This window comes from Pseudomonas extremaustralis, from assembly GCF_900102035.1.
Lineage (GTDB): Bacteria > Pseudomonadota > Gammaproteobacteria > Pseudomonadales > Pseudomonadaceae > Aquipseudomonas > Aquipseudomonas extremaustralis.
Genome location: NZ_LT629689.1, coordinates 6,514,210 through 6,626,366 on the forward strand (window position 1 = coordinate 6,514,210; position 112,157 = coordinate 6,626,366).

Annotated in this window: 109 protein-coding genes, 1 pseudogene and 1 riboswitch (2 of these 111 only partly in view); of the genes and pseudogenes, 71 read left to right on the top strand and 39 right to left on the bottom strand. The window is 60.6% G+C overall.

The annotated features are described in order from the left end of the window. The 7 genes from BLR63_RS30155 to BLR63_RS30180 all read left to right on the top strand — a co-directional run. On the top strand, window positions 1-328 hold the final stretch of the coding sequence (locus BLR63_RS30155) for a hypothetical protein (protein WP_010567949.1). The gene continues 494 nt to the left of window position 1, outside the view; the window shows 328 of its 822 coding nt (coding positions 495-822); the start codon falls outside the window, past its left edge; it ends in the stop codon at window positions 326-328. Between the two features lie 8 nt (window positions 329-336). Beyond that, a complete protein-coding gene (locus tag BLR63_RS30160) occupies window positions 337-534 on the top strand; it encodes a hypothetical protein (protein ID WP_010567950.1) in 198 nt (65 codons plus the stop codon). A 61-nt stretch (window positions 535-595) separates the two neighbouring features. After that, window positions 596-2,155, top strand: coding sequence for a phage tail protein (locus BLR63_RS30165; RefSeq protein WP_010567951.1), 1,560 nt, complete (start codon window positions 596-598; stop codon window positions 2,153-2,155). A 56-nt stretch (window positions 2,156-2,211) separates the two neighbouring features. Beyond that, the gene (locus tag BLR63_RS30170; RefSeq protein WP_010567952.1) at window positions 2,212-2,640 is read left to right on the top strand and encodes a hypothetical protein; all 429 of its coding nucleotides are present in this window, start codon (window positions 2,212-2,214) and stop codon (window positions 2,638-2,640) included. An 89-nt stretch (window positions 2,641-2,729) separates the two neighbouring features. Next, window positions 2,730-3,137 carry a hypothetical protein gene (locus BLR63_RS30175; protein ID WP_010567953.1) on the top strand — a complete coding sequence of 136 codons (408 nt, stop codon included), beginning with the start codon at window positions 2,730-2,732 and terminating at the stop codon, window positions 3,135-3,137. 35 nt (window positions 3,138-3,172) lie between these two features. Continuing rightward, a complete protein-coding gene (locus BLR63_RS31420; protein WP_156791915.1) occupies window positions 3,173-3,319 on the top strand; it encodes a hypothetical protein in 147 nt (48 codons plus the stop codon). 3 nt (window positions 3,320-3,322) lie between these two features. Further along, entirely contained in the window at window positions 3,323-3,808 is a 486-nt protein-coding gene (locus BLR63_RS30180; protein ID WP_010567954.1) for a phage protein, HK97 gp10 family, read from the top strand. On the opposite strand, the gene BLR63_RS30185 is transcribed toward BLR63_RS30180, so the two are convergent. After that, entirely contained in the window at window positions 3,805-4,272 is a 468-nt protein-coding gene (locus BLR63_RS30185; protein ID WP_010567955.1) for a hypothetical protein, read from the bottom strand. The genes BLR63_RS30180 and BLR63_RS30185 overlap by 4 nt on opposite strands. A gap of 3 nt (window positions 4,273-4,275) precedes the next feature. After that, entirely contained in the window at window positions 4,276-4,473 is a 198-nt protein-coding gene (locus BLR63_RS30190; RefSeq protein WP_130926167.1) for a hypothetical protein, read from the bottom strand. A 31-nt stretch (window positions 4,474-4,504) separates the two neighbouring features. On the opposite strand from BLR63_RS30190, the gene BLR63_RS30195 reads away from it, so the two are divergent. From BLR63_RS30195 to BLR63_RS30255, 13 genes are all read left to right on the top strand, one after another. Continuing rightward, the gene (locus tag BLR63_RS30195; RefSeq protein ID WP_010567957.1) at window positions 4,505-6,520 is read left to right on the top strand and encodes a phage tail tape measure protein; all 2,016 of its coding nucleotides are present in this window, start codon (window positions 4,505-4,507) and stop codon (window positions 6,518-6,520) included. A gap of 3 nt (window positions 6,521-6,523) precedes the next feature. Next, the gene (locus tag BLR63_RS30200) at window positions 6,524-7,507 is read left to right on the top strand and encodes a hypothetical protein (protein WP_010567958.1); all 984 of its coding nucleotides are present in this window, start codon (window positions 6,524-6,526) and stop codon (window positions 7,505-7,507) included. After that, window positions 7,508-8,614 carry a Rhs element Vgr protein gene (locus tag BLR63_RS30205; protein ID WP_010567959.1) on the top strand — a complete coding sequence of 369 codons (1,107 nt, stop codon included), beginning with the start codon at window positions 7,508-7,510 and terminating at the stop codon, window positions 8,612-8,614. After that, window positions 8,611-9,198 carry a phage baseplate assembly protein V gene (locus tag BLR63_RS30210; protein WP_010567960.1) on the top strand — a complete coding sequence of 196 codons (588 nt, stop codon included), beginning with the start codon at window positions 8,611-8,613 and terminating at the stop codon, window positions 9,196-9,198. The genes BLR63_RS30205 and BLR63_RS30210 overlap by 4 nt, the downstream gene beginning before the upstream one ends. Further along, a complete protein-coding gene (locus tag BLR63_RS30215; protein ID WP_010567961.1) occupies window positions 9,195-9,560 on the top strand; it encodes a GPW/gp25 family protein in 366 nt (121 codons plus the stop codon). The genes BLR63_RS30210 and BLR63_RS30215 overlap by 4 nt, the downstream gene beginning before the upstream one ends. A gap of 1 nt (window position 9,561) precedes the next feature. Then, window positions 9,562-10,689: a baseplate J/gp47 family protein gene (locus BLR63_RS30220; protein ID WP_010567962.1), complete on the top strand. Its 1,128-nt coding sequence runs from the start codon at window positions 9,562-9,564 to the stop codon at window positions 10,687-10,689. Continuing rightward, window positions 10,690-11,346, top strand: coding sequence for a hypothetical protein (locus tag BLR63_RS30225; protein WP_010567963.1), 657 nt, complete (start codon window positions 10,690-10,692; stop codon window positions 11,344-11,346). A 55-nt stretch (window positions 11,347-11,401) separates the two neighbouring features. After that, window positions 11,402-13,285, top strand: a complete 1,884-nt coding sequence (locus BLR63_RS30230) for a hypothetical protein (RefSeq protein WP_010567964.1) — start codon at window positions 11,402-11,404, stop codon at window positions 13,283-13,285. Further along, a complete protein-coding gene (locus BLR63_RS30235; RefSeq protein WP_010567965.1) occupies window positions 13,282-13,683 on the top strand; it encodes a tail fiber assembly protein in 402 nt (133 codons plus the stop codon). Before BLR63_RS30230 ends, BLR63_RS30235 begins: the two co-directional genes overlap by 4 nt. A gap of 59 nt (window positions 13,684-13,742) precedes the next feature. Continuing rightward, the gene (locus BLR63_RS30240) at window positions 13,743-14,324 is read left to right on the top strand and encodes a DUF7338 family protein (RefSeq protein WP_010567966.1); all 582 of its coding nucleotides are present in this window, start codon (window positions 13,743-13,745) and stop codon (window positions 14,322-14,324) included. Window position 14,325: 1 nt separating this feature from the next. Continuing rightward, the gene (locus BLR63_RS30245) at window positions 14,326-14,931 is read left to right on the top strand and encodes a glycoside hydrolase family 19 protein (RefSeq protein ID WP_083365988.1); all 606 of its coding nucleotides are present in this window, start codon (window positions 14,326-14,328) and stop codon (window positions 14,929-14,931) included. Continuing rightward, complete coding sequence (locus tag BLR63_RS30250; protein WP_083365989.1) at window positions 14,928-15,443, top strand: DUF2514 family protein; 516 nt, start codon at window positions 14,928-14,930, stop codon at window positions 15,441-15,443. Before BLR63_RS30245 ends, BLR63_RS30250 begins: the two co-directional genes overlap by 4 nt. 210 nt (window positions 15,444-15,653) lie before the next feature. Beyond that, window positions 15,654-16,712, top strand: coding sequence for an AraC family transcriptional regulator (locus BLR63_RS30255; RefSeq protein WP_010567100.1), 1,059 nt, complete (start codon window positions 15,654-15,656; stop codon window positions 16,710-16,712). On the opposite strand, the gene BLR63_RS30260 is transcribed toward BLR63_RS30255, so the two are convergent. The 6 genes from BLR63_RS30260 to BLR63_RS30285 form a co-directional block, all read right to left on the bottom strand. Beyond that, window positions 16,669-18,123, bottom strand: a complete 1,455-nt coding sequence (locus BLR63_RS30260) for a TrkH family potassium uptake protein (RefSeq protein ID WP_010567099.1) — start codon at window positions 18,121-18,123, stop codon at window positions 16,669-16,671. The genes BLR63_RS30255 and BLR63_RS30260 overlap by 44 nt on opposite strands. A gap of 146 nt (window positions 18,124-18,269) precedes the next feature. Further along, complete coding sequence (locus tag BLR63_RS30265) at window positions 18,270-19,613, bottom strand: imelysin family protein (RefSeq protein WP_010567098.1); 1,344 nt, start codon at window positions 19,611-19,613, stop codon at window positions 18,270-18,272. A gap of 126 nt (window positions 19,614-19,739) precedes the next feature. Then, entirely contained in the window at window positions 19,740-21,791 is a 2,052-nt protein-coding gene (locus BLR63_RS30270; protein WP_010567097.1) for a putative bifunctional diguanylate cyclase/phosphodiesterase, read from the bottom strand. 186 nt (window positions 21,792-21,977) lie between these two features. Next, window positions 21,978-22,190: a hypothetical protein gene (locus BLR63_RS30275; protein ID WP_010567096.1), complete on the bottom strand. Its 213-nt coding sequence runs from the start codon at window positions 22,188-22,190 to the stop codon at window positions 21,978-21,980. Between the two features lie 127 nt (window positions 22,191-22,317). Continuing rightward, window positions 22,318-22,914, bottom strand: a complete 597-nt coding sequence (locus tag BLR63_RS30280) for a superoxide dismutase (RefSeq protein ID WP_010567095.1) — start codon at window positions 22,912-22,914, stop codon at window positions 22,318-22,320. A 178-nt stretch (window positions 22,915-23,092) separates the two neighbouring features. Then, on the bottom strand, window positions 23,093-23,692 hold the full coding sequence (locus tag BLR63_RS30285; RefSeq protein WP_010567094.1) for a LysE/ArgO family amino acid transporter: 600 nt from the start codon (window positions 23,690-23,692) through the stop codon (window positions 23,093-23,095). A gap of 100 nt (window positions 23,693-23,792) precedes the next feature. Between BLR63_RS30285 and BLR63_RS30290 the strand changes: the two genes are divergently transcribed. The 10 genes from BLR63_RS30290 (at window position 23,793) to BLR63_RS30335 (ending at window position 34,936) form a co-directional block, all read left to right on the top strand. Next, the gene (locus BLR63_RS30290; RefSeq protein WP_010567093.1) at window positions 23,793-24,686 is read left to right on the top strand and encodes a LysR family transcriptional regulator ArgP; all 894 of its coding nucleotides are present in this window, start codon (window positions 23,793-23,795) and stop codon (window positions 24,684-24,686) included. A gap of 52 nt (window positions 24,687-24,738) precedes the next feature. Further along, a complete protein-coding gene (locus BLR63_RS30295; RefSeq protein WP_010567092.1) occupies window positions 24,739-25,737 on the top strand; it encodes an NAD-dependent epimerase/dehydratase family protein in 999 nt (332 codons plus the stop codon). 127 nt (window positions 25,738-25,864) lie between these two features. Beyond that, window positions 25,865-26,701, top strand: a complete 837-nt coding sequence (locus tag BLR63_RS30300) for a hypothetical protein (protein ID WP_010567091.1) — start codon at window positions 25,865-25,867, stop codon at window positions 26,699-26,701. A gap of 115 nt (window positions 26,702-26,816) precedes the next feature. After that, on the top strand, window positions 26,817-28,076 hold the full coding sequence (locus BLR63_RS30305; protein ID WP_010567090.1) for a D-mannose isomerase: 1,260 nt from the start codon (window positions 26,817-26,819) through the stop codon (window positions 28,074-28,076). A 104-nt stretch (window positions 28,077-28,180) separates the two neighbouring features. Further along, window positions 28,181-29,467, top strand: a complete 1,287-nt coding sequence (locus BLR63_RS30310; RefSeq protein WP_010567089.1) for an ABC transporter substrate-binding protein — start codon at window positions 28,181-28,183, stop codon at window positions 29,465-29,467. Between the two features lie 156 nt (window positions 29,468-29,623). Then, on the top strand, window positions 29,624-30,532 hold the full coding sequence (locus BLR63_RS30315) for a carbohydrate ABC transporter permease (protein WP_010567088.1): 909 nt from the start codon (window positions 29,624-29,626) through the stop codon (window positions 30,530-30,532). After that, window positions 30,525-31,370 (top strand): carbohydrate ABC transporter permease, encoded by an 846-nt coding sequence (locus BLR63_RS30320; protein WP_010567087.1) that lies wholly within the window; start codon window positions 30,525-30,527, stop codon window positions 31,368-31,370. The genes BLR63_RS30315 and BLR63_RS30320 overlap by 8 nt, the downstream gene beginning before the upstream one ends. Before the next feature lie 2 nt (window positions 31,371-31,372). Beyond that, window positions 31,373-32,533, top strand: a complete 1,161-nt coding sequence (locus BLR63_RS30325; protein WP_010567086.1) for an ABC transporter ATP-binding protein — start codon at window positions 31,373-31,375, stop codon at window positions 32,531-32,533. Window positions 32,534-32,640: 107 nt separating this feature from the next. Continuing rightward, entirely contained in the window at window positions 32,641-33,987 is a 1,347-nt protein-coding gene (locus tag BLR63_RS30330) for a carbohydrate porin (protein ID WP_010567085.1), read from the top strand. A 103-nt stretch (window positions 33,988-34,090) separates the two neighbouring features. Further along, window positions 34,091-34,936: a D-hexose-6-phosphate mutarotase gene (locus tag BLR63_RS30335; protein WP_010567084.1), complete on the top strand. Its 846-nt coding sequence runs from the start codon at window positions 34,091-34,093 to the stop codon at window positions 34,934-34,936. A 38-nt stretch (window positions 34,937-34,974) separates the two neighbouring features. Here the strand turns inward: BLR63_RS30335 and BLR63_RS30340 are convergent, their stop codons facing one another. After that, window positions 34,975-35,835 (bottom strand): MurR/RpiR family transcriptional regulator, encoded by an 861-nt coding sequence (locus BLR63_RS30340; RefSeq protein ID WP_179130381.1) that lies wholly within the window; start codon window positions 35,833-35,835, stop codon window positions 34,975-34,977. A 219-nt stretch (window positions 35,836-36,054) separates the two neighbouring features. Here BLR63_RS30340 and zwf point away from each other — a divergent pair, with 219 nt between their 5' ends. From zwf to BLR63_RS30355, 3 genes are read left to right on the top strand one after another with little or no spacing between them, the layout of a single operon-like run. Then, complete coding sequence (gene zwf, locus BLR63_RS30345) at window positions 36,055-37,521, top strand: glucose-6-phosphate dehydrogenase (RefSeq protein ID WP_010567082.1); 1,467 nt, start codon at window positions 36,055-36,057, stop codon at window positions 37,519-37,521. Further along, window positions 37,508-38,221 carry a 6-phosphogluconolactonase gene (pgl, locus tag BLR63_RS30350; protein ID WP_010567081.1) on the top strand — a complete coding sequence of 238 codons (714 nt, stop codon included), beginning with the start codon at window positions 37,508-37,510 and terminating at the stop codon, window positions 38,219-38,221. The genes zwf and pgl overlap by 14 nt, the downstream gene beginning before the upstream one ends. A gap of 17 nt (window positions 38,222-38,238) precedes the next feature. Next, window positions 38,239-38,904, top strand: coding sequence for a bifunctional 4-hydroxy-2-oxoglutarate aldolase/2-dehydro-3-deoxy-phosphogluconate aldolase (locus tag BLR63_RS30355; protein ID WP_010567080.1), 666 nt, complete (start codon window positions 38,239-38,241; stop codon window positions 38,902-38,904). A gap of 155 nt (window positions 38,905-39,059) precedes the next feature. Here the strand turns inward: BLR63_RS30355 and BLR63_RS30360 are convergent, their stop codons facing one another. Next, a complete protein-coding gene (locus BLR63_RS30360; RefSeq protein WP_010567079.1) occupies window positions 39,060-39,296 on the bottom strand; it encodes a DUF3820 family protein in 237 nt (78 codons plus the stop codon). A gap of 207 nt (window positions 39,297-39,503) precedes the next feature. Here BLR63_RS30360 and BLR63_RS30365 point away from each other — a divergent pair, with 207 nt between their 5' ends. Then, on the top strand, window positions 39,504-39,971 hold the full coding sequence (locus BLR63_RS30365) for a ferritin-like domain-containing protein (RefSeq protein WP_010567078.1): 468 nt from the start codon (window positions 39,504-39,506) through the stop codon (window positions 39,969-39,971). A gap of 127 nt (window positions 39,972-40,098) precedes the next feature. Here the strand turns inward: BLR63_RS30365 and BLR63_RS30370 are convergent, their stop codons facing one another. Next, a complete protein-coding gene (locus BLR63_RS30370; RefSeq protein ID WP_010567077.1) occupies window positions 40,099-40,569 on the bottom strand; it encodes a MaoC family dehydratase in 471 nt (156 codons plus the stop codon). Between the two features lie 69 nt (window positions 40,570-40,638). Continuing rightward, window positions 40,639-41,583, bottom strand: a complete 945-nt coding sequence (locus tag BLR63_RS30375; RefSeq protein WP_010567076.1) for an alpha/beta hydrolase — start codon at window positions 41,581-41,583, stop codon at window positions 40,639-40,641. A 210-nt stretch (window positions 41,584-41,793) separates the two neighbouring features. Between BLR63_RS30375 and fadD2 the strand changes: the two genes are divergently transcribed. Further along, the gene (fadD2, locus tag BLR63_RS30380; protein WP_010567075.1) at window positions 41,794-43,482 is read left to right on the top strand and encodes a long-chain-fatty-acid--CoA ligase FadD2; all 1,689 of its coding nucleotides are present in this window, start codon (window positions 41,794-41,796) and stop codon (window positions 43,480-43,482) included. Window positions 43,483-43,863: 381 nt separating this feature from the next. Then, on the top strand, window positions 43,864-45,555 hold the full coding sequence (fadD1, locus tag BLR63_RS30385; protein ID WP_010567074.1) for a long-chain-fatty-acid--CoA ligase FadD1: 1,692 nt from the start codon (window positions 43,864-43,866) through the stop codon (window positions 45,553-45,555). 116 nt (window positions 45,556-45,671) lie between these two features. Here the strand turns inward: fadD1 and BLR63_RS30390 are convergent, their stop codons facing one another. Beyond that, window positions 45,672-46,049: a hypothetical protein gene (locus BLR63_RS30390; protein WP_010567073.1), complete on the bottom strand. Its 378-nt coding sequence runs from the start codon at window positions 46,047-46,049 to the stop codon at window positions 45,672-45,674. Between the two features lie 199 nt (window positions 46,050-46,248). Between BLR63_RS30390 and BLR63_RS30395 the strand changes: the two genes are divergently transcribed. The 3 genes from BLR63_RS30395 (at window position 46,249) to def (ending at window position 48,097) form a co-directional block, all read left to right on the top strand. After that, the gene (locus BLR63_RS30395) at window positions 46,249-46,434 is read left to right on the top strand and encodes a CsbD family protein (RefSeq protein ID WP_010567072.1); all 186 of its coding nucleotides are present in this window, start codon (window positions 46,249-46,251) and stop codon (window positions 46,432-46,434) included. A gap of 169 nt (window positions 46,435-46,603) precedes the next feature. After that, complete coding sequence (locus tag BLR63_RS30400) at window positions 46,604-47,554, top strand: YihY/virulence factor BrkB family protein (RefSeq protein WP_010567071.1); 951 nt, start codon at window positions 46,604-46,606, stop codon at window positions 47,552-47,554. A gap of 3 nt (window positions 47,555-47,557) precedes the next feature. Next, window positions 47,558-48,097 carry a peptide deformylase gene (gene def / locus BLR63_RS30405; protein WP_010567070.1) on the top strand — a complete coding sequence of 180 codons (540 nt, stop codon included), beginning with the start codon at window positions 47,558-47,560 and terminating at the stop codon, window positions 48,095-48,097. A gap of 70 nt (window positions 48,098-48,167) precedes the next feature. Here the strand turns inward: def and BLR63_RS30410 are convergent, their stop codons facing one another. From BLR63_RS30410 to gntR, 6 genes are all read right to left on the bottom strand, one after another. Beyond that, window positions 48,168-48,986 (bottom strand): class I SAM-dependent methyltransferase, encoded by an 819-nt coding sequence (locus BLR63_RS30410; protein ID WP_010567069.1) that lies wholly within the window; start codon window positions 48,984-48,986, stop codon window positions 48,168-48,170. 66 nt (window positions 48,987-49,052) lie between these two features. After that, entirely contained in the window at window positions 49,053-49,484 is a 432-nt protein-coding gene (locus BLR63_RS30415) for a GNAT family N-acetyltransferase (RefSeq protein WP_010567068.1), read from the bottom strand. A 309-nt stretch (window positions 49,485-49,793) separates the two neighbouring features. Beyond that, window positions 49,794-50,291: a hypothetical protein gene (locus tag BLR63_RS30420; protein ID WP_010567067.1), complete on the bottom strand. Its 498-nt coding sequence runs from the start codon at window positions 50,289-50,291 to the stop codon at window positions 49,794-49,796. Window positions 50,292-50,492: 201 nt separating this feature from the next. Then, window positions 50,493-51,125: a glutathione S-transferase family protein gene (locus BLR63_RS30425; protein WP_010567066.1), complete on the bottom strand. Its 633-nt coding sequence runs from the start codon at window positions 51,123-51,125 to the stop codon at window positions 50,493-50,495. A gap of 191 nt (window positions 51,126-51,316) precedes the next feature. Beyond that, window positions 51,317-51,556, bottom strand: a complete 240-nt coding sequence (locus tag BLR63_RS30430; protein ID WP_010567065.1) for a DUF6124 family protein — start codon at window positions 51,554-51,556, stop codon at window positions 51,317-51,319. A gap of 317 nt (window positions 51,557-51,873) precedes the next feature. Further along, window positions 51,874-52,905, bottom strand: coding sequence for an HTH-type transcriptional regulator GntR (gntR, locus tag BLR63_RS30435; RefSeq protein WP_162097540.1), 1,032 nt, complete (start codon window positions 52,903-52,905; stop codon window positions 51,874-51,876). 213 nt (window positions 52,906-53,118) lie between these two features. Between gntR and BLR63_RS30440 the strand changes: the two genes are divergently transcribed. Both BLR63_RS30440 and BLR63_RS30445 read left to right on the top strand, forming a co-directional pair. After that, window positions 53,119-53,652: a gluconokinase gene (locus BLR63_RS30440; RefSeq protein ID WP_010567063.1), complete on the top strand. Its 534-nt coding sequence runs from the start codon at window positions 53,119-53,121 to the stop codon at window positions 53,650-53,652. 84 nt (window positions 53,653-53,736) lie between these two features. Next, window positions 53,737-55,089, top strand: coding sequence for a GntP family permease (locus BLR63_RS30445; RefSeq protein WP_010567062.1), 1,353 nt, complete (start codon window positions 53,737-53,739; stop codon window positions 55,087-55,089). Window positions 55,090-55,152: 63 nt separating this feature from the next. Here the strand turns inward: BLR63_RS30445 and alaC are convergent, their stop codons facing one another. Beyond that, window positions 55,153-56,364, bottom strand: coding sequence for an alanine transaminase (alaC, locus tag BLR63_RS30450; protein ID WP_010567061.1), 1,212 nt, complete (start codon window positions 56,362-56,364; stop codon window positions 55,153-55,155). Window positions 56,365-56,560: 196 nt separating this feature from the next. Between alaC and BLR63_RS30455 the strand changes: the two genes are divergently transcribed. Beyond that, on the top strand, window positions 56,561-57,040 hold the full coding sequence (locus BLR63_RS30455; protein WP_010567060.1) for a GyrI-like domain-containing protein: 480 nt from the start codon (window positions 56,561-56,563) through the stop codon (window positions 57,038-57,040). A gap of 232 nt (window positions 57,041-57,272) precedes the next feature. Here the strand turns inward: BLR63_RS30455 and BLR63_RS30460 are convergent, their stop codons facing one another. Then, window positions 57,273-57,764, bottom strand: coding sequence for a GNAT family N-acetyltransferase (locus BLR63_RS30460; RefSeq protein WP_010567059.1), 492 nt, complete (start codon window positions 57,762-57,764; stop codon window positions 57,273-57,275). 106 nt (window positions 57,765-57,870) lie between these two features. On the opposite strand from BLR63_RS30460, the gene BLR63_RS30465 reads away from it, so the two are divergent. Then, on the top strand, window positions 57,871-58,353 hold the full coding sequence (locus tag BLR63_RS30465; protein ID WP_010567058.1) for an SRPBCC family protein: 483 nt from the start codon (window positions 57,871-57,873) through the stop codon (window positions 58,351-58,353). Between the two features lie 207 nt (window positions 58,354-58,560). Here BLR63_RS30465 and BLR63_RS30470 read toward each other — a convergent pair whose 3' ends face one another. Next, window positions 58,561-59,415 carry a LysR family transcriptional regulator gene (locus BLR63_RS30470; protein WP_010567057.1) on the bottom strand — a complete coding sequence of 285 codons (855 nt, stop codon included), beginning with the start codon at window positions 59,413-59,415 and terminating at the stop codon, window positions 58,561-58,563. 88 nt (window positions 59,416-59,503) lie between these two features. On the opposite strand from BLR63_RS30470, the gene BLR63_RS30475 reads away from it, so the two are divergent. Then, a complete protein-coding gene (locus tag BLR63_RS30475; protein ID WP_010567056.1) occupies window positions 59,504-60,016 on the top strand; it encodes a multidrug/biocide efflux PACE transporter in 513 nt (170 codons plus the stop codon). Here BLR63_RS30475 and BLR63_RS30480 read toward each other — a convergent pair. Continuing rightward, entirely contained in the window at window positions 59,915-60,673 is a 759-nt protein-coding gene (locus tag BLR63_RS30480) for an SDR family NAD(P)-dependent oxidoreductase (RefSeq protein ID WP_010567055.1), read from the bottom strand. The genes BLR63_RS30475 and BLR63_RS30480 overlap by 102 nt on opposite strands. 104 nt (window positions 60,674-60,777) lie before the next feature. Between BLR63_RS30480 and BLR63_RS30485 the strand changes: the two genes are divergently transcribed. Further along, window positions 60,778-61,674, top strand: coding sequence for a LysR family transcriptional regulator (locus tag BLR63_RS30485; protein ID WP_010567054.1), 897 nt, complete (start codon window positions 60,778-60,780; stop codon window positions 61,672-61,674). A gap of 118 nt (window positions 61,675-61,792) precedes the next feature. Here the strand turns inward: BLR63_RS30485 and BLR63_RS30490 are convergent, their stop codons facing one another. Further along, complete coding sequence (locus BLR63_RS30490; RefSeq protein WP_010567053.1) at window positions 61,793-63,409, bottom strand: inorganic phosphate transporter; 1,617 nt, start codon at window positions 63,407-63,409, stop codon at window positions 61,793-61,795. Between the two features lie 249 nt (window positions 63,410-63,658). Next, window positions 63,659-64,681: a transporter gene (locus BLR63_RS30495; protein ID WP_010567052.1), complete on the bottom strand. Its 1,023-nt coding sequence runs from the start codon at window positions 64,679-64,681 to the stop codon at window positions 63,659-63,661. A gap of 844 nt (window positions 64,682-65,525) precedes the next feature. On the opposite strand from BLR63_RS30495, the pseudogene BLR63_RS32535 reads away from it, so the two are divergent. Beyond that, window positions 65,526-65,636: pseudogene (locus BLR63_RS32535) on the top strand (hypothetical protein); the annotation flags it as partial. Between the two features lie 228 nt (window positions 65,637-65,864). Beyond that, the gene (locus BLR63_RS32540) at window positions 65,865-66,569 is read left to right on the top strand and encodes a methyl-accepting chemotaxis protein (RefSeq protein WP_390896543.1); all 705 of its coding nucleotides are present in this window, start codon (window positions 65,865-65,867) and stop codon (window positions 66,567-66,569) included. Window positions 66,570-66,649: 80 nt separating this feature from the next. Here the strand turns inward: BLR63_RS32540 and BLR63_RS30505 are convergent, their stop codons facing one another. Together BLR63_RS30505 and BLR63_RS30510 are read right to left on the bottom strand one after the other, a co-directional pair. Further along, window positions 66,650-66,958 (bottom strand): PepSY domain-containing protein, encoded by a 309-nt coding sequence (locus BLR63_RS30505; RefSeq protein WP_010567050.1) that lies wholly within the window; start codon window positions 66,956-66,958, stop codon window positions 66,650-66,652. Between the two features lie 83 nt (window positions 66,959-67,041). Further along, entirely contained in the window at window positions 67,042-68,169 is a 1,128-nt protein-coding gene (locus BLR63_RS30510) for a glycerophosphodiester phosphodiesterase family protein (RefSeq protein WP_010567049.1), read from the bottom strand. A gap of 233 nt (window positions 68,170-68,402) precedes the next feature. On the opposite strand from BLR63_RS30510, the gene BLR63_RS30515 reads away from it, so the two are divergent. Beyond that, window positions 68,403-68,726, top strand: a complete 324-nt coding sequence (locus tag BLR63_RS30515; protein WP_010567048.1) for a DUF2025 family protein — start codon at window positions 68,403-68,405, stop codon at window positions 68,724-68,726. A 41-nt stretch (window positions 68,727-68,767) separates the two neighbouring features. Here the strand turns inward: BLR63_RS30515 and BLR63_RS30520 are convergent, their stop codons facing one another. Next, a complete protein-coding gene (locus BLR63_RS30520; RefSeq protein WP_010567047.1) occupies window positions 68,768-69,082 on the bottom strand; it encodes an antibiotic biosynthesis monooxygenase family protein in 315 nt (104 codons plus the stop codon). Next, entirely contained in the window at window positions 69,079-69,786 is a 708-nt protein-coding gene (locus BLR63_RS30525) for a CTP synthase C-terminal region-related (seleno)protein (RefSeq protein ID WP_010567046.1), read from the bottom strand. Before BLR63_RS30525 ends, BLR63_RS30520 begins: the two co-directional genes overlap by 4 nt. A gap of 80 nt (window positions 69,787-69,866) precedes the next feature. Between BLR63_RS30525 and BLR63_RS30530 the strand changes: the two genes are divergently transcribed. Beyond that, complete coding sequence (locus BLR63_RS30530) at window positions 69,867-70,751, top strand: LysR family transcriptional regulator (RefSeq protein WP_010567045.1); 885 nt, start codon at window positions 69,867-69,869, stop codon at window positions 70,749-70,751. On the opposite strand, the gene BLR63_RS30535 is transcribed toward BLR63_RS30530, so the two are convergent. The 3 genes from BLR63_RS30535 to BLR63_RS30545 all read right to left on the bottom strand — a co-directional run bounded on the left by BLR63_RS30535 (window position 70,748) and on the right by BLR63_RS30545 (window position 73,234). After that, the gene (locus tag BLR63_RS30535) at window positions 70,748-71,266 is read right to left on the bottom strand and encodes a DUF1003 domain-containing protein (protein WP_010567044.1); all 519 of its coding nucleotides are present in this window, start codon (window positions 71,264-71,266) and stop codon (window positions 70,748-70,750) included. The two genes, BLR63_RS30530 and BLR63_RS30535, sit on opposite strands and share 4 nt — an antisense overlap. 92 nt (window positions 71,267-71,358) lie before the next feature. Next, window positions 71,359-72,417 carry a diguanylate cyclase gene (locus BLR63_RS30540; protein WP_042947478.1) on the bottom strand — a complete coding sequence of 353 codons (1,059 nt, stop codon included), beginning with the start codon at window positions 72,415-72,417 and terminating at the stop codon, window positions 71,359-71,361. Window positions 72,418-72,607: 190 nt separating this feature from the next. Continuing rightward, window positions 72,608-73,234 (bottom strand): TetR/AcrR family transcriptional regulator, encoded by a 627-nt coding sequence (locus tag BLR63_RS30545; RefSeq protein WP_010567042.1) that lies wholly within the window; start codon window positions 73,232-73,234, stop codon window positions 72,608-72,610. A 123-nt stretch (window positions 73,235-73,357) separates the two neighbouring features. Here BLR63_RS30545 and BLR63_RS30550 point away from each other — a divergent pair, with 123 nt between their 5' ends. The 3 genes from BLR63_RS30550 to BLR63_RS30560 all read left to right on the top strand — a co-directional run bounded on the left by BLR63_RS30550 (window position 73,358) and on the right by BLR63_RS30560 (window position 76,904). Next, window positions 73,358-74,416: an MBL fold metallo-hydrolase gene (locus BLR63_RS30550; protein WP_010567041.1), complete on the top strand. Its 1,059-nt coding sequence runs from the start codon at window positions 73,358-73,360 to the stop codon at window positions 74,414-74,416. Window positions 74,417-74,560: 144 nt separating this feature from the next. Then, on the top strand, window positions 74,561-75,298 hold the full coding sequence (locus tag BLR63_RS30555; RefSeq protein WP_231998131.1) for a nucleoside phosphorylase-I family protein: 738 nt from the start codon (window positions 74,561-74,563) through the stop codon (window positions 75,296-75,298). Between the two features lie 100 nt (window positions 75,299-75,398). Beyond that, the gene (locus BLR63_RS30560) at window positions 75,399-76,904 is read left to right on the top strand and encodes an amidase family protein (RefSeq protein WP_010567039.1); all 1,506 of its coding nucleotides are present in this window, start codon (window positions 75,399-75,401) and stop codon (window positions 76,902-76,904) included. Window positions 76,905-76,917: 13 nt separating this feature from the next. On the opposite strand, the gene BLR63_RS30565 is transcribed toward BLR63_RS30560, so the two are convergent. The 3 genes from BLR63_RS30565 to BLR63_RS30575 form a co-directional block, all read right to left on the bottom strand. Next, the gene (locus BLR63_RS30565; protein ID WP_010567038.1) at window positions 76,918-77,238 is read right to left on the bottom strand and encodes a helix-turn-helix domain-containing protein; all 321 of its coding nucleotides are present in this window, start codon (window positions 77,236-77,238) and stop codon (window positions 76,918-76,920) included. 106 nt (window positions 77,239-77,344) lie between these two features. After that, on the bottom strand, window positions 77,345-78,292 hold the full coding sequence (locus BLR63_RS30570) for a hypothetical protein (RefSeq protein WP_010567037.1): 948 nt from the start codon (window positions 78,290-78,292) through the stop codon (window positions 77,345-77,347). Window positions 78,293-78,358: 66 nt separating this feature from the next. Next, complete coding sequence (locus tag BLR63_RS30575) at window positions 78,359-79,003, bottom strand: HAD-IB family hydrolase (RefSeq protein WP_010567036.1); 645 nt, start codon at window positions 79,001-79,003, stop codon at window positions 78,359-78,361. Window positions 79,004-79,372: 369 nt separating this feature from the next. Here BLR63_RS30575 and BLR63_RS30580 point away from each other — a divergent pair, with 369 nt between their 5' ends. Further along, on the top strand, window positions 79,373-79,861 hold the full coding sequence (locus BLR63_RS30580) for an Hcp family type VI secretion system effector (protein WP_010567035.1): 489 nt from the start codon (window positions 79,373-79,375) through the stop codon (window positions 79,859-79,861). Continuing rightward, window positions 79,858-80,571: a DUF4225 domain-containing protein gene (locus BLR63_RS30585; RefSeq protein ID WP_010567034.1), complete on the top strand. Its 714-nt coding sequence runs from the start codon at window positions 79,858-79,860 to the stop codon at window positions 80,569-80,571. Before BLR63_RS30580 ends, BLR63_RS30585 begins: the two co-directional genes overlap by 4 nt. A gap of 1,222 nt (window positions 80,572-81,793) precedes the next feature. On the opposite strand, the gene BLR63_RS30595 is transcribed toward BLR63_RS30585, so the two are convergent. Both BLR63_RS30595 and BLR63_RS30600 read right to left on the bottom strand, forming a co-directional pair. Further along, entirely contained in the window at window positions 81,794-83,044 is a 1,251-nt protein-coding gene (locus BLR63_RS30595) for a ribonucleotide-diphosphate reductase subunit beta (RefSeq protein WP_083365990.1), read from the bottom strand. A gap of 588 nt (window positions 83,045-83,632) precedes the next feature. Beyond that, a complete protein-coding gene (locus BLR63_RS30600) occupies window positions 83,633-83,902 on the bottom strand; it encodes a DUF2790 domain-containing protein (protein ID WP_010566618.1) in 270 nt (89 codons plus the stop codon). Between the two features lie 396 nt (window positions 83,903-84,298). Here BLR63_RS30600 and acs point away from each other — a divergent pair, with 396 nt between their 5' ends. The 7 genes from acs to BLR63_RS30640 all read left to right on the top strand — a co-directional run bounded on the left by acs (window position 84,299) and on the right by BLR63_RS30640 (window position 92,280). Further along, window positions 84,299-86,254 carry an acetate--CoA ligase gene (gene acs, locus BLR63_RS30605; RefSeq protein WP_010566617.1) on the top strand — a complete coding sequence of 652 codons (1,956 nt, stop codon included), beginning with the start codon at window positions 84,299-84,301 and terminating at the stop codon, window positions 86,252-86,254. Window positions 86,255-86,920: 666 nt separating this feature from the next. Next, window positions 86,921-87,706 carry an ABC transporter substrate-binding protein gene (locus tag BLR63_RS30610; RefSeq protein WP_010566616.1) on the top strand — a complete coding sequence of 262 codons (786 nt, stop codon included), beginning with the start codon at window positions 86,921-86,923 and terminating at the stop codon, window positions 87,704-87,706. Between the two features lie 91 nt (window positions 87,707-87,797). Then, the gene (locus BLR63_RS30615; protein ID WP_010566615.1) at window positions 87,798-88,487 is read left to right on the top strand and encodes an ABC transporter permease; all 690 of its coding nucleotides are present in this window, start codon (window positions 87,798-87,800) and stop codon (window positions 88,485-88,487) included. After that, complete coding sequence (locus BLR63_RS30620) at window positions 88,484-89,182, top strand: ABC transporter permease (protein WP_010566614.1); 699 nt, start codon at window positions 88,484-88,486, stop codon at window positions 89,180-89,182. Before BLR63_RS30615 ends, BLR63_RS30620 begins: the two co-directional genes overlap by 4 nt. A 1-nt stretch (window position 89,183) precedes the next feature. Then, on the top strand, window positions 89,184-90,296 hold the full coding sequence (locus BLR63_RS30625; RefSeq protein WP_010566613.1) for a succinylglutamate desuccinylase/aspartoacylase family protein: 1,113 nt from the start codon (window positions 89,184-89,186) through the stop codon (window positions 90,294-90,296). A 27-nt stretch (window positions 90,297-90,323) separates the two neighbouring features. Continuing rightward, window positions 90,324-91,088: an ABC transporter ATP-binding protein gene (locus BLR63_RS30630; protein ID WP_010566612.1), complete on the top strand. Its 765-nt coding sequence runs from the start codon at window positions 90,324-90,326 to the stop codon at window positions 91,086-91,088. A gap of 211 nt (window positions 91,089-91,299) precedes the next feature. Further along, window positions 91,300-92,280: a GlxA family transcriptional regulator gene (locus tag BLR63_RS30640; protein ID WP_010566611.1), complete on the top strand. Its 981-nt coding sequence runs from the start codon at window positions 91,300-91,302 to the stop codon at window positions 92,278-92,280. Window positions 92,281-92,288: 8 nt separating this feature from the next. On the opposite strand, the gene BLR63_RS30645 is transcribed toward BLR63_RS30640, so the two are convergent. Beyond that, the gene (locus BLR63_RS30645; RefSeq protein WP_010566610.1) at window positions 92,289-98,201 is read right to left on the bottom strand and encodes a dermonecrotic toxin domain-containing protein; all 5,913 of its coding nucleotides are present in this window, start codon (window positions 98,199-98,201) and stop codon (window positions 92,289-92,291) included. Between the two features lie 310 nt (window positions 98,202-98,511). Between BLR63_RS30645 and BLR63_RS30650 the strand changes: the two genes are divergently transcribed. The 7 genes from BLR63_RS30650 (at window position 98,512) to astE (ending at window position 106,213) form a co-directional block, all read left to right on the top strand. Beyond that, complete coding sequence (locus BLR63_RS30650) at window positions 98,512-99,732, top strand: aspartate aminotransferase family protein (protein ID WP_010566609.1); 1,221 nt, start codon at window positions 98,512-98,514, stop codon at window positions 99,730-99,732. 189 nt (window positions 99,733-99,921) lie between these two features. Continuing rightward, complete coding sequence (gene aruF / locus BLR63_RS30655; protein ID WP_010566608.1) at window positions 99,922-100,941, top strand: arginine/ornithine succinyltransferase subunit alpha; 1,020 nt, start codon at window positions 99,922-99,924, stop codon at window positions 100,939-100,941. A gap of 50 nt (window positions 100,942-100,991) precedes the next feature. Further along, a complete protein-coding gene (gene astA / locus BLR63_RS30660) occupies window positions 100,992-102,020 on the top strand; it encodes an arginine N-succinyltransferase (protein ID WP_010566607.1) in 1,029 nt (342 codons plus the stop codon). After that, on the top strand, window positions 102,017-103,483 hold the full coding sequence (gene astD / locus BLR63_RS30665) for a succinylglutamate-semialdehyde dehydrogenase (protein WP_010566606.1): 1,467 nt from the start codon (window positions 102,017-102,019) through the stop codon (window positions 103,481-103,483). Before astA ends, astD begins: the two co-directional genes overlap by 4 nt. 53 nt (window positions 103,484-103,536) lie before the next feature. Further along, a complete protein-coding gene (gene astB, locus BLR63_RS30670) occupies window positions 103,537-104,883 on the top strand; it encodes an N-succinylarginine dihydrolase (RefSeq protein WP_010566605.1) in 1,347 nt (448 codons plus the stop codon). 23 nt (window positions 104,884-104,906) lie between these two features. Continuing rightward, a complete protein-coding gene (locus tag BLR63_RS30675; protein WP_010566604.1) occupies window positions 104,907-105,197 on the top strand; it encodes a hypothetical protein in 291 nt (96 codons plus the stop codon). 11 nt (window positions 105,198-105,208) lie between these two features. Beyond that, a complete protein-coding gene (gene astE, locus BLR63_RS30680) occupies window positions 105,209-106,213 on the top strand; it encodes a succinylglutamate desuccinylase (protein WP_010566603.1) in 1,005 nt (334 codons plus the stop codon). Between the two features lie 109 nt (window positions 106,214-106,322). On the opposite strand, the gene BLR63_RS30685 is transcribed toward astE, so the two are convergent. Further along, a complete protein-coding gene (locus BLR63_RS30685) occupies window positions 106,323-106,832 on the bottom strand; it encodes a 6,7-dimethyl-8-ribityllumazine synthase (protein ID WP_010566602.1) in 510 nt (169 codons plus the stop codon). 113 nt (window positions 106,833-106,945) lie between these two features. Next, window positions 106,946-107,115, bottom strand: a riboswitch (FMN riboswitch). Window positions 107,116-107,307: 192 nt separating this feature from the next. On the opposite strand from BLR63_RS30685, the gene ltaE reads away from it, so the two are divergent. The 3 genes from ltaE to BLR63_RS30700 form a co-directional block, all read left to right on the top strand. After that, complete coding sequence (ltaE, locus tag BLR63_RS30690) at window positions 107,308-108,312, top strand: low-specificity L-threonine aldolase (RefSeq protein WP_042947303.1); 1,005 nt, start codon at window positions 107,308-107,310, stop codon at window positions 108,310-108,312. A gap of 145 nt (window positions 108,313-108,457) precedes the next feature. Continuing rightward, complete coding sequence (gene alaS, locus BLR63_RS30695; protein WP_010566600.1) at window positions 108,458-111,076, top strand: alanine--tRNA ligase; 2,619 nt, start codon at window positions 108,458-108,460, stop codon at window positions 111,074-111,076. A gap of 96 nt (window positions 111,077-111,172) precedes the next feature. After that, window positions 111,173-112,157: the 5' portion of an aspartate kinase gene (locus BLR63_RS30700; RefSeq protein WP_010566599.1), read on the top strand. The gene runs 257 nt beyond the window's last position; the window shows 985 of its 1,242 coding nt (coding positions 1-985); its start codon is at window positions 111,173-111,175; the stop codon falls past the right edge of the window.

Sequence of the window (112,157 nt, forward strand, 5' to 3'; positions counted from 1 at the left end):
CAAGGAAACGAAGCGCCAGGAACAGTCAGTGCAGGTCATCGTCTGGGCCAACAGCCCTGCAGCGCGTGACGCAGTGGTCAGCCCGCTCGACTCGGCCCTGTCCGACAGCAACAACATCTCTTTCGTCGACGGCTCGTTCGGCGTCATCCGCTCCAACGGCTCGCTGATGACCGACCAGCTCCAGAAGGCCGATCTGTACCGGGTCGACCTGTTCTACATGATTGATTACGCAACAACGCAGACGATGCAAGCGGCCGAGGCCATTGCGCCGGTGCTGGAAATCGACAACGCCCAGACCGGGCTTCCTGAAATCATTCGAAACCCTTGAGGCCCGCTATGGACTCCGATACCCCAGATACCCCAGTCGCTGCGCCGGCCCCAAAGGCTCAGGCAGCGACATCGCCGTACAAGCTGATTGTCAAGTTCGCCTTCGCTGACTATCAGGTCGGCCAAGAGATCTCCGACGCCGATGAGGTCGCCGCCGTACTGGCTGGCGACTGCGACGGCAAGGTCCTGAAAGTCGCCAACGCCTAACAAGCGAAACCCACACACAAAAAGCCGCCCACTGAGGCGGCTTTTTCATTAGGAGGACGCCATGCCCATTTACCCGGCAGGCAGCTTGAACACGGCGGCACTTCAGGCCCCGGATCTCTACATCCAGATCGTTCCACCGAAAACGCGCTACATCAACGGCGTGGCCACTGACATCCTGGGCATCGTCGGCATTGCTGACTGGGGCCCAGTGAACAGCGCCACGCTGATTGGCTCGCCCGGTGATGCGTCGCAGAAGTTCGGTACTCAGACCGTGCGCAAGTACGACCTGTGCACCGCTATCGCCGTGTCGATCCAGACCGGAGCCTCGAACATCCGTGCCGTGCGGGTTACCGACGGCACCGATACCGCGGCGACCAGCACGCTCAAGGATACTGCCGCCGCAACTGGCGCTACCCTGACTGCGTACTACACCGGCACCCTGGGCAACTCGCTGAGCGCTACCCTGTCCACCGGTTCAGCCGCATCGAGCTGGAAGCTGACCATTTCGCTGCCAGGCGTGTCGCCCGAAGTGTTCGACAACATCACCGGCACCGGCCTGGGGCTGTGGCAGAACATCGTCAGCGCGGTCAACAACGGTCAATCCGGCATTCGCGGCGCGTCTCAGTTGGTCGTGGCCACCGTCGGCGCTACCACGCTGGCCCCGGTCGCGCTGACCCAGACCGTTGCGTTCACGTCGGGCACGTCGGGCAACACCACGTTGACTGACGCCGTGCTGGTTGGCGTGGACGGCGTTATCGGCTCGGCCCGCAAAGGCATGTACGCGCTGCGCGGCACCGGCGCCCAGGTCGCCAACTTGGTCGACGTCACCGAAAGCACCCAGTGGCCGACCATGCTGACCTACGGCTTGTCCGAGGGCTGCTACATGGTCACCCAGGGCGTTGCCGGCGCTTCCTACACCACCGTCGCCACCGCGCTGACCACCGCCGGCTGTGACAGCTACGCTTTGAAGGTGCTGTCGGGTGACTGGGTGTACTGGCAGGACCAAGTGAACGGCCAGCAGCGCATGATCGCGCCGGCTACCTTCTCCGCCGCCAAGATCGCAGCGCTGTCGCCGCACCAGAACGCCCTGAACAAGTCGATTACCAACGCGGTGTCGACTCAGCGCAACCTGGCTCAGCAGCCGTACAGCATTGCCGAAATCGGCGCGATCAACGCCGCGCGCCTGGACGTCATCACCAACCCATGCCCGGGCGGCAGCTACTTCGGCCATCGTTCCGGACTGAACTGCTCCAGCAACTCGGCGGTGAACGGCGACAACTACACCCGGATGACGAACTTCATCTCGCTGACCATCGCGGCCTCGTTCGGCGGTGTGATCGGCCAGTTGCAGACCCCGGATGTGCGCCGGACCACCAAGTCGACCATGGAGAGCTTCCTCCAGAACCTGGTTGATCAGGGAATGATCGGCGACGTCAACGGCGGTGCGGCTTTCTCGGTACAGATCGATGCCGCAAACAACCCGGATTCGCGCGTTGCCCTGGGCTACATGCAGGCCGACGTGCAGGTCAAGTACCTGTCCGTGATCCGCTACTTCCTCGTCAACCTCGAAGCCGGCCAGTCCGTCTCGATCGTTGCCTCCGCCACCCCCCGCGCCGCGTAAGCGACGAACCACTATCAAGCCCGGCCTAGCGCCGGGTTTTTCGTTTGGAGAACGCCATGCAAGGTGGATACAACACGGGGAAAGACGTCGCGATCGACATCAATACCCCCAATGGCCCGATCAGGCTGAGCAAGATCATGTCCTTCGATTCGAAACCGAAGGTCACCAACCAGGAAATTACACCGCTCAACGGCCAAACCGATGAGCTGATGATCCCTAAAGGCTGGACCGGCACCTTCGAGGCTGAGCGCGTCGATTCGACCCTCGATGACTGGTGGGCCCAGTTCGAAAGCGACTACTACAACGGTGTAAACCAGAACCCGGCAACGATCACTGAAACCATTCAGGAGGTCAGCGGCGGACAGACCGTGTGGCGCTATACCAACGTGATCCTGAAACTTGAGGATGCCGGCAAGAAGGAGGGCGACAAGACGATCCGTCAGTCGATGTCCTTCACCGCCCGCCGTCGTCAAAAAGTTTCCTAACCCCGTTTGCATGGCAGCCCGGCAGGGCGCGGGACTCGTCACCCCGCACGCCATGCTCCTTGACGACTCACTGACCAGAGGTTTTGCCCATGGCTACCGTAAAAGTTACCGAATCTGCTGCGCCGGTCCACGTTGACCAGAAACCCAAATTCACCACCATCCACGACAGTCTGGGCCGCACCATTCAGCTCCGAAAGTTGGGCCCGCTGGAACAGGGTCGTATCGTGATGGCTGTCGGCGGCGAAATTGCCGGTAACCAGACCTACATGTCGGGCTTCGCGCTGCCGGCCGCTATGGTCGTCTACATCGACGACGTCGGTTTTGGTCTGCCGCAGACCAACAAGCAGATCGAAGCCGTGCTGCAGGAGTTGGGCGAAGAGGGCATGAACGCCATCAACGAGCACTTCGAAGAAAAGTACAAGGCCGCCCAGGCTGAAGCCGAGGCCAAAGCACTCAAGGAAGGGCTTAACGCCGAGCAGGCCGCAGCAAAAAACTAGCAACGAACCCCGAGTTTCGCCGGGATTGTTGGCTGGTGAAAAACGGGGTTCCGTTCGATCGCCTGTTCGAATGCGGCCCGCTGGAAGACTACGAGCGCTTCGCCTTCTCCATCCTGTTCTCGGACTTTGAGGGTGCTGGCGTCTTCAACTGGCACACCATGCAGTTCGACAAGAAGGATTGAGCCATGGAGTTCAAAGACCTGGGCAGCCTAGCGCTGCATATGGCCGGGCAAGAGGTGGCATTGCTTGCCAGTCTGCATGCTGGGCTTGAGAAGTGCGCCGTGCGCGTTGAGCAGACCGCAAAAGCAGAGATCGGCCACTATCAGGCAGGTATTGGCCCATTCCCGGCCTGGGCCGAGTTGGCCGAGTCTACGGAAGAGCACAAGGCGAAGATGGGCTACCCGGCCGACTCCCCGCTGCTCGCCAGCGGCGAAATGCAGGGAAGCGTTGCGCACACCACGGGCATCTTGGAAGCCGTCATCGGCTCAACCGACCCGAAGATGGTCTATCACGAGTTCGGCACACCAAAAATGCCGGCGCGCCCAGTGATGGGGCCGGCACTTCTGACAAACAAGGAGTTCATCCGCCGCACGCTGGGTGCTGCGACGGTGGCGGGGCTTATCGGCGGGCAGGCGATCCACGCATCACTGGGGTACGACGGAAAAATTTAGCGCTTATTTAGGAAGCCCTTAGGCATCCAAAAAGCGTTCTTTCCCTGAGTCGAAACCCAGATTGAATGGGAGTCCTCTGGGTTATTCATAATCAATACGTTCTGCTTGTTTTTGCCTATCTCGCACCTTTGAAGCGCCTCGTCAAAAGTTGAAACTTTTGCCCTGGATCGCAACGTGGCGATTAGCTCGCCATTCTCACCCTCAAGCTCTGGATCCCCAGTCTCTGGCGAGATGTTTGGCAGCTTCCCAGTTAGCTGATACATAACGGACGCAATACCAATTGCTGTGTTTGTGTATTCAGAAAGCTCTCTAGTCTGGCAAGCGTAGAAAAAATCACTTTTTGTCGAGTATGTGACTGCTTTATCGCCGGGGTTGCATGTTGCGACCAGGCAAGTCTTGCTCATATCCGCAGCGCTAGCCATTGAAGCGGCAGTTATAGACAGCAGAAAAATCCATTTATTCATAGTTCACCCGAAAAGGACTGAGTACAGGACGACGGCGACCACCGCCAGTGCGCCGCCAGCAAAGACCATCACCAAGCTGCTGAGCGTGAACACGAGTAGGCCCGTCTGGATGCCCATTCCCTGACGCCTCGGCGCATCCACCGCATCCATATCCTGAATCCGGCCATTCACCCACTGATACGTGCGCTGATTATTTGCCATGTGATCCAACACCACAAAAGGAAAGCTCATTATGGCATTTGAGGCGTATTCCGTCGCCGTCAAGCTGTCGCTGATCAACCACGTCAGTGCTGGCATGGCCATGATCAGCAAGAGCCTGGCCTCTACCGGTGGTGACGTCGACAAGCTGAATGCAAAGCTGGCCTCGATCGGTAAGCAGGGCGCAATCGGCGCCGCGATGTTCGCCGGCGGCCTGGGCTTGGCCTCGATGCTCAAGGGGCCGCTCGACGAAGCGAAGAAATTCCAAAACGAGACGGAGCGCTTCCGATCCCTTGGCCTGGGCGACAAGGTCACCGCCGACGCGGTGAAGTTCGCCAGCGGTATGAACACCTACGGCACCAGCATTCGCGAAAACCTCGGTCTGCTGCGTGACGCTCAGACGGTATTCGGCGACTTCCACGAAGCGCAGATGGTGACCCCGCTCCTGGCGAAGATGAAATTCGCCAACGCCGCGCTGTACGGCGATGAAGGCGGCGCCATGAAAGACCGAGCCTTCATGGACATGCTGAAGGTCATCGAGATGCGCGGCGGCCTGTCCAGCCAGGAAGCATTCACCAACCAAGCCAACATGGTCCAGCGCGTACAGACCGCAACCGGCGGCCGGGTAGGGGCCAACGAGTACCTGAACTTCATCAAAACCGGTGGCGTTGCTGCCAAAGGTATGAAGGATGAAAACTTCTACTACGCCATGGAGCCGCTGATCCAGGAGATGGGCGGCAACCGCGTAGGTACGGGCCTGATGTCGGCCTATCAGAACTTGGTGCAGGGCCGAACCACCCAGCGCGCCGCCAACGAGCTGATGCGCATCGGCATGCTCAATCCGAAGATGGTCGACTACGACAAGGTCGGCAACATCAAGCAGATCAAGCCCGGCGCCGTGTCGGGTAGCGACATCATGATCTCTGACCCTATGAAGTGGATGCAGACGGTCATGCTGCCTGCGTTTGCAAGCAAGGGGATCACTGACAAGCAGGCGATCCTCAACGAAATCGGCGCTATCTTCACTAACCGCACCGCCTCACAGCTCTATTCGACGATGTACCTGCAACAGGCGAACATCGCGAAGAACTTCAAGCTGAACAGCGGCGCTGCGGGCATTGATGAACTTGATGCGAACGCTAAAAAGACGCTTACCGGCAAGCTGATTGAGCTGGACAAGAAGTGGCTCGACCTGCAGCTCAAGCTCGGCGACGTGATCCTCCCGCTGGCTATCAGGGCCGTGGATGGTCTCAATAACGCCATCAAGAACCTGACCGTCTGGATCGACGCCAACCCCAGCAAGGTCAAGGCGCTGACATACGCCTTCATGGGGCTGTCGGCATTCCTGATCACCGGCGGCCTGATCAATATGATCATCGCCGCCGGGCGCGGGTTCTGGCTGCTGGCCAAAGCACTGATATTTGTCGGGACTGGTGGTCTTGCCCCACTCATTCCCTGGATAGCCAGAATGGCGACCTATCTCGTAATGGGGGCGACCGGCTTTGCAAAGTTCCTTTTGGTTGCAGGTCGATTCCTGCTCCTTAACCCGATCGGCCTAGTCATCACCGCTATCGCCGCCGCCGCCTTCCTGCTCTGGAACAACTGGTCGGAGATCAGTGGCGCGCTGAAGCTGATGTGGAGCGACATGAAGACCGGCTTCATCCAGCTATTCCATGGCGACATCGGCGGGGCGTTCAAGTCCTTCGCGCTGGTGTTCCTGACCGGCTGGCAGACGATCTTCAACACGCTAATCGCTGGGGCGAACACCATCCTGCCAGCGTCGATGCAGATCTCGAAGACCACGTTCGCCGACGAGTACAGAAAAACTGTGCCCGGGGCTGCCCAGCTTGTCGCCCCAGTCCCAGCCAAGGATTACAGCAAGGACCCAATCATTGTGCAGATGAACATGGACGGAAAGCGCGTGGCTGAGGTGGTGGTTGACCGAATGACCAAGTCTGCAACCAAGCCGCGCACCGGCACCCAGGGCTTTGACCCGACTCGCAGCATGTTGATGCCTGGAACCCCAAGCACAGCACTACCAAGGGGATAACCGATGAGTCTCACAACCTTCCTGGACAACTTCGCCCCAGGTGGGGACCCGTTCGCCACGCGCTTGATTGTGGGCGACGTGGAGTTCACCGGGCTTGAGGTTCCAGAGTCGGTCACGATTGGCGCCAAGCAGCAGATGGTTGTTCACAAGCTGGTGGGCGGGAAGCGAATCGTCGACGTGCTTGGGGTCGACTACGACAACCTGTCGTGGTCTGGCTGGATGACCGGCGCGACGGCAGGGGAGCGGGTGACCGCACTCGAAACCCTGCGCGACGTCGGCGCACCGCTGGCCTTCAGCATCGACGGCTACTACTTCAGCGTGCTGATCCAGTCGTTCAACCAGCGCTTTGAGCACGTCTACCGCCGCTTCTACAGCATCGACCTGCTCATTGTGTCGAGCCTCGACACGCCAGTCACCGAGAACGCCCTGGCCGGCACGCTCGACAACCTGATCAACAGCGACGTCGGCGAATCGCTCGGCCTGGCCAGCATCATCAATTCCAGCGCCGTGACAACTGCCATCGATACCGTGAAGAGCGCGGTGTCGCAGGTCCAGGGGTTCGCCAACGCGACAATCGACACCGTGCAAACGGTGATCCGGCCGCTGGTGGCCGCCCAGGCGATTGTCCAGTCCGTGATTGCACAGGTTGGGGCGTCAGTGAACGACATCACAACCCTCGGCGGCCTGGTGCCGGGCAACCCGGTAGCGCGCGCCGCCAACAACGTACTGCGCCAGAGCGCCGCCCTGACCCAGCTCGCGCCGCTCTATCAGATGCAGAGCGTGCTGGACAGGATGCAGAAGAACGTCCTGTCCGGGCCACTGGCAAACGGCACGTCGAGCGTCACGACCAGCAACAGCAGCCTGCAAAAAGTCGCAGCCGACGCCTACGGCGACCAGTCCCGTTGGACCGAGATCGCCGCGGCGAACAGCATCACCGACCCGCGCCTCGACGGCATCCAGACCATCAAAATCCCAGTAGGTGAATAAGTGGACCTGAATACCAAGGAGACGGAGCAACTCGTCCGGCAGGTGGTCGGCCGCCTGCTCCTGAACGGTGTCCATGTGCCGTTCTACTCGTTCGACGTCGACAGCAACGCCTTCTACTCAGCCGATACTTTCTCGGCCGTGCTGGTGATGAGTGATTTGCCAGCACCCTACAACACCATGAGTTGGTGGGGCTCGCAGACCTCGATTGACATCTCGATCTGGGCCGGCCTGATCAATCAGGGGACGCAGGACTGGAAGGAGCTAATCGTCGGCGCCGTGGATCACCTTTCAATCCATCCTGCGAAATTTGAAGTAAATATCAGCGGCCGGGACTACACAAGCCGCTTCATCGATCACAAGACCAACGAGAAATTCGCAAACCTGACCACAAGTCAGGTGGCCACGTTGCTGGCCACGCGCCGCGGGCTAACCCCAGTTGTAACCGCAACGACTACCCAGGTCGGAGGGATTACGAAGTGGGACCATGTGCATGTGAGCGATGAGCGCACTGAGTGGGACCTTCTGGCCTACTTGGCTGGGATTGATGGGTTTCAAGTCTATGTGGCGGGCAACGAGCTGCACTACGAGCCATCACTTGACCCACAGACATCCGATCAGTACGTGATCCGCTGGGTGCAGCCGGATGCCTACCACTATCCGCAATCGAATACGGCCGACGACATTACTTTTGAGCGCGACCTCACCCTGGCGCTCGGCGTAACGGTGCAGGTCATCTCCTACAAAGGCGGGAAGGTGGTCAAGTCCACCTACCCGAACAACTCGGCAAAGGGTATTGCCCCAGGTCAATCCACGTCGAAGCGCCAAGTCTACGAGATCAAGCGCAACGGCCTGGATAAAGCCCAGGCAACACAGTTGGCCCAGAAGATCCACAAGCAGATCACCGACCACGAAATGCGCATGTCCTGCTCGATGCCGGGCGACAACCTGCTCATGCCGAACACCATCGTGCGCCAGGAAGGCACGGGCTCGGGGTTTGATCAGCTCTATTACGTCGACGCCGTGCGCCGATCGATGAGCTTTGACGCTGGCTACACGATGAGCCTGACCGCCAAGAACCATAACCCCAACTCACTGGTGCAGCCATGATCATGATCGATGACTTCATGAATGCGGCCAGGCAGCGCCTCGGCGATGACGGGACTGGTCCCCGCACCGGCACCATCACCAGCTACGACCCTGCCAATGGCGTGGTGAAGGTTGCCATCCAGCCAGAAGGCCGCGAGACGAATTGGATCAATCTTGACTGCCCCGGCGTTGGCAACGGCTGGGGCGTGCAGATCGGCCCGCAGATCGGTGATGAGGTGACGGTTTCGTTCGACTCATCCGACCCGAACCTCGGCAAGGTCACGGCGCGCCACACCAACTCGCTGAATCTTCCGATGCCGGTGCCGTCCGGTGAGATCTGGATGGTTCACCAGTCCGGCTCCCTGCTCAAGTTCAACTCCGACGGCACCGTCACGCTGCATTCCGCCGTGGCAATCAGCTATGACGCCCCGGCCCACCAGTTTACGGGCGGCCCGGTCACGATGGATCACACCCTCACCGTGACCGACTCGATAGGCATCGTGGTCACCGGTGGCGACGTCAAAGCCGACACGATCAGCCTGAAACTTCACAAAGCCAGCCAGGTCATGCCGGGCACCGGGACATCTGGAGCGCCTGTGCCATGAAAGACCTGAATCACTACGCCGGCGGCGACCTATCGCTGTCGCCGACTGGCAGCCTCTCGACGGTAGAAGGCATCGAGCGTGGAAAGCAGCGAATCCTGCGGCGGCTTATCACCAATCCAGGCGACTACCTGTTCCACACAGAGTACGGCGCCGGCCTGGGCCGATACGTCGGCGCGCTGACCAACATCCCCGAGATCATCGCCCTGATTCGCGGGCAGATCCTGCTTGAGGACTGCGTGGCGAAAAAGCCGGCGCCGGTCATTTCGGTCTCGACTGACAACGAGACCCTTTCCGTGACTATCAGCTACACCGATGCGCCGCTTGGCGAGCCGGTGACGCTCTCGTTTGAGGTAAATCGCTGATATGGCATCGCTCAATATTAAGGACTTCACCACGCTGGTACGGGACCAGGTTACGGCGATTCAGGGTCGCGCCGCCGGCCTTGTGGACTTCACTATCGGCTCCCTGCTGCGCGCCTGCGCCGAAAGCAACGCCAGCATCTTGCAGTGGCTGCAGCAGTTGATCGTCACGCTGCTGGCCACCACGCGCGCTTCCACGTCGTCTGGAGCCGACCTTGATAGCTGGATGGCCGACTTTGGCTTCTATCGGCTTTCTGCGAGCTTCTCTACCGGGAGCGTCACGTATTCCAGGTTCACGCCCACGGCTTCCGCGCTGATCCCGATTGGCTCAATCGTTGGCTCAGCCGACGGGTCGCAGCAGTACACGGTCACGATCGACACGACCAACACGATGTACAGCGCCGATCTTGGTGGATACCTGATCCCGGCCGGCACAGCGTCTGCCACTGTTCCGGTGGTGGCGAGCACTGCAGGTGCTGCCGGTAACGCCCTGATCGGCACGGTTACGGTTATCGTTGGCAGCATCAGCGGAATTGATACCGTGACCAACCTCGCCGTGTTCGCTGGCGGCGTCGACCAAGAAGAGGACTCTCCGTTCCGCGCGCGCTTTGTGCTTTGGGCGCAGTCGCTGTCGAAAGGTACGAAAGCTTCCATCGAATACGCGCTGGCCTCCATGCAGCAGGGCGTCAGCTACACGCTGACCGAGAACCAGGACTACAGCGGTAACGTTCTGTACGGCTACTTCTGCGCGGTGGTGGACGATGGAAGCGGGGCACCACCTGGGTCATTTTTGGTAACCGCGGGTGCCGCTATCGAATCGGCCAGGGCATTCACTACACGTTATGGAGTGTTCCCGCCGGTGCTGGTTACAGCAAACGTCGGCATGACTATCGCCACCGACTCCACGGTCGAACATAGCGTCGTGGTTGCCCAGGTGGTCACCGCTATTCAGGTGTACATATCCAGCCTGGCGCTCGGCCAGATCCTCCCCTATACGCAGCTCGCCGCAATTGCATATGGCGTCACCCCGGCCATCACCAACGTTTCAGCGGTGCTTTTGAACGGCGGCACGGCTGACCTGGCAGCAACCAATAAGCAGGTCATCCGACCGGGCACAGTGACGGTGGCTTAAATGAGCGTTGGCGACCAAGGCGACATGTTCGAACGGCTGAAAAGCCTGCTCCCTCTCGGGTGGTTTACCGACAACAACCCGGTGCGCGATGCTCTGCTGTGGGGCTACGCGCAGGCGCTTTCATGGGGGTTCACCCTCTATCTATATGCGAAGGCGCAGACCCGCATCAAGACGGCCACGGATGGCTGGCTCGACATCATCGGGCTCGACTTCTTTGGCAGCGGCCTGATTCGGTATGCAGGCCAGCTTGACGCGAGTTACCGCAACCGAATCCTGATCAACATCTTTCGTGAGCGAGCAACGCGACACGGCATGGATCAAGTGCTGTTCGATCTTACCGGCCGCCGGCCGCTGATCATTGAGCCTGCAAAGCCGGATGACTGTGGGTGTCTTGGGTTGACGCTCGGTCTTGGTGTTGCTGGCCCTCTTGGCTCGACCAGTTGCCCCTATCAGGCGTTTGTGACTGCGTATCGGCCAGCCGGGAACGGTGCCGCGAACTGGCCTGGCATTGCGACCAACTACTTCGGCCTGTCGATGACAAGCGGCCTACTGCCAGCCACCCAGCTTTTCCCGGAAGTCTCTGATGCCGACATCGTCGCCGCAATAGAGGCGACCAAGCCATACGGCACCACGGTCTGGTATCGCATTACCAACTGAAACCATTCATTCGAATCCAGGCCCGCCATGTGCGGGCCTTTTTTATGGGGCACCCATGGACAGACAGATCGTATATCCAGGCCAGATCTTGCCTGAAACCGCGCTTTTGCAGATGGCAAAAGACGCGATGATCGGTAGCGCCAAGCTCGCCGCCGCCATGCTCGGCACCAGCACCATCGCCAATGGCTTTGCCGTAACCCCGACAGGTCCAGCTTCGCTGCAGATCGTCGTGGCGCCAGGCGAGATCTATGCCATGGCCAACATCGACTCGCTGGCTTTCTCTACGCTGCCGGCCGACACCACGCATTCGATCCTGAAACAGGGGATCATGCTGGACGGGGTGACGCTGAGCTGCCCGGCGCCGACCACCACTGGCCAGTCGATCAACTACCTGGTACAGGTCACCTATCAGGATCAGGATTCGACGCCGGTCCTGCTGCCATACTACAACAGCGCCAACCCAGCGCTGCCCTATAGCGGCATGGGCAACAACGGGCTGACCCAGAACACTTCCCGCAAGGGGGTGGCGATCGTACAGGTCAAGGCTGGCGCCTCTGCTGCCACTGGCAGCCAAGTGACGCCGGCACCCGACAGCGGCTATGTCGGCCTGTTTGTGGCAACCGTAGCCTACGGCCAGACCACAATCACCTCCGGCAATATCACCCAATACGCAGGCGCGCCACTGCTGCCATCTGGCGTGCTTCAGTCTATTCAGGGTGGCAATACCACCTATGCCCTGGACACCGGCGCCGTAAATGCTTGCGCCGCCACCTTCTTTCCAGCGATTACAGCGCTGGTTGACGGGTTGACGTTGCGATTCAAGGCCGCCAACAGCAACAACGGCGCCACCACCTTCAGCCCTAACGGCATCTCTGCGGCCCCCATCGTTGGCGGCAACCACGCAGCCTTGCAAGGCGGCGAAATCGCAGCAACTGGCGATGTCTGGGTTCAGTGGAACAGTTCCATTGGGGGCGGCTCCTGGGTGCTTGTTGAAAGCAGCGGTGGCGGACTCCAGGTTGCCTCTGGCACGAAGTCTCAGCATGCGATCAGTGCGGGGCAGGCCCAGGCTCAGAGCGTCACTGCCTTCACTACGGCCGGCGTCTCCACTGCACTGACGCTTACCCCTGTTCCTGCGATTACCGCTTATGCTGCAAACCAACGCTTTCGTGTGAAATTTGGCCTGGACAGCACCGGCGCAGATACGCTGAACATTTCCGGACTTGGTGCAAAGAGCATCAAACAGTACGACTTCTCTGGTGCAAAAGTGGCGGCAGTATTTGCCGCTAACCAACTCGCCGATGTCGAATATGACGGCGTTGATTTTGTTCTTCTGGATCAGTTGCCATCTATTGCTGACTTCCTGAATACTCCACGGATTAACGTTGCATCAGCCGCAACAGTTAACCTCACAACCTCAGCTCCAGACACGCGAAACATTGCTATAACTGGAGCTATCAATATAGCCGGAGTTACAGTCGCAGCAGGGCGGCTATATTTTGTTACTTTTTTAGGCGCGTTAACACTTATAAATAGCGCAACACTTGTAACGCAGAGCGGCATGAATATTACAACCGCCCCTGGCGATACGTGTATTTTACGCGCGACGGCGGCTAACACTGTCGAGGTTCTCTGCTATACGCCGGGCATCCCGCAGGCTATTGGGTACTTGCAGACTACTCAGAATATGGCTAGCGCAAGATTTGTCGCAACTGACTACACTAACACGAGCGGGCGTCCAATTCTTCTTTCGGTTTACGCTAGTGTCGCAGCCTCAAACATACTAAGTTTGCTTGTTAACGGCGTAGTTGTTGCCCAAAACACTATAAACAACTCGGCGCCAGGGGCCAACTCAACTCTCACATTTGTTATTTTACCAGGTCAGGTTTACAGGGTTAACAGTGTTGTGGGCCTTGCCATGTGGACGGAGATTCGGGTATGACAATGTTTATTATTAGTGGTATGAAATTTTACGGTAACCCCGAACAGCCAACCGCAATATATTCGTATGAGGCTGACGGTTCTGCAGACTGGGTGATACCCAAAAGCTACGTCTTGTTGGATGAGGCGGGCTATAACGCAATACGTGCAATACAAGCCGCTGAAAATGCCCTGACACCAGAACAGCTTATTGCCGCCGCGCTGGCCGATCGAGACAATCTTTTGGCCACGGCAGCGCTGAGAATTGCACCGCTTCAAGATGCAGTAGACCTCGACGAAGCAACCCCGGAAGATATCGCGAACTTAAAGCTATGGAAGCAGTACAGGATTGCGCTGAATCGGCTCGAACAACAGACCGCCTACCCTACAACCATTAACTGGCCTGTAGCGCCGAACTGATCATAACGAGAACGTCGCTGCCGCCTTAGGGCGGCTTTTTTTCGTATGGAGAAAACCAAATGCTAAACATCATCAGGGCGATCTGCCAGTGGGTATTTCTGCTCGCCTGCAATATCGTCACCGACCTTGTCGGGCTGTTTGTTGTGGCTATCGCAATCCCGTTCCGTGTTGACGATGTAAGCAAGAGCGATGGTCGCCCGATAGTCAATCTTCCGCGCTGGGCATGGCTGTTCGGCAATGACTATGACGGGCTCCAAGGCGATAAGCGAGGCTGGTGGGCCGAAAACACACCATTCGGTTGGCCGGTCGACTCGTTCATGGCGATGTGGTGGTGGGCCGCGGTGCGCAACCCGGTCAACAACATGCGGTTCGTCAAGCTCTGGCAGGCGCCGATCAAGGGCAGCGCGATCACCTATGTGGGCGACTACACCGTCCGCGACCATCCTGGCGAGGCGGGTTGGCAGTTCGTGATCACCGAGAACGGCGGCAAGCGCTGGTATGGGTTCTACCTTGTTCACCAGTGGAGCGAGACGCGGGCCTTTGTGATCCGACTGGGCTTCAAGGTGCGGCCGGATGACGCCGGAACCGATGGCGAGCCTGTAGGCATGACCACGAAAATCAACTTCTACAAGGCGATCTGACATGCCAATCACCGAGCAGCAGTTGCTGCAGATCCTCCCGAACGCCGGCCGCCAAGCTGGCGTTTTTGTTCCTGTCCTGAACACGGCCATGGGCAAGTACGCAATTGTGACTCGCCTGCGTGTTGCCGCATTCATCGCCCAGGTCGGGCACGAGTCGGGCCAGTTGACGCGCCTGGTGGAAAACCTGAACTACAGCGCCGACGGGCTGATGAAGACCTGGCCGAGCCGGTTCGACTTGGTGCGAGCAACGGCATGTGCCCGCAAGCCTGAGCAGATAGCGAATGTCGTGTATGCCGATCGCATGGGTAACGCTGGCCCTGGTGACGGCTGGAAGTATCGCGGGCGAGGCCTGATCCAGGTGACTGGCAAGACGAACTATGCAGCCTGCGGAGAAGCCCTTGGCCTGGACCTGATCAATCAGCCTGAACTGCTGGAGCGGCCCCAATATGCAGCGATGTCGGCGGCATGGTTCTGGTCGGCCAATGGGCTGAATACCCTGGCCGATGCTGGCGACCTGACAAAGATCACCCGACGCATCAATGGTGGGCTCACCGGCCAGGCCGACCGCCAGGCGCTGTATGACAAGGCATTGAAGGTGCTGGCATGAGCACGATCTGGCTGAAAGCCCTTCCTTATATAGCAGCGGTGCTGCTGGCCCTTGGCGCGCTCTATGGCGCCTATCACCGCGGCGTGAGCAACACTAACGCGACGTGGCAGGCCGAATGGAACAGCCGCGATACACGCGATGCTCAGGCCAAGGAGCGGAACGAGGCCGCCGCGCGCGCCACAGAACAAGCCTGGCAACTCAAACTCGACAAGGTGACGGAAGATGGACAGCATGCGATCGATCAAGCGACTGGCGATGCTGCTACCGCTCGCGCTTCTGCTGACGGCCTGCGCGGAGCGGCCGACGCCCTTGCCGCTCGACTCGCAGCCAGTCAATCCGGCGGCAATTCCTGCACTGCCGCCGCAAGCGCGGCAGCTTCCCGTGCCGTCATGGTGCTTGCCGACGTGCTCAAGCGCGCTGATGAGAGATCGGGCGACCTGGCAGGATTTGCTGACCAAAGTCACAGCCGGGGAGTGACCTGCGAGCAGGCGTATGACAGTTTGGGTAAATAGGGATTGTGTTCGGTCGGCAGGACGCCGGGGGAAATGACAAGCTGTCATAATGTTGGCATTGCGGGCCCCAACAGGCCCTATGAAACCCCATCCAGCCAAAAAGATCTGGCTGGAGGCCTTGCTATTAGCGGGCTCTGAATTAACCTCTACAGGTTAGTATCCTTGGCTTTCCTGGCTACCGTTTTAAGCCAGCTTTTTTAAGAAGACGCCATGAGCGAACGAACAACTTCTGCAAGCTGGGCGATGGGGATAGTCAAAGCATTGGAAATGGACGGCCTGGATTGTCGCGCCTTGTTCAAGCAACTGGGCCTGGATTACGCCGCCCTGGATGACCCCGATGCCCGGTTTCCGCAAGACTCCATGACCCGGCTGTGGCAGCGGGCGGTGGATTTGTCGGGCAACCCGGCGATTGGCCTGAACATGGGCAAGGTGGTGCGCCCGGCGTCGTTTCATGTGACCGGCTATGCGCTGATGTCCAGCAACACCCTGGCCGAAGGTTTTATGCGGCTGGTGCGCTATCAGCGGATCATCGCCGAAAGTGCTGACCTGAGTTTCCGACTGCTACCCGAGGGCTATGCGCTGATTCTGACGGTGCACGGCGATCTCCTGCCTCCCACCCGGCAGAGCGCCGAAGCCTCGCTGGCTTGTGCGTTGGCGCTGTGCGGCTGGCTGACCGGTCGCACCCTGCAACCGCGCAAGGTGTTGCTGCAAGGCGATCAACCGACGGATCCGACGCCCTACAAGCAAGCGTTTCATGCGCCCCTGGAGTTCAATGCGCCCTACGACGCACTGATTTTCGAGCGCGCGGATATGGACGCGCCGTTGCCCACCGCCAACGAAGCCATGGCGCTGCTGCATGATCGGTTTGCCGGCGAATACCTGGCGCGTTTTTCTGAAAGTCGTGTGACCCACAAGGCGCGTCAGGTGTTGTGCCGCCTGTTGCCCCAGGGCGAGCCCAAGCGTGAAGTGGTGGCCCAGACCCTGCACCTGTCCCAGCGCACCTTGCAGCGGCGTCTGCAGGAGGAGGGCACCAGTTTCCAGACCCTGCTTGACGACACCCGCCGCGAACTGGCCGAGCAGTACCTGGCCCAGCCGAGCATGACCCTGCTGGAAATTGCCTACCTGCTGGGCTTTGCCGATCCCAGCAACTTCTTCCGCGCATTTCGCCGCTGGTTCGATGCCACGCCCGGCGAATACCGGGTGCGGCTGCTGGAAGCGTCGACGATCAGTGACGCCAAAACGCCGGAATGCACAGCACAAAGACCGTGATGATCTCTAGCCGGCCCAGCAACATGCCCAATGACAGGATCCACTTGGCCGCATCCGGCAGGCTGGCGAAGTTACCCGCCGGGCCGATGGTTTCCCCCAGGCCCGGGCCGACGCCGGACACAGTACTGGCGGCGCCGGTCAGCGCCGTCATCCAGTCCAGGCCCAGCAGCGAGAGGGCCAGGGCGATGGCGCAGATGGTGATGGCGAAGAAAAACGAGAAGGTCAGGATCGACCGCACGATCTCTTCATCGAGGCGGTGGCCGTTGTACTTCTGCTTGATCACCGCGCGCGGGTGAATCAGCTGGTTCAAGTTGGCTTTGAGCAGGATATAGGCGACCTGGAAGCGGAAGATCTTGATCCCGCCCGCCGTCGACCCCGAACAGCCGCCGATGAAACCCAGGTAGAAGAACAGCATCAGTGAGAAGTTGCCCCACAGGCTGTAGTCTCCCAGTGCAAAACCGGTCGTCGTTACCACCGAGGTCACGTTCAACGCCACGTGGCGCAAGGCGTCCAGCCAATGCAGGTTGGTGGTCCACCAGTACCAGGTGCCGAGTACCAGCCAGGTCACCACCAGCAAACCGAGCAAGCCCTGCACCTGCTGGTCCTTGATCAGCGCCCGGCGGTTACCGCGCAAGGTGGCCACATACAGGGTGAACGGCAAACTGCCCAGGATCATCACCACCACCGCCACCCAGTGCACCGCCGGTTGTTTCCAATGGGCCAGGGATTCGTCGGAGGTGGAGAACCCGCCGGTGGAAATCGCCGACATCGCATGGTTGATCGCATCGAACAGGCCCATCCCGGCCCACCAGAACGCCAGGCTGCCCAGAATGGTGATGCCCACGTATGCCGCCACGATCAGTCGCGCCACCATGTGCGAGCGGGGCATGACTTTTTCCGAGCGGTCGGAGGACTCGGTCTGGAACAGGCGCATGCCACCAATGCGCAGCAGCGGCAGGATCGCCACCGCCATGCCGATAAAGCCGATGCCGCCGAGCCAGTGCAGCAGCGAGCGCCACATCAGAATGCCCGGCGACATGCTGTCCAGCCCGCTCAATACCGTTGAGCCGGTGGCGGTGATACCGGACATGCTTTCGAAAAACGAGTCGGTATAGCTGATGCGCTGGGTCAGCAAAAACGGCAGCGCGGCGAACACGCACACCACCACCCAACTGGTGACGGTCAGCAAGTACATATCCCGGGGCCGCAGGTGCACATGTTCCGGGCGCCCTGGGATCACCAGGGTCAAGCCGGCGACAAAGGTGATCAGGCTGGCCCACAGGAACGAGGGCAGGTCTTGGGTGCGTTCGAAAATCACCAAGGTGGCCATGGGCACGACCATGGCGATCGCAAGCGTGATCAGGAAGATGCCGATGATGAAACCGATGATGCGCAGGGCCGGCAACGCCATGAAATGAGCTCGAGATAGGGCAGAGGCGCCATTCTACCTGGGGTGCAGGTCTTGTAAACCGGGCCCCTCCCACATGGTTTTTGTGCTGCCGGAGATGGCGCAAAAAAAAGGCGACCCGAAGGTCGCCTCATTCAACACCGCACGGATCAGAACTCGTGATCGGCGTTGTCCGGGTTCAGATCGCTGATCCCCAGCTTGCCGGCGGCGGCTTCGATCGAGCCGGTCTGCTTGACCAGCGCTGCGATCGCGTCGCGCACGATCTGGTTGCCCGCGTCGTTACCGGCTGCGATCAACTGGTCGTAGTGCTCACCTTTGTTGGCGTGGTCGACCATGACCTGGATCTTCGCCTCGGTCGCGGCCAAGTCGGCTTTCAATGCAGCATCGGCAGCCGGGTCGGCCTTGGCCACCAGGGACGACAGGCTGGCGCCGGTCATTTTGGTGCCGTCGACGCGGGTGTACTCGCCCAGGTAGACGTTACGGATGCCCTTGGCGTCGTAGAAATGCGAGTTGTGGGTGTTGTCGCTGAAGCAATCCTGTTCGTCTTCCGGCGAGTTGGCTTCCAGGGAAACCTTCATGCGCTCACCGGCCAGTTCGCCCAGGGACAGGCTGCCCATGCCGAACAGCATTTTGCGCAGGCCATCGGTGGCAGGCTCTGCTTCCAGGGTGGCGCGGTAGTTGTCTTCGACGTTGGGCTTCCAGTTGCCGACCATTTCTTCCAGGTCGCTGACCAGCAACTGGGTCACAGCATTCAGGTAGGCGCGGCGGCGCTCGTTGTGACCGCCGGTGGCACCGTCGCCGGTCAGGTAGTCGGACGCGGGGCGGTTGCCTGCGCCTGGGCCGGTGCCATTGAGGTCCTGGCCCCAGAGCAGGAATTCGATGGCGTGGTAGCCGGTGGCGACGTTGGCTTCGGAACCGCCGAGCTCATTGAGGCTGGCGAGTTTTTCCGGGGTGATGTCCTTCACGTCGACCTTGTCTTCGCCGACCTGGATCTCGGTGTTGGCGATGATGTTGGCGGTGGCGCCGGGGTTGCCCAGGGCGTGTTCGTAGGATTTGTCGGTGTAGTCGATCAGGCCTTCGTCCAGGGGCCAGGCGTTCACCTGGCCTTCCCAGTCGTCGATGATGGTGTTGCCGAAGCGGAACACTTCGCTCTGCAGGTATGGCACGCGAGCGGCGACCCAAGCGGCACGGGCGGCCTTGAGGGTTTCGTCGTTGGGCTTGGCGAGGAAGGCGTCGATGGCGGTTTGCAGGGTTTTCGCCGTGGACTCGGCATCGCTGTAGACCGCGAAAACCATGTCAGCGTAATGCGCAACCACTGCTTTGGCAGCCGCTTCGTCGACCTGGCCGGCAGGTGTGGCCGCCGCAGGCGCGGCAGTGCTGGCAGCCGGGGTCGGCGCCTGGGGCGCGGCGGCCTTGTCTTTACCTTCGCCGCAGCCGGCGAGAGAAATGGCAATGGCCAGCAGACTGGCGGTGGCCAGGGGCATACGAATCATGGCGAACATCCTGCTTCGGTTGTTGAGAGGGTGCGCGTGGAAGCGCAAAACTGCGACATAATGCGAAAGATTTGCATTTTGTGTAAAGGGTTAAACGCGGGAAATATTCAGTATCGTTTTATCGATTCACAGAATTGCCGCGTTATTACGCTCGGAGTGTTTCAAAAAAGCCGCCAACTCCCGGGCCGGCAGGGGTTTGCTGTAGTAGTAACCCTGACCTTCATGGCAGCCCTCGGAGATGATGTAGGCCTCCTGTTCGGCAGTCTCCACGCCTTCGGCAATCACTTGCATGCCCAGGCTTTTGCCCAGTTGGATAATGGCGCGCACGATGGTCGCGTCGTCATCGTCGTCCAGCAGGTCCTGAACGAAGCTCTTGTCGATCTTGATTTTGTCCAGGGGTAGGCTTTTGAGGTAACTCAGGGATGAGTAACCGGTGCCGAAGTCATCGATCGCAATCAGTGCACCGGAACGGCGCAGGCTCAGCAGGTGCTGGGCGGCGGTGCTGATGTCTTCCATCAGGCCGGTTTCGGTGACTTCCAGTTCCAGGCTGCGCGGCGGCAGGCGGTAGATCTGCAACAGGTTGTTGACCACCCGCGGCAACTCGGCGTGGTGCAACTGCACGGTGGACAGGTTGACCGCCATGCGCAGTCCGGTGAAGCCCAGGTCGTGCCATTCGCGCAATTGGCGGCAGGCCTGGTCCAGTACCCATTCACCGATCGGAATAATGGTGCCGTTCTGTTCCGCCAGGGGGATGAACAGGTCGGGCGGTACCAGGCCGTGTTCCGGGTGTTGCCAGCGGATCAATGCTTCAACCCCGACCACTTGGTGGTCGCGGTAGCTGATCTGCGGCTGGTAGACCAAGTGGAGCTGGTTGCGGCTGAGGGCGTCGCGCAGGTCTTTTTCCAGCTCGCGGCGGCGGCGCATTTCACTGTCCACGCTGGCGATATAGAACTGATAGCGGTTACGCGAGCGGCTCTTGGCCAGGGTCATGGTCTGTTCGGCTTTTTGCAGCAGCTTCTCGGTGCTGTCGCCGTCTTCCGGGAACAGGGTGATGCCGATGGTGGCGCGCAGGCGGATTTCCTCGTGGTCGAGGGCGAACTCCGCTTCCAGGTCGTCGAGGATGCTTTGCGCCAGTTCGGCGGCTTCGTAGGGTTGGTCGATATCGGCCTGTACCAGGGCGAACTGGTCGCCCCCCAGGCGGGCCAGGGCACCGAGGCGGCCGCTGTGGGCTCGCAGGCGGTCGGCCAGGGCCAGGAGCAGTTTGTCGCCGGCCTGGTAGGTGAACTGTTCATTGACGCTTTTGAAGTCATCCAGCCCCACGCACAGCACTGCCACGCGGCGTTGCCGGCGGCCGGCGTCGATAAGGATCTTGTCCAGTTGCTCCTGCAGTTTCTGGCGGTTCGGCAGGCCGGTCAGGAAGTCGTATTGGGCCATGCGCAGCAGGCTGCTTTCCGCTTCGTGGCGCAGGTGGGTATTGCGTTCGATGGATTCGAGCAACTGGTTGGCGGTATTGATCCACAACCCCAGTTCGTTGCGTTCGTGGCCCTTGATTTGCGGGATCTTGTGTTCGCTGGGGCGGTCGGGGTTGATCGAGGTCAGGTGCTCGATAATGCGCGACAGCGGCTTGGTCAGCAGCCAGTGATAGACCAGGTACAACACCATGCCCATGGCCAGGGCGCGCAGGACCCCGGAAATGAAGATGATCACCGAGTTGACGATAAACCCCTGGCCGTAGGTGGCAGTGTCGAGGGTGATGCTCAGGTCGCCGTAATACTCGCTGTAGGGGCCTTTGCCGACCAGGGGGGTAGTAAAGGTGCGTTCCTGGCCAAGAATCAGGTCGGTGAGCCAGCGGCTGGGGGATTGCTGCAATGCGCGGCTCTTCTCCGCGAGCATGGTTTCGTTGGGATGGCCGATGGACGCCATGCGCACAGCGTCGTCCTGGAACAGCCCCTCGATGACCTGCATGCCCATCTCGCGGTCCAGGCTGTAGACGGCCTGGGTCGAGGGGTCGCGAAACATGTCGAGGATACGTTGGGCATCGCCGGCCACGGCCTGGCGTGTCTTGTAGGCGTCGTAAACGATTTGCGCCACGCTCAGTGCCACGCCAACGATCAATGCCGAGAGCAACACAACCCGTAGCAACTTCACCGACAAGCTGTTCTTGAGTTCCAGCTTCAAAGGGGCATTCCTTGTCTCATGCGGGTGGCCTTCAATATGCCATGAGTATTGGCAATCTGGTGATGGCAGTCAAAGGAACATTGGGGCAAACGTGGGTTTGATTCTGGCGGGAAGGTTTACATGGGGTGCTAGCAAGGCGAGACGAGGCGGATTTGCGTCCGCCTGCTCGGTTCAGTGATGCCGTAACTAGGCGCTTGCGAAGTTCACTTTGCGTTTGTCGGTCTCTTGAGCGTCCGAAAAATCCACGGTTTTGCTGTTGGATTCCAAGGCTTCGCCCAAGGCCTTGGCCAGAACATCGGCGAAGGGTTGGACGAGCGGTGCGACCGCAGTGGTGATTTCTCCAGCGGCCTTGGCGACTTCACCGACTACAGGCAGTGCTGCGAGTGCTCCAATCGACATGATTATTTCTCCGACAGGTGTGAGAGGCAAATTCCTCACCCGCCTGGGTGGCGGGTGCCGGCCGCTCGGTTCCATCGCCCATAAAAAAGCCCGGCAATCGCCGGGCTCTTTCTACTGCAAGGGTCGCTTAGGCAGTGAAGGTCTTGCCTTCGAACTGCTCAGCCACGAACTTCCAGTTGACCAGGTTCCAGAACGCTTCCACATACTTTGGACGGGCGTTGCGGTAGTCGATGTAGTAAGCGTGTTCCCAGACGTCGCAGGTCAGCAGCGGGGTGTCGCCGCTGGTCAGCGGGTTGCCGGCGCCGATGGTGCTGGCCAGGGCCAGGGAACCGTCAGCCTTTTTCACCAGCCAGCCCCAACCGGAACCGAAGGTGCCGACGGAGGTCTTGGTGAATTCTTCCTTGAACTTGTCGAACGAACCGAACGCAGCGTTGATGGCTTCAGCCAGGGCGCCGGTAGGTTGGCCGCCGGCGTTTGGCGCCAGGCAGTTCCAGTAGAAGGTGTGGTTCCAGACTTGCGCGGCGTTGTTGAAGATGCCGCCCGAAGAAGATTTGACGATTTCTTCCAGGGTCTTGCCTTCGAACTCGGTGCCAGGCACCAGGTTGTTCAGGTTCACGACATAGGTGTTGTGGTGCTTGTCGTGGTGGTACTCCAGGGTTTCCTTGGAGATGTGCGGCTGCAGGGCATCGTGTGCGTAGGGCAGCGGCGGCAATTCGAAAGCCATGGTGATTCTCCTAATCAGGTCAGTTGCGGTGAGCGCAAGGCCGATCACGGGCGGCCAAACATGCGCCGGGGAGTTTGTACTCTTTGCGGCGCAGGGTCCGGATCATAGCACCGGGAATGTGGCAAAACCACGCAACAACTGTGTGGGATAGAGGTTCCAGAGCGTTTTGGAATATTCATCAGGCGCTGATCAGTTGATAGGCGACGCTGAACATCATCACTGCCACCAGCAGGTCGAGCAGGCGCCAGGTCGCCGGGCGCGCCAACCACGGTGCCATCCATGCCGCGCCGAGCGCCAAGGTGGTGAACCACAGGAACGATGCGCTCGCGGCGCCGGCCACGTAGGCGCCGGGTTCGGTTTGTTGCGCGCCCAGTGAGCCGATCAGCAGGACCGTGTCCAGGTACACATGGGGGTTGAGCAGCGTAACCGCCAAGGCACTGAGCAACACGGCGCGCAAGGAACGCACCTTGAGGCTGCCCCCCTGGTCCAGGCTCTGTTTCGTGCACGCCCGCCGCAACGCGCAGGCGCCGTACCAGAGCAGGAATGCGGCACCGCCCCAGCGGGCGATCCCCAGCAGGATCGGGCTTTGCGCCAAAATTGTCGCCAGGCCGAAGACCCCGGCCGCCACCAGCAGGGCATCGCAGATCACGCACAGGGCCGCCACCGGCAGGTGATGTTCGCGACGCAGGCTTTGCGCCAGCACGAATGCGTTCTGGGTGCCGATGGCCATGATCAGCCCCAGGGCGACCAACAGGCCATTCATATAGCTTTGCCACATAGTTGAAAATCCTTGTGCAGGCCGAAACGATGCTGGCTATCTTCCATGGGCTGGTTGTATAAGAAAAACCAATATTGCTGATCGCTCATTAGAGAAACTGATGTTCGACTATAAATTGCTTTCCGCCCTGGCGGCGGTGGTGGAACAGGCCGGCTTCGAACGCGGCGCGCAAGTCCTGGGGCTGTCGCAGTCGGCGATTTCCCAGCGCATCAAATTGCTCGAGGCGCGTATCGGCCAGCCAGTGCTGATCCGGGCCACCCCGCCGACGCCCACCGATATCGGCCGGCGCCTGCTTAACCATGTGCAACAGGTACGGCTGCTGGAGCGTGATCTGCAAAGTCAGGTGCCGGCGCTGGATGACGAAGGCATGCCCGAACGTTTGCGCATCGCGCTGAATGCCGACAGCCTCGCCACATGGTGGGCCGAGGCCGTCAGCGACTTTTGCGCCGAACAGCATTTACTGTTGGACTTGGTGGTGGAAGACCAGACCGTCGGCCTCAAGCGTATGCGCGCCGGCGAAGTGGCGGCCTGTATTTGCGCCAGCGAGCGCCCGGTTGCCGGGGCTCGCAGCCTGTTGCTCGGGGCCATGCGCTACCGCGCGTTGGCCAGTCCGGCTTTTATCGCACGGCACTTTCCCCAGGGCGTGCGCGCCGATCAACTGGCGCGCACGCCAGCGTTGGTGTTCGGGCCGGATGATTTCCTGCAGCATCGATACCTGGCGTCCCTCGGCGTGGATGGTGGTTTCGAACACCATCTGTGCCCGTCGTCCGAAGGTTTTATCCGGCTGACGGAAGCCGGCCTCGGGTGGGGCCTGGTGCCGGAGTTGCAGGTGCGCGACCAGTTGCAACGCGGCCTGCTGGTGGAGTTATTGCCAGATAAGCCCATCGACGTGCCGCTGTACTGGCATCATTGGCGCAGTGGCGGCCAACTGCTGGGCTTATTGACCGACCATCTGGCCCAGGCGTGTGGCCAATGGTTGGTGCCGTTGGAGTGATGGCGGGCGTCAAGGCAACAGCGATGAAAAACGAAAGAACACGGGGTAATACATGAAAATTCTGGTCACCGGCGCAAGCGGCTTCATCGGCGGACGCTTTGCGCGTTTCGCCCTGGAGCAGGGCCTGGACGTGCGGGTCAACGGGCGGCGTGCCGAAGGTGTGGAACACCTGGTACGGCGCGGCGCCGAGTTTATCCAGGGTGATTTGAATGATGCCGACCTGGTGCGCGAACTGTGCCGCGATGTCGAAGCCGTGGTGCATTGCGCCGGTGCCGTGGGGATGTGGGGGCGCTATCAGGATTTCCACCAGGGCAATGTGCTGGTGACCGAAAACGTCGTCGAGGCCTGCCTCAAACAGCGCGTCGGCCGCCTGGTTCACCTGTCGTCGCCGTCGATCTATTTCGATGGGCGCGACCACCTCGGGTTGACCGAAGACCAAGTGCCCAAGCGCTTCAAGCATCCCTATGCCGCGACCAAATACCTGGCTGAGCAAAAGGTATTCGGTGCCCAGGAATTCGGCCTCGAAGTCCTGGCCCTGCGCCCGCGCTTTGTCACGGGCGCCGGTGACATGAGCATCTTCCCGCGCCTGTTGAAGATGCAGCGCAAGAACCGTCTGGCCATCGTTGGCGACGGCCTGAACAAAGTGGATTTCACCAGTGTGCACAACCTCAACGAAGCGTTGCTCAGCAGTTTGCTCGCCACGGGCTCGGCGTTGGGCAAGGCCTACAACATCAGCAATGGCACACCGGTGCCGGTGTGGGATGTGGTGAACTACGTGATGCGCCAAATGGAACTGCCCCAGGTGACGCGGTATCGGTCCTACGGTTTGTCCTACAGCCTGGCGGCGCTCAACGAAGCCTTTTGCGCAATGTGGCCGGGTCGACCGGAACCGGCGTTGTCGCGTCTGGGCATGCAGGTGATGAACAAAGATTTCACCCTCGACATCAGCCGGGCCAGGCATTATCTGGATTACGCGCCCAAGGTCAGCCTGTGGGCCGCCCTCGACGAGTTCTGCAGTTGGTGGAAAGCCCAGGACCCGGGTTTGCGGTAAGTTCACACCAGGCAACACATCGGGAACCGAATTCGTGGTTTCCGGTCGATCAGTGCGGCGGGACAGCGGTTTATACTCCCGTCGCTCGGCGTTACAGCCAGCCACTTCAGCGATTCAGGGTTGATTCATGCGCAACGATGCCAACGACGACTTCGACAACGTTCCCAGCCTGCGGGCCGACCTTGGGGATGACGATGATTTCGAACCGACTCCCGCCACCTCGGTGCGCTCGCGCAACACGCCCGTGGTCAAGGTCAAGAGCGCCAGCACCGGCCCTTTGTGGGCGTTGATCGGCGCCTTGCTGATCGCCTTCGCGGGGTTGGCGTGGTGGAGCTTCCAGCAGATTTCACTGATGGGCCAGCAACTGGTCGCCACCCAGGAAAGCTTCGCGCGTATTAGCGAAGAAGCGGCGGGGCGCCTGCAGGACATTTCCGGCAAGGTCGTGGCCAGTGAAGCAAGTGTGAACACCGGCAGCGAAGCGCTGAAGTTGCAGATCAAGCAGTTGGAAACCCAGTTGCTGGAGCAGGGCAAGCAGCAATTGGGCGTCGCCGGTCAGGCTACCGAACTGGACAAGCGCCTGGCGCAGATGACCGCCAGCACTACCGACCTGTCGAACGCCAATGCCAAGCTGCAAGGCCAGGTGCAGGCGCTGACCGACACCGTGGCTAGCCTCAAGGCGGCGCAAGGCGATGTCGGCAAGCGCGACACCGAACTCAAGGAACTGGCCGCCGATGTGGCCGCGTTGAAAAAACAGAGCGCCACCATTGCCCGTCTCGAACAGGATCTTGTGGTGCTCAAGAGCGCACAGGATAACCAGCCGGCCAACAGCGATGCGCCGACCAATAAAGAGTTCGACGTGTTCCGTATCCAGACCACCCGCAATATCACCACCCTGCAGAGCCAGGTGCAGACCCTCAATCAGCGCCTCAACGCCCCACGCGCTGCGTCGGCGCAGGGTCAATAACGCCGCGAGGGGAAATGTCACTGATCGGTGACATTTTCTCTCTGCTTCGTTACATGCCCCCACTTCGCCCTTGTTTAGACTCCGGTCATCCCACGAAAAACAATAAGGGCCACCCATGACCACCCAACCACTGCCAGCCGGCAGTTGGCTGAATGCTCCTGCCCATCACGCCTGGCTCGCCGCCGAAGGCCAGCGCCTGCTGACATTCGCCAAGGCCGCACGCCTGCCCGACGGCTTTGGCAACCTGGACGACAAAGGCCGACTGCCGGCCAATGCCCACGCCGAAACCATGAACACCGCACGCATGACCCACAGCTTCGCCATGGCCCACGCCATGGGGCTGCCCGGTTATGCCGATCTGGTCGAGCACGGCGTGACGGCCCTCAGCGGCCCACTGCGCGATGCCGAACACGGTGGCTGGTTCGCCGCGCCCCATGCCATCGACGGTAACTCCGGTAAAGCGGCCTACTTGCATGCGTTTGTGGCCCTGGCGGCCAGCTCGGCAGTGGTGGCGGGCGCAGCCGGCGCGCAAGCCCTGTTGACGGATGCCATCACGGTCATCGATCAGCATTTCTGGCGCGAGGACGAGGGCGCGATGCTCGAATCCTTTGCTCAGGACTGGAGCGGCGTCGAGGCCTATCGCGGTGCCAACAGCAACATGCACGCCACCGAAGCCTTTCTTGCCCTGGCGGATGTCACTGGCGACACCCGCTGGCTCGACCGCGCTTTGCGTATCGTCGAACGCGTCATCCACACCCACGCCGCCCGCCAACGGTTCATGGTGATCGAGCATTTCGACGCCCAGTGGAACCCTGTGTTCGATTACAACCAAGACAACCCCGCCGATGGCTTCCGCCCTTATGGCATTACGCCCGGCCACGGTTTCGAGTGGGCGCGCCTGGTGCTGCACCTGGAAGCCGCGCGCCTGCAGGCCGGGCTGGACACGCCGGACTGGCTGCTGACCGACGCCAAGGGCCTGTTCGCCAGCGCCTGCGACTACGCCTGGGCCGTGGATGGTGCGCCCGGCATCGTCTACACCCTGGACTGGCACCGGCAGCCAGTGGTGCGCGAACGTCTGCATTGGACCCACGCCGAAGCCAGCGCCGCCGCCCAGGCCTTGCTCAAACGTACCGGTGCACAGCATTACGAAACCTGGTACCGGCGCTTCTGGGAGTTTTGCGAAACCCACTTTATCGACCGTCTCCACGGCAGTTGGCACCACGAACTCGACCCGCACAACCAGCCCGGCAGCAAAATCTGGGGTGGCAAGCCGGACCTGTACCATGCCTGGCAAGCAGTGTTGCTGCCCGCGCTGCCCTTGGCACCGAGCATGGCCAGTGCCTTGGGGCGCGGGCGCTATGTCACCGGGTGGTGACATTTGTGCATCCCTTTGTTACCTGCGCTGCAAAAATCCCTGTTTAAACTCCGTGCAGCGCAAGCGCCAGACTTGCATGCATAACAAAAAGAAAAGGTACTCAGATGAACGCGATCAATCGCCTCGCCGTAGCTATTTCCATTGCCTCGTTGTTTCCCCTCAGTGCTTTTGCCGCCGACTCGAAAGGGACGGTTGAAGTCGTGCATTGGTGGACCTCGGGCGGTGAGAAGGCGGCTGTAGATGTCCTGAAGGCCCAAGTCGAGAAAGACGGTTTCACCTGGAAAGACGGCGCTGTCGCAGGTGGCGGTGGCGCCACGGCCATGACCGTGCTCAAAAGCCGCGCGGTCGCCGGCAACCCACCAGGCGTGGCCCAGATCAAAGGCCCCGATATCCAGGAGTGGGCATCCACTGGCCTTTTGGACACTGACGTGCTCAAAGGCGTCGCCAAAGAAGAAAAGTGGGATTCCCTGCTCGACAAGAAAGTTTCCGACACCGTGAAGTACAAAGGTGACTACGTCGCCGTTCCGGTGAACATCCACCGCGTCAACTGGCTGTGGATCAACCCGGCAGTCTTCAAGAAGGCCGGCATCACCAAGAACCCCACCACCCTCGAAGAATTCTATGCCGCCGGCGACAAGCTGAAGAAAGCCGGCTTCATTGCGCTCGCCCACGGTGGCCAGCCTTGGCAGGACAGCACCGTATTCGAAGCGGTCGTGTTGTCGGTGATGGGCGCCGATGGCTACAAGAAGGCCCTGGTTGACCTGGACAACGGCGCACTGACCGGTCCGGAAATGGTCAAGGCCCTGACCGAACTGAAGAAAGTCGCGACCTACATGGACGTCGATGGCAAAGGCCAGGACTGGAACCTCGAAGCGGGCAAGGTCATCAACGGCAAGGCTGGCATGCAGATCATGGGTGACTGGGCCAAGTCCGAATGGACCGCTGCCAAGAAAGTCGCCGGCAAGGACTACGAGTGCGTCGCCTTCCCTGGCACCGAAAAAGCCTTCACCTACAACATCGACTCCCTGGCGGTGTTCAAGCAGAAAGACAAAGGCACGGCGGCCGGTCAGCAGGACATCGCCAAAGTCGTGCTGGGTGAAAACTTCCAGAAGGTGTTCAGCATCAACAAGGGGTCGATCCCCGTTCGTACCGACATGCTCAATGAAATGGACAAGCTCGGTTTCGACGCCTGCGCCCAGACCGCCGCCAAGGACTTCCTGGCAGACGCCAAGACCGGCGGCCTGCAGCCAAGCATGGCGCACAACATGGCCACCACCCTGGCTGTGCAAGGGGCGTTTTTTGATGTCGTGACCAACTACATCAACAACCCGAAGGCGGACCCGGTCAAAACCGCCAAGGAACTCGGCGCTGCGATCAAGTCGGCCAAGTAAACGCCCTGCGGGAACCGAGTTGTTGTGGTGAGCAAGCTTGCTTGCGCTGGGGGGCGAAGCGCCCCCTGGAGCAGCGGGAGCAAGCTCCCTCGCCACGGCAAGCCGGCTCCTACGACGGAATGTATGTAGTCCTTTTTCCCTGTATTGGATTTCCCCATGAGTTCTGTTGCTGTGTTCAGCAAAGCCTCGCCGTTCGATGCACTGCAGCGCTGGCTACCCAAACTGGTGCTGGCGCCAAGCATGTTCATCGTGTTGGTGGGCTTCTACGGCTACATCCTGTGGACGTTTGTACTGTCGTTCACCACGTCCACGTTCCTGCCGAGCTACAACTGGGCAGGCCTTGCTCAGTACGAGCGGCTGTTCGACAACGACCGCTGGTGGGTGGCGAGCAAGAACCTGGCGCTGTTCGGCGGGATGTTCATCGGTATCACCTTGGTGATCGGCGTGATGCTGGCGATTTTCCTCGACCAGAAAATCCGTCGCGAAGGTTTTATCCGCACCATTTACCTGTACCCGATGGCGCTCTCGATGATCGTCACCGGTACTGCCTGGAAATGGCTGCTCAACCCCGGCATGGGCCTGGACAAACTCCTGCGGGACTGGGGCTGGGAAGGCTTCCGTCTCGACTGGCTGATCGACCCGGACCGGGTGGTCTACTGCCTGGTGATCGCGGCCGTGTGGCAAGCCTCGGGTTTCATCATGGCGATGTTCCTCGCCGGCCTGCGCGGCGTCGACCAGTCGATCATCCGTGCCGCGCAGATCGACGGCGCGAGCCTGCCGCGTATCTACTGGAGCGTGGTGCTGCCCAGCCTGCGTCCGGTGTTCTTCAGTGCGGTGATGATCCTGGCGCATATCGCGATCAAGAGCTTCGACCTGGTGGCGGCGATGACGGCCGGCGGCCCTGGCTACTCGTCCGACCTGCCGGCGATGTTCATGTATTCGTTCACCTTCAGCCGCGGCCAGATGGGCATGGGCTCGGCCAGTGCAATCCTGATGCTCGGTGCGATCCTCGCGATCATCGTGCCTTACCTGTACTCCGAGCTGAGGACCAAGCGTAATGACTAGTCTTGCCGCAAAACCTGCCATCAGCCTGAGCCGCATCGCGATCTACGCGGTGTTGATCCTGGCGGTGTTGCTCTACCTGGTGCCGCTGGTGGTGATGTTGCTCACCAGCTTCAAGACCCCGGAAGACATCAGCACCGGCAACCTGTTGAGCTGGCCGACCGTCGTCACTGGCATCGGCTGGGTCAAGGCCTGGGCCACCGTGGATGGCTACTTCTGGAACTCGATCAAGATCACCGTTCCCGCTGTGCTGATCTCCACCGCCATTGGTGCGTTGAACGGCTATGTGCTGTCGTTCTGGCGCTTCCGTGGTTCGCAGTTGTTCTTCGGTCTGCTGTTGTTCGGCTGCTTCCTGCCGTTCCAGACCGTGCTGCTGCCGGCTTCGTTCACCCTCGGCAAGATGGGCCTGGCGAGTACCACCACCGGTCTGGTGTTTGTCCACGTGGTCTATGGCCTGGCGTTCACCACGCTGTTCTTCCGTAACTACTACGTGAGCATTCCCGATGCGTTGATCAAGGCCGCACGCCTGGACGGTGCGGGTTTCTTCACCATCTTCCGTCGGATCATTCTGCCGATGTCGACCCCGATCATCATGGTCTGCCTGATCTGGCAGTTCACCCAGATCTGGAACGACTTCCTGTTTGGCGTGGTGTTCTCCAGCGGCGACTCCCAGCCCATCACGGTAGCGCTGAACAACCTGGTCAACACCAGCACCGGGGCCAAGGAATATAACGTGGACATGGCGGCGGCGATGATCGCCGGGCTGCCGACCCTGCTGGTCTATGTGATCGCAGGCAAGTATTTCGTGCGCGGCCTCACGGCCGGCGCGGTCAAGGGGTAATCATGGCTACGCTTGAACTTCGCAATGTAAACAAGACCTATGGCGCCGGCCTGCCCGACACCTTGAAGAACATCGAACTGTCGATCAAGGAAGGCGAATTCCTGATCCTGGTCGGGCCGTCGGGCTGCGGCAAATCCACGCTGATGAACTGCATCGCGGGCCTGGAGACCATCACCGGCGGCGCGATCATGATCGGCGACCAGGACGTCAGCGGCATGAGCCCCAAGGATCGCGACATCGCCATGGTGTTCCAGTCCTACGCGCTGTACCCGACCATGAGCGTGCGCGAGAACATCGAGTTCGGCCTGAAGATCCGCAAGATGCCCCAGGCTGATATCGACGCCGAAGTGGCGCGGGTGGCCAAGCTGCTACAGATCGAACACCTGCTCAACCGCAAGCCGGGCCAGCTTTCCGGCGGCCAGCAACAGCGCGTGGCCATGGGCCGGGCCCTGGCGCGGCGGCCGAAGATCTACCTGTTCGACGAACCGCTGTCCAACCTCGACGCCAAGCTGCGGGTCGAGATGCGCACCGAAATGAAACTGATGCACCAGCGCCTCAAGACCACCACGGTCTACGTCACCCACGACCAGATCGAAGCGATGACCCTGGGCGACAAAGTGGCGGTGATGAAAGACGGCATCATCCAGCAGTTCGGCACGCCGAAAGACATCTACAACAATCCGGCCAACCAGTTCGTGGCGAGCTTCATCGGTTCGCCGCCGATGAACTTCGTGCCCCTGCGTCTGCAACGCAAGGACGGTCGCCTGGTGGCCCTGCTCGACAGCGGCCAGGCCCGCTGCGAACTGCCGCTGGGCATGAATGACGCCGGCCTGGAAGACCGTGACGTGATCCTTGGGCTGCGCCCGGAGCAGATCATGCTGGCGACGGGTGAGGGCAACGGTTCGTCGAGTATTCGCGCCGAAGTCCAGGTCACCGAGCCGACCGGCCCGGACACCCTGGTGTTCGTGCAGCTCAACGACACCAAGGTCTGCTGCCGCCTGGCGCCCGATGTGGCACCGCAGGTGGGCGAGACCCTGACCCTGCAATTCGATCCGGCCAAAGTGCTGCTGTTCGATGCCAAGACCGGCGAGCGCCTGGGCACTGCCGCGTCGTTGCCGGCACAGGATCGTGCCGACAACGTGGCCCAGTTCAAAGGCCGCTGAAGCAGGCAAGCGTGCTCGATTAATAGTAAGTTGTTGTTTTAATTGAAAAAAATGTAACCCGCGTTAGATAAAAACAGTTTAATAACAATAAAGACGAGGATGTAGGGATGAAAAAGCAACACAACAACACTCGGCTGATCTGCCAACTGTCAGCCGCCGCTGCTCTGGTTTTGTCCGCCAATGCGATGGCGGCCGACGCCTTCAGTGCTGATTCCAAGTGGATGACCGGTGATTGGGGTGGCGAGCGTACCAAGCTGATCGAGCAAGGTATCGACATCAAGGCCGACTACGTAGGTGAAGTCGGTGGCAACCTGCACGGTGGTTACAACAACGACAAAACTGCCCGTTACGCTGACCAGTTCGGCCTCGGCGTAGCCCTGGACCTGCAAAAACTGTGGGGCTGGGATAACACCCAGGCCAAGATCCAACTCACCAATCGTAACGGTCAAAACATTTCCAACGACCGTATTGGTGACCCGCGTGCCGGCACCTTGAGCTCCTCTCAAGAGGTGTACGGTCGTGGCCATATGGTGCGTCTGACCCAGTTCTGGATTCAGCACCAGATGTTCGACAACAAGCTGGACGTGAAACTGGGTTACTTCGGCGAAGGCGAGGACTTCAACACCTTCCCGTGCGACTTCCAGAACCTGTCGTTCTGCGGCTCCCAGGTCGGTAACTATGTCAACACCTGGTACAACTGGCCGGTGGCCCAGGCCGCGATCCGCGTGAAGTACAACATCACGCCTGAGTTGTATGCCCAGATCGGCGCGTACAACCAGAACCCTTCGCAGTTGGAGCACGGCAATGGCTTCAAACTCAGCGGCAGTGGCACCAAGGGCACCGTGATCCCGGTGGAGTTGGTCTGGTCGCCGAAGGTCAATAACCTGCCGGGCGAATACCGTGTGGGTTACTACAAGAGCGCCGCCGATGCCGCCGATGTCCGTGAAGACGTCAACGGCAACGATGCCGCCACCACCGGCGCGGCCTACCGGACCCACAGCAGCAAAAAAGGCTACTGGTTCGTGGCCCAGCAGCAACTCACTACCCATAACGGCGACGCCTCCCGCGGCCTGAACATCGCGGCCAACGCCACCTTCCATGACAAGGAAACCAACGTGGTCGACAACTATCAGTCGATCATGCTGGTGTACAAAGGGCCGTTCGACGCACGTCCAAAAGATGACGTCGGCATTGGCGCTGCGCGTCTGCACGTCAACGATGACGTGCGCAAAAACGCTGAGCTGGCGAACGAAGCCGGTGGTTTCACCGATTACAGTCAAGCCGGTTACGCGCCACTGCGCAGCACCGAATACAACTATGAAATCAACTACGGTTTCCACGTGACCAACTGGCTGACCGTGCGCCCCAACCTGCAATACGTCACCCATCCGGGTGGTGTGGATAAAGTCTACAACGCCCTCGTCGCGGGTCTGAAAATTCAGTCTACGTTCTAAGGCCGTTGCGATAAGCTCCTGTTCTCTGTGCGCATTTTGCGGATAGCCATGGCTATCCGCTTTTTTTTGGGTTGCATTGTGAAGATATTCAGGACCGTGGCACATGCATGAGCATCCGCTGCAACGCTTTTTCAAATCCCTGCGCGAGCGTCCGGTGTTCGCCTGGGAGCGGTTTCAGATGCGCGATGTGTTGGTGATCGACCATCCGCTGTGCCAGGCGGTGTTCAGTCGCCAGGGCGCGCAACTGTTGCATTTTCAGCCCCGTGGCCAGAAACCCTGGTTGTGGTGCGCGGCCAAGTGGCCGCAGGTCGGCGCCATTCGCGGTGGCGTGCCGGTGTGCTGGCCTTGGTATGGCCGTCATCCCAGCGAAAACGCGTGGCCATCCCATGGCTGGGCGCGGTTGATCGACTGGAAGCTGCTCGACAGCAGTACCGATGACGAAGGCGTGCGCCTGCATTGGCAATTGCAGCTGTGCGACTGGCAGGTCGACCTGCACGCGCACCTGGGGGAAACCCTGGAACTGCGTCTTTGCACCGAGCACCAGGACGAACTGCCGTGCCAACTGAGTCATGCGTTGCACGCCTATTGGCGTATCGGCAACGTTGGTGAGGTAGCGCTGTCTGGGCTCGAAGGCGCGCAAGGTTACGACCAGCTCAATCGTCAGGTTTGCCAGCAGGAAGGCGAGTTGCGGGTGGACGGCGGTTGCCAGCGGGTGTTCCAGCACGAGGGCGAATTGCACCTCAAGGACCACGCCTGGCAGCGCGAACTGTGCATCGACACCGGCGACAGCGCCGACACGGTGGTGTGGCACCCCGGCAGCCGACCGTTGCTCGGCGTGAGCTTCAACGAGGCGTCGGGGTTTGTGTGTGTCGAATCGGCGATGGCCGGTGCCAGCCTGGCGCCGGGGGAGCGGGCGCATCTGAGTTTGCAGGCGCGGGCTGGGGCCTGATGTGGCAAGCCCGCTCGCCACAATAAAACGGTGCAGCCTTAGTTGAACTCATCCCCAACCGGATACCGGCTGTCATTCAAGCTCTCTTTGATCTTGCGCAGATGGGGCTGGAAATCCACGCCTCGACGCAGGGTCATGCCGGTGGCCAGCACATCCAGCACCGTCAGCTGGATGATCCGCGAGGTCATCGGCATGTAGATGTCGGTGTCTTCCGGCAGCGGAATGTTCAGGCTCACCGTGCTGACTTTGGCCAGCGGTGAGTTCTCGGCGGTCACGCCCAGTACCGATGCGCCGTTTTCCCGGGCGATACGCGCCACTTCCACCAGCTCGCGGGTGCGTCCGGTGTAGGAAATGATCACGAACAGCTCGCCCGTATGGGCCACCGACGCGATCATGCGTTGCATCAGCACGTCGGCATGGGCGGTCACCGACAGGTTGAAGCGGAAAAACTTGTGCAGCGCGTCCATGGCCACCGGCGCCGAGGCGCCCAGGCCGAAGAAGTGGATCTGGCGCGCCTGGATCAACAGATCCACGGCCTTGCTGATCAGGGCCGGGTCCAGGGCCTGGCAGGCGGCGTCCAGGGAGGCGATGGCGCTGCCAAAGATCTTTTGCGTGTAGGCCTCGGGGTTGTCATCGGCCTCCACGGCACGGCTGACGTACGCGGCGCCGCTGGCCAGGCTTTGCGCCAGCTGCAATTTGAGTTCAGGGTAACCGCTGACACCGAAGGAACGGCAGAAACGGTTGACCGTCGGTTCACTGACCGAAGCGGCTTGGGCGAGGGCGGCGATGGAGAAGCGGGTCGCCTGCTGCGGGTTGAGCAGGATGACCTCGGCGACTTTTTTCTCAGCCTTGTTCAGTTCTTCGAGGCGGTTCCGGATCTGTTCCAGAAGATTTCGCACGCGGTCCATTCAGTCTTTCCTTCGGGCGACGATGCAAATAAAGGGTGGCAACCAATCGACGAGTGGCCTTTTGCGGTGGCCTATCCTACTGAGGGTAGCTGAACACCACCACTCGCAATGCGTATTTCGGGAAAATGTTGTGGTTATTACTACATTTTTCCTTGAGTGATGCCTTGAAAAAAGGTATTTGTAGCTTAACTTGATAAAAGAACAAACATCATGCCTTCGATAACCGTAGAACCCTGCACCTTTGCCCTGTTTGGCGCCTTGGGTGATCTGGCGCTGCGCAAGTTGTTTCCTGCCCTCTATCAACTCGATGGCGCCGGGCTCCTGCACGAAGATACGCGCATCCTGGCCCTGGCCCGTGAGTCCGGTTCCGAGCAGCAGCACTTGGCCCATATCGAAAAAGCGATGCGCAAGTACGTCGGCAAGGAGCTGGACGAAAGCGTCGCCCAACGCTTCCTCGCGCGCCTGACTTACGTCCACGTCGACTTCATGAAAGCCGAAGACTACGTGACCCTGGCTGAAAAGGCCGGCATCGGCCAACGGCTGATCGCCTATTTCGCCACCCCCGCGGCGGTGTACGGCGCGATCTGCGAGAACCTGTCCAAGGTCGGCCTGGCGGAAAACACCCGCGTAGTCCTGGAAAAACCCATCGGTTCGGATCTGGAGTCCTCGCGCAAGGTCAATGACGCCGTGGCGCAGTTCTTCCCGGAAAACCGCACCTACCGCATCGACCACTACCTGGGCAAAGAAACCGTCCAGAACCTGATCGCGCTGCGTTTCGCCAACAGCCTGTTCGAAACCCAGTGGAACCAGAACTACATTTCCCACGTGGAAATCACCGTGGCCGAGCAGGTCGGCATCGAAGGCCGCTGGGGGTATTTCGACAAGGCCGGCCAACTGCGCGACATGATCCAGAACCACCTGCTGCAGCTGCTGTGCCTGATCGCCATGGACCCGCCGGCCGACCTCTCCGCCGACAGCATCCGCGACGAGAAGGTCAAGGTACTCAAGGCCCTGGCGCCGATCAGCCCGGACGGCCTCACCACCCAGGTGGTGCGTGGCCAGTACATCGCCGGCTACAGCGCCGGCAAGCCGGTACCGGGCTACCTGGAAGAAGAGAACTCCAACACCCAGAGCGACACCGAGACCTTCGTTGCCCTGCGCGCCGATATCCGTAACTGGCGTTGGGCCGGGGTGCCGTTCTACCTGCGTACCGGCAAGCGCATGCCGCAGAAGCTGTCGCAGATCGTCATCCACTTCAAGGAACCGTCCCACTACATCTTCGCCCCGGAACAGCGCTTGCAGATCAGCAACAAACTGATCATCCGCCTGCAACCGGACGAAGGGATTTCCTTGCGGGTGATGACCAAGGAACAGGGCCTGGACAAGGGCATGCAACTGCGCAGCGGCCCGCTGCAACTGAATTTTTCCGACACCTACCGCAGCGCACGCATCCCGGATGCCTACGAGCGGTTGTTGCTGGAAGTAATGCGCGGCAATCAGAATCTGTTTGTTCGCAAAGATGAAATCGAAGCCGCGTGGAAGTGGTGTGACCAGTTGATCGCCGGGTGGAAAAAATCCGGCGATGCGCCCAAGCCCTATGCGGCCGGGTCCTGGGGGCCGATGAGCTCGATTGCACTGATCACGCGGGATGGGAGGTCGTGGTATGGCGATATCTGAATTGAAACTGCCTCAGGGCGTCACTGCCCATGAGTACCGCACGCCCGCCTTGTTGGCGGACGGCCTGGCCATTGACGTGGCCGAACGATTGCGCGCGGCCATCAGTGCCCGTGGCGAGGCGACGCTGGTGGTGTCCGGTGGCCGTAGCCCCGTAGCCTTTTTCCAGCACCTGGCCAAGCAAGGCCTGGACTGGTCCAAGGTCACCATCAGCCTGGCTGACGAGCGCTGGGTACCGGTGGAGCATGCCGACAGCAATGCCGGCCTGTTGAAGCGCTACCTGTTGCAAGGCCCGGTAGCCAAGGCCAGGTTCCTCAGCCTCTACAGCGCCGCCGCCAACCTTGAAGACGCTGCCGAGCAGGCCGATCGCCTGCTGGCCGAATTGCCAGCCATTGATGTGCTGGTATTGGGCATGGGCGATGACGGCCACACCGCATCGCTGTTTCCCAACAGCCCGAACCTGGGTGAAGCCCTGCAGGCCGACGGTACCCGCCGTTGCTGGCCGATGCTGGCGCCGACCGTGCCGCACCAGCGCTTGACCATGAGTCGCGCGTTGCTGGCCACGGCTCACTCCGTCGTGCTGTCGATTTCCGGCAGCTCGAAATTGACCACCTTGAGCGCCGCGCTGGCCAGTGACGATGTTGCTGCCATGCCGATTCGCGCGTTTTTGCAACCTCCATTAGAGATTTACTGGTGCCCATGAGCCAAGGATCAGCCGCTATGAAAAGCCCTCAACCGACCGTGTCCATGGCGGATAAAGTTGCCCTGATCGACAGCCTCTGCGCCAAGGCGCGGATCCTGCCGGTCATCACCATCGCCCGCGAACAGGATGTCTTGCCGCTGGCCGATGCCCTGGCAGCCGGTGGTTTGACCGCATTGGAAGTGACCCTGCGTTCCGAGTTCGGCCTCAAGGCCATTCAGATCTTGCGCGAGCAGCGCCCTGAGCTGTGCACCGGCGCTGGCACCGTGCTCGATCGCCATATGCTCGAGGCCGCGGAAGTGGCCGGTTCGCAATTCATCGTCACCCCCGGCGTTACCCGCGACCTGCTGGAAGCCTCGGTGCACAGCCCGATCCCGCTGCTACCGGGGATCAGCAATGCCTCCGGCATCATGGAAGGCTATTGCCTGGGCTACCGCCGCTTCAAGCTGTTCCCGGCGGAAGTCAGCGGCGGCGTTGCGGCGATCAAAGCCCTGGGCGGCCCGTTTGGCGAGGTGAAATTCTGCCCGACCGGCGGCGTCGGCCCGGCCAACATCAAAAGCTACATGGCGTTGAAAAACGTGATGTGCGTGGGTGGCAGCTGGATGCTCGACCCTGAATGGATCAAGAACGGCGACTGGGCCCGCATCCAGGAAGTCACCGCCCAAGGGCTGGCGCTGCTGGATTGATCTGATTTATCGAATCGTTGTTGCTGTGCTTAACGGCATTTTTTGCGGTGCACTTGGTCGGTGCGCCGCTTTTTTTTGCCTGTAGGAGCGAGCTTGCTCGCGAAGAACCTGAGGGCACCGCGTGTTATCAGGGGGGGGCGGTTTGGTTTTTCCCGTTAATGGCGCGGGGCGGGTTTGCCGTGCTTGGCGCGCAGCGGTTCGAGCAATTCGGACAGGCCGTTGTGGTCGATTTCCTGCATCAAGGCCAGCAAACCACCCAACTCGCCGTGGGGGAAACCTTCACGGGCGAACCAATTCAGGTACGGGCCGGGCAGGTCGGCGATGATCCGGCCCTTGTATTTGCCTAAGGGCATTTGGCGGGTGATCAGCAGTTCGAGTTTTTCCGGGTTCATGGGGTTTCGGCAGTGTGGGGCGAGACCTTGGAAAATACAGGCATTCTGCATGAAGGCCAAATGACAGATCATGCAAATAGCATCTGAATAGAGGGTTCAATTAATTTTAAGTTATTGATATATAAGGATTAATTTGTTTTTCAAAACCTGGCATGGGCGCTGCAATGATTAAGACAACCTTTCTCAACCCACACAAGGAATTGAAAAATGACTGACGCCAACAAAGAATCGATCTCCGTACTCAACGACTTGATCGAAACCAGCATCGACGGCCAAAAGGGTTTTAAAGAGTGCGCTGAAGACATCAAGCACCCAGAACTCAAAGCCCTGTTCGCCAAACGTTCCGCCGACTGCGCAACGGCAGCTGCCGAGCTGAAAACCGCAGTACGTGCCCTGGGCGGCGACCCGGAAGACTCCGGCAGCGTCGCGGGTGCCTTGCACCGTGGCTGGGTCGACGTGAAGTCGATGCTCACCGGCAAAGACGAAGAAGCAGTCCTGAACGAAGCCGAGCGCGGTGAAGACCACGCCCTGAAGGCTTACAAGGAAGCGCTGGACAAGATCACCAAGCACAACCTGGTGGGCATCCGTGATTTGGTTGAGCGCCAGTACCACGGCGTACAACGCAACCACGATCAGGTGAAAGCCCTGCGTAACCAGGCTCGCGCTCAGTCGTAGGCCAAATGCGGTAACCCATGTGGGAGGGGGCTTGCTCCCGATCGCGGTAAATCAGTCGACAGGTTCAGTGACTGGTCCACCGCCATCGGGAGTAAGCCCCCTCCCGCATTTGCATGGTGTGGAAATATCAGCCGATGGTGATGGCCGGCAATTCGGTCAGGGTCACGACCTGCTGTTTGCGTGGCGCGAGGATTTCCGCTTCGCCGTCTACCACCAGCTCATCGCGCTGGTTGAACACGCGGGTGGCGATGCGCACGCGAAACTTGGGCAGCTTCTCGAGGATTTCCAGACGCACGGTCAGGGTGTCGCCAATTTTCACCGGCTTCTGGAAGGTCATTTGCTGGCCAATATAGATGGTGCCCGGCCCAGGCAACTCGCAGGCCACCGCTGCGCTGATCAGTGCGCCGCTGAACATGCCGTGGGCGATACGCTCCTTGAACATGGTCGCCTTGGCGTACTCTGCATCCAGGTGCACCGGGTTGTGGTCGCCGGACATCGCGGCGAACAGCTGGATATCGCGCTCTTCGACGGTCTTGCTGTAGCTGGCGGTCTGGCCGACTTCAAGGGCTTCGTACGGGGTGTTGGTTACCTGGGTCATCTAAGGGTGCATCCTGTGGCTAATCGGTAATGATGGGATAATTTCAAGCGGCTGATTTTAAAGGAAAAATTACTCGCATCGGGTCGGCCTGCGCAGCGTCAGGGCCTGGTCGAGCCACTTCAATACGTCGGCGGTGACTTCATCGCGGTTGGTTTCGTTGAACACTTCGTGGCGCGCCTGCGGGTAGAGCGTCAATTGCAGGTGCTGACAGCCGGCCTCGCGCAATGCGTGGGCCAGGCTCTTGAGACGCTTGCCCTCACTCACCGGATCACATTCGCCGCCGATTACCAGGATCGGCAGGCCCGGATCGATCTGCGCGAGATTGGACGCTTTGCTGATTTGCTGCAAGCCGCCGAGCAGGTCGATCCATAGCTGGTTGGTGCAGCGGAAACCGCAGAGGGGGTCGTGGATGTACTTGTCGACTTCGACCGGATCGCGACTGAGCCAGTCGAACGCGGTGCGATTGGGTTTGAACGCCTTGTTGAACGATCCGAATGACAAGAACTCGATCAGCGCACTGCGCCCGCGCAGGCCTTGGCGCAGGCGCTCGGCCCGGGCGATCAGGCGTGCGACGCGGTACAGCGCCACCGGTTGGAAATTCGACCCGCTGAGAATCGCGCCATGCAGGCTCGCGCTGTGGTGCAGCAGGTAGGCCTGGGCGATATAGCTGCCCATGCTATGCCCCAGCAGAATGATCGGCAGCCCCGGCAATTGCTGGCCGATGTGCTGGTTGAGGCTGGCCAGGTCGCCCACCACTTTGTTCCAGCCATCCTGCTCGGCGTACAACCCCAGGGTGCCTTCATCGGCAGTACGGCCATGGCCACGCTGGTCCAGCGCGTACACGCCGTAGCCCGCGCCGCACAAGGCTTCGGCCAGGCGCGCATAGCGACCGCTGTGTTCGGCCATGCCATGGGACAGCATCACCACCGCCTTGGGCGGACCGTCGGGCGTCCATTGATTGACGTACAGGCGGCTGCGGTCATTCGCGGTCAGCCAGAAGGTGCAGTGGTTCATGGCGGTTCCTTTGCTCGGGGTCATTGCAGTGTATAGCGCATCCCAGGAACCGCGTCTGATCAGCGCCGGCCCCTGTAGGTAGATTCACGCAATTAATGACGCTATTTCCCTAGTTTGCCTGTTTGGCCATAGCTGCTAACGTCCCCAAAGCTCCGCTTTTTGTAGCAGCACAAAAGCGGCCGGACACATTCAGGTAAGAGGACAAGAATAATGCAACCTGATTTCTGGAATGACAAACGCGCGGCGGGCGTTCCCAACGACATCGACCTGTCGGCCTACAAGTCGGTGATCGAAGTCTTCGAGCGTTCCTGCAAGACCTTTGCCGACCGGCCGGCATTCAGCAACATGGGCATCACCCTGACCTATGCCGAGCTGGAGCGCCAGAGCGCAGCGTTCGCCGGCTACCTGCAACAGCACACCGACCTCAAGCCCGGCGACCGTATCGCGGTGCAGATGCCCAACGTATTGCATTACCCGATCGCCGTGTTCGGCGCCTTGCGCGCCGGGCTGATCGTGGTCAACACCAACCCGCTGTACACCCCGCGGGAGATGCGCCACCAGTTCAAGGACGCCGGCGTACGCGCACTGGTCTACCTCAACCTGTTCGGCTCGCGCGTGCAGGAGGTGTGCAAAGACACCGAGATCGACTATCTGATCGAAGCCAGGATGGGCGACTTCATGCCCGCCGCCAAAGGTTGGCTGGTCAACACCCTGGTGGACAAGGTGAAGAAGATGGTCCCGGCCTACCACCTGCCGCGGGCGGTAGCGTTCAAGCGCGCTCTACGCCTGGGGGACGGCCTGGGCGTGACCCGCCACCCGGTGACCCTGGATGACATCGCCGTGTTGCAGTACACCGGCGGCACCACCGGCCTGGCCAAGGGCGCGATGCTCACCCATGGCAACCTGGTGGCCAATATGCAGCAGGTCCGTGCCTGCATGTCCCAGACCGGCGAGGACGGCCATCCGCTGATCAAGGAAGGCCAAGAGGTGATGATCGCGCCGCTGCCGCTGTACCACATCTATGCATTCACGGCCAATTGCATGTGCATGATGGTGTCCGGCAACCACAACGTGCTGATCACCAACCCGCGCGACATCGGCGGCTTTATCAAGGAGCTGAAGAAATGGCGCTTTACCGGGTTGCTGGGGCTCAACACGCTGTTTGTGGCGCTGATGGACCATCCTGATTTCAAGCGCCTGGATTTCTCCCATCTCAAGCTCACCAACTCCGGCGGCACCGCACTGATCAAGGCCACCGCCGAACGTTGGGAGCAGATCACCGGTTGCGCGATCGGCGAAGGCTACGGCCTGACGGAAACCTCACCGGTGGCCAGCACCAACCCCTATGGCAACAAGTCCCGGCTGGGCACCGTGGGCATCCCGGTGCCAGCCACGGCGATGAAGGTCATCGATGACGACGGCGTCGAGCTGCCCCTGGGCGAGCGCGGCGAGCTGTGCATCAAGGGCCCGCAAGTGATGAAGGGCTACTGGCAGCAACCGGCCGCCACCGCCGAGGCACTGGACGCCGAAGGCTGGCTCAAGACCGGTGACATCGCAGTGATCGATGACGATGGTTTTGTGCGCATCGTGGACCGCAAGAAAGACCTGATCATCGTCTCCGGCTTCAACGTGTATCCCAACGAGATCGAAGATGTGGTGATGGCGCACCCGGCGGTGGCCAACTGCGCAGTGATCGGCATCCCGGACGAGCGCACGGGCGAGGCGGTGAAGCTGTTTGTGGTGGCGCGCGCCGAAGGGGTGAGCCTTGAAGAATTGAAGGCCTACTGCAAGACCAACTTCACCGGGTACAAAGTGCCCAAGCACATCGTGTTGAGGGAGTCGTTGCCAATGACGCCGGTAGGCAAGATCCTGCGGCGCGAGCTACGCGACATCGCGTGATTTGAAATAGGTTAAACGTGTGGGAGGGGGCTTGCTCCCGATGACGGTGTTTCAGTCACCAAATGTGTTTGGTGACGCACCGCGATCGGGAGCAAGCCCCCTCCCATACGTTTATCTATAGCCTTGGAGATCCCATTCCAGAGCCATTCCAAGGCTTATAGAATCTTTGCTCTAAAAGTGACCATTTAGAGGTCTTGAGTCATATTTATGACTGTAGGGCCCCCTTTTGGCTCTAGGCGGCCCTTGGCAAAGCTGCTACTCTCGGCGCGCTTTGTGACGTCTCGGCCTGCTTGAAAGCGCCAGATTCACCTAAAAAACATACACCAATAATAATCGCATCAAATGCGATGATGAATTCGCGTCGCTGAGGAGTGGGCTTCCATGAACGTAGACTTTTGGAAGGATAAGTACCCCGCCGGGATTGCTGCAGACATCAATCCAGACGAGTATCCGAATATTCAGGCGGTACTGAAACAGTCCTGCCAGCGCTTCGCAAACAAACCGGCTTTCAGCAACCTGGGCAAGACAATCACCTACGGTGAGTTGTACGAATTGTCCGGTGCTTTCGCCGCGTACCTGCAACAGCATACTGACTTGAAGCCCGGCGATCGAATCGCCGTGCAACTGCCCAACGTCCTGCAATACCCGATTGCCGTGTTCGGTGCCATCCGTGCCGGCCTGATCGTGGTCAACACCAACCCGCTGTACACCGCGCGGGAAATGGAACACCAATTCAATGATTCCGGGGCCACGGCCCTGGTCTGCCTGGCCAACATGGCGCACCTGGCGGAAAAGGTCGTGCCCAAGACCGCCGTCAGGCATGTGATCGTCACCGAGGTCGGCGACCTGTTGCCGCCGCTCAAGCGCCTGCTGATCAACAGCGTGATCAAGTACGTGAAGAAAATGGTCCCGGCCTATCACTTGCCGCAGGCGGTCAAGTTCAACGATGTGCTGGTCAAGGGGCATGGCCGAGCGGTCAACGACGCCAGCCCGGCCAGCAGCGACGTGGCGGTGCTGCAATACACCGGCGGCACCACCGGCGTGGCCAAGGGCGCGATGCTGACTCACCGCAACCTGGTGGCCAACATGCTGCAGTGCAAGGCGCTGATGGGCTCCAACCTCAATGAAGGCTGCGAGATCCTGATCACCCCGCTGCCGCTGTACCACATCTATGCGTTCACCTTTCATTGCATGGCGATGATGCTGATCGGCAACCACAACATCCTGATCAGCAACCCGCGTGACCTGCCGTCGATGGTCAAGGAGTTGTCGAAGTGGAAGTTCAGCGGCTTTGTCGGCTTGAACACCCTGTTCGTGGCGTTGTGCAACAACGAAGGCTTCCGCAAGCTGGACTTCTCGGCGCTGAAAGTCACCCTGTCGGGCGGCATGGCCCTGCAACTGGCGGCGGCCGAGCGCTGGAAAGCCGTGACCGGCTGCGACATCTGCGAAGGCTACGGCATGACCGAGACCAGCCCGGTGGCGACGGTCAACCCGATCCAGAAGATCCAGATCGGCACCATCGGCATTCCGGTACCGTCGACCCTATGCAAAGTCATCACCGATGACGGCGTCGAGCTGGCCCTGGGTGAGGTCGGCGAGTTGTGCGTCAAAGGCCCGCAAGTCATGAAGGGCTATTGGCAGCGCGAGGACGCCACCACCGAGATCCTCGACAGCGAAGGCTGGCTGAAGACCGGTGACATCGCGATCATCCAGCCGGACGGCTACCTGCGTATTGTCGACCGCAAGAAAGACATGATTCTGGTCTCCGGTTTCAACGTCTACCCCAACGAACTCGAAGACGTGCTGACGACCTTGCCGGGCGTTCTGCAGTGCGCGGCCATCGGTGTACCGGACGAGAAATCCGGCGAGCACATCAAGATTTTCATCGTGGTCAAGCCAGGGGCGACCCTGACTAAGGATCAGGTGATGGAACACATGCGCGCCAACGTCACCGGCTACAAGGTGCCCAAGGCCGTGGAGTTCCGCGATGCGCTGCCGACCACCAACGTCGGCAAGATCCTGCGTCGCGAGTTGCGCGATGAAGAGCTGAAGAAAATGGGCCTGAAAAAGTAACCCAGGCCTGAATGTGGGAGGGGGCTTGCTCCCGATAGCGGTGGTTCAGTCACTCGATGCAGTGGCTGACACTCTGCCATCGGGAGCAAGCCCCCTCCTACATTCTGACGGCGTTCCTACAGGGTGAACTGCGCGAAGCTCACGCCAGCACCGGCTGGGCGCACATCCTTGAGGAACGAGTCCTTGTCCGCGCTCAGCTCCAGGGTGATCTCCGGCTTGCGCTTGCCCGCATTGCGCACCACCAGGCCTTCGAGCTTTTCACGCAGGAACACCGTTGGCACCTTCAAGTGCAGCAGCTGGTCGGTCTCGGCGTTGTGCATCAACAGGTGAATCCACTCGTACTGGCCCACGGCAATCCGCGCCACCGGCAGGTCAAACCACCAGATGTTGCGTTTGCGGTCCAGGTCGGTGAAGTGGCAGTTGTTGACGCCGAGAACGGCGCCGCCCAGTTCCTGGTTTCTGCGGGCGATGGCCTGTGCTTTATTGAGTTTCATAACCTTCCTACGGGATCTGTTATTCAGCCTTATAGCCTGAATGTGCCGGGCATTCTCGTGGGTTGCTTGCAAAACATAAAGCCAAACCTGAAGACGACGCTCAAATGTCCGCCGAAAATAATTGAAACTCTGCCGAACGGCCTCGGGTCCATCTCTAGGTAATGACCAAAACCCTTGATTGTTCTTTCGGAGAAATACCATGAGCAGCACATCGGACAAGGTAAAAGGCGTCGCGAATGAAGCGGTCGGCAACATCAAGCAAGGCGTCGGCAAAGTCACCGGCAACGACAAGCTGCGCGTTGAAGGCGTGATCCAGGAAAAGAAAGGCGAAGTGCAGAAAGCGGTCGGCGACACTAAAGATGCAATAAAGAAAGCCACTAAGTAAGACTGTCTGCGCGCAGCCCGACGGCCATCCACGGATGGCCGTTTTTGTATGCCCTGCGGCAGCTAAACTTTTGAAATTGTTTCAATGTCGTCAAATAGGCTACCTTGATGTAGAAAACGGCCCCTGAGTCGCCCACGAACTCATCCTCTTTGCGGCGAAAGGAGACGCTATGATTTTTCCGGTACTCGATGGCCTCAAGCTCCACACCGTACTGGTGCGCACCGTCAAGGAATTCGTCAATGACGAAATGTCCACCTACGCCTCGGCACTGGCCTACCAGATGCTGTTTTCATTGTTTCCCTTCCTGCTGTTCCTTATCGCCCTGATTGGTTTCCTGCACTTGCCGGACTTTTTCACCTGGCTGCGCCTGCAGTCGGAACTGGTCCTGCCGCCCCAGGCGCTGGAGCAGGTCAACCCGGTGATCGACCAGTTGCAGCAGTCCAAGGGCGGATTGCTCTCGGTGGGTATCGTGATCGCCCTGTGGACGGCATCGGCCGGTGTGCGCCTGATGATGAGCGCGATGAACGCCGCCTACGACGTGGTCGAAGGCCGACCGATCTGGAAGCGCTTCCCGCTGTCGGTTTTCTACACCGTTGGCATCGCCGGCATGCTGCTCGCCGCCGCCGCCCTGATGGTGCTCGGCCCGCAGGTGATGGAATGGCTGGCCGGGCAGATCGGCATGCAGGAATTCGTGGTCACCTTGTGGACCATCCTGCGCTGGCCGTTGATCGTGATCCTGCTGATGTTCGCCGTGGCCCTCATGTATTACGTGATGCCCGATGTGGAGCAGAAATTCCGCTTCATCACCCCAGGTTCGGTGCTCGCGGTGGTGGTGTGGATCGTGGCTTCCCTGGGATTCGGCTATTACGTCAAGACCTTCGCCGACTACAACGCCATGTATGGCAGCATCGGCGCGATCATCGTGCTGCTGCTGTATTTCTATATATCCGCGGCCGTGCTGCTGCTCGGGGCGGAGATGAATGCGGTGATCGAGCACATGTCCGCCGAAGGCAAGGACCCGGGTGAAAAGGCGTTCGACGAGCCCGGTCACCCCCATGAAAAACAGCACGTCTCAGGCCTTGGCCGAGACCATTCCAAACCCACTCCCGATGAAGTCTGATCGATGATCCGTGAAATCCTGAAAATGGGTGACGAGCGCCTGTTGCGTATCGCACCGCCGGTTCCGCCGGAAATGTTCGACAGCCCAGAGCTGTGGCAATTGATCGATGACATGTTCCAGACCATGGAGCACGTCGGCGGCGTCGGCCTGGCCGCGCCGCAGATTGGCGTCGATCTGCAATTGGTAATCTTTGGTTTTGAAGCCAGCGAGCGCTACCCGGACGCAGAGCCCGTGCCGCAGACCATCCTGATCAACCCGTTGATCACACCGTTGAGCCCCATCATGGAAGAGGGCTTCGAGGGATGCCTCTCCGTGCCTGGCCTGCGGGGCGCGGTGAACCGTTACCAGCAGATCCGCTACGAAGGGTTTGATCCGAAGGGCGAGCCGATCGTGCGTTTTGCCGACGGCTTCCATGCGCGGGTGGTGCAGCATGAGTGCGATCACTTGATCGGCCGGCTGTATCCGTCGCGGATTACCGACTTCAGCAAGTTCGGGTTTATCGAAGTGATGTTCCCCGACATGGACCCCACCGTCGACGAATAACCCGACCCTGCGCGATGGCCGTGACGCGACCACCGCCATCGCCGACAAGCCGGCGCCTACAGGGCTTGGGTTATTTGCTGGGTTTGACGAACCGTAAGGTCATCCGGTCCGACTCGCCGATCGCCACATACTTCGCCTTGTCCTGCTCGCCCAATTTCAACGTTGGCGGCAGGGTCCAGACGCCGGCGGGGTAATCCTTGGTGTCTTTTGGATTGGCATTGACCTCACTCTGCGCCGCGAGCTTGAATCCGGCATCGGTCGCCAGTTTCACCACCTGGGCGGTGGTCAGGTATCCGCTGTCCTTGATCGCTTCCAGGTCGGCACCGTCCTTGGCCCGGTGATCTTCCACACCCAGTACACCGCCCGGTTTGAGCACTGTGTAAAACGCGCGGAACGTGGCGTCTGCGGTGTCGGCCGCTACCCAGTTATGCACATTGCGGAAGGTCAGCACGGCGTCGGCCGACGCGGGTTTTCCGAAGACGGGCGCCTTGGGATCGAACTCGAGCACTTGCGCCTTGGCATAGCGCGCCGGGTCGGCGGCGAATTTCTTCTTCAGGTTTTCTTCGGCGCTGCGGGCGTAGGCGCTGCTGCTCGCTGCCTGCACGGCGGCAATGTAGTGCCCGTGATCCTTGAGCAGCGGCGCCAGCAGTTCGCTGTACCAGCCGCCACCGGGGGTGATCTCGATCACGCGTTGCCGGGCGCCGAGGCCAAAGAATTCCAAGGTCTGCTGCGGATGACGATAGCTGTCACGCGCGCTGTTGGCCGGGTCGCGCCAACTGCCGGCGAGCACGCTGGCGTATTGCTGGGCGCTGATCGGTGCGTCGGCGGCCTGGCTGAAGGTGGGAACGAGGAGGGCGGTGAGAGACAGAGCTGCAAGCGTCGTTTTCATGATCATCCTGTAGGGGGCCACTGTGCCGTCGAGGCTAGCATGGGCCTGGTCCCGGCCGATCACACTTTATCCGAGGTCGACCTTACCCTTGGTTATAAGCCCCATCGCGATCATCGGCTTGTTGCGCTTGTAGCGCACCAGGCGTTCGCTGAGGGATTGCGGCAGCAGCGTGTCCTGAGTGAATCCCATGCGCCGATACAGCCCTTCCAGGTCCGGATGGCACAACAACCACACCGTACCCTCCACACCGGCCACCGCCGCACCGATCACCCGCGCCGCCAGGCCCTGGCCGCGGTAGGCCGGGTCGACGAACACGCCGGTCAACCATTGCCCGCCCACCACGGGGGTCAGGCACAGCCCCGCTACAATCTCGCCATCGCGCGCCACCCACAAACGCCCGCCCTTGAGCGCTTTCATCGACGAATCATGGCGGCGATAAAACTTGTTCAGCAGCGGCCATAGCGGCTCTGCCAGCGGTTCGATGTGCAATTCGGGCATGGTGTTTGGGCAACAGAATCGAGGGGCGGGGATTATAAGCGCCTTCTACGCGGCAATAGGTGGTATACCCAGTGTTACATCCCCTGTAAGTGGAGCATGCATCATGGCCAAAGGTATGGATTCAAAGAAAGCCGCGAAGAAGAAACCGGCAAAGACCGCCGATGAAAAACGCGCGGACAAGAAAGCCAAGAAATCCGAGACAGGTTTGTTCGGGCACTGAGTCAACGCGTCAAAACTCAATGCTCTACCCGCCAGTGACACCGCCCGCCCAGTAGGAGCGAGCAAGCTCGCTCCTATAGAGGGGCCGCTTTAGAGGGCGGCCAGGGTTTCTTTCACGGTCTGGGCCTGTGGGTCAGCCGTCTTGGCGGCGACCTGCTGCTCTTGTTGCTGCTTCAAACGATCGGCCACTTGCTTGGTAATCGCGTCCTGCTTCTCCTGGGACATGTTCTGCACATCCGCCTCGGTCAAACCCTGTTCCTTGAGCAATTGCTCACGGATGCGCTCGGCCGGGGTTTTGCTCATGTAGTCGGTGAACTCCGAACGCGCGCCGGAGGTGGCGCTGGTCGACGACACATCGCTGGTCGACGCCGAGGTCTGCAATTGCACGCGGGTCTTGGCGAACGCTTCGTCGATGCGGTCGGTGGCGGCGTCCAGGTTCTTTTGCACGACCGGCACGGTCACGGTTTGTTGCGCTGCTTGCACGGCGCCGCTGTACAGCGTGCTGGCGGCGGCATTGGCGGGGTCCATGTCGGTCCGCTTGAGCTTCTCAATGGTCGACACAGCTTGGGGGTTGTTGTTAACCAGCATGATCGGTCACCTGGGGAAATGTACGGTGCCATAGCCGGAGCAAATAGCGTGCCGGGCGCGATGGCCCCGGTTTATGGGGGCGCGTACGGCCTTTGCGGCAAGGATTGTCCCGCCGGCGGCCAACGGTTGCCGCCAACGGGCGATGTTTTCCGACATCCGCCTGCGGGGTGATTCCGACAGGCGGTCCCGGCACACGCTGGATCAGTCGTGACCGTCGAGGGCGAAGGCCTGGAAGCCGGCGTGCTGGCTCAGGCGTTGGTAGTACGCCGCAATCGCGGGGTAGGGCGGTCGTGCCATCGGGGTCATTTGCCAGCGGTGTACCGAGAGGCCGATCAGGATATCGGCGAGGGTGAATTCATCGCCGGCCACAAAGGCGCCGGTTTTCGCCAGTTGTTGTTCCAGCAGGCCCATCTTCTCGTTCCAGGCGCGCACACCGGCGGTGATGCGTTGCGGCTCCTGGTGGTCGGGGCTGTTGCGTACCAGAGCCTGGAAGGCATAGCTCCAGGACGGGTTGAGTTCGGTGGCTTGCCAGTCCATCCACTGCTCGACCCGGGCCCGTGGTGCGGGTTCGATGGGGAGCAGGTCGTGGCGTTGGTAAAGGTTCACCAGGTAGCGACAGATGGTGTTGGACTCCCACAGCACACCATGGTCGTCGATCAGCACCGGTATCTGGGCGTTGGGGTTGAGGGCAAGGAATTCGGCGGATTGGGTTGGTTTAAAGCCGATGCCCCAGTCTTCACGCACGTAGTCGATGCCCAGTTCCTGGCAGGTCCAGAGCACTTTTCGCACGTTGATGGAGGAAGCGCGGCCCAAGATTTTCAGTGAGTGTCCCATGGTGCTTTCCTGGCAGTGGAGAACCATCAATCTAGCAGGTGCCAGCAACACGATGAAACGAATTGTGGACCACGCCCTCTGTAGGAGCGAGCTTGCTCGCGAAGCACCCGAGAGCGCCGCGATGATCCAGATGACCCGCGTTATCGTTAACGATCTTCGCGAGTGAGCTCGCTCCTACAAGTAGCGTTTCATCAGCAGCGGGGTGTGTGCTGGTCCATGGCTTTGCCCACCAGCAGGACGCTCAGTTCGCTCAACTGATGAATGGCCAAGGCGATATCGCGGTGTTTGCCGGTGAGGTCTTCGGACAAGTCGAGCAGCAGGGTGCTGACGGAACACACGGTTTCGTAGCTGTTGATCAGCAGGGTTTCGGTAGGGGTGTCGGGGACGACGGTAAAGAGGGTGGTTGGCGGTTTTTCGGTTTCTTTGATCATTACGTAAGTCCTGGAATAGGCCGCCGCCTCTTCGCTACTAAACGGGGGTGGCAGCTGTACGCAGGTTAGTAGACCGGTGGACTTACAAAGCCGGCGCACCCGAAGGTGCCCTGCGCACAGCCGCCATCAAACGCGTTGGCGAGGCGTGTGCACTCAGTAAATCCGGACACGGGCTACTAAACCCGATCACCGAGAAATTCGGCGACCGGCAAACCTTAGAGATCGGCTCCCAGGCGCACAAGCCGGCGGATTCTGACGTAAGCGTAGGCAACGGAGCAAGGCATTCACTGCAATGTCAGCCCCGTCCTACAAGCGTCCTACGTGCTTTCCCGCACCTGTAGCTCAAAGCCCATATCCACCACCGGCTTGGCGATCTTGTTACCCGCCATGATGGTCAATAAATGCTCCGCCGCGCGCCGGCCAATCGCCTCCCGTGGCGTGCGGATGCTGCTCAGGCGCGGCACCATGAAGGACGACGCCGGCAGGTCATTGAAGCCCAGCACCGCGACACGCTCCGGCACGTTGATGCCATGGCGCAGGGCTTCGAGCAGCGCGCCCTGGGCCAGGTCGTCGTTGCCGAAGAAGATCGCGTCCACGTCCGGATGGGCCGCCAGCAGTTGCAGGAACAACTCGCCCCCCAGGCCGACCGAGGAAGGGCGCGGTGTCAGCAGTTCCAGCGTCGGATCGTACATGCCCGCCTGTTGCAGCGCGCGGCGGAACCCTTCGCCGCGCAGCAGGGTGCGTTGGTCCAGTTGCGCGCCGATGTAGGCCAGGCGCTTGCGCCCGCGGGACAGTAGATGGGCCGCCGCCGTTTCACCCGCCGCCAACTGCGAGAACCCCACGCAGTTCACGCCGGCGTTAGGGTCCAGATCCATCATGTATACGCAGGGCACGTTGCTGGCCTCGACCATTCGTCGCGCGCTTTCGGTGCGGTCGAAGCCGGTCAGCAGCAAACCCCGTGGCTGATAGGCCATGTAGTTGCGCAGCAGGTTTTCTTCTTCGTCGCGCGAATAGTGGGAGTTGCCGATCAGCACCTCGAAACCCTTGGGGCGCAGCACCTGGTGGATGGCTTCGAGGGTTTCGATAAACAGCAGGTTGGACAGTGACGGCACCAGCACCACCACCGACTGGCTCTGGGCCGAGGCCAGGGCGCGGGCGGCGGGGTTGACTACGTAGTTCAGCTCGGCGGCGGCCTGTTGCACTTTTTCCACCAGTTCGGTGGCCACGGTGCTGATGCCGCGCAGGGCCCGGGAGGCGGTGATCGGGCTGACGCCGGCCAGGCGCGCGACTTCGTTGAGGGTCGGGCGACCCGTAGTGCGGGTATTTTTATCGTTCTTGGAGGTCATCAGGCGGCTTGCCAAACAAAAATCGAGGCACTAAGGTAGCGCTGTCTCCAAACGGCTGCAAATACTTGAACACTGGGTTGCCTGATCCGGTTCAAATGCTTGGAGCGGATGCACGCGTCACTCCATAAAAAAAGACAAGATGGCGCGGGAAAAGCCTGTTTTTGCACTAGCCTTACAGCGTGCAAAGGTAGCGCTATCTGCGTCCTGAGGTGTTTCATGACTCAACCTGTTACCGCCCTGGTCATCATGGGTGTTGCCGGCTGTGGCAAGACCAGCGTCAGCGAGGCCCTGTGCCGCCTGAACGGTGCTACTGCCATTGAAGGCGACAGCTTTCATCCCGCCGCGAACATCGAAAAGATGAGCGCCGGCCACCCCCTCGACGACAACGACCGCGCCGGTTGGCTCGACATCCTGTGCGATGAATTGCGCCGCGCGCTCAAGGCTGGCGAACACCCGGTCCTCACCTGTTCGGCCCTGAAAAAGAAATACCGCGACCACCTGCGCGAAGCCGCGCCGGGCCTGGGCTTTGTCTTCCTGGAGCTGACCCGTGAAGTGGCCGCCGACCGCGTGTCCCATCGCCCCGGCCATTTCATGCCGGCCAGCCTGATCGACAGCCAGTTCGCCACCCTTGAGTCGCCCGTCGGCGAGCCGCTGACCCTGGCGCTCAACGCCAGTGACGACAGTGTCGAGGCGTTGGCCAAACAGACCAACGCCTGGTGGCGGCAACACGGTTTTGAACCAACCCGATAATGGGTTGCCGGAAAAGATAGCGCTGTCCCCGGCGCTCAATCGAATACCCGCTTTAATAACAACAACAAACAGGAGAGACCCCCCATGTTTGGCATGTCCCACGAGTCCTACCTGCTGCTCGATGCAGTGGTCACTATCATTGGTCTGATCTTCTTGATCACCAAGTTCAAGGTTCACCCGTTCATTGCCCTGATCATTGCGGCCGGCTTTCTCGGCCTGACCTCGGGCATGCCCGTGGACAAGATCATCAAGGCGTTCCAGGACGGCTTCGGCGGGGTGCTCGGCTTTGTCGGCATCATCCTCGCGCTGGGGACGATGCTTGGCAAAATGATGGCCGAATCCGGCGGGGCCGATCAGATCGCCCAGACCCTGATCCGCGCCTTCGGCAAGGAAAAGGTCCAGTGGGCGATGATGTTTGCCGCGTTCCTGGTGGGCATCCCGCTGTTCTTCGAGATCGGCTTTGTGTTGCTGATCCCGCTGGTGTTCATCGTCGCGCGCCGCACCGGCGTGTCGCTGATCAAGATCGGCATCCCGCTGCTCGCCGGCCTGTCGGCGGTGCACGGCCTGGTGCCGCCACACCCAGGCCCGCTGCTGGCCATCGGCGTGTTTGGCGCGGACATCGGCAAGACCATTCTCTACGGCCTGATCGTCGCCCTGCCGACGGCCATCATCGCCGGTCCGATCTTTGGTACGTTCATCGCCAAGTACATTCCGGGCAACCCGTCCCAGGAACTGGTCGACCAACTGGCCCGCGAGCCGGAAAACAAGACGCTGCCGAGCTTCAGCATCACCCTGATCACCGTGCTGCTGCCGGTGTTCCTGATGCTGCTCAAAACCTTCGCCGACATCGCCCTGGCCGACGGTCATGTGGTGCGCAACTGGATGGACATGATCGGTCACCCGATCAGCGCCCTGCTGCTGGCGTTGCTGCTGTCGCTGTACACCTTTGGCCATCGCCAGGGCATCCACTCCAAACAGATCCTAAAGCTGCTCGACGCCAGCCTGGCGCCGACGGCGGCGATCATCCTGATCATCGGTGCCGGGGGTGGTTTCAAGCAGATGCTGGTGACCAGCGGCGTGGGCGACGTGATCGGCCATATGGCGGTGAACGCGCAGATCAACCCGATCCTGCTGGCGTGGCTGGTGGCTGCGGTGATTCGGGTGGCGACCGGTTCGGCGACGGTGGCGACCATTACCGGTGCAGGCATCGTGGTGCCGGTGGTAGGCATGATTCCAGGGGTCAATCGTGAGTTGCTGGTGCTGGCGACGGGGGCAGGTTCGTTGATTCTGTCTCACGTCAACGATGCGGGGTTCTGGCTGGTGAAGCAGTATTTCAACATGACCGTGGCCGAGACGTTCAAGACCTGGACGGCGATGGAGACCATCCTGTCGGTGGTGGCGCTGATCTTCATCATGCTGCTGTCGCTGGTGGTGTAAGCCACGCCACCAAACAAATGTGGGAGGGAGCAGGCCCCCTCCCACATGCTGACCGAGTCAGGCTCAGGCTTTCTGGACCAGGCCATCGGCGCGGAACATTGCGCGAATCCCGCGCACCGCCTGGCGAATCCGGTCCTGGTTCTCGATCAGTGCAAAGCGCACATGGTCGTCGCCATATTCACCGAAGCCGATCCCCGGCGACACGCACACCTTGGCCTCCAGCAGCAGCTTCTTGGCAAACTCCAGCGAACCCATGGCGGCGTACTGCTCGGGAATCTTGGCCCAGACGTACATCGACGCCTTGGGATTCTCCACCATCCAGCCCAACTCATGCAGGCCCTTGACCAGCACATTGCGGCGCTGGCGGTACTGCTCGGCGATGTCCTTCACGCACTGCTGGTCGCCTTCCAGTGCGGCAATCGCGGCGACTTGCAGCGGGGTGAAGGTGCCATAGTCGTGGTAGCTCTTGATCCGTGCCAGGGCGTTGACCAGTTCCGCGTTACCCACCATGAAACCAATGCGCCAGCCGGCCATGTTGTAGCTCTTGGACAGGGTGAAGAACTCCACCGCAATGTCCTTGGCGCCCGGTACCTGCATGATCGACGGGGCTTTCCAGCCGTCGTAGACGATGTCGGCGTAGGCCAGGTCGTGCACCACCAGCACGTCGTACTGCTTGGCCAGCGCAATGACGCGCTCGAAGAAATCCAGCTCCACGCACTGTGCGGTGGGGTTGGACGGGAAACCGAGGATCATCATCTTCGGCTTGGGGATCGAGCCGCGAATCGCCCGTTCCAGCTCGGCGAAAAAGTCCACGCCCGGAATCAGCGGCACCGAACGCACCTGGGCGCCGGCAATCACGGCACCGTAGATGTGAATCGGGTAGCTCGGGTTGGGCACCAGCACGGTGTCGCCCTGGTCCAGGGTGGCCAGCATCAAGTGCGCCAGGCCTTCCTTGGAACCGATGGTGACGATGGCCTCGGTTTCCGGGTCGATGTCCACTTCATAGCGGTCCTTGTACCAGCGCGAAATCGCGCGGCGCAGGCGTGGAATGCCTTTGGACGTGGAGTAACCGTGGGTGTCTTCACGCTGGGCGACGGTGACCATTTTTTCCACGATATGCGGTGGGGTCGGGCCGTCTGGGTTGCCCATGCTCAAGTCGATGATGTCTTCGCCGCGCCGACGCGCAGCCATCTTCAGCTCGGCAGTGATATTGAACACATAGGGGGGGAGTCGATCGATGCGCGCAAAGCGGCGCGGCAAACCTTGGTCGGCCATTGTTGCCTCGAGAGTACGTAAGCGCCCGGAACCGTCCGAGCGACGTCGGCCACTGCGGTGGCCTGCGGGGCAGACAATACGGTCGATGATGGCCAGTTGTCCAGATACGTAGGAAAATTTTCTACATGGAGCGCCGTGCGGATATACCCCTATACTCGATGCGGGTTTGTTCCCTCATAAGAAGGAGACTGTTCGTATGGATCAGCCGACAAAACAACCGTTAGAGCCACGCATGGAAGACGGCCAGCCTCTGGTCATCGCAGGGGTCCAAGGGCGTTATGCCAAGGCCACCGCCGGCGATATTCCACGGCTATGGGAGTTGTTCGATACCTGCATCAAGGACATCAAACCGCGCATCGGCGGGGTGACCTATGGTGTTTGCCATAACCCCAGCCACGGCGAATTCGATTACATGGCCGGGGTGGAAGTCCCTTCCAAGGACGATGTGCCCAGCAACTTCGAGTACGTCGAAATCCCCGCGCATCGCTACGCCGTATTCCCGCACTACGGCCCGGTGCAGGCGCTGGAGCAGACCTACGAACGCATCCTGTTCGAGTGGTTGCCGCATTCGGGCTACAAGGTGGCCGGGGTGGATTTCGAACGCTACAGCGCCGATTTCGATGGCAAGAAGGGCCTGGGGACGGTTGAGGTCTGGTTGCCGGTGGTCAAGGCCTGATGGCACACGACTGAGCTGCGTTGGCAGCTCAGTCGCGGCTGTTAATGGCTGAGCAGGCGGCCGATGAAGGACTGGTCAACTTTCAGTACACCGCTGCTTTGCTGTTTAACCCAACGCGAATCGAGTGATTCAGCACAAACCTTGGCGTTCCAGTACAAAGCAATCGGCGACGCGCGTATAGCTGTGAACTCTGACAGTAGACAGCCGGGGAGGAGGGATGAGAATGATGGTTTTATCCGTCCAACATCCAACTCAACCGGCGCTCATAGCCGACCCGCGCCTTGTACGCTTCGCCGCCATCGACCCACCCAAGCCCCAGATACAACCCCATCGCCGCCACATTGGCGCTGTCCACCGACAGCTCGATCGCCTTGATCCCGGGCCACGCCTGCATTGCCGCAGCGGGCAGTGCCTGTAGACACGCCTTGCCAAAACCCCGGCCCTGTTGGTGCCGGTCGACTTGCAACGCGTGCAGCGTCGCGCTGTGTTGATCGGCCCAATGGGGCAGGCAAGGCGGGCGTTTGAGCAGGAGAAAGGCCACGGGGATTTCGTCGGCGAGCAGGGCAAAGCCTTTGACGCCGGGGCTGGGGTTGACCAGCAGGGTATTGAGTGCGCAGTACATGTCGCCGCAGAACGGCAGCTGTTCGGGATGGACTTCGATGGCGCTGGTTTGCTGTCGTTGCACGGCATTGAGCGCCTCGTAGGCGACGAGGCGGGTTTGCATCGGAGTGTCCGAACGGCTGCAGGGAGGGGCGCAGTCTAGCGGATTGCCGCGAACTATAGTCAGTAGTCCGAAAAAGCAGAAATCACACGACTCGGGAGGTTTCCCCATGAATATGCAACCCGCTGAATTCGAACTGTCCATCAGCCGCTTGATCGACGCACCGCGCAGCCGGGTGTTCCGCGCCTGGACCGAGCCGGCCCTGCTGCAACAATGGTGGGGCCCCCATGGCATGACCACCCCGGAATGCGAGATGAACCTGTGGGTCGGTGGCCTGTTTCGTACGCTGATGCGTGCGCCGGATGGCACCGAATACCCGACCCAGGGCGTGTTCCTCGACATCATCGCACCCCGGCGCCTGGTGTTTACCGACGCCTTCATGCCGGGCTGGATACCTTCGGGCAAGCCGTTCATGACCGCCGAAGTGACCCTGCAGGAAGTCGAGGGCGACAAGACCCTCTACACCGCCCGCGCCATGCACTGGAGCCTGGAAGACAAACTGGCCCACGAAGCCATGGGCTTTCACCAGGGCTGGGGCCAGAGCCTGGATCGGCTGGAGGCGCTGGTGACCCAAGGCATGCGCCCCCTGTAGGAGCAAGCTTGCTCGCGAAGGCCGTCAACGATAATGCGGCTTTCCTGGATAAACGCGGTGTCTTGGGGTTTTTCGCGAGCAAGCTCGCTCCTACAGAAGATGGCGCCGTTGCCGTAGGAGCTTGCCTGCGAGGGTCGTTAACGATGACGCGGCAAGCCAGGATTAACGCGGCGGCCTCGGGGTTTTCGCGAAGGGGGTAAGGGGTGGTCAGTCGACCATCAGCCCCAACATCCAGCTGCCCGCCGGCCCCGGCGGGTGCTGGCGCGACCACAGCGCATCCACTGCCACCGAACGTGGCCAGCCGCGCATGTTGAGTTCCACCAGTCCGGCGTTGCCAAAGCGTTCCACCAGCCAGCGCGGCAGCGCGGCCCAACCGAAACCGAGTTGGGCCATTTCCATCAGCATCAGGAAGCTCGGCGCCGACCACACGCGGCCCGTGGGGCGCGTCTCGTTGGGGTTGATGATGCTCGCCAGGCGCAGTTCACGGTGCTGCTGCAAGGCATGTGGGTCGAGGGGCGCCAGGCTCGCCAGGGGATGAGCGGGGGCGACGAACAGGGCGATTTCCGTGCGCTCGGCCACGGGCGCGCGGGTCAGGTCCGGGGGGTATACCTCCTGGGCTTCGACAAAGGCCATCTGCGCGCGGCCGCTTTGCACCAGGGCGATCAGGTCTTCGCACTCGGCAATCAGCCATTCCAGCTCCAGGTCCGGGTAGCGTTGTTCGAAGGCCTTGAGGGCCAGTTCGAAACGCTCCGACTGGTAGGTGTCGGACATGGCAATCGTGACTTTCGGCTCCAGCCCCTGGGCCAGTTGGTTCGCCGCCAACGCCAGGCGACTGTTGGCCTCCAGCACTTGCTCGGCCCGTTGCAACAACACATGGCCCGCCGGCGTGAGCGTCGGCTTGCGGCTGCTGCGGTCGAACAGCACCACATCCAGGTCAATCTCCAGGCTCGCCACCGCTGCGCTGACGGTGGATTGGCTCTTGCCTAACTTGCGCGCTGCCGCCGAAAACGAGCCTTGGGTCGCCGCCTGGACAAACGCTTGCAGCACTTCGTTGGAGGCCATGTCTATCGCCTTGATCGATGGTTATTGGTTATGAAGTATCGATTCAAGGGGCAATGATGGCAACCCTCGCCACTCACGGAGTCGGGTCATGAACCTTACCAAGTCGATTACTGAACGCGTGTGCCAGGCCATCGGTTTTGAGGTCCTGGCGTTGTTGATCTGTACGCCCTTGCTGGCCTGGATCATGGACAAGCCGGCCCTGGACATGGGCCTGGTCACCCTGGCGATGAGCCTGCTGGCGCTGGCGTGGAACGTGATTTTCAATGGCCTGTTCGACCGTCTCAAGGCGCGCTGGCGCCTGGCCGGCAACGGTTGGACCCGCGTGTTACACGCCTTGCTGTTCGAAGGGGGATTGGTCGTGGTGTGTGTGCCGCTGATTGCCGCCTGGCTGAATATCAGCTTGATGCAGGCGTTTATCCTCGACATAGGTGTACTGCTGTTTTTCCTGCCGTACACCTATGTGTATCACTGGGGCTATGACGTGCTGCGCGCCAGGTTCCTACAGAAACATGCCGCCCGATGCCTCGATGCGCTGGCCGGTGATCCAGTGGCTGCCGTCCGCCAGCAGGCTGGTAATGGCCCCGCCGATATCGTCGGGTAACCCGGCGCGGCCCAGGGCAGTGTTATTGGCGACCATGGCGTTGAGGTTGGCGTTGTCGCGCACAACGCCGCCGCCGAAGTCGGTTTCGATGGCGCCCGGTGCGAGGATATTGACGCTGATGCCCCGTGCGCCGAGTTCTTTGGCCTGGTAGCGGGTCAGCACTTCCATGGCGCCTTTCATCGCCGCATAGGCGGCGTAGCCGGGCAGGCTGAATCGGGCGAGGCCACTGGAGATATTGAGGATGCGGCCACCGTCACGGATCAGCGGCAGGAGTTTCTGGGTCAGGAAAAACGGGCCTTTGAATTGAATGGCCACCAGTTGGTCGAACTGCGCTTCGCTGGTTTCGGCAAAGCTGGCGTGGATACCGATGCCGGCGTTGTTGATCAGAAAGTCGAAGTCATCCCGTGCGAAAACACGCTTGAGCGCGCCACCGACTTCTTCGACGAACGCGTCGAAGCTGGCGCTCTGGCTCACATCCAGCTTCAGCATGGCCGCGCGGCCACCCCATTGCTCGATCTGCTCGAGCACGGCCTGCGCTTCATCCGCCTGGCTGTGGTAAGTGCCGATGATATCCACGCCTTGTGCCGCCAGGTGCAGCGCTGCGCTTCTACCCAAGCCACGGCTGGCGCCGGTGATCAGTGCGATTTTGCGGGTCATGGTGCAGTCCTCTGATGTGATCGTGGAAGGAGTGTATTTGTCCGGCCATAACGTGATAAACAGCGCCATGTCGGAATCACTGGTCGGATAGAGCGAATAATCCCATGAACAAACTGGAGCTGCTGCGCACCTTTGTGCGTGTCACCGAATTGTCGAGTTTCACCGGCGCTGGCGAGAGCCTGGGCCTGCCGCGCTCCACCGTGTCCGAGCATGTACAGGCGCTGGAGGAACTGCTCGGCACGCGCTTGCTGCAGCGCACCACGCGCAAGGTGCAGGCGACCCAGGATGGCCGCGTGCTGTATGAGCGTAGCAAGGATCTGCTGGCGCACATGGAGGAGCTGGAAGGGTTGTTTCGCCAGGACGAAGCCCAGCTGACCGGACGCATCCGCGTGGATTTGCCCAACATGATTGCGCGGGATTTGATCCTGCCGAGCCTGCCGTCGTTCATGGACGCGCACCCGTTGATCGAACTGGAAATCAGCGCCACCGACCGCCAGGTCGATCTGCTCGCCGAAGGCTTCGATTGCGTGCTGCGTGTGGGGGCGCAGCCGGACCAGTCGGTGGTCGCGCGGGTGCTGTGCAGCATGCCGATGATCAACTGCGTGAGCGCGGGCTACCTGCAACGTTATGGCGTGCCGCGCACTTTGGCGGATCTGGCCGATCATCACTTGGTGCATTACGTGCGACCGTTGGGCTCACGCTCGGCGGGATTCGAATACCTGCAGGGCAACAAGGTCCAGCGCATTCCCATGGCCGGCCGCGTCACGGTCAACAGCACCGATGCGTACAAATCGGCGTGCGTGGGCGGTTTCGGGATTATCCAGGTGCCGGCCTTGGGGATGCGGGATGAGCTGGCCAGGGGCGAGTTGGTGGCGATCTTGCCAGACTACCCGGCGCCGCCGTTGGACGTGTCTTTGCTCTACGCCGGCCAGCGCCATTTGCCGCTGCGGGTGCGGGTGTTCATGGATTGGCTGGCGGCCACGTTGCAGTCCCGGCTCTAGCGCCTGACCCCTGGAGCGAGCTTGTTCGCGACGGCCGTCAACGCTACCACGGGTTTCCTGGATAAACGCGGTGTCTTGACGTTTTTCGCGAGCAAGCTCACTCCTACAGGGGCATGTGTCAGAAGAGTTGGGTGAACAGCCAGTAGAGGCTGCCGGACAGCAGGATCGCCGCTGGCAACGTCAATACCCAGGCCATCAGCAAATTGCGGATGGTCTTCATCTGCAGTCCACCGCCGTTGGCCACCATGGTCCCGGCCACACCGGACGACAACACATGGGTGGTCGACACCGGCAGGCCGAACATGTCTGCCGCGCCGATGGTCAGCATCGCCACCGTCTCGGCCGAGGCGCCTTGGGCGTAGGTCAGGTGGGTCTTGCCGATTTTCTCGCCCACGGTCACCACGATGCGTTTCCAGCCAACCATGGTCCCCAACCCCAGGGCGATGGCTACGGCGATCTTCACCCACAGCGGGATGAAGCGCGTGGAATTGTCGATCTGTTGCTTGAACAGTTGCAGCTTGCCTTGGGTGTCGGCGTCGAAATGACCGACCTGGCCCTTGTCCATCAGGCGAATGGTTTCGCTGGTCAGGTACATGTCGTTGCGCACGTTGCCGACCGATTCGGCGGGGACTTTGGCCAGGGAACCGTAGCCTTTGACCTGTTCACCGATCTGGCCGGCGAGGGCGGCGAGGGCCGGGATCAGTTCCGGCGTGGCGTCCTTGGTGCGCACGTACGTGGAGAGGATCGGACGTGGGTCCCCTGGCAGCGCCTGGGGCACGCTTTTCATCAGGGCCACCTGGGTCACTTCGGCGACGGCGGCGAACTGCAGCGACTGCTCGGCGGGCATGGCGCGGTTCAGCGCATAGGCCATCGGCAAGGTGCCCACCAGGATCAGCATTATCAGGCCCATGCCTTTTTGCCCATCGTTGGAGCCGTGGGCGAACGACACACCGGTGCAGGTGAGGATCAGCATGCCGCGAATCCACCACGGCGGTGGGGTGTTGCCTTTGGGCGCTTTGTACAGCGCACGGTTTTTCACGAAGGCGCGCAGGGCCAGCAGTGCCAGGGCGGCAAACAGGAAGCCGATCAGCGGCGACAGCAGCAGCGCATAACCGATTTTGATCGCCTGGCTCCAATCCACACCGCTGGTGCCGTCACGCCCGTGCATCAAGGCATTGGCCACGCCGACGCCGATGATCGAGCCGATCAGGGTGTGGGACGAAGACGCCGGCAACCCCAGCCACCAGGTGCCGAGGTTCCACAGGATCGCGGCGATCAACAGGGCGAAGATCATGGCGAAACCGGCCGAGGAACCGACCTGCAGAATCAGCTCTACCGGCAGCAGGGCGATGATGCCGAACGCCACCGCACCACTGGACAGCAGCACCCCGAGGAAATTGAAAAAGCCCGACCACACCACCGCAAATTGCGGCGGCAACGAGTTGGTGTAGATCACCGTCGCCACGGCGTTGGCGGTGTCGTGAAAGCCATTGACGAATTCGAAACCCAGGGCGATCAACAGTGCCACCCCCAACAGCAGGAACGGCGTCCAAGTGGTGACCACCGTGCCCAATTCGTGCATGTCGTGCATCAGGCTGTAGGCGGTGAACAACAGGCCCATGGCGAGCACGGCAAAGAAAATGATCACCGTCAGCAGGCCGGGTTTCTTGTCGAGCCGGGGTTGGGTGTCAGCCGAAGACGTATGCGGGGAGGCAGTCAGTGAGGGGGTGGCCATGCAAGAACATCCAATGTCGGGAGGATGCTCTGAATGATCGTTGCAGAGTGTTACAGAGATGCTGCGATAGGTCAGTGTTTATTCGATTGGACGTGCCGCCGATCCACAAAAACTCAAAAACCCACAAAAATCTGTAGGAGCGAGCTTGCTCGCGAAGGCCGTCAACGATAACGCGGGTTTCCTGGATAAACGCGGTGTCTTGAGGTTTTTCGCGAGCAAGCTCGCTCCTACAGGGGGGCGGGGTTTATTTCAGTAGTCTTTGCGCTTTCTGAAGGCCCAGCGTCCGGCAATCAAGGTGAAGGTCGCCACCAGCGCTACCAGAATCCAGAAGCCTTCGGGGTCCTGGGAAAGTGGCACGCCGCCCACGTTCATGCCGAAGAAACCGGCGATGATGTTGATCGGCAGCGCCAGCACCGTGACCACGGTGAGGGTGAACAGCGTGCGGTTGCTCTGTTCGTTGAGGTTGGCGGCGATCTCTTCCTGCAACAGTTTGATCCGCTCGCCCAGGGCCGTCAGGTCGTTGATGATCAGCGCGAACTCCTCGGTGGATTTGCGCAACTCCTTCACGTCTTCCTTTTGCAGCCACTGCGGCGGGCGGTTGAGCAGGCGCAGCAGCGAGCCGGGCTCCAGCGCCAGCAGGCGTTGCAGGCGCACCAGCACCCGGCGCGCGGCACCCAGCTCGGCACGGTTGGTGGACAGGCGCGACGACAGCAACTGGTCTTCGATGTGGTCGACGCTGATGCTGGTCTTGCGCACGATCTGGGTCAGCACTTCACCCTGGTCGCGCAGCAGGTGCACCAGCAGTTCCAGCGGCGAGCGAAAGTGTTCGCCGGCCTTCACCGACGAGCGCAATTTATCCACCGAATGCAGCGGCTGCAGGCGTGCGCTGATCAACAGCCGGCTGCGCGCGCACACCCATAGCGTGGAAATGTCCGACGACACCATGCTGCTGAAGTTGAACACCACGTCGTTGACCACCGCCAGCAAGGCCGAGTCGACGTGTTCGATGCGGGTCGAGCGTGAGCCTTCGTGGAGGGCTTCGAAGAATTCCTCGGGCAAGTCCAGATGCGCCTGCATCCAGCGCTCGCAGGCGGCATGGGCCAGGTTCAGGTGCAGCCACAGGAATTCTTCCGGGTCGGCCGGTTGCTGCAAGGCTTGCAGGGCGGTGGCCGAGTCGATCTGCTCACCCTTTTCACCGGGGCGAAAGCGAAAACCGTAAAGCAAACCGAAGAGATCGGAATCCTGGTGGCGTTGATCGATGCTGTGGTTCATGGCGGCTCGCGCAGAAAGGGCCTGTAGGACGTTTCACAGGCGCGAGGGCGATCATTGCAAGTAGATTTGACAGTTTTGTGACAATTTTCGATTTGTTTCGACGACATGACATTTTATTGACCTCTGATCCGAATCCGCTCAAGAAGCGTCTGGCACGGCCGATTCAAGGCGTAAGCACTGCGGTGGATGAGCCGCGTTTTGAGAAGACAGGGAGGTTGTTGCTTGCGAGCACCTTTCCCCCTGTTTCGAGGCTTTTCCGATGAATTTTTTGCGAACGTCCCTGCGGGCACAAATCTTGTCCCTGCTTGGTGGCAGCCTGCTGGCCATGCTGCTGATCGCCCTGGCCTGTTTCAACTTCCTCTCCAATGGAGTGCAGAGTTACCGCAGTCTGCTGGAGGGGCCGTTGCTGACCTCGCAGTTGATCGATGAAGCCAACCTGCAATTCAAGGTGCAAGTGCAGGAATGGAAAAACGTGTTGTTGCGCGGCAAGCAGCCCCAGGAGCTGGAAAAATACTGGGGCCAGTTCCAGGACCGCCAACGCGATGTTCAAGGCTTTCTCGCACGGCTGGAGACTCAGACCAGCAGCGACCCGGTCTTGAACCAGCGCATTGCCAAGTTGCGCCAGGAACACCAGCAATTGGGTGTCGCCTACCAGCGCGGCCGCGATGCCTATTTGGCTGCCGGCGCCGATCCGACCGCCGGTGACACGGCGGTCAAGGGCGTGGATCGCGCCGCCAGCGAGCAAATGAGCGCGCTGGTCAGCGACTTGCGCGAACAAGGCGCCAGGCAATCGGTGGTCATCAGTGCCAATGCCGAGCGCACGATGATGGCGGGCCTGGCGATCATGCTGCTCTCCGGCGCGTTGATCGGCCTGTTCAGCCTGTGGTTGATCAACCGCAACCTGATCCTGCCGATCCGTGGCTTGATCGACTATGTGACGCAACTGAGCCATGGCCGCTTTGACGAGCGCGTGGCCAATCGCCGCCAGGATGAGCTGGGGCATCTGGCTGTCGCCGCGAATACCTTGCGCGATTTCCTCGCCGAGACCTTCAGTCGTCTGCAACGCAGCGCTACTGATCTGGTCAGCGCCAGCGGCGAGCTGAACTCGATTGCCGGGCAGATGGCCACGGGTACCCACGACCAATTCAACCGCACCGACCAGGTGGCCACGGCCATGACCGAAATGTCGGCCACCGCCCAGGAAGTCGCGCGTCACGCCGCCAGCGCTTCGCGCGCCGCCGACGAAGCCGACCATTCGGCCCGTGAAGGCGGGGAAGTGATGCAAGTCACCATTGCCACCATCGGCCAGATGCGCACCGAAATCCTCAACACCGGCACGATCATCCGGCGCCTGGAAACCGACAGCGTGCGCATCGGCAAAGTGCTCGAAGTGATTCGCGGGATCGCCGAGCAGACCAATCTGCTGGCGCTCAACGCCGCCATCGAGGCCGCGCGGGCGGGCGAGGCGGGGCGCGGTTTTGCCGTGGTGGCCGATGAAGTGCGCAGCCTGGCGCAACGCACGGCGGCCTCGATCATCGAGATCAACCAGATTATCCAGGCGGTGCAGACCGGTGCGATCGATGCCGCCGAGGCCATCGTCAGCGGCCAGTCGTGCAGCGACGACAGCGTGGAAAAAGTCACCCAGGCCGGCGCCATGCTGGCTCACATCACCCAGGCGGTTGAAGCGATTCGCGACATGAACCGGCAAATCGCCACGGCGGCCGAGGAGCAGACCTCGGTGGCCGAGGATATATCGCGCAACATCACCCAGATCACTGAGGTGGCCACGGCCAACCTCGATAACGTGAAGCGCACCGAAGCGGCAAGTCACAACTTGCGCGGCTTGTCTGGCGAGTTGAACGAGGTGACGGCGCGTTTGAGCGCCTGATCAGGCGGTAGGGCGTGATGGGCAAGCGCCCATAAAAAACGCGCCACCCATCAGGTGGCGCGTTTCATGGACGGTTTGACTCAAGTGTCCAGCTTGTCTTCCAGCACGGCGCCGGTCTTGGCGTCGAGTTTGACTTCGAACTTCTTGCCGGTCGTGTCAGTGACGTCGACCTCGTAGACCAGCACGCCACTGTTGTTGTGGTCCAACTCGGTGTCGGTGATGCTGGCGCCTGGATGCTTGGCCACGGCGGCGGCGTTGAGTTTGTCGAACGGCATCACCGCGCCGGACTTGAGCAGGCCTTCGACATGGTCCGGACGAACATCGGCTTGGGCCAGGCCGGCGGCCAGGGTCAGGGCGGTAGCGGCGAACAGAGCGGTCAGGGTTTTCATGCTGTGTGTCCTTCTCGGGTGAGCTGTTTAAGTGGCGCCAGATTAACCGGCGCAACTTAACTCACGCTTAATCGCACACGGACTCAGTATTTATAGTCGTTCAGCAGATCCTGCACGCTGGACGACGGCCAGCGCTTATAGAACTTCAGCAATTCGGCGGCGCGGTTGGTGAAGATGCCGTCGACGCCGGCTTTCATCACCTTGTCGAAGTCCACCGGCTCATCGACGGTGTAGACATGCACCAGCAGGCCTTTGTCGTGGGTCAGCTTGTTCATTTCCGGCTTGACCAGGTTCGTGTAGCTCTGGTCGCCATGGTCGGTCAGCTCGGCCGATGGGCCGGTGCCGATGGCGCCGAGGCGCTTGGCTTCGTCCAGCCACTTTTCGAACTCGGCGGCGTCTTTGGGCTCTTGCTTGGCGTAGTAGGCGGCCTTGGTCGGTTCGCCGGATTCGGCGAAGGTCACTTTGGACTTGGGCTCGATACCGCCTTCACCCACCCACAACAGCAAAATCTTCGGCGTGTTCGGCATTTCGTTCTGCAGCGCTTCGAGGCTCGCTTTATCGAAGGTTTGCAGGACCACGCGGCCCTTGCCCTGGCCGACACCGGTGTTGCTCTTGCCCAGCTTGGAACCGGCGGAACTCAGCCAGCCTTTATCCAGCAGCTTGTTTTTCAGGTCGGCTTCGATACCTGGGAATTGCTTGGGCTCCTTGGTCTCGATGTACAGGCCGGGTTTGTGCTGCGGGTTGCCTTCGGCGATCTTGATGATGTCGTCCAGGCTGAGGATCTTCAGGCCGACGAAGCCCGGACGCGCGCGGTCCGGGTAGGCGGCGTTGAACCAGCTGCCAGCGTCGAGGGTTTGCAGTTCTTTCCAGGTGAACTCGCTGGCTGGCGCGTCTTTGCGCTCGGGGAACTTGGTGGCCACGTCGGTGGTGCGCTGCAGGTTATTGTCGTGCAGGGCGAACAAGACGCCGTCCTTGCTGCGCTGCAGGTCCAGCTCCAGGTAGTCGGCACCCAGGTCGCGGGCGACCTTGTAGGCTGCGGCGGTGGATTCGGGGGCGTCATAGGAGGCGCCACGGTGAGCGATCACGGCAGGGTGGGGAATGCCTTCGTTTGTAGCCAATTCAGCCGGGCTGATCGGTTCGGCAGCCTGCGCGTGGCCAAGGCCGAGCATCAGGGCGAGCAGCAAGGCACTCTTGGTAAACGTGACAGGCATATGCGAAGTCCTTTCGTGAAGGTAGCTTTGAGAAGGCCTCCTTTTTAACAATTGATTGCGGGCGGCGCTATCGCCAAACCGACATTAACGTGCGCACGCGTCAATTTTTCTCGGTTTTTTTACGGTGCATTGCAGTACCCTTGGCCGCAGCCGTCCCGCTAGAGGGCGGTACTTTTTGCCCCGCGTGTAAACCATCTTTCCAGTCCCTGTGGGACTTTTCAGTGAGGTTTACCATGCGCATTACATCCGAACTTATCTGCCAGGCCGCCGACCAACTCCACGGTTTTGTCGGCCTCAACCGCAAGACCGGCCAGTACATCGTGCGTTTCAGCGAAGATTCCTTCGGCATGGACGTGGCCGATGACGGCATCATCCCCACCGCCGAATTCGTCTGGCTGCCGGCCCCCGAACAGACCATGACCCTGTCGCGCGAACGTCTCCAGTTGCTGCTCGACCAGAACATCGACGACCGCATCAACATCAGCGAGCCGCTGCGGGTGTACATGCGACGGGTGGAGATCCCACAAATCAGTGCGTTGCGCAGTTTGGTGAGTTAGTTGGGGGGGCTGTGGCAAGCCCGCTTGCCACAAGGAGCCTGCTAGCTCCGGTAAGCCCGTTCAACCTTGCACACCCGTGTCTGGAACGCCGAATACCAGGTGGCGCGCCCCTGTTCACGCGCCACGCGGTGCTCGGCCTGCTCTTTCCAGGCCAGGATCGCCGCTTCGCTGCGCCAGTACGACACAGTAATCCCCAGGCCGTCCTCCCGCGCCGATTCCACGCCGAGAAACCCCGGTTGTTCGCGCGCCAGTTCCAGCATGCGGGCGGCGGCCTGGGCGTAACCGTGGTCGCCTTCGGTGCGCAGTGAGCTGAAAATCACCGCATAGTAGGGCGGCGCGGGGGTGTGGGCGATCATGCCGAGACCTCCCGGCACGCGTTGAGCAGGGCAATCGCCAGGGGCGGGGTGATGCCCTTGAGGGCGGCGCGTTCCGGCTGGAACAGCGTGGCGACGAAGAACGGATGGTCGAGCAACTCCACGGCGCGCAGATCGCCGGCCGAATCATGCCCGCAGGGGATCAGTGCATGTTCCAGCAACGCGTCAGCGAATTCGCGGTTCAGGCCGTAACGGCAGCGATAGCCTTCCTCGATTTCAAGGCTGGCGTAGGCCTCGGCGATGCGTGTGTAAGGGGATAAACGCACGGTATCGGTTGCCTCTACCAGCGCACAACTCAGAGGCACGATCACGGCGCGCCTGGCATCCGGCGCCAGTTCGCCATGTTCGGCATCGGCCCAGCCCAGCACGTTGCGGGCATATTCCAGCACGGCATGTTGAAAACCGCCGCAGGTGCCGAGGAAAGGGCGCCGCTGTTCGCGGGCAAACCGAATGGCGCGCAAGGCTCCGTCCGTGTCGCGGTAAGGGCTGGCGGGCACGCACCAGAAACCGTCGAAGCGTTGCAGTTCAGTGGTGGAGGTGAGGGTGTCGGTGTCGAGCCAGTGTGTATGAACCGTCAGGCCCAGGGCTTCGGCGGCTTGTTGCAGTGCGATGGGAATGGCCTGGTGCGCGATTACGTCGGGGTTGTAATCGCCGATCAGGGCGAGGAGCAGGGCGGTGGTTTTCATCATGTACGTCCCATGGCTTGTGGTGTCCTGATGCGCACTATAGATTGGCGCTCACGCAATCAATATTGGCGTTTACCCACATGTTCAATGCAGCCACGCACTATCGAATCGACTACCCCGACCTGTCGCTGATCCTCGCCCTGGTGCGCGGCGGCACCCTTGCGCGGGCGGCGGCGCTGTTGCGGGTGGATGTGTCTACGGTGTTTCGCGCGGTGCGGCGCCTGGAGGCCGCGCTGGGCCAGACGCTGTTTGAAAAAAGCCGCGCCGGCTACCTGCCGACCGGGCTGGCGAGCAACCTGGCGCAACAGGCCGAACGCGCCGAGCAGGCATTGGAAGCCGCGCGGGTCGGCGTGGAGCAGGGCGGTGAAGTGATCAGCGGCACGGTGCGCCTGACCTGTACCGATTCGGTGCTGCAAGGCCTGTTGCTGCCGGCTCTTGCGCAGTTCATGCCGCAGTACCCGGCGCTGACCCTGGAACTGAGCACCTCAAATGATTTTGCCAACCTCAGCCGCCGCGATGCCGATATCGCCTTGCGCCTGACCCGTACGCCACCGGAACATCTGGTCGGCCGTTGCCTGGGCGCCGTGACCTATCAGGTGTGCGCCAGCCCCGCCTATGCGCGCCTGCACGAAGGTCGCGCGCTGGCCGACCTGGCCTGGATCGGGCCGGACGACTTCCTGCCCGATCACCCCACCGTCGCCTGGCGCCGCGAACACCTGCCGGGCGTGCGCCTCAGTTATCGGTGCAACAGCATGTTGTCAGTCACCGAGCTGGTGCGGGCGGGATTGGGGGTCGCGGCGCTGCCGGATTTTTTGCTCGGTGACGGACTGCATCCGCTGGGCCCCGCCTTGGCAGGGCACGACACGGCGCTGTGGTTGCTGACGCGTCCCGATTGCCGGGCATTACGCTCGGTGGTCACGCTGTTCGACGAGTTGGGACGGCAGGTGCAGTTGCCTGGGCGTTAGGTTTTTCGCACAAAGTGCTCATGCATTTCGCTCGTCAGGGTTTCGATGCGTTCCGTCAGATTCTTGGTCATTTCCGTGAGCTGGGTATTTTGCTCCAGCAGGATCAACAGCTGTTTGCTGGTCTTTTCCGCCTCGGCCTGGCGTTCGGCATTGGCGGTGGCCAGCGCTTCGCGGTGCTGCGCATCGGCGTCGGACTGGGCTTTGTCGCGGGCGGCCTGGCGCGTCTGGGCCAGCAGGATCAGCGGCGCGGCATAGGCCGATTGCAGGCTGAAGGCCAGGTTGAGCAGGATGAACGGGTACACGTCGAAATGGGTGATACCGCTGACGTTGAGGGCCACCCACAAAATCACGATTGCGGTCTGCGCGCCGAGGAAGGTTGGCGTGCCGAAGAAGCGGGCAAAGGCTTCGGCCTTGAGGGCAAAGGTGTCGTTGCCAAAGGTCGGCGCCAAGTGGGCGTGGCTGCGGTGGAAGCGCAGGTGGTCGATGGGGGCGGCTTTGGGTTTGTCTGGAGTCATGGTGGGCTCGGGTCATCAACGTTAAGACGGTCGTCACTATAGCGTTGGCGACCTGTCTGACCTATGAATAAGCTGAGGTCTGTCGGACGGTTTCAGGCGAGTTGGGCGACCTTTTCGTCGCTGATGTTGACCCGGTTACGCCCGGTGTCCTTGGCGGCGTATAGCGCGCGGTCCGCCGCGTTCAGCCACATGGCCGCATCGGTGAAGAGCGGATGGAAGTCCGCCAGGCCGATGCTCAGGCTGACGCGCAGTTCTGGAGAGTGCGGGTTGCGGTAGTTGCTGAAGGTTTCGCGCACGCGCTCCATGATCCGCACGGCCTGTTCCTGTGGCATTAGCGGAAAAATCACACAGAACTCATCGCCACCGTAGCGCCCGGCCAGATCGTCTTCCCGCAGATTACGACGTAACACCAGGCTCAGTTGTCGCAGCACCGCATCGCCCACGATATGGCCGTAAGTGTCATTGATCTGCTTGAAGTGATCGATGTCGATCAACGCGATGGTGGCGTGGCTTCGCAGTTGCTGGCACTTGTGAAACTTGAGGTGCAGCAGGTCTTTCCAGGACCCGTGATTGAGCAGGCCGGTGAGGCTGTCGATACGACTCAGGGCACTCAGGGTGCGCTTGTGCTCCGTCAGTTTGATCGCCAGTTGATAGCAGACCATGCCGATGGCCATGGGGTAGAGCGTCAACATCGGCAAGCAGGCATAGACTTGAACCTGGCTGACCGAGGGATTGAAGTGCAAGCCGAACAGCAACCCCGCCACACAGATGCCGAGCATTTGGGCGAGCGCGCCGTGTATCAGCAAGCGCTTGCCGCCGGCGGCGACGTTGTTCATGGTCACCATCGACAGCAGCGTCACCGCGGCCAAGGGGGTGAACTGCAACATAGCGACCCAGAACCCGCAGAACAATGCGTCGCACACCAGGTTGCGCTGTTCAGCGTCGTAGGGAACCTTGGCGCGGGTTGCCAGCTGATACGCCAAATGTGGCCAGACAAAAGCATTGACCAGCAGCAACGCCCAGATCCAGCCAGGCATTGGCAGCGGATACAGGACAGCAGTGATGCTGACACAGCACATGGCAGTGCCAATGATCCTTGGCCTGTAAATACGCTTGGCAAACGAAAGCCCTTTGCCTTGTCTGTTTTCCATAAATTCCCGGGTCAGCTCTTTTTGCATACACGACAGCATGCATTCGCAGGATTAACCGTTGATCGGATAATTCCGGTGAATATTGTCAGTTATTCCTGTGGGAATAATCAGTGTCCTTCCAGGCCATTTACGCAAAACAAAGGGCGAATACGTCATAAACGACTGCCAATGTCGTTCACGCACCAGGTTTTTATGGCTGGGGAGACAGGGGGATTTCGTAACCGGCCAAAAACAGGTCGATCGCTGACTCGATCACGTTGGCCTGGCTGGTGGCGTCGAGGGGCGGTTGGCCCAGTGTGATCTGTGGCCAGAAGGCAAAGGCTTTGAGCAGGCTTTGGATCTGGTGGGCGGCAAACGCCGGGTCGCTGCCGCGCAGGCGCCCGTCTTCCTGGGCGGCGCGTACCCATAGGGTGAAGCCTTCTTCACGCTGGCTCAGACGGTTGACCATGTCTTGTGCACGTTCCGGCGAGTGGATGGTGGCGGCGATCGCGACCCTGGCCAGGTCGAGGAAGTTGGCGTCGGACATCATCTTCATCTTCGCTTCCAGCAACTCGCGCAATTGTTCGCGCAGCGGGCGCTCACGGGTGTAGCCAACATCCAGTTGAGCGACGGTGCTGGCCCAGAGTTGGTGGAGAATTTCGGCGAAAAGCTCTTCTTTGCTGGGAAAGTGGTTGTACACCGTGCGCTTGGAGACGCCGGCCGTGGCGGCTATCTTATCCATGCTGGTGACCTCGAACCCGTTAGCCCTGAACTCGGTGATAGCCGCTGCCACAATGGCTTGGCGTTTACGGTCAGTGAGGCGTTGAGGGGCAGTCATGGATGGGGCTCGGCTCTTGAAGGAAAATTACACTCGGCAGTTTACTTGCTCCGGGTTTTGTTGCAATCTTGAAACTACACTGTGCAGTGTAGTTTATTGACGGTCCAAAGGAGTCATTCTGCTATGGCCACGCTCTCAACCCGTCTTAAGTGTTCGTCTGCGGCGCGCAAGGCTGCGGAACAGGAACAAAAGCAATTCAGCAACGACACCCCGGTGCAGCACGGCGGTTTTGGCAAGACCTTGCGTATCTTCTGGAACATGCTGTTCAACAAACCGCGCAATACCCGACCGGTGGGAGAGATTCCGGTGCAACCGCTGACCCGCGAGCAGTTGTTGGCCGCTCCCGATCACAGCGTCTTCCGTCTGGGGCATTCCACCGTATTGCTGAAAATGCGCGGCAAGTTCTGGCTGACCGACCCGGTATTCGCCGAGCGCGCCTCGCCGTTCAGTTGGGCCGGCCCCAAGCGCTTCCACGCGCCGCCCATCAGCCTGGAAGAGCTGCCGCCCCTGGAGGCGGTCATTCTTTCCCACAACCATTACGATCACCTTGATCGCAAGGCTGTCGTCCAATTGGCCGACAAGACGCGCCACTTTTTGGCGCCGTTGGGCGTGGGCGACATTTTGATCAAGTGGGGCGTCGATGCCAGCAAGGTGCAGCAACTGGACTGGTGGCAGGGCGTCGAAGTGGACGGCATTCGGTTTGTCGCCACACCCGCACAGCACTTTTCCGGGCGTGGCCTGTTCGATGCCAACCAAACGCTGTGGTGTTCGTGGGTGATGATCGACGGCGCACGGCGCATCTTCTTCAGTGGCGACACGGGCTACTTCGACGGCTTCAAACGCATCGGCGAGCAGTTCGGCCCGTTTGACCTGACACTGATGGAAACCGGCGCCTATAACGTCGACTGGCCCCATGTGCACATGCAGCCGGAACAAACCCTGCAAGCCCATATCGACCTCAAGGGCCGTTGGTTGCTGCCGATTCACAATGGCACGTTCGACCTGGCGTTCCATGCCTGGCACGAACCTTTTGATCGCATCATGGCCCTGGCCTGGGAGCGCAATGTGTCGATTACCACGCCACCGATGGGGCAAGCGTTCAGTCTGAGCCAACCCGAGCGTGGCCATGTGTGGTGGCTGGAGGTGGAAATACAGGTGACACAGGAGCGCGTCGTCGGTTGATGGGTGAGGCGTCGGAAAAAGGAGTTTTCAAGCTGTTTCAGGGCTGCGACAGGCGCCAGCCAGGGGTGCGATGATTCCCGGAAAATTAGGGTCCGGGAGGCCGTTCTGATGGAAGGAAAGTGTAGGAAATACTGGCAAGCAGGTGTGGCTTGCCCCGCTGGGCAGGCGGCGCCCGGGAGCCTTGAGTCGACGACCGAGGCCCCTCCCGGCACCGACCATGGGAGCCCGCGCGGCATCGCTTTCGGTGTCGATTCCCGCTCCCAAGCCCCCGCCCAGGTGCGTATCCCGGTCCCTGGGTATGACGCACCGGGGCTTCCCCTCAAACCCGTGCGCGACCCATCGTTGTCACTGATCGCCTTGAGCGGTCTCGACCCTTCGGGGCCGGTGATGGTGGAAGTGCCACTGGTGCAGAACAACAGCTCGTTCATCGCCGCCAACGTATTGGCCGGCAGGCGTGTGGGCTTTGCCGAGCGGTATGGCCGTGGTGGTGACCACGAACCCATTGAACACCGCGCGCCGTTCAGGCGAGCGTTGGATATTCTGCGTCAGGCTGGGGTGCAACTGTTACCGGTGCCTGCGCAGCGGGTCGATGAGACGCTGCAGTTCAACCTGCATACCCACAACGAAATCGACGAATTGGTGAATGAGCATCGCCTGGATGCGCTGGTGTCGGACAGCCGCAGCGCCGCCTTCCATGCCGCTTGCTGGCATGGCTACCCGGTGTTTGGCGAGCCGCTTGGGGACGGCGCGATGTTGTGGTTCTACGGCGCGCGATGGTCGAAGGATTCGCTGGCGGCGCTGGTGCAAGGTTATCGCAGTGCCCGCCGTTTGCCGGATGGTCAGGATGGGCTACCTGCGGCATTGAACAATCCCACGGTGTGAACGGCGCGCGTCGCACTGCCCGGCAGGCATGAGGTTTCTAGACTGGCGCACGGGGGCAATATGGGCTCCCGTCCTTTTTTATCCTGTCTGGGAGGTGTTCATGTTTGGTATGGGTCATGGTGTGGATATGTTTATCAACCATGCGGCGCATCTCCTGGGTTTGCAATTGCCCGCCGAGGCCTCGACGCCCGTTGCGCCGGGAACGGAATACGCCAGTGTGCGTCAGCTCAGCGAACAAATGGCCAGGCCGGGTGGGCTCACATCGGCAGCGTTGGTCAGTTACCTGCACGAGCGCATTCGCAAACTCGACCCCGCATTGAGCACCATCATTGAACTCAACCCTCAAGCCCTGGACATTGCCCGCGAGCGGGATCGCGAGCGCGCCGCCGGTCGGGTTCGAGGTCCGCTGCACGGCATCCCCGTGCTCCTCAAGGACAATATCGAGACCGGCGACACCCAGCAAACCAGTGCTGGCGCCTATGGCCTGGTAGGCCTGTCGGCAGCCAGGGATGCGTTTATCGTCGAACGCCTGCGCCAGCAAGGGGCGGTGATCCTAGGGAAGACCAACCTCACTGAGCTGGCCGGCTTTCGCGGCAACGCCGATGGTTTGAGCCAACGCGGCGGGCAGACGCGTAACCCGCATCATTCGGATGCGCCGGTCGGTGGGTCCAGCTCGGGCTCGGCTGCTGCGGTCGCTGCCGGCCTGGCGCCACTTGCCGTGGGCAGCGAAACCAATGGTTCGATCGTGGTGCCGGCGGCGTTCAACGGCGTGGTCGGCTTCAAGCCCAGCGTGGGGTTGTTGAGTCGCAGCGGCATCATTCCCGCCAGCCATCGACAGGACACGCCGGGGCCGATGGCCCGCTCGGTGTTCGATACCGCGTTGTTGCTCAACGCCATGTCCGGCGTCGATCCCCAGGATTCGGCGAGTATGGAGGCCCCCCAAGGCATCGACTACACCGCTTTGCTTAAACCCGGAGCCTTGCGGGATAAGCGTATCGGTTATCCCGCGACCTTTTGCGCGAATGGCGAAACCCTGTCGGTGGACAACAGTGCAATATTTCGCCGGACGCTGGAGGTGCTTCGCGCGCAAGGCGCAGTGCTGGTGCCGGTGAACATGCGGTTGGCAGACGCTTCGCGCTATGACGAATTATTGCTTGCCGATGTGAAGGACGAATTGAACACCTACCTGGGCAAGCGCGAGGGGTTGCCAGTGAAGTCGGTTCCCGAACTGATCGCGTACAACGCAAAACGCGATGGCACCGACACCGACCACCAGCCGGTGCTCAAGGACATCGACGCATCCACGCTGACACAACAGGCGCGCAAGCCGCTATGGGATGCACTGATCCAGGACTTCCGTGGCACGGTCGATGAACTGATCGGCGAGCAGAAGCTCGACGCCCTGGTGGCGGACTTTGAAACCAACAGCTACTTCGCGGTTGCGGTGGCGGGCTACCCAGGGATCTCGGTGCCATCCGGTCAAGACGAGCAGGGCGTGCCGACCAGCGCATACTTTTTCGGGGCCCGCTGGAGTGAACCCACGTTGCTGGCGGTGGCCCATGGTTATGAGCAGGCGGCGCAGGTGGCTCCAAGGCCTCGACTCTAAAGTCCCCAGGCTCTCAAGGCCGTGGAGGAATGCCATGGCCCATGGCATTCACATCTTCGGCGCGGCGCGCACTCATTCCCCACCCTGGCGCGAACCCTGGAAAGAACACCAGCCCCTCGGCCTCCAGCCGAAACGCGAGTGCCAGGCGGGTTTCATCGCCGCCATCGCCCTGGTGCTCGAACTGCTGAACGGCATCCACCGTCACGCCCGCCTGGCGGGCCAGCTCTTCGCGGCTCCAACCCAGCATGGCGCGCGCCTGTACGCTGTGTTTGGCGGTGAATTGATGCAGGACGATCTGCTGATCTACAAAAGAGCTCATTGCCAGAGAGGACATGGAATTTCTCCAGGGTTCGACGGGGAAGGCAAACTATACTGTGTTTTTGTACAGTTGTTTTGACCGCTCATCAACTGGAATTTTTCCGATGGCTTTTCAGCGCCTGTCAGCCCAGCCCTGGCGCCTCGCGAATAATCAGGTGATCCAGGTTCTCGATATTGGCGCTGAACACGCCGAACGTCTGCTCGGGGTTTTTCTTGCTGGGCACCTGCTTCAGCTCCGGCGTCACGCCATAAAAGAAGCAATACAAGGGCTGGTCACTGCTGGCTGCCGCCTTGATCTGCTCCAGGAATGCCTTGCGCTTGCGGTAGTTGTCGATGAGTTTCTTGCTCAGGTAAACGTTGACCGAGTAGGGCTTTTTGTCGAGCCATACCTTCTTTTCGAAGTCGATGCGAAAGCTGTTGGTGTAGTCCTTGATCGCTTTGATCCTGCCCCAGTAGATCAGGCCCTTGTTGTCCTGCAGGTATTCGATTTTCTTGAAAAAGGCCCAGTAGGTTGCGGTGTGCTCGCCGATTTTCAAGGGCATGGCTTTGAGCTTGTCCTTGTCGTCGATATTCGACACATAGCATTCCACCGGGTGGGCGAATACGCTGGTTTTATCCGGGGTGGCGTCACTGGGGCTGACAGATGCATTTGTGCGGGTTGTAGGTATTTCCGGCAGGTCTTGTGGGGGTTGTCCTTCGGCACCGGCCAACGGCATCTTGCGTGGATAGGTGCGCCGGGTCAGTACAAATTCCGATGGGAAATGATCCTCGCGGTCGTCGTCGCTTTCACCGGCAGCGCCCTTGTGGTTGCTGGCATAGCGGCAACCATCGATATGCCGGGTGCCGCTCTTGTTCTTGAAATGCGGTGTGCGCCGGTAATTAACGTTCTTCGCGTTGAAGGTGCTCAGCGTATTGCCCGCCTCGAAGGCCGCGCGGCAGGCATCGTTGGGACAGAGGAAATGGTCCTTGTCGGAGTCATACGCGGCGGTTTCGTCGAAATTCAGCTCTCGAACGTCGTAGATCGACAGTTTTTCATCGAGATTCAGGCTGTAGGCCGTGTCGAATTTCATGGGGCTCGGGTCCGTGAGAGGTTTGGCTATTAATAGCGGCAACCTGAGTAAATACCAGCAGAAGCGTCAGGGTTTCCGGGCGTTTTTTTTCTTCTTCGCATGAAAATGCCGAAAATGCGCATCTTGCGCCGCCGCCAGCAATTCCCTATCCCCGCGCGTATCGCCCCAGGCCCTGAGCCGATATTCCCCCAGGTCCCCATACACTGCCTCGAGCCGCAGCACCTTGTTCTCGCAGCGGCAGTTATTTCCCGTGAGCTTGCCCGTCAACACTCCGTCGATCACCTCAAGCTCAGTCCCGATCAATTTGATCCCAAGCCGATCGGCAAAGGGCTGCAACACCAACGCGGGAGATGCCGAGCACAGTGTCACCACTGCCCCCGACCCCAGCTCATGCTCCACCGACAGCACCCCGGCCGGCCGCATCAACCGCGCCCAATTGCGCTGGCAATACTCCTCGGCCTTCTGCTGCACCCACGCCTTCTCCACACCGGTCATAAAGGTACGGATCAACTGCGCCTTCAACTCATCCCGGCTGATCTGCCGCACCAGAAACCGCAGCGCGGGCACCGCAAGCTTGACCATGCGGCCATAGAACTCGCCGGGGCCAAAGGCAAACTTGAGGAAGGGCACGAAACTGTCGTGGTGGGTCAGGGTGCCGTCGAAGTCAAAGACGGACAGTACTTTGGCGCCCACGGGGCCGGCTTCAAGCATGTCTGGGTTCACGGGTGGTCCTTGATCAGGTGGAGCGGGTTCATAGCGTTCTGACTGGCGCACGTCGGTCGGGTTCAGGCGGATGCTGCTCCGCGATGGCGACCGGCCAATCTCCAGGCTTTGTAGTGTGCGGGCGTGTTTGTTCACCCCCGATGGTCGGCGAAGTTTACTACCCCAAGGCCAAGGATTGGAGTTTCTGAGTCCACTGCAAGCTCGTCGTTACGGAGGGGGAGCCAAGCGGCGCGAGCGGATTACATGAATGTTTAAATTTCCTACAAAAATCTCACACCGTTTAAACAGAAACGTCCGATATTTCCTATTTTCAAGTTCTCGTATGGTAAGTGCCAAAAACAACAAGGCGCTGACCCTATGGCAAATCACAGCTACATGACCATCAATGGCAAAGAGCAAGGCTTGATCTCCGCGGGATGCTCGACTCTGGATTCAATTGGTAACACCTGCCAGGACGGGCACAGAGATGAAATCCTGGTGCTGTCTTTCCAGCATCACATAGCCAACCGCGGCAACGTGAATGCCGCGACACACGGGCCGGTGGTGATTACCAAGAATATCGATAAGTCCTCCCCTTTATTGGCGGTAGCCCTTTCCAATAGGGAAGAACTCAACTGCGTGATTAATTTCTATCGAAGCTCAAGTACCAGTGGCTATGAAAAATACTACACGGTCGATATTCGTGGCTGCGTCATTGCCGACCTTACCCTCGACGTACCCCATGCGGTTCTGCAACACGATGCGCAAGCACAAGAACATATGGCCCTGCGTTATCGCCAGATTATCTGGACCCATCATCGAGCCAGTACGAGTGGCTACAGCTATGGGGAGTTGGACGAAAAATGAAAAAGGAAAGTCGTCATACAGAGCCAACGTTTCACGATATTTGGGTAGTGAGCCAGGCGGCAGGAAATCTGACTAATCAAGCTTGCACGATAAGCGCCCGGCATATTCAGGATGGAATAGTGCGGCTGCAATTCAATCGGGAGGTTGCTTATTACGCGCGCAGTATTGTCAGGGATGTTGAGGAGGGAAGAAAGACGGTTGATCAAGGATTGATAGAGATAAAAGAAGAACAGCGCAGTTTGATGAGTCAGTCGATGGAAGTCGCTCGCAAGGGCGTTGGATTGATAGCAGGAGCGCTACAGTTCAAAACGGGGGCGGAAATTTGCGCGGCCTCCTTGGGTACTTTGTGCGTGGTAGCCGGGTTACCAATGATTGCGCATGGTTCCAATAACATATACGAGAATGGACGGAATTTATGGGAAGGGCGTTCTGATACTGAGGGGCCGGTAAGGAAATTTTACCGAGATACAGCGATGGCCTTGGGATGGGAAAAAGAGGATGGAGATTTTGCGTATGGAATGTTTGACTTAGGGACATCTGTTTACAGTACGTGGCGACTCGTATTAAAACCCGACTCCTGGCGTTTGTTTCGATATATAGATACTGATTACGTTCGTGGTTTCACACGAATGGGGCCGGGTACAAAGGCTGTTGACTCGGGGGCCTCGGCACTAACTATTGATCAACTGTATAAAGCAAAAGAAAAGTGATGTGCTGGTTATTGGTTCTACTCGAGATGTGTGGGGTTTTATTGGCTTTCTGGTTGAAATCTGTTCTTTCTAGTCCGCGCCTTGGCGATGCGCAGCTTATTTTTGGAGTTATTGTTAATTCGATTTTTATATGGGCTTATATGCATATGATTCAGCACGATGATTTTCCATTTTTGGGGTATAGACCGGATATCTTAGAAGATTGCAGTTTTGCTGGGTGGCTTACTTTTGTATGTATATTTGCCCACGGATTTGCAATCCCCGCGGAACGGAAGGTGAGGTTTTTGTTTGGCTTGGTTAATTGTACGAGGCGGACGCGATGACAGTATGGTTCTTGTTTACGTTTCCCTTATTCGTTTTATGGGGCATCCTGAGTGCTTATACGCTGAGGATCAGATTTTCTGGGGAGAAACTATGGGATTTTCTAGGGGTGAAATTCATTGTCTGCATGATTTTTAATTCTGTATTCGGGTTTGTTTATTTTCGGATTGTTAAGTTTCAAGAGTTTCCGGTGCTGGGGTTTAGGCCAGATTTGATAGCTGATTATCCTTTAATTAGCTATATCGCCATTTTCTGCATTTATATACACGGATTTGCTTTTCCTGTTGAGAGGGAGTTGAGGTGGTGGTTTTGAGCGGTTTTTTTTGCATCACTGGACGCAGTCTGCAACTCCCTATCGCAAGGGAGTTTTATTGACTGCGGAAGACGTTTTGGATAGGTGGAATAACTGTGAGTGACTCGATTTTTTACACGGGCTATATTTTTTTACTATTGCGTTTTATGTCCCGTCTCTACTGGCTAGCCAGTGTTGGTCAGGGCGCAGGTTTTCAACGAGTAAATTCATAGGTGTTATTGTTTATAATATTTTTTGTGTCTATGTTCACATGCGATTCGTAGATCGTGGGGTTTTGCCTATTGTTGGCGAGAAAAATAATGAGGTTTTAGGTTGGGCTTCTTTTGTTGTGATATTTATGTATATGTTTTCAGTTCCTATGCCGTGGGAAGGAAAAAAATTGAAATTCATAAGTAAGTATTTTAAATCTTGAGTTTTATATTCCGTAAGGTGAACTGATCTTCTTTGGTCGTTATGCGCATGGCTAACATTTATAAGACTGTGCATGTTGGAGTAAGGACAGTGGTTTTTGAATGGTTCGTCCAGGCATCACCGGACTAAATAAAAAAGGTCGCCCAAGGGCGACCTTTTTTGTACTTGTTTAACGCTTCAATCCCAGCTCAACGCGCCGCCGGTCTGGTACTCGATCACACGGGTTTCGAAGAAATTCTTCTCTTTCTTCAAATCCATGATCTCGCTCATCCATGGGAACGGGTTGGTGGTGCCTGGATATTCTTCCTTCAGACCGATCTGCGACAGACGACGGTTGGCGATGAACTTGAGGTAGTCCTCCATCATCGCCGCGTTCATGCCCAGCACGCCGCGCGGCATGGTGTCGCGTGCGTATTCGATTTCCAGTTGCGTGCCCTGCAGAATCATCTGGGTCGCTTCTTCTTTCATCTCGGTGTCCCACAGGTGTGGGTTTTCGATTTTGATCTGGTTGATCACGTCGATACCGAAGTTCAGGTGCATCGACTCGTCGCGCAGGATGTACTGGAACTGTTCGGCCACGCCGGTCATTTTGTTGCGGCGGCCCATGGAGAGGATCTGGGTGAAGCCGCAATAGAAGAAGATGCCTTCAAGGACGCAGTAGTAGGCGACCAGGTTGCGCAGCAGTTCTTTGTCGGTGTCGACGGTGCCGGTTTCGAACTTCGGATCGGAGATCGAACGGGTGTATTTCAGGCCCCAGGCGGCTTTTTTCGCGACCGATGGGATCTCGTGGTACATGTTGAAGATCTCGCCTTCATCCATGGCCAACGATTCGATGCAGTACTGGTAGGCGTGGGTGTGGATCGCTTCTTCGAAAGCCTGGCGCAGGATGTACTGGCGGCATTCCGGGTTGGTGATCAGGCGGTATACGGCCAGCACCAGGTTGTTGGCGACCAGGGAGTCGGCGGTGGAGAAGAAGCCCAGGTTGCGCATGACGATGCGACGTTCGTCGTCGGTCAGGCCTTCGGGGTTTTTCCACAGGGCGATGTCGGCGGTCATGTTGACCTCTTGCGGCATCCAGTGGTTGGCGCAGCCGTCGAGGTATTTCTGCCAGGCCCAGTCGTACTTGAAGGGCACGAGTTGGTTGAGGTCGGCGCGGCAGTTGATCATGCGCTTTTCGTCGACGGCGACGCGGGCGGAGGCGCCTTCGAGTTCGGCGAGGCCTTCGGCGATGTCGAGTTTGTCCAGGGCGGCCTTGGCGCGGATGATCGCGGCGGAGTCACTGGCGGTGACGGCGCGGGCTTCGATGGCGGCAGCGGCGCCGGCACCGTCGAGGCGGTCCATGTTGGCTTCGGTGGCGTGGCCGGCGTTGGCGCCTTTGATGGCGACTTCGCCGTCTTCTTCTTTGTCGAATTCGTCCCAGCTCAGCATGACGTGTCGTCTCCTGCGTGAGGGCTCAAGGGTGCCCGTGTGAAACCGGATGGTTGGGTGTTCACACGGCCCTCGGGCCGCGGTGGATCTTAAGGAATCGTTTGTTGCAACAGCTAGCGCAGGCATTAAACGCAATTGGGTGTACGGGTACTCTGCGTGAGGCTTGAGGGGCGGAGCGGTCGATGCGTGCTCCAGCGGAGGCCTCAGGTCTGGCTCTTCGTCCCTGTGTAAAGGGATATTGCAGGCCCGATTTACCCGCGCATTATAGGGAAAAATTCGGGTTTGTGTTGCGACCGATGGTCCCGATCGAGCGCTGCAATGACGTGGTTTTCGACCAAAGCGCGGGTTTATAAGGCTTTGCTGGCGTTGGAATTTTTTGACGGACGGCGGGATGTTTTTTGCAGGATGGATGAAGTGGCCTTTCAGGGCCTGGAAATGCGGGGGGAGGGGGGAGGGGCTTGAGTTTTTGGTATGACTGAGATCGCTATTGCGAGCAGTCCTTGAGGTGTTTCAGCTGTCGGGCCTTGGCCGCAAGAACGATTTCTTGCGGCGAACAAGATCCGGATTCAGATCAAACTAACGACGTTATTATCCGTTAGAGCAACCGTTACCCATTACATGGTAATTAAGAATGTGACGCTGACCTTTGGAGTCTTCATATTCCATCTTGGCCGGTACAACTTCACATACTTCCGGGATCGTGCTCATGGACAGAACTTTGGCGATGTCCAAGTGAGTGCTGTAGGTGTAATCCTCAACAATCGGTGCATTCTTGCCGGCCTGCTCAGTCGGGGCCTCTTCGGCCAGGGCGGCGGTGGCGCACAAGCTGCTGAGGGCCATAACTAATAAAGCTTTCATTACTGTCTTTACCTTCTTCAGGGCGAAAGGGGTCACGGGGCCCTTTTGGGGCCACGTGTGTAACTTAGGTTTGGAACATCCGGATTAACATGCCTTCGTGGGGGCTGTAACTAGGTTAATCACGTTGCCTTGGTTGGCGGAATTGATTCTAGGCCTGGCGGTTATATTCATATAGCCGTGCTTTTGATAAACACTATTGGCGGTTTTTGTAACAATCCCGTGGTAAAGGTTTTTTTACGCCCCCGAAAAGCCTCGCAGCCCGCGGGGCAGAGCGGTAAAAGGGCATGGCAGGGCAATTTGTAGGGGCTTGTTACTACCATCGTCGAATGGTTCTATAGGGCTTCCCCGGCTACAACGGGGTCATACAACAACAAATATATCACCGAGGTAAGAAAGATGAGTGCGGCTTCCCTGTACCCCGTCCGCCCCGAAGTAGCAGCCAACACGCTGACCGACGAGGCGACCTACAAGGCCATGTACCAGCAGTCGGTGGTCAACCCCGACGGTTTCTGGCGTGAGCAAGCCAAGCGTCTTGACTGGATCAAGCCTTTCACCACGGTGAAGCAGACTTCTTTCGACGATCACCATGTCGACATCAAGTGGTTCGCCGACGGCACCTTGAACGTTTCCTACAACTGTCTGGATCGCCACCTCGCCGAGCGTGGCGACACGGCAGCGATCATCTGGGAGGGCGATGACCCTGCCGAGAGCCGCGTCATCACCTACCGCGAACTGCATGAAGAAGTCTGCAAGTTCGCCAACGCCCTGCGTGGTCAGGACGTGCACCGCGGCGACGTGGTGACTATCTATATGCCGATGATCCCCGAAGCCGTGGTCGCCATGCTGGCCTGCACCCGGATCGGCGCGATTCACTCGGTGGTGTTTGGCGGTTTCTCGCCGGAAGCCCTGGCCGGTCGCATCATCGACTGCAAATCCAAGGTGGTGATCACGGCCGACGAAGGTGTGCGCGCCGGTAAGAAAATTCCGCTGAAGGCCAACGTCGACGACGCCCTGACCAACCCGGAAACCAGCAGCGTCCAGAAAGTCATTGTGTGCAAGCGCACCAATGGCGACATCAAGTGGAACCAGCATCGCGACATCTGGTACGAAGACCTGATGAAAGTGGCGGGCGCCGTGTGTGCACCCAAAGAGATGGGCGCTGAAGAAGCGCTGTTCATCCTCTACACCTCCGGCTCCACCGGCAAACCCAAGGGCGTGCAGCACACCACCGGCGGCTACCTGCTGTATGCGGCCCTGACCCATGAGCGCGTATTCGATTATCGCCCTGGCGAAATCTACTGGTGCACCGCCGACGTCGGCTGGGTCACCGGCCACACCTATATCGTCTATGGTCCGCTGGCCAATGGCGCGACCACGTTGCTGTTCGAAGGCGTGCCGAACTATCCGGATATCACCCGGGTGGCGAAGATCGTCGACAAGCACAAGGTCAACATCCTCTATACCGCGCCGACCGCGATCCGCGCGATGATGGCTTCCGGCACGGCCGCCTGCGAAGGCGCCGATGGCAGCAGCCTGCGCCTGCTCGGTTCGGTGGGCGAGCCGATCAACCCTGAAGCCTGGGACTGGTACTACAAGAACGTCGGTCAATCCCGTTGCCCGATCGTCGATACCTGGTGGCAGACCGAAACCGGCGCCACCCTGATGAGCCCGCTGCCGGGCGCCCATGCGCTCAAGCCGGGTTCCGCGGCCAAGCCATTCTTCGGCGTGGTACCGGCGCTGGTGGACAACCTGGGGAACATCATCGAAGGCGCTGCCGAAGGTAACCTGGTGATCCTCGATTCGTGGCCAGGCCAGGCCCGCACCCTGTACGGCGACCATGACCGTTTCGTCGACACCTACTTCAAGACCTTCCGTGGCATGTACTTCACCGGCGACGGCGCGCGTCGCGACGAAGATGGCTACTGGTGGATCACCGGCCGTGTGGATGACGTGTTGAACGTGTCCGGTCACCGCATGGGCACCGCTGAAATCGAAAGTGCGATGGTCGCTCACCCGAAAGTCGCCGAGGCCGCCGTGGTCGGTGTGCCGCACGACATCAAGGGCCAGGGCATTTATGTCTATGTCACCCTCAAGAATGGCGAAGAGCCGAACGAAGCGCTGCGCCTGGAACTGAAGAACTGGGTGCGCAAGGAGATCGGGCCGATCGCTTCGCCGGACGTGATCCAGTGGGCGCCGGGCTTGCCGAAGACGCGGTCGGGGAAAATCATGCGGCGCATCTTGCGCAAGATTGCCACTGGCGAATACGACGGCTTGGGGGACATCTCCACCCTGGCGGACCCAGGTGTCGTGGCGCATTTGATCGAGACGCACAAGACCATGAGCGTCGCCTAAAGCGGGTTGGTGGTACAGAGCCCCATTCGGTGTGAGCCGGATGGGGCTTTTTTGTGCGCCGCTGTGGGAGGGGGCTTGCTCCCGATAGCGGTGGGTCAGTGCCAAGCGTATCGACTGATACACCGCCATCGGGAGCAAGCCCCCCCCTCCCACAATGGAAAGGCATTTCATGTCATGCTCCAGTGCGGTTATGACTTCAAAATGAATAAATATCGGTTTTTCTCGTAGGACGTTTCTGAATGTTACCGGGCAATGCACATGTGTAACCCATCGCCCAAAGATGAGGCAAAGTGCTACGCGCGCGCCCGCAAAAGCTGCGTTTTAGACCGCTTCGCAAACAAGGTTAAACGCCAGACTTGCCGTGCCAGAAGGGTTTGCGAATAATAGGCCCGCAATTTGCAGTGTTTACAGGTTTAATGTCTTTTGCCTCTGCATAAAATTCAGAGGCTGTCAATGTGCTGGAACCGCTTTCTCAGTGCTTCTGTAAATTGTTGTCGCATTGAGGAAATATCGGCTTCCGGCCTGTCGTTAGAATGCCGATCACTCGCTCGTCGTCACCAGGGTTGAACTGGTGCGGGACGCAGCGCCGCTATTCGGTTTCACTCAAGTCGCATCGTGGGCTATGGCTCATACTGCTGTTCTGCCCTATACCGATGGAGTCCCAAGATGAAGAAACTCGTGCTGTTGGGCGCCCTGGCGCTGTCCGTGCTGTCCATGCAGGCTTTCGCCGAAGGCAAGCCGCTGAAAATTGGTATCGAAGCGGCCTACCCTCCGTTTGCGTCGAAAGCGCCGGATGGCAGCATCGTCGGCTTTGACTACGACATCGGCAACGCCCTGTGCGAAGAGATGAAGGTCAAGTGCACCTGGGTCGAGCAGGAATTCGACGGCCTGATCCCGGCGCTGAAAGTGCGCAAGATCGACGCGATCCTGTCGTCGATGTCCATCACCGAAGACCGCAAGAAATCCGTGGATTTCACCAATCGCTACTACCTGACCCCGGCGCGCCTGGTGTTGAAGGAAGGCACGGCGGTCAGCGACAGCCTGGACGAACTCAAAGGCAAGAAGATCGGTGTGCAGCGCGGTTCGATCCACGACCGGTTTGCCAAGGAAGTGCTCGCGCCTAAAGGTGCCACCGTCGTTCCTTACAGCTCGCAGAACGAAATCTACCTGGATATCGAAGCCGGTCGCCTTGATGGCACCGTGGCCGACGCCACCCTGTTGCAGGAAGGTTTCCTCGACACGCCTGCCGGCAAAGGCTATGCGTTCACCGGCCCGTCCTTCACCGACGTCAAATACTTCGGCGATGGTGTAGGGATCGCCGTACGCAAAGGCGACAAGGAAAACCTGGACCGCATCAACGCGGCCATCGCTGCGATCCGTGCCAACGGCAAATACAAAGAAATCGAGAAAAAGTACTTCAACTTCGACATTTACGGCCCAGAAGCCAAGTAAATCGTCGCAGCGGTCTGTCCACAATGGCGCAAGCAACAGAATTCCTGCGGTTTGCGCCATTTTTTCATCCCCCTTTTCGAGGACCTGAATCATGTTGAAAGGCTACGGGGCCGTCATCCTCGATGGCGCATGGTTGACGCTTCAGCTCGCCCTGTCGTCCATGGCCTTGGCTATTGTTCTGGGTCTGATCGGGGTTGCGTTGCGCCTGTCGCCGGTGCGCTGGTTGGCCTGGCTGGGTGACTTGTACTCCACGGTGATCCGTGGGATTCCCGACCTGGTGTTGATCCTGCTGATTTTCTACGGCGGTCAGGACCTGCTCAACCGCGTCGCGCCGATGCTCGGCTATGACGACTATATTGACTTGAACCCCTTGGCCGCCGGTATCGGCACCCTGGGTTTCATCTTTGGCGCCTATCTGTCGGAAACCTTCCGTGGCGCCTTCATGGCCATTCCCAAGGGTCAGGCCGAAGCCGGCCTTGCCTATGGCATGAGCCCCTTCCAGGTGTTTTTCCGGGTGATGGTGCCGCAGATGATCCGGCTGGCGATCCCCGGTTTCACCAACAACTGGCTGGTATTGACCAAGGCCACTGCGCTGATTTCGGTGGTGGGCCTGCAAGACATGATGTTCAAGGCCAAGCAGGCGGCGGATGCCACCCGTGAGCCTTTTACCTTCTTCCTCGCAGTGGCGGCGATGTACCTGGTGATCACCAGCGTATCGTTGCTGGCCCTGCGTCATCTTGAGAAGCGCTACTCGGTAGGCGTAAGGGCGGCTGATCTATGATCTTCGACTACAACGTCATCTGGGAGGCCATGCCGCTGTACCTTGGCGGCTTGCTGACCACCCTGAAACTGCTCGCCATCTCGCTGTTCTTCGGCCTGCTCGCCGCGTTGCCCCTGGGCTTGATGCGCGTGTCCAAACAGCCGATCGTCAACGGCGCGGCCTGGCTGTACACCTACGTGATCCGCGGCACGCCGATGCTGGTGCAGCTGTTTCTGATCTACTACGGCCTGGCCCAGTTCGAGGTGGTGCGCGAGAGCTTCCTGTGGCCGCTGCTGTCCAGCGCCACCTTCTGCGCGTGCCTGGCATTTGCGATCAACACCAGCGCCTACACCGCCGAGATCATTGCCGGTAGTCTCAAGTCCACGCCCAATGGCGAAATTGAAGCGGCCAAGGCCATGGGCATGTCGCGCTACAAGCTGTACCGCCGCATCCTGCTGCCATCGGCCCTGCGCCGCGCGCTGCCGCAGTACAGCAACGAAGTGATCATGATGCTGCAGACCACCAGCCTGGCGTCCATCGTCACCCTGATCGACATCACGGGTGCCGCGCGCACGGTGAACGCGCAGTTCTACCTGCCGTTCGAGGCCTATATCACCGCCGGCGCGTTCTACCTGTGCCTGACCTTTATCCTGGTGCGCCTGTTCAAGTTGGCCGAGCACCGCTGGCTGAGCTACCTGGCTCCACGGAAGCACTGATATGGAACGTATCGATCACCTATTGCCCTGGGGCCACCTGGGGTGCGAACGCCAACTGAGCGTATTTCGTTTCGGCAGTGGCGAGCGCAAGGCCTACATCCAGGCCAGCCTGCACGCCGATGAACTGCCCGGCATGCGTGCCGCCTGGGAGCTGAAAAAGCGCCTCATCGAACTGGAACGGCAAGGCGCCCTCAATGGCGTGATCGAGCTGGTGCCGGTGGCCAACCCGATGGGCCTGGGCCAACTGCTGCAAGGCAGCCACCAGGGGCGTTTCGAGGTGGGCAGTGGCAAGAATTTCAACCGTGATTTCGTTGAGTTGAGCGAGCCGGTAATCGCGCAACTGCATGGCAAGCTCGGGGATGATCCCCATGCCAACGTGCGTACGATTCGCCAGGCGATGAGTGATGTACTCAGCGCTTTGCCTGCGCCGAGCAGCCAGTTGCAAGGCATGCAGCGCACCCTGCTCAGCCATGCGTGCACCGCCGACATTGTCCTCGACCTGCACTGCGACGCCGAAGCCGCGCTGCACATGTACGCGCTGCCCCAGCACTGGCCGCAGTGGCGTTCGCTGTCGGCGCATTTGAATGTGAAAGTCGGCCTGTTGGCGGAAGATTCCGGCGGCAGCTCGTTCGATGAAGCCTGTTCGCTGCCATGGTTGCGCTTGTCCCGAGCGTTCCCCGAGGCGCAGATCCCGTTGGCATGCCTGGCGACCACCCTGGAACTGGGCGGTCAGGCCGATACCGGCCGCGATGAGGCGATCTTCCACGCCGAAGGCATCCTCGCGTTCCTCGCCGAACAGGGCCTGATCCACGGCGACTGGCCGGCGGCGCAACACGAGCCGTGCGAAGGCATGCCCTTCGAAGGCACTGAGTTGCTGTTTGCACCCCATGCCGGGGTCATCAGTTACCTGCGTAAAGCCGGTGATTGGGTCGAGGCCGGCGAGCCGATTTTTGAAGTGATCGATCCCCTGGAAGACCGCGTGAGCATCATCTGCGCGGGCACCTCGGGAGTGTTGTTTGCCGTTGAACGGCTGCGTTATGCCCAAGCGGGTTTCTGGCTGGCCAAGGTGGCGGGGCGCGAAGCGCTGCGGCACGGGCGCTTGCTCAACGACTGACCACCTGTTTTTGTGAGAACCGACCGCATGTACAAACTTGAAGTCCAAGACCTGCATAAACGCTATGGCAGTCATGAAGTGCTCAAAGGCGTGTCCCTGGCCGCCGCGGCCGGTGATGTGATCAGCATCATCGGTTCCAGCGGTTCGGGCAAAAGTACCTTTTTGCGCTGCATCAATCTGCTGGAGCAGCCCCACGCCGGCAAGATCCTGCTCAATAACGAAGAACTCAAGCTGGTGGCCAGCAAGGACGGCGCCCTCAAGGCCGCCGACCCCAAACAGTTGCAGCGCATGCGTTCGCGCCTGTCCATGGTGTTCCAGCATTTCAACCTGTGGTCGCACATGACCGCGTTGGAAAACGTGATGGAAGCGCCGGTGCATGTGCTGGGCGTGTCGAAAAAAGAGGCGCGTGAAAAGGCCGAGCACTACCTGGCCAAAGTCGGCGTGGGCCATCGCAAGGATGCGTTCCCCGGTCATATGTCCGGTGGCGAGCAGCAGCGTGTGGCGATTGCCCGCGCCTTGGCGATGGAGCCGGAAGTGATGCTGTTCGACGAGCCCACTTCGGCGTTGGACCCGGAACTGGTCGGCGAAGTCCTCAAGGTGATGCAGGATCTGGCCCAGGAAGGCCGCACCATGGTGGTGGTGACCCACGAAATGGGGTTTGCCCGTGAAGTGTCCAACCAGTTGGTGTTCCTGCACAAAGGCATCGTCGAAGAGCGTGGCAACCCACGGGAAGTGCTGGTCAATCCGCAGTCCGAGCGGTTGCAGCAGTTCCTCTCCGGCAGCCTGAAATAACCATGCCCACCCCTGGAGGAGCGAGCTTGCTCGCGAAGACCGTCAACGATAACGCGGGGAACCTGGCACCCCCTGGCGCTCTCGGGGTTTTCGCGAGCGAGCTCGCTCCTACAGGTGGGCAGGTTTACAGCGGTTTTGAGATTTGTGTTCATTTACGGGCTAGCATTGGCCCACGGCTTCTTTCACTGTTCTTCGCTTCGGATAGCCCTCCATGACTGCCCATCGAATTGGTTTCCTGATTTGGCCCAGCACAAAAGCACTGACGCTTGCGCTGGCTGAGGAGGCCTTGCGCGTCGCTCAGCGGGTGCATCCTGAGGTGGTCTACGAACTGTCGTTCCTGCAGGCCGAACCGCAAACCTCGGGGGACTGGCAACTGCCGGGCGAGCCATGGGCCGGCAAGCTGGAAGGCTTCCAGAAAGTGTTCCTGCTGGCGGACGAGCCGCCCACCGTGATCGCCTCCCAACTGAGCAGCGCCCTCAAGCAACTGGTGCGCGCCGGCTGTGTGATCGGCGGCTTGTCGGCCGGGGTGTACCCGCTGGCCCAGCTCGGTCTGCTCGACGGCTACCGCGCCGCCGTGCACTGGCGCTGGCAGGACGATTTCGCCGAGCGTTTCCCCAAGGTCATCGCCACCAGTCACCTGTTCGATTGGGATCGTGATCGCCTGAGCGCGTGCGGTGGCATGTCGGTGCTCGACCTGCTGCTGGCGGTGCTGGCCCGGGATCACGGCGCCGAACTGGCCGGTGCGGTGTCCGAGGAGCTGGTGGTGGAGCGCATCCGCGAAGGCGGCGAGCGCCAGCGCATTCCGCTGCAGAACCGCCTGGGCTCCAGCCATCCGAAGCTGACCCAGGCGGTGTTGCTGATGGAGGCCAACATCGAAGAGCCGCTGACCACCGACGAAATCGCCCAGCACGTGTGCGTTTCGCGACGACAACTGGAACGGATCTTCAAGCAATACCTCAATCGCGTCCCCAGCCAGTACTACCTGGAACTGCGCCTGAACAAGGCCCGCCAGATGCTCATGCAAACCAGCAAGTCGATCATCCAGATCGGTTTGTCCTGCGGCTTCTCCTCGGGGCCGCACTTCTCCAGCGCCTACCGCAACTTCTTTGGCGCCACCCCCCGTGAAGACCGCAACCAACGGCGCAGCAGCAGCCCGTTCGAGTTGTCGTCGGTGCCGTCCGAGCGCGGCTAGGCGGCGTCCTACTCCTCCATGGCCTCCGGCGTGCTGGGTGGCGTCAGCTCGATCTGGTTTTCGTCAAGCGTCGCCTCTTCCACGCCAAACTCATAACCCGTTTGCCGGTAATACGCGCGCAAGATCGCCATGCTCGCGGCGGACAACGGGTTGCCGCTCAGGTCCGATTCGTCGTCGAGCGGCAGCGGCATTTCCAGCAGGTCCGTCGACAAATGCTGGATCAGGTTGTCGCTCAGATCCAGAGCCCGCAGGCGCGGCAGGCTGAAGGTCCCCAATGGCACTTCGCTCAGCCCACAATTGTCCAGGTACACCATGGTCAGCTTCGAGAGGTTGCGCAGGTCCGGGCTCAGGGTCAGCGGGTTGTCGCTCAAGTCCAGTTGGTTGAGCTCGGCCAGGCGCGACAGTTGTTCGAGGTTGTCCGGGGTCAGGCGGATGCTGTTATAGCTGAGATTGAGCTGCTGCAATTGATTGAGGTCGAAAACGCTGTCGGGAATGTGCTGGAGGGCATGGCGCTCCACGCTCAGGCTGGTCAGGTTGGGGAACGCACGCAAGAATTCGCCGATGCCTCTGCGGTTGCCGTCGCCCGTCAGTTCCAGCTGCGTGACATGCTCCAGGCGCGCATTGAGCGCCGGCAGGTCACCGAGCAGTTGGCCGTTGAACACCAGTTTGTGGGTGCGTCGCGCCGGCCATTCATGCTCGTCGTGCTGTGTTTCCCGGCGCCAGCAGCGCAGGAGCAGTTCCTTGAAGCCCAGGCGGTGAACCTGTTCCGTGGCGCGGGCGTTTTCGTTGACGAATGGATCGCGCACTTGATCCATGGGCGGAACGTTCAGGGCCCAGTCCTGCAGGTTATTTTCGAGCTGCTCGTATTCGGCGCTCAGGCGGCTGATATGGACGTCGGCGTCCTCCAGTTCGCCGGGCAGCTCGAAAAATATACGCTTGTTGTCGCGTTCCGAGAGGCTGGGGTAAAGGGCCTTGAGGCGCTGCAGTTGGCTGACGGGGACGTCGGCGTTCCAGTGCTCTCCCTTGTCCCGGCAATAGCTTTTCAGGCGCTGCAAGGTCGAGGGCGACAAGGGGTTGGCCGACAGGTCGAACGCGGCGCTGACGGCGGGCGGTGCGAGGAACGCGTCGTCGGGCAGTTCGCGCAGGCTGTTTTGGCTCAAATCCACCCTGGCCCGCATCGTGGTCGGGGTAATCAGTGTCAGGGGCAGTTCGCGCAGGCCGGTGTTGTGCAGTGACAGGCTGATCAGGTGGGGCATTTGGCTGAAGTCCGGCAGCAGTGTCAGGGGGGTGTTGTCCAGATTCAGGTGTTTGAGCCCGGCCAGGCTTTGCAGCGTCTGCGCCGTGGCAGGCGACAAGTTGATCGCGCAGCGGTCGAGCGTCAGGTAGGAGAGCTGCGACAAGTGGCTGATCTGTGGCAGCTCACCCAGCACAAAGTTTTCGATATGCAGCGCAGTGAGCGCTGGGAAACTGCGCAGGAAGCCGTCCAGATTCAAGTGTCCTCCCGCACCTTTGAGCGCGAGCACCGCCACGTGATTGAACGAGGTGCGCAGCGTAGGCAGTTCGCCGCTCACCGGAATGAACAGGTTGAATTCATAGCTGGGCGTTGGCTGTCCTTCGGGGGTGTCGCCCGAGGTGATATCGCGTCGCCAAACGGCCTCCAGGGCGTTGACGAAACGCTGGCGCAGGGCTTGTTCCTCGGCACTGACGCGGCTGTCGTTGGCCCAGTCCGCGGTGTCCAGGCGGATGGTGGGGTAGTCGCGCTCCAGTCGGTTCATCTCGATTCGGCCGGCGGCCAGGTCGCCGGGCAGGCTAAAAATGAAGCGGTTGATTTGATCGTCGTTGAACGTGGGGAACAGTCGCCGGGCCTGCTCCGTGTCACCCCGGACCGGTGTAGCTTCCAGGTAGTGGTGGGTGCGCTGGAAGTAGGCTTTGATGCGCTCCAGTGCTTGGTTCGAAAGCGGGTTGTCGGACAGGTCGAAATGCCGCGTGACGTCGATGGGCAAGTCGAACAGCGCGGCGGGCAGTTCGCCGATGCGGTTGTTGGACAGCATCACGAACGTCAGGTGGTTGCGGCTCAACAAGCCCGGCGGCAGTTCGTCGATACCGGTGCTGGCCAGGTCCAGATACTGCAATTGCGGCATCTGTTCCAGGTTGGGGGTCAGGCTCAGGGGGTTGTTGTACAGGTCCAGGGTCAACAGGCTCGTCATCCCGTTGATGGTGGCTTGGCTTTGCGCGGTCAGGCGGATGTTGCAACTGCTCAGGATCAGTTCGTTGAGCGTGTTCATCGAGGCGAGGCTTGGCGGCAGTTCATCCAGGCTGATATTGCGGATGTTCAAGCGTCGCAACCTTGGAAACAGTTGCAGGAAGGCCTCGACGTCAAGGCGCTGGTGCGCGCCTTGCAGTTCCAGGTGGGCGATGTGTTCAAAGCGTGCTGTCAGGGTCGGCAGCTCGCCCAGCAGTGGGCCGGACAGCCGCAGTATGTGGCCGTTGCTGGCCGGTGGTTCGTAGAAGTTGTCGATCGCGGTTTCCTGGCGCCAGGCCCGGCGCAACTGGTGGGCGAACAGGCTGCGGTCGCGGCGCAGGTAGTCATGTTCGGTCGCGTTCAATGGGGCGCCGGTGAGCGGGTGCGCACGGGGTGTTTGAGATTCCCAGACCACCAGGGCGAGGTCCAGTTGAATGTACTCGTTCCTCAGGCGCGTGAGTGCCAGTTGGGCGCCGCCGGGTGTCTGGTGCAGGGCGGCGAGCATTTCACTGATCTTCGCCGGTGGCAGTTGCGGGCGCAGGGTCTGCAATTGTTGTTCAAGCGATGGCCCGCCGCTTGGGCCCGGCAGTTCGGGAATGATGGGAGGGTAGCCGTCCATGCCGCCGCGCAAGCGCATGACGTTGGGGTCGTAGGCGGGTTTGAGCAACGGGTCGGCATCGAGCAGTGCGCGCACGGTTGGGCGGTCCATCGGATATTCGCCGATCGCCTGTTTGAGGCGCGGGCCCTGGCCGATATGGATGTCCAGCGCATCTCGCGCGCTGTCGGGCAGGGCTTGCAGCACGGCGGTGTAAAAGTCGGTGCTGCCAAACAGTGCGCCCTGGCTGTTTTCCGGGATGTACTGGCCGTCTGGCGTGGCCACCAGGGTGCGTCTGGTCAGGGCATGGGTGGGGCCGATGGCGTCCAGCAGCTCGCCGTCGGTGCGGTATTGCCTGACTTCCAGGCGCACCCAACTCGGCCAGCCGCTGAGGTTTTCCAGCGAATGCAGGGCGAGCCGGCAGGTGTCCGGATTTTCCACCGTGTCCAGGTATAGCCCCTCATAGGCGCGGGTGGTGCGCACCTCATGCAGCGACCACTCGGCAAGCTCCGCCAGGCGCGTCGGCACCTGGCCGGCATCGATGGCCTTGAGCTCCTCGCCACTTGCTGCGGCTAGCAGTTCTGCGGCCAGCGTTGAGGGCAGGCCGGGGCGTGAGGCGCTGTCGATGATTTTCTGCACCCTGGGCTCGGTGGTGCGGTCCAGGCCACGGTAGCGCGACTCGAACAGCGAGAAGCGCTTGTCGTGGGCAATGCGCGCGAGTTTCTTGCGCAAGGCCGTGGCGCGGGTGCGACTGGAGGCGGGGGGCAGGCCGAATTCCTCTTCCAGCAGGGCCTTGCGCTGCGGCTCGTTCAGGCCTTCGATGAGGGTGGGCAGCAGATCGCCGTTGTGCAATTGCGCTTCCAGCACTTGCACGGTGCTGGCATCGGCATCGCCGGGGAATTCCCACAGGGTGGTGCCGCTGGCATCGAGTACGCGCAAGGTTTTGCTCGAAGGCCACAATCCATAGCTGATCAGCAATTGCAGTTGGGTTTGCGGATCGGCCTTGGTGTAGATCGCCGGATCGTCGCTGTTCATCTGCGCCAGGAAGTCCTGCAACTGCTGGTCGATCTTGAAGCGCTTGAGGGTGTCGGCCAGCAACGGCGGTGGCGTCTGCCGGGTGCTGTGCATTTTGCGCAGGGTGTTGTCGTGGGTGGCGCTGCTGTCGCGGATTTGCGCCAGTTGCCCATCGCTGAGGGTGTCGGTCTGGTAGCCGAGGCGGCGCATCAGGGTGGTGCGGTCCCAGCTCAAGGGGTTTTCCAGCTCGGTGACCCAGGCGCCGTGGCCGTTGGTCATGACGGCGGGTCGATAGGCCGCAGGACGCGTGGGGTGCTGGATCGCATAACCATTGGCGTCGGCGTTTACGTGATAGTGCGCGCCGTTGAGGGCGAGGATGGTTTTGTCCTGGTGCTGGTACAGGCCTTGCGCGTCAGGGCGGGCGTCGGCCGGTAGGGTCAGGTCCTGGCGATAGGGGTTGAGGTCGGGTTGCCATAGGCGGCGTTCGCCGTTGGGCAGCTTGACCGGCTTGAGGCGGTCGATGAACGCCAGCATCTCCTTGGGCAAGGCCTGGCGCAGCACGTCCTCGGCGATGGGCACGCCCGTGGCGAACAGGCCCAGTTGCACCAGTTGCTCCATCAGGCCCAGGGCGTGCCCCAGGGCTTCGCGTTGCAGGCCTAGCGCCCAATCGACGATCCCTTCGAAGGCTTCATCGAGCATCTGGTAAGCGGTATACGCCAGCATCAACGCACCTAAAGGCGGGATGAACGGCAGAGCGACGAAGGCGACGATCTGCAACAGGGTCTCGCCGATTTTCTGCAGGAATGCCCAGCGCTCCCAGCGCGCCTTCTGATCGACCCGGGCGGTAGAGACGGCACGGCTCTGGGCGTCTGTCTGCAGCTTGCTCAGTTTCATCTGGAACAGATGGGCGAACAGGTCGTCGCTGATCCTGAGGGCGCGAAATTGCAGGTTGGGGCGTTGGGTCGGCGTGTCGCGCCAACTGGGCAGCGGATCGCCGGCTTGATGCGGATGCCATGTGACGTGGCTGAGCCGCTGATTGAGGTCGGCAAAAAATACCCCGGCGTCTTCGTGGCGGACGAAACGGCTGAAAAACCCTTGATAGTCCGTGTCCCGCAGCCGTGCGACCAGGCTGTGCATGAACGCGGCGCTGCTGGGGTAGTGTTTGATCGGGTGGAGCGGATTGTCGGGAATATAGGCGATCAGCGGTACGACTTCGCGACTGCTCTCAAGGTCCGGCGAGAACAGCACGATGCCGGTCAGGCGGCAGTCCATGATCGCCAGGTCATGGGCCAGCAGCGGCGGGCAGCCGTTGTGGGTGGCGTGGCCATTGTTGATCAGGTTGAGCAGCGCGTCGTGGCTGGCGGTGGGCAGGTCGTCTTTCAGCAAGGCCATGTACAGCGCCAGTTTCAGCGCCGCCAGATGGCTTTGTTTTATCCAGTGTTCCAGGCCGGCGCGGGCCACGGGGTTGCCCAGGTCCAGGTGGTTATCCAGATAGCGTTGATACTGGCCGCCGATGTCCAGGCGTCGGCACAGCTGAGTGAACTGCGCGATGCTGATCTTCGCATCAAGGGCGGGCAGGGGACTGAACTGGCCGTTGGGCGTGGGCCGGGTGCTGAAGCCGGAATGTCGCTCGTAGGTTTCGTCGGCCTCGAAGTTGTGCAGCGCCGCCTCCAGCAACGAGACCGACCACGTCCGCGCCGCCCCCTGTTTGACGGTAAAGCCGGCGAGGGTGAGCGGCACATACAGTTGCAGGTAGGTGGTGCGCACATCGGTGTCGATGCCGAACTCATCCTTGAGCGCCGCCCGCAGGCGGTCGGCGCCGAAGTCTTCGGGGCTCTGGAGCGCCGCCAGGGCCTGGTCCACGCGGTTTTGCGCGGCCCAGGCGGCGCCGTTGAGTTGCTTGAGGTGCGCCCGTTGTTGCTCGGTCGCGTGGGGGGACACGTCGACAATGCCCGCTGTACCGGCGGCCAGCGCGGCGCGCTTGGCGGCACTGGCGTTGCCCAGCCAGGGCGGGATCGCGTGGGTGAGGATGTCGAGGTGCGGGGTTTGGGTTGCGGGGTGTTGCGCCATGGGCCTGTCCTTGATGGCTTTTGAGTCGGCTCAGCAAACCAGTGTGTCGGGGCGGGCAGGCGGTAGACAGTTAGTGCGGCCCGCCTGCGCTGATTTGCGAAGATGCCGTCATCACCTGCCCACGACGTCCTTGCACGGTTTAAACTGCGCCATTGCGACGCTATTTGTCGCATTGGCGTAAACCCGCTGAAAACGCGGGTTGGCGCTATAAGAAGTTGTCGCTTGGCGACAAGGTCGCGCTGAAAACTGTCCTTACAATCCCTGCATCGCCCGCCAGTTCCAGGCAGGCGTTCCTCTTCAGGAGACTCCGATGTCCGTTGAGCAAGCCCCGGTGCAACGTGCCGATTTCGACCAGGTCATGGTGCCCAACTACGCACCTGCCGCATTCATTCCCGTACGTGGCGCCGGTTCGCGCGTTTGGGACCAGGCGGGCCGCGAGCTGATCGACTTTGCCGGCGGCATCGCGGTCAACGTATTGGGCCACGCCCACCCGGTGCTGGTCGAAGCACTGACCGAACAGGCCCACAAGCTGTGGCACGTCTCCAACGTCTTCACCAATGAGCCGGCCCTGCGCCTGGCCCACAAACTGATCGACGCTACCTTTGCCGAGCGCGTGTTCTTCTGCAACTCCGGCGCCGAAGCCAACGAGGCCGCGTTCAAGCTGGCCCGTCGCGTCGCGTTCGACCGTTTCGGCAGCGAGAAGTACGAGATCATCGCCGCACTCAACAGCTTCCACGGGCGTACCCTGTTCACCGTCAACGTCGGTGGCCAGTCGAAGTACTCCGATGGTTTCGGGCCGAAAATCACGGGCATCACCCACGTGCCGTTCAACGACCTGGCCGCGCTGAAAGCCGCCGTGTCGGACAAGACCTGCGCCGTGGTGCTGGAACCGGTCCAGGGTGAGGGCGGTGTGCTGCCGGCCGAACTGGCCTACCTGCAAGGCGCCCGCGAACTGTGCAACGCCCATGACGCGCTGCTGGTGTTCGACGAAGTGCAGACCGGCATGGGTCGCAGCGGTCACCTGTTCGCCTACCAGCACTACGGTGTGGTGCCGGACATCCTCACCAGCGCCAAGAGCCTGGGCGGCGGTTTCCCGATTGCCGCCATGCTCACCACCGAAGCCCTGGCCAAACACCTGGTGGTCGGCACCCACGGCACCACCTACGGCGGCAACCCGCTGGCATGTGCGGTGGCGGGAGCGGTGATCGACGTGATCAACACCCCTGAAGTGCTGGCCGGCGTCAACGCCAAGCACGACCAGTTCAAGGCCCGCCTGGAACAGATCGGCAAGCAATACGGGATCTTCAGCGAAGTGCGTGGCCTCGGCCTGCTGCTCGGTTGCGTCTTGAGCGATGCCTGGAAAGGCAAGGCCAAGGACGTGTTCAACGCCGCCGAGAAAGAAAACCTGATGATCCTGCAAGCCGGCCCCGACGTGGTGCGTTTCGCCCCGAGCCTGGTGGTGGAAGACGCAGATATTCAAGAAGGTCTCGACCGCTTCGAACGTGCAGTAAAAACGCTGACGCAAGCCTGATACACATCTATCTGTCGGACCGGATCAAATGTGGGAGGGGGCTTGCTCCCGATAGCAGCCTGTCAGTCGATGAATCAGGTGACTGATCCACCGCTATCGGGAGCAAGCCCCCTCCCACATTGGATATGAGTTGTTCCTGACCTGTCCGGTAATTTTTCCTATGAGTTTTTCGAGTTAAGGAGTGACACCATGCTGGTGATGCGCCCCGCGCAAATGGCTGATCTGGGCGAGGTACAGCGTCTGGCTGCGGACAGCCCGATTGGTGTCACCTCCTTGCCGGATGATGTGGAACGCCTGAGCGACAAGATCGCCGCCAGCGAAGCATCCTTCGCCGCCGAGGTCAGTTTCAACGGTGAAGAAAGCTATTTCTTCGTGCTCGAAGACACCCAGACCGGCAAGCTCGCCGGTTGCTCGGCCATCGTCGCCTCGGCCGGCTACTCGGAGCCGTTCTACAGTTTTCGTAACGAGACCTTCGTGCACGCCTCCCGCGAGCTGAAGATCCACAACAAGATCCACGTGCTTTCCCAGTGCCACGACCTGACCGGCAACAGCCTGCTCACCAGTTTCTATGTGGTGCCGGAGCTGGTCGGTTCGCCGTGGTCGGAACTCAATTCCCGCGGCCGCCTGTTGTTCGTTGCCAGCCATCCCGAGCGCTTTGCCGATTCGGTGGTGACCGAGATTGTCGGCTACAGCGACGAGAACGGTGATTCGCCGTTCTGGGACGCCATCGGTCGCAACTTCTTCGACCTCAACTACGCCGCCGCCGAGCGCCTGTGCGGGCTGAAAAGCCGCACCTTCCTCGCCGAGCTGATGCCGCACTACCCGATCTACGTCCCGCTGTTGCCGGACGAAGCCCAGGAAGCCATGGGCCAGGTGCACCCGCGTGCGCAGATCACCTTCGACATCCTGATGCGCGAAGGCTTCGAGACCGATCATTACATCGACATCTTCGACGGCGGCCCAACGCTGCACGCGCGGGTGTCGGGCATCCGCTCGATCGCCCAGAGCCGCGTGGTGCCGGTGAAGATCGGCGAGCGGGTCAAGGGCGTCGGTCGCCAGTACCTGGTGAGTAACGGGCAGTTGCAGGATTACCGCGCGGTGATGCTGGAGCTGGACTACGCACCCGGCAAACCGGTGATCCTGGACCTGGAAGCGGCTGAAGCCCTGGGTGTCGGCGAAGGCGCCAGCGTGCGTTTGGTTGCGGTTTAAAGCAGAGTTTTACGGGCGGCCTGAACGGGCGGCCCGTTTGAGGAGATAGCATGATCGTTCGTCCCGTACGCAGCAGCGATTTACCGGCCCTGATTGATCTGGCGCGCAGCACCGGCACCGGCCTGACCACCTTGCCGGCCAACGAAGAGCGCCTGACCCACCGGGTTGGCTGGGCGGAAAAAACCTTCCGTGGCGAAGCCGGGCGTGCCGATGCCGACTACCTGTTCGTGCTGGAAGACGACGATGGCCGGGTGGTGGGCATTTCCGCCATCGCTGGCGCAGTCGGCCTGCGCGAGCCTTGGTACAACTTCCGGGTCGGCCTGACCGTCAGCGCCTCCCAGGAGTTGAACATCTACCGTGAAATTCCGACGCTGTTCCTGGCCAACGACCTCACCGGCAACTCCGAGTTGTGCTCGTTGTTCCTGCACGCCGATTATCGCAACGGCCTCAATGGCCGCATGCTGGCCAAGGCGCGGCTGCTGTTTATCGCCGAATTCCCGCAACTGTTCGGCAACAAGATCATTGCCGAGATGCGCGGCGTGTCCAACGACGCCGGACGCTCGCCATTCTGGGAAAGCCTGGGCCGCCACTTCTTCAAGATGGAATTCAGCCAGGCTGATTACCTCACCGGCGTGGGCAACAAGGCCTTCATCGCCGAGCTGATGCCGAAGTTTCCGCTGTACAGCTGCTTCCTGTCCGAAGATGCGCGCAACGTGATCGGCAAGGTGCATCCAGACACCGAACCGGCGCTGAGCATGCTCAAGAGCGAAGGCTTCAGCTACCAGGGCTATGTCGATATTTTCGACGCCGGCCCGGCGGTGGAGTGCGAGACCGCCAAGATCCGCGCCGTGCGCGACAGCCAGTCGCTGGTCCTGGCCATCGGCACGCCAGGGGACGACGCTACGCCGTTCCTGATCCATAACCGCAAGCGCGAAGAGTGCCGCATCACCGCCGCACCGGCCCGTCTGGCGGCAGGCACGCTGGTGGTCGATCCGCTGACCGCCAAGCGCCTGCAACTGGTGGTGGGCGATCAAGTGCGCGCCGTACCGTTGTCCGCTGCCCGGGAGTCGAAACAATGAATTCGCTGTATATCGCAGGCACCTGGCTGGCCGGCCAGGGAGAGTTGGTCGAGTCGCGTAACCCGGTGACCCAGCAGGTGCTGTGGGCCGGCAATGGCGCCAGCGCCGAACAGGTCGAGTCCGCCGTGCAGGCCGCGCGCCAGGCGTTTCCGGCGTGGGCCCGGCGTTCGCTGGAAGAGCGTATCGGCGTACTCGAAGCGTTTGCCAGCACCCTGAAACGCCGCGCCGATGAGATCGCCCATTGCATCGGTGAGGAAACCGGCAAGCCATTGTGGGAATCGGCCACCGAAGTCACCAGCATGGCCAACAAGATTGCGATTTCGGTGCAAAGCTACCGTGAACGTACCGGCGAAAAGAGCGGCCCCCTGGGTGACGCCACCGCCGTATTGCGCCACAAGCCCCACGGCGTGGTGGCGGTGTTCGGCCCCTACAACTTCCCCGGTCACTTGCCGAACGGGCATATCGTCCCGGCGTTGCTGGCCGGTAATACCGTGCTGTTCAAACCCAGCGAGCTGACCCCGAAAGTCGCCGAGCTGACCGTGCAATGCTGGATCGAAGCCGGCCTGCCGGCGGGCGTGCTGAACCTGCTGCAAGGTGCGCGGGAAACCGGGATCGCCCTGGCGGCCAACCCCGGTATCGACGGATTGTTCTTCACCGGCTCCAGCCGCACGGGTAATCATCTGCACCAGCAGTTTTCCGGGCGCCCGGACAAAATCCTTGCCCTGGAAATGGGCGGCAACAACCCGCTGGTCGTGGATGAAGTGGCCGACGTGGATGCGGCGGTCTACACCATCATCCAGTCGGCGTTCATCTCCGCCGGTCAGCGCTGCACCTGTGCCCGCCGTCTGCTGGTGCCCCAAGGTGCGTGGGGCGATGCGTTACTGGCGCGGCTGGTGGCGGTCAGTGCGACGATCGAAGTCGGCGCGTTCGACCAGCAACCGGCGCCGTTCATGGGCTCGGTAATTTCTCTGGCGGCGGCGAAAGCCTTGATGGACGCCCAGGAACTGCTATTGGCCAATGGCGCCGTGGCGCTGCTGGAAATGACCCAGCCCCAGGATCAGGCCGCGTTACTGACCCCGGGTATCATCGACGTCACCGCCGTGAGCGAGCGCGCCGACGAAGAACTGTTCGGCCCGCTGTTGCAGGTGATCCGCTACGCGGGTTTCGAGGCTGCGATTGCCGAGGCCAACAACACCCAGTACGGCCTGGCCGCTGGCTTGCTGTCGGACTCCGAGGCGCGTTACCAACAGTTCTGGCTGGAGAGCCGCGCCGGGATCGTCAACTGGAACAAACAATTGACCGGCGCCGCCAGCACCGCGCCATTTGGTGGCGTAGGTGCCTCGGGCAATCATCGCGCCAGCGCCTATTACGCGGCGGATTATTGCGCGTACCCAGTGGCGTCCCTGGAGACCCCGAGCCTGGTACTGCCCGCCACATTGACCCCAGGCGTTACGCTGGACTGAGTGTGGTGTGTTGAAGATTGCCTATAAAAACAGATGTTCGTGGAGCCTCGCCGATGAAATCCTATGAAGTCAATTTTGACGGTCTAGTGGGGCCGACCCATAACTACGGCGGTTTGTCCTATGGCAACGTCGCGTCCCAGAGCAACAGCCAGCAGTCCTCCAATCCGAAGGAAGCGGCGTTGCAAGGCCTGCAAAAAATGAAAGCCCTGATGGACATGGGCTTTGTGCAAGGCGTGCTTGCGCCCCAGGAACGCCCGGACGTGGCCGCCTTGCGCAACCTCGGCTTCAGTGGCAGCGATGCCCAGGTCATCCAACAGGCCGCCAAGCAGGCCATGCCATTGCTGGTGGCCAGTTGCTCGGCATCGAGCATGTGGGTGGCCAACGCCGCCACCGTCAGCCCGAGCGCCGACACAGCGGATGGCCGCGTGCATTTCACCGCCGCCAACCTCAATTGCAAGTACCACCGCAGCATCGAGCACCCGACCACCAGTCGCGTGCTGGGGGCGATGTTCGCCGATGCGAAACACTTCGCCCACCACGCCGCGTTGCCGGCGGTGGCGCAGTTCGGCGACGAAGGCGCGGCCAACCACACGCGTTTCTGCCGTGACTATGGCGAGGCGGGCGTGGAGTTTTTCGTGTTCGGTCGCAGTGCGTTCGACACCCGTTACCCGGCGCCGCAGAAGTACCCGGCGCGCCAGACTCTCGAAGCGTCCCAGGCCGTTGCTCGCCTGCACGGCCTTGCGGATGGCGGAGTGGTCTTCGCCCAGCAGAACCCGGCGGTGATCGACGCCGGCGTGTTCCACAACGACGTGATCGCGGTGGGCAACGGCGAGATGCTGTTTTATCACGAGGACGCCTTCCTCAATACCGAGCAGATGCTTGCCGAGTTGCACGGCAAGTTGGGCAAGCTGGGCGGCAATTTCCAGTCCGTCTGTGTGCCGCGCGCCGAGGTCAGCGTCGAGGATGCGGTGCGTTCCTACCTGTTCAACAGCCAGTTGCTGACCCGCGCCGACGGCTCGATGCTGCTGATCGTGCCGGAAGAATGCCGCGCCAACCAACGTGTGTGGCATTACCTGCAAAACCTGACCGCCTCCGGCGGGTTGATCCGCGAAGTGAAAGTCTTCGACCTCAAGCAAAGCATGCAGAACGGCGGTGGCCCGGCGTGCCTGCGCTTGCGCGTGGCATTGAACGAAACCGAGCTGGCGGCGGTGAATCCGGGCGTTATCATGACCGCGCCGTTGTACGACACATTGACCCAGTGGGTCGACAAGCACTACCGCGACAGCCTGCGTGAAACCGACCTGGCTGACCCGCAATTGCTGCTGGAGTGCCGGACGGCATTGGATGAATTGACGCAAATCCTTAAACTGGGCTCGGTTTATCCTTTCCAGATCCATTAACGCCACACGGCCGAGAGCTATTTATGAGCACCGATACCCTGCAACTGATCCTTGAAGACACCGACGGTACCCAGCTGGAAACCTCCTGCACCCGCGTCGCCGTGGTCTGGCAGGGCAAGGAGATCTGGATTCAGCACGACGGCCGTGGCCAGTTGCTGATCGGCGTTGACGTCGAAGAGGGCGACGCCGAGTACGCCAATCTGCTGATGCGCCCATTGGCCACCAACCTGATGAGCCTGCAACTGGAAATGGAACCTGCCGACATTGACGGCGATGATGACGATCACGTTCACGGTCCAGGCTGCAACCACTAAGGAAGCTGCTTATGCTCGCCCTCGGCAAACTGCTTGAACTGACCCTCGCCGGTCGCGAACCGGCGCAAAAAATTCAACTGACTGTCGGCGGCGTGCAGATGCGCTGGCTCAGCGAGGGCGCGCTTGAAGTGCGCCCGCCGCAGGCACAGGACATTGGCAGCGACCTGCTGCTGTCGTCCGGCATCCATGGCAACGAAACCGCGCCGATCGAACTGCTCGACCGCCTGTTGCATGGCATTGCCCGTGGGGAGATCAAGCCCCGTACCCGTATTCTGTTCCTGTTCGGTAACCCCGAGGCGATGCGTCGCGGCGAGCGTTACCTCGAACTGGACGTCAACCGGCTGTTCAACGGCCGTCACGAAAAAAACATCGGCCCCGAGGCCATGCGCGCTGCCGAGCTCGAGCAACTGGCCCGCAGCTTCTTCAGCGTGCCTGGGCGTGCGCGCCTGCATTACGACCTGCACACCGCGATTCGCGGCTCAAAGATCGAACAGTTCGCCCTCTATCCCTGGAAAGAGGGGCGCCAGCATTCGCGCCGCGAACTGGAACGCCTGCGCGCCGCCGGCATGCAAGCGGTACTGTTGCAGAACAAGACCTCGATCACCTTCACGGCATTTACCTATGAGCAACTGGACGCCGAGGCCTTCACCCTGGAACTGGGCAAGGCGCGGCCGTTCGGACACAACCAGGGCGTAAATGTCTCGCGCCTGGAAAACCGCCTGAAACAGATCATCGAAGGGACCGAGCCGGCCAGTGACAGCCTGGATGGCCTGCAATTGTTTTCCGTGTCCCGCGAAGTCATCAAGCACAGCGACGCCTTCCTGCTGCACCTGCCGGCAGATGTGGAAAACTTTTCAGAGTTGGACCAAGGCTATCTCTTGGCCGAAGACGTGGCCAAGACCCGTTGGGTGATCGAGGAGGAGGGCGCGCGCATCATCTTTCCGAACCCGAAGGTGAAGAATGGCTTGCGCGCAGGCATCTTGATCGTGCCGACCACCGACGCGGGCCTGGCATAAGTCTCAAGGCGTAACCGGATTCAACTGTGGGAAGGGGCTTGCTCCCGCTGACTGCGCAGCAGTCACCGGATTTTTGGGGCCCCCTCCCACATGGGTTTTGCAGTGTTGCTTAAACGGCTAGCGCGCGCGGCTCGCTGCGGCGGATCGCGCGAACCTTGTGCAGGGTGTCGGCACAGGTACGTGCAGCTTCCTGGCCCTTGTGCACGAAGTGATCGTGGAAGAACGCGTGGTGTTCGCTGCCAGCATGGAAGTGGTGCGGGGTCAGGGATACCGAGAACACCGGCACTTCGGTTTCCAGCTGCACTTGCATCAGGCCGCTGACCACCGATTGGGCGACGAATTCGTGCCGGTAGATGCCGCCGTCCACCACCAGCGCGGCGGCAACGATGCCAGCGTAACGGCCGGTCTTGGCCAGCAGCTTGGCGTGCAGGGGCATTTCAAAGGCGCCGCCGACTTCGAAGAAATCGATGTCCGATTCCTGGTAGCCCAGGGCGATCATTTCGGCGAGGAAGCCTTTACGGGATTGGTCGACGATATCCTTGTGCCAGCAGGCCTGGATAAACGCGACACGCTCGCCATGGTGGTTTTTGCTTTTGCTGTCGATTGCGGTGGGTTGCATGTTCTGACTCCTGTTTAAGAAAAAAACAGGGCGTTATGAATCGAATGGGATTTAAGGGTACGGGCAGCTGGGTCATGCAGGCATGAACTCAGCGCGCGGCCCTTTGGCGCCAATCCCGTTCTCTCTTCATCCGGACTATGACCGTCGGCCCCGGGATCGCACCGGGTCTGCTGACCTTGTCGCCGTCCTGCGTGAGCAGTTCGAGGCGCCAAGCGCTCGCGGGCTATGCGCATTGCGCGCAATTACCGCCGGTGGGGAATTGCACCCCGCCCTGAGAACGTTGCCGCCAGAACCCTGGCGGCGCAGAGTTTTTAACATGGTTTTTCAAAAACTGCACGATTGCCGTGTCGATAACCTATATCGGTTTGTTTGATCGTTATTCGATTGAATTTCAATGGCGCTTGATATTCCGTGGGTTTGCCCGCAGTAATCGTCTACAAGCGTTACCTACCCATTCCCGTTAGAGGCTCGTTTCATGTCTGTGATTGACCTGCGTAGTGACACCGTGACCCAACCCACCCCCGGCATGCGCGATGCGATGGCCAGTGCCGTCAGTGGTGATGACGTCTACGGCGAAGACCCCAGTGTCAACCACCTGGAGGCCGAACTGGCCAAGCGCCTGGGGTTCCCGGCGGCCTTGTTCGTGCCCACCGGTACCATGAGCAATTTGCTGGCGCTGATGGCTCACTGTGAGCGCGGCGAGGAATACATCGTCGGCCAGCAGGCCCACACCTACAAATACGAAGGCGGTGGCGCGGCCGTGCTGGGCTCGATCCAACCGCAGCCCCTGGAGGTGCAAGCCGACGGCTCCCTGGATCTGGACCAGGTGCTGGCGGCGATCAAACCCGACGATTTCCATTTCGCCCGTACCCGCCTGTTGGCCCTGGAAAACACCATGCAAGGCAAGGTGCTGCCCCTGGAGTACCTGGCGCGTGCGCGGGCGTTCTCCCGTGAACAGGGCCTGGCACTGCATTTGGATGGCGCGCGCCTCTATAACGCAGCGGTCAAGCTTGGGGTGGATGCGCGGGAGATTGCCCGGCACTTCGACTCGGTGTCGGTGTGCTTGTCCAAGGGCCTTGGCGCGCCGATCGGCTCGGTGCTGTGCGGCTCCACGGCGTTGATCGCTAAGGCCCGGCGCTTGCGCAAGATGGTGGGCGGCGGCATGCGCCAGGCAGGCTCCCTGGCGGCGGCGGGGCTGTACGCCCTGGACCATCAGGTGCAGCGCCTGGCCGACGACCATGCCAACGCCCAATGGCTGGGGGATGCACTGCGCAACGCCGGTTACGAGGTGGAGCCGGTGCAGACCAACATGGTCTACGTGCAGGTCGGCGACCGGGCCGACGCCTTGAAGGCCTTTGCCGCTGAACGCGGGATCAAGTTGAGCGCCGCACCGCGCCTGCGCATGGTCACGCACCTGGATGTGAGCCGGGCCCAGATCGAGCAGGTGTTGGCGGCATTCGTCGAATTCTCGCGCAAATGATCGTGCTGGCCGTCTAATTGAGCCTCTCTATCGCATAAACACGCTGTACCACCGGCAAAGGGCCGATATAATGCGGCCCTTTGCCGTCGCTTCGTCTGATGATGTTGCGCACTGGCCTTTGGCCGCAGCCTCCGTGGAAGAACCTATGAAAAGCGCAGAAATCCGTGAAGCCTTCCTTCGCTTCTTCGAAGAGCAAGGTCACACCCGTGTCGCCTCCAGCTCCTTGATCCCAGGCAATGACCCCACCCTGCTGTTCACTAACGCGGGGATGAACCAGTTCAAGGACTGCTTCCTGGGCCAGGAAAAACGTGCCTACACCCGTGCTGTCAGCAGCCAGAAGTGCGTACGTGCCGGTGGCAAGCACAACGACCTGGAAAACGTCGGCTACACCGCCCGTCACCACACCTTTTTCGAAATGCTCGGCAACTTCAGCTTTGGCGACTATTTCAAGCAAGATGCGATCAACTTCGCCTGGACCTTCCTCACTGGCGTGCTGAAACTGCCGAAGGAAAAACTCTGGGTCACCGTCTACGCCAGCGATGACGAGGCCTACGACATCTGGACCCAGCAAATCGGCGTGCCGCCTGAGCGCATGGTACGCATCGGCGACAACAAAGGCGCACCGTACGCCTCCGACAACTTCTGGACCATGGGCGACACCGGCCCGTGCGGCCCGTGCACCGAGATCTTCTACGACCACGGCGCCGATATCTGGGGTGGCCCGCCGGGCTCGCCAGAGGAAGACGGCGACCGTTACATCGAAATCTGGAACAACGTGTTCATGCAGTTCAACCGCACCGCCGATGGCGTGTTGCATCCGCTGCCGGCACCGTCGGTGGACACCGGCATGGGCCTGGAGCGGATCAGTGCGGTGATGCAGCACGTGCACTCCAACTACGAAATCGACCTGTTCCAGAGCCTGCTGGCCGCCGCCGCCAAGGCCATCGGTTGCGTCAACGACGACCAGGCTTCGCTGAAGGTGGTCGCTGACCACATCCGTTCCTGCGGCTTCCTGATTGCCGACGGCGTGCTGCCGTCCAACGAAGGCCGTGGCTATGTGCTGCGCCGCATCATTCGTCGCGCCTGCCGCCACGGCAATAAGCTGGGCGCCAGCGGCAGCTTCTTCTACCAGATCGTCGCGGCCCTGGTGGCCGAGATGGGCGATGCGTTCCCTGAACTCAAGCAGAACCAGGCCCACATCGAGCGCGTGCTCAAGGCCGAAGAAGAACAGTTCGCCAAGACCCTGGAACAGGGCCTGAAAATCCTCGAACAAGACCTCGCCAACCTGCAAGGCACGGTGGTGCCGGGCGACGTGGTGTTCAAACTCTACGACACCTACGGTTTCCCGATGGACCTGACCGGCGACATCGCCCGTGAGCGCAACCTGACCCTCGACGAGGAAGGTTTCGAGCGCGAGATGGACGCCCAGCGCGTGCGTGCACGTTCCGCCAGTGCCTTCGGCATGGACTACAACAGCCTGGTCAAGGTTGACGTGGCCACTGAATTCACCGGTTACAACGCCACCAGCGGCGCGGCCAAAGTGGTCGGCCTGTATAAGGACGGCCAATCGGTCGACGTCTTGAATGAAGGCGACGACGGCGTGGTCGTGCTGGACCGGACGCCGTTCTACGCCGAGTCCGGTGGCCAGATCGGCGACTGCGGTTTCCTCAAGGCTTCGTCCGGACGTTTTGACGTGCGTGACACCACCAAGACCGGTGGCGCATTCTTGCACCACGGTGTGCTGGCATCGGGCAGCCTGACCATCGGTTCGCCGGTGGAAACCCAGGTGGACGCCGACGTGCGCCGCGCCACCGCACTGAACCACTCGGCCACTCACTTGCTGCATGCTGCGCTGCGCCAGGTGCTGGGCGAGCATGTTCAGCAGAAAGGTTCGTTGGTCGACAGCCAGCGCCTGCGCTTCGACTTCAGCCACTTTGAAGCGATCAAGCCAGAGCAGATCAAGGCCCTGGAAGACATCGTCAACGCCCAAGTGCGCAAGAACACCCCGGTGGAAACCGAGGAAACCGACATCGAGACCGCCAAGGCCAAGGGCGCCATGGCGCTGTTCGGCGAGAAGTACGGCGACAACGTGCGCGTGCTGAGCATGGGCGGCGACTTCTCGGTGGAGCTGTGCGGCGGTATCCACGCCAACCGCACCGGTGACATCGGCCTGCTGAAAATCATCAGCGAAGGCGGTGTAGCGTCCGGGGTACGTCGTATCGAAGCGGTTACCGGCGCTGCGGCCCTGGCCTACCTCAATGCGGCTGAAGAGCAACTCAAGGAAGCGGCCAGCCTGGTCAAGGGCAGCCGCGACAACCTGATCGACAAGCTGTCCGCCGTGCTGGAGCGCAACCGTACGCTGGAAAAACAGCTGGAACAGCTGCAAGCCAAGGCGGCCAGTGCGGCGGGCGACGATCTGTCGGCCTCCGCTCAGGATGTCAAGGGCGTGAAAGTTCTGGCCGCGCGCCTGGACGGTCAGGACGGCAAGGCGCTGTTGGCCCTGGTCGATCAGTTGAAGAACAAGCTCGGCCGCGCAGTGATCCTGCTCGGCAGTGTCCATGAGGATAAGGTTGTACTGGTTGCGGGTGTAACCAAGGACCTGACTGGCCAACTCAAAGCCGGTGATTTGATGAAGCAAGCCGCCGCGGCAGTGGGCGGGAAGGGCGGTGGTCGTCCGGACATGGCGCAAGGCGGTGGTGTAGACGCCGGTGCCCTGGACGCGGCCCTGGCCCTGACCGTGCCGTTTGTCGAGGCAGGTATCTAAGTCGTTATGCGAGCCCGTGGTGCAGTCGCGGGCTCAGGTAACGGCGGTTTGGTTTGATTAATAGGCGCCCCTTTACGGGCTGAGGCGGCTTAGAAAATGGCTTTGATCGTACAGAAATTTGGAGGCACCTCGGTCGGCTCTGTCGAACGAATCGAGCAGGTCGCCGACAAGGTTAAGAAGTTCCGCGATGCCGGCGACGACCTCGTGGTGGTGCTGTCGGCCATGAGCGGCGAGACCAATCGCCTGATCGATCTGGCCAAGGCAATCAGTGGCGACCAACAACCGCTGCCGCGCGAGCTGGATGTGATCGTGTCCACCGGCGAGCAGGTGACCATTGCCCTGTTGGCCATGGCGCTGAACAAGCGCGGTGTGCCGGCGGTGTCCTACACGGGCAGCCAGGTCCGCATCCTGACCGACAGCGCACATACCAAGGCGCGCATCCTGCAGATTGACGATCAGAAAATCCGTACTGATCTGAAGGCCGGACGCGTGGTAGTTGTAGCGGGGTTCCAGGGCGTGGATGAGCACGGCAACATCACCACCCTCGGACGTGGCGGTTCGGACACTACCGGTGTGGCGCTGGCCGCGGCCCTCAAGGCTGATGAATGCCAGATCTATACCGATGTGGATGGGGTCTACACCACCGATCCGCGCGTGGTGGCCGTGGCCCAGCGCCTGGACAAGATCACCTTTGAAGAGATGCTGGAAATGGCCAGCCTCGGTTCCAAGGTGTTGCAGATCCGCGCGGTGGAATTCGCCGGCAAGTACAACGTTCCGCTGCGCGTATTGCACAGCTTCAAAGAGGGTCCGGGCACCCTCATTACTATTGATGAAGAGGAATCCATGGAACAGCCGATCATTTCCGGCATCGCTTTCAACCGCGATGAAGCCAAGCTGACGATCCGTGGCGTGCCAGACACCCCGGGCGTGGCGTTCAAGATTCTGGGGCCTATCAGCGGCGCGAACATTGAAGTCGACATGATCGTGCAGAACGTCTCGCACGATAACACCACCGATTTCACTTTCACGGTGCACCGCAACGAGTACGATGCGGCCGAACGCATCCTGCGCAACACCGCGA

What these genes read in the sequence shown, in the direction of transcription:
- BLR63_RS30675 (WP_010566604.1), top strand. Translation starts at nt 104,907, where the DNA reads ATGAGCACCGATACCCTGCAACTGATCCTTGAAGACACCGACGGTACC.
- BLR63_RS30490 (WP_010567053.1), bottom strand. Translation starts at nt 63,409, where the DNA reads ATGGCCACCCCCTCACTGACTGCCTCCCCGCATACGTCTTCGGCTGAC.
- BLR63_RS30585 (WP_010567034.1), top strand. Translation starts at nt 79,858, where the DNA reads ATGAAAAAGGAAAGTCGTCATACAGAGCCAACGTTTCACGATATTTGG.
- BLR63_RS30510 (WP_010567049.1), bottom strand. Translation starts at nt 68,169, where the DNA reads ATGCCTGTCACGTTTACCAAGAGTGCCTTGCTGCTCGCCCTGATGCTC.
- BLR63_RS30390 (WP_010567073.1), bottom strand. Translation starts at nt 46,049, where the DNA reads ATGAAACTCAATAAAGCACAGGCCATCGCCCGCAGAAACCAGGAACTG.
- BLR63_RS30550 (WP_010567041.1), top strand. Translation starts at nt 73,358, where the DNA reads ATGGCCACGCTCTCAACCCGTCTTAAGTGTTCGTCTGCGGCGCGCAAG.
- BLR63_RS30540 (WP_042947478.1), bottom strand. Translation starts at nt 72,417, where the DNA reads ATGGAAAACAGACAAGGCAAAGGGCTTTCGTTTGCCAAGCGTATTTAC.
- fadD1 (WP_010567074.1), top strand. Translation starts at nt 43,864, where the DNA reads ATGAACGTAGACTTTTGGAAGGATAAGTACCCCGCCGGGATTGCTGCA.
- BLR63_RS30375 (WP_010567076.1), bottom strand. Translation starts at nt 41,583, where the DNA reads ATGAACCACTGCACCTTCTGGCTGACCGCGAATGACCGCAGCCGCCTG.
- BLR63_RS30180 (WP_010567954.1), top strand. Translation starts at nt 3,323, where the DNA reads ATGGAGTTCAAAGACCTGGGCAGCCTAGCGCTGCATATGGCCGGGCAA.
- def (WP_010567070.1), top strand. Translation starts at nt 47,558, where the DNA reads ATGATCCGTGAAATCCTGAAAATGGGTGACGAGCGCCTGTTGCGTATC.
- BLR63_RS30495 (WP_010567052.1), bottom strand. Translation starts at nt 64,681, where the DNA reads ATGAACCACAGCATCGATCAACGCCACCAGGATTCCGATCTCTTCGGT.
- BLR63_RS30250 (WP_083365989.1), top strand. Translation starts at nt 14,928, where the DNA reads ATGAGCACGATCTGGCTGAAAGCCCTTCCTTATATAGCAGCGGTGCTG.
- BLR63_RS30430 (WP_010567065.1), bottom strand. Translation starts at nt 51,556, where the DNA reads ATGATCAAAGAAACCGAAAAACCGCCAACCACCCTCTTTACCGTCGTC.
- BLR63_RS30650 (WP_010566609.1), top strand. Translation starts at nt 98,512, where the DNA reads ATGTCCGTTGAGCAAGCCCCGGTGCAACGTGCCGATTTCGACCAGGTC.
- BLR63_RS30455 (WP_010567060.1), top strand. Translation starts at nt 56,561, where the DNA reads ATGGATCAGCCGACAAAACAACCGTTAGAGCCACGCATGGAAGACGGC.
- BLR63_RS30415 (WP_010567068.1), bottom strand. Translation starts at nt 49,484, where the DNA reads ATGCCCGAATTGCACATCGAACCGCTGGCAGAGCCGCTATGGCCGCTG.
- BLR63_RS30365 (WP_010567078.1), top strand. Translation starts at nt 39,504, where the DNA reads ATGACTGACGCCAACAAAGAATCGATCTCCGTACTCAACGACTTGATC.
- BLR63_RS30595 (WP_083365990.1), bottom strand. Translation starts at nt 83,044, where the DNA reads ATGCTGAGCTGGGACGAATTCGACAAAGAAGAAGACGGCGAAGTCGCC.
- alaC (WP_010567061.1), bottom strand. Translation starts at nt 56,364, where the DNA reads ATGGCCGACCAAGGTTTGCCGCGCCGCTTTGCGCGCATCGATCGACTC.
- aruF (WP_010566608.1), top strand. Translation starts at nt 99,922, where the DNA reads ATGCTGGTGATGCGCCCCGCGCAAATGGCTGATCTGGGCGAGGTACAG.
- BLR63_RS30640 (WP_010566611.1), top strand. Translation starts at nt 91,300, where the DNA reads ATGACTGCCCATCGAATTGGTTTCCTGATTTGGCCCAGCACAAAAGCA.
- BLR63_RS30395 (WP_010567072.1), top strand. Translation starts at nt 46,249, where the DNA reads ATGAGCAGCACATCGGACAAGGTAAAAGGCGTCGCGAATGAAGCGGTC.
- BLR63_RS30425 (WP_010567066.1), bottom strand. Translation starts at nt 51,125, where the DNA reads ATGGGACACTCACTGAAAATCTTGGGCCGCGCTTCCTCCATCAACGTG.
- BLR63_RS30335 (WP_010567084.1), top strand. Translation starts at nt 34,091, where the DNA reads ATGCATGAGCATCCGCTGCAACGCTTTTTCAAATCCCTGCGCGAGCGT.
- BLR63_RS30215 (WP_010567961.1), top strand. Translation starts at nt 9,195, where the DNA reads ATGAAAGACCTGAATCACTACGCCGGCGGCGACCTATCGCTGTCGCCG.
- BLR63_RS30475 (WP_010567056.1), top strand. Translation starts at nt 59,504, where the DNA reads ATGAACCTTACCAAGTCGATTACTGAACGCGTGTGCCAGGCCATCGGT.
- BLR63_RS30580 (WP_010567035.1), top strand. Translation starts at nt 79,373, where the DNA reads ATGGCAAATCACAGCTACATGACCATCAATGGCAAAGAGCAAGGCTTG.
- BLR63_RS30245 (WP_083365988.1), top strand. Translation starts at nt 14,326, where the DNA reads ATGCCAATCACCGAGCAGCAGTTGCTGCAGATCCTCCCGAACGCCGGC.
- BLR63_RS30200 (WP_010567958.1), top strand. Translation starts at nt 6,524, where the DNA reads ATGAGTCTCACAACCTTCCTGGACAACTTCGCCCCAGGTGGGGACCCG.
- BLR63_RS30210 (WP_010567960.1), top strand. Translation starts at nt 8,611, where the DNA reads ATGATCATGATCGATGACTTCATGAATGCGGCCAGGCAGCGCCTCGGC.
- BLR63_RS30285 (WP_010567094.1), bottom strand. Translation starts at nt 23,692, where the DNA reads ATGTGGCAAAGCTATATGAATGGCCTGTTGGTCGCCCTGGGGCTGATC.
- BLR63_RS30220 (WP_010567962.1), top strand. Translation starts at nt 9,562, where the DNA reads ATGGCATCGCTCAATATTAAGGACTTCACCACGCTGGTACGGGACCAG.
- BLR63_RS30290 (WP_010567093.1), top strand. Translation starts at nt 23,793, where the DNA reads ATGTTCGACTATAAATTGCTTTCCGCCCTGGCGGCGGTGGTGGAACAG.
- BLR63_RS30485 (WP_010567054.1), top strand. Translation starts at nt 60,778, where the DNA reads ATGAACAAACTGGAGCTGCTGCGCACCTTTGTGCGTGTCACCGAATTG.
- BLR63_RS30300 (WP_010567091.1), top strand. Translation starts at nt 25,865, where the DNA reads ATGCGCAACGATGCCAACGACGACTTCGACAACGTTCCCAGCCTGCGG.
- astD (WP_010566606.1), top strand. Translation starts at nt 102,017, where the DNA reads ATGAATTCGCTGTATATCGCAGGCACCTGGCTGGCCGGCCAGGGAGAG.
- BLR63_RS30575 (WP_010567036.1), bottom strand. Translation starts at nt 79,003, where the DNA reads ATGCTTGAAGCCGGCCCCGTGGGCGCCAAAGTACTGTCCGTCTTTGAC.
- BLR63_RS30505 (WP_010567050.1), bottom strand. Translation starts at nt 66,958, where the DNA reads ATGAAAACCCTGACCGCTCTGTTCGCCGCTACCGCCCTGACCCTGGCC.
- BLR63_RS30600 (WP_010566618.1), bottom strand. Translation starts at nt 83,902, where the DNA reads ATGAAAGCTTTATTAGTTATGGCCCTCAGCAGCTTGTGCGCCACCGCC.
- BLR63_RS30470 (WP_010567057.1), bottom strand. Translation starts at nt 59,415, where the DNA reads ATGGCCTCCAACGAAGTGCTGCAAGCGTTTGTCCAGGCGGCGACCCAA.
- BLR63_RS30165 (WP_010567951.1), top strand. Translation starts at nt 596, where the DNA reads ATGCCCATTTACCCGGCAGGCAGCTTGAACACGGCGGCACTTCAGGCC.
- BLR63_RS30535 (WP_010567044.1), bottom strand. Translation starts at nt 71,266, where the DNA reads ATGACTCCAGACAAACCCAAAGCCGCCCCCATCGACCACCTGCGCTTC.
- BLR63_RS30465 (WP_010567058.1), top strand. Translation starts at nt 57,871, where the DNA reads ATGAATATGCAACCCGCTGAATTCGAACTGTCCATCAGCCGCTTGATC.
- BLR63_RS32540 (WP_390896543.1), top strand. Translation starts at nt 65,865, where the DNA reads ATGTCGGCCACCGCCCAGGAAGTCGCGCGTCACGCCGCCAGCGCTTCG.
- BLR63_RS30360 (WP_010567079.1), bottom strand. Translation starts at nt 39,296, where the DNA reads ATGAACCCGGAAAAACTCGAACTGCTGATCACCCGCCAAATGCCCTTA.
- BLR63_RS30420 (WP_010567067.1), bottom strand. Translation starts at nt 50,291, where the DNA reads ATGCTGGTTAACAACAACCCCCAAGCTGTGTCGACCATTGAGAAGCTC.
- astB (WP_010566605.1), top strand. Translation starts at nt 103,537, where the DNA reads ATGAAATCCTATGAAGTCAATTTTGACGGTCTAGTGGGGCCGACCCAT.
- BLR63_RS30445 (WP_010567062.1), top strand. Translation starts at nt 53,737, where the DNA reads ATGTTTGGCATGTCCCACGAGTCCTACCTGCTGCTCGATGCAGTGGTC.
- BLR63_RS30630 (WP_010566612.1), top strand. Translation starts at nt 90,324, where the DNA reads ATGTACAAACTTGAAGTCCAAGACCTGCATAAACGCTATGGCAGTCAT.
- BLR63_RS30610 (WP_010566616.1), top strand. Translation starts at nt 86,921, where the DNA reads ATGAAGAAACTCGTGCTGTTGGGCGCCCTGGCGCTGTCCGTGCTGTCC.
- BLR63_RS30315 (WP_010567088.1), top strand. Translation starts at nt 29,624, where the DNA reads ATGAGTTCTGTTGCTGTGTTCAGCAAAGCCTCGCCGTTCGATGCACTG.
- BLR63_RS30410 (WP_010567069.1), bottom strand. Translation starts at nt 48,986, where the DNA reads ATGAAAACGACGCTTGCAGCTCTGTCTCTCACCGCCCTCCTCGTTCCC.
- BLR63_RS30255 (WP_010567100.1), top strand. Translation starts at nt 15,654, where the DNA reads ATGAGCGAACGAACAACTTCTGCAAGCTGGGCGATGGGGATAGTCAAA.
- BLR63_RS30480 (WP_010567055.1), bottom strand. Translation starts at nt 60,673, where the DNA reads ATGACCCGCAAAATCGCACTGATCACCGGCGCCAGCCGTGGCTTGGGT.
- BLR63_RS30295 (WP_010567092.1), top strand. Translation starts at nt 24,739, where the DNA reads ATGAAAATTCTGGTCACCGGCGCAAGCGGCTTCATCGGCGGACGCTTT.
- ltaE (WP_042947303.1), top strand. Translation starts at nt 107,308, where the DNA reads ATGTCTGTGATTGACCTGCGTAGTGACACCGTGACCCAACCCACCCCC.
- BLR63_RS30275 (WP_010567096.1), bottom strand. Translation starts at nt 22,190, where the DNA reads ATGTCGATTGGAGCACTCGCAGCACTGCCTGTAGTCGGTGAAGTCGCC.
- BLR63_RS30355 (WP_010567080.1), top strand. Translation starts at nt 38,239, where the DNA reads ATGAAAAGCCCTCAACCGACCGTGTCCATGGCGGATAAAGTTGCCCTG.
- BLR63_RS30195 (WP_010567957.1), top strand. Translation starts at nt 4,505, where the DNA reads ATGGCATTTGAGGCGTATTCCGTCGCCGTCAAGCTGTCGCTGATCAAC.
- BLR63_RS30370 (WP_010567077.1), bottom strand. Translation starts at nt 40,569, where the DNA reads ATGACCCAGGTAACCAACACCCCGTACGAAGCCCTTGAAGTCGGCCAG.
- BLR63_RS30330 (WP_010567085.1), top strand. Translation starts at nt 32,641, where the DNA reads ATGAAAAAGCAACACAACAACACTCGGCTGATCTGCCAACTGTCAGCC.
- BLR63_RS30460 (WP_010567059.1), bottom strand. Translation starts at nt 57,764, where the DNA reads ATGCAAACCCGCCTCGTCGCCTACGAGGCGCTCAATGCCGTGCAACGA.
- BLR63_RS30160 (WP_010567950.1), top strand. Translation starts at nt 337, where the DNA reads ATGGACTCCGATACCCCAGATACCCCAGTCGCTGCGCCGGCCCCAAAG.
- fadD2 (WP_010567075.1), top strand. Translation starts at nt 41,794, where the DNA reads ATGCAACCTGATTTCTGGAATGACAAACGCGCGGCGGGCGTTCCCAAC.
- BLR63_RS30440 (WP_010567063.1), top strand. Translation starts at nt 53,119, where the DNA reads ATGACTCAACCTGTTACCGCCCTGGTCATCATGGGTGTTGCCGGCTGT.
- alaS (WP_010566600.1), top strand. Translation starts at nt 108,458, where the DNA reads ATGAAAAGCGCAGAAATCCGTGAAGCCTTCCTTCGCTTCTTCGAAGAG.
- BLR63_RS30685 (WP_010566602.1), bottom strand. Translation starts at nt 106,832, where the DNA reads ATGCAACCCACCGCAATCGACAGCAAAAGCAAAAACCACCATGGCGAG.
- BLR63_RS30310 (WP_010567089.1), top strand. Translation starts at nt 28,181, where the DNA reads ATGAACGCGATCAATCGCCTCGCCGTAGCTATTTCCATTGCCTCGTTG.
- BLR63_RS30190 (WP_130926167.1), bottom strand. Translation starts at nt 4,473, where the DNA reads ATGGCAAATAATCAGCGCACGTATCAGTGGGTGAATGGCCGGATTCAG.
- BLR63_RS30400 (WP_010567071.1), top strand. Translation starts at nt 46,604, where the DNA reads ATGATTTTTCCGGTACTCGATGGCCTCAAGCTCCACACCGTACTGGTG.
- BLR63_RS30260 (WP_010567099.1), bottom strand. Translation starts at nt 18,123, where the DNA reads ATGGCGTTGCCGGCCCTGCGCATCATCGGTTTCATCATCGGCATCTTC.
- acs (WP_010566617.1), top strand. Translation starts at nt 84,299, where the DNA reads ATGAGTGCGGCTTCCCTGTACCCCGTCCGCCCCGAAGTAGCAGCCAAC.
- BLR63_RS30620 (WP_010566614.1), top strand. Translation starts at nt 88,484, where the DNA reads ATGATCTTCGACTACAACGTCATCTGGGAGGCCATGCCGCTGTACCTT.
- BLR63_RS30645 (WP_010566610.1), bottom strand. Translation starts at nt 98,201, where the DNA reads ATGGCGCAACACCCCGCAACCCAAACCCCGCACCTCGACATCCTCACC.
- BLR63_RS30320 (WP_010567087.1), top strand. Translation starts at nt 30,525, where the DNA reads ATGACTAGTCTTGCCGCAAAACCTGCCATCAGCCTGAGCCGCATCGCG.
- BLR63_RS30545 (WP_010567042.1), bottom strand. Translation starts at nt 73,234, where the DNA reads ATGACTGCCCCTCAACGCCTCACTGACCGTAAACGCCAAGCCATTGTG.
- BLR63_RS30185 (WP_010567955.1), bottom strand. Translation starts at nt 4,272, where the DNA reads ATGAATAAATGGATTTTTCTGCTGTCTATAACTGCCGCTTCAATGGCT.
- astE (WP_010566603.1), top strand. Translation starts at nt 105,209, where the DNA reads ATGCTCGCCCTCGGCAAACTGCTTGAACTGACCCTCGCCGGTCGCGAA.
- BLR63_RS30305 (WP_010567090.1), top strand. Translation starts at nt 26,817, where the DNA reads ATGACCACCCAACCACTGCCAGCCGGCAGTTGGCTGAATGCTCCTGCC.
- BLR63_RS30235 (WP_010567965.1), top strand. Translation starts at nt 13,282, where the DNA reads ATGACAATGTTTATTATTAGTGGTATGAAATTTTACGGTAACCCCGAA.
- BLR63_RS30565 (WP_010567038.1), bottom strand. Translation starts at nt 77,238, where the DNA reads ATGTCCTCTCTGGCAATGAGCTCTTTTGTAGATCAGCAGATCGTCCTG.
- BLR63_RS30280 (WP_010567095.1), bottom strand. Translation starts at nt 22,914, where the DNA reads ATGGCTTTCGAATTGCCGCCGCTGCCCTACGCACACGATGCCCTGCAG.
- BLR63_RS30265 (WP_010567098.1), bottom strand. Translation starts at nt 19,613, where the DNA reads ATGATTCGTATGCCCCTGGCCACCGCCAGTCTGCTGGCCATTGCCATT.
- zwf (WP_010567082.1), top strand. Translation starts at nt 36,055, where the DNA reads ATGCCTTCGATAACCGTAGAACCCTGCACCTTTGCCCTGTTTGGCGCC.
- BLR63_RS30170 (WP_010567952.1), top strand. Translation starts at nt 2,212, where the DNA reads ATGCAAGGTGGATACAACACGGGGAAAGACGTCGCGATCGACATCAAT.
- BLR63_RS30615 (WP_010566615.1), top strand. Translation starts at nt 87,798, where the DNA reads ATGTTGAAAGGCTACGGGGCCGTCATCCTCGATGGCGCATGGTTGACG.
- BLR63_RS30230 (WP_010567964.1), top strand. Translation starts at nt 11,402, where the DNA reads ATGGACAGACAGATCGTATATCCAGGCCAGATCTTGCCTGAAACCGCG.
- astA (WP_010566607.1), top strand. Translation starts at nt 100,992, where the DNA reads ATGATCGTTCGTCCCGTACGCAGCAGCGATTTACCGGCCCTGATTGAT.
- BLR63_RS30240 (WP_010567966.1), top strand. Translation starts at nt 13,743, where the DNA reads ATGCTAAACATCATCAGGGCGATCTGCCAGTGGGTATTTCTGCTCGCC.
- BLR63_RS30520 (WP_010567047.1), bottom strand. Translation starts at nt 69,082, where the DNA reads ATGATCGCCCACACCCCCGCGCCGCCCTACTATGCGGTGATTTTCAGC.
- BLR63_RS30515 (WP_010567048.1), top strand. Translation starts at nt 68,403, where the DNA reads ATGCGCATTACATCCGAACTTATCTGCCAGGCCGCCGACCAACTCCAC.
- BLR63_RS30530 (WP_010567045.1), top strand. Translation starts at nt 69,867, where the DNA reads ATGTTCAATGCAGCCACGCACTATCGAATCGACTACCCCGACCTGTCG.
- pgl (WP_010567081.1), top strand. Translation starts at nt 37,508, where the DNA reads ATGGCGATATCTGAATTGAAACTGCCTCAGGGCGTCACTGCCCATGAG.
- BLR63_RS30175 (WP_010567953.1), top strand. Translation starts at nt 2,730, where the DNA reads ATGGCTACCGTAAAAGTTACCGAATCTGCTGCGCCGGTCCACGTTGAC.
- BLR63_RS30625 (WP_010566613.1), top strand. Translation starts at nt 89,184, where the DNA reads ATGGAACGTATCGATCACCTATTGCCCTGGGGCCACCTGGGGTGCGAA.
- BLR63_RS30560 (WP_010567039.1), top strand. Translation starts at nt 75,399, where the DNA reads ATGTTTGGTATGGGTCATGGTGTGGATATGTTTATCAACCATGCGGCG.
- BLR63_RS30570 (WP_010567037.1), bottom strand. Translation starts at nt 78,292, where the DNA reads ATGAAATTCGACACGGCCTACAGCCTGAATCTCGATGAAAAACTGTCG.
- BLR63_RS30325 (WP_010567086.1), top strand. Translation starts at nt 31,373, where the DNA reads ATGGCTACGCTTGAACTTCGCAATGTAAACAAGACCTATGGCGCCGGC.
- BLR63_RS30525 (WP_010567046.1), bottom strand. Translation starts at nt 69,786, where the DNA reads ATGAAAACCACCGCCCTGCTCCTCGCCCTGATCGGCGATTACAACCCC.
- BLR63_RS30225 (WP_010567963.1), top strand. Translation starts at nt 10,690, where the DNA reads ATGAGCGTTGGCGACCAAGGCGACATGTTCGAACGGCTGAAAAGCCTG.